Genomic DNA, 110,839 nt, shown 5'->3' with positions numbered 1-110,839 from the left:
ATGACGGCCCGCGCGACGCCGTGTTCAACATCCAGGAATCCCTGTTCGTCGAGGAGCCGGCCTCGCGCACCGTGGCGCTCCGCCTGGTGGCCGATCCGTCGGTCACCGCCGAGGGGACGGTGCGCGAGGTGTCGCCGGTGGTCGATCCCGCCACCGGAACGGTCCGCGTCAAGGTGGGCATCGACCGGCCGCCGCCGGCGATGACGCTGCGCGCCGCGGTGATCGGCGAGGCGCGGGCGGCGGTGCGCCAGCGCCTGGTGCTGCCGTGGAGCGCGCTGACGTCCCAGGACGGGTCGCCGGCGGTGTGGCGGATCGATCCGGACAGCCGGCGCGTCGCCCTGGCCGCGGTGACCGTGCACCGCTACGACACCGGCCAGGTGGTGCTGGGCGACGGCCTGCGGCCGGGCGACCTCGTCGTCACCGCCGGCGGCCAGCTCCTCCACCCCGGGCAGACGGTGGCGATCGCCGACGCGCCGGCGTCCGCCCCGGCGGCGGAGCGGTCGCCATGACGGCCGCCCGTCCGGCGCCGCCGGGGGTCGGTCTGGCGCTGGTCCTGCTGCTCGCCGCCTGCGGGGAGAACGAGGCTGCGCCGCCGCCGCCGGCGCGCCCGGTGCTGTCGATGGTGGTCGGGCCCGGGCACGGGGAGTCCCAGCGCTTCGCGGGGGTGGTCGAACCGCGCTACCAGAGCGCGTTGGGATTCCGCGTGCTCGGCCGCATGGTCGACCGTGCGGTGGAGGTCGGCGACCGGGTCGCCGGCGGCGCCGTGCTGGCCGCCATCGATCCCTTGCCGTTCGCGCTCGCCGTGCGCGGCGCCGAGGCCGATCTGGCCTCCGCCGAGGCCCAGCTCGAGAACGCGGCCGCCACCGAGGAGCGCCAGCGCACCCTGCGGGCCGACGACGTCGCCAGCGAGGCGGAGGTCGAGGCGGCGCAGCAGGCGCGCGAGGCCGCGGCGGCCGCCCTCACCCAGGCCAAGGCCGCCCTGGACCAGGCGCGCGAGCGGCTGGGCTACGCCACGCTGCGCGCCGATTTTGACGGTGTCGTCACCGACGTCGGGGCGGAGATCGGCCAGGTCGTCGAGCCCGGCCGGATGGTGGTGACCCTGGCCCGTCCGGATGTGCGGGAGGCGGTCATCGACCTGCCCGAGGGGATCGCCGCGGCGCTGCAGCGCGGGGCGCCGGTGGATGTGGCCCTCACCCTGGACCCGTCGGTGCGGGCCGCGGGCACGGTGCGCGAGATCGCGCCGCAGGCGGACCCGGTGACCCGCACCCGCCGGGTGTGGATCACCCTGGCCGAGCCGCCCGCCGCCTTCCGCCTGGGCACCACGGTGACGGTGCGCCTGCCGGAGCGGGCCGGAGCGGCCGCGGGGCTGGTCGTGCCGGAGACCGCGGTGCTGGAGCGGGACGGCCGGACCTGGGTGTGGGTCGTCGATCCGGAGCGTCTGACGGTGGCGCCGCACGAGGTGCGGGTGGCCGGCCGCGCCGGCGGGGTGGTGCGGATCGCCGACGGCCTCGACGCCGGCGCCCGGGTGGTGACCGCCGGCGTCAACAGCCTTGAGCCGGACCAGGAGGTGAGGATCGTGGACGAGGCGGTGCGGTGAGCGACGGATTCAACCTCTCCGACTGGGCGCTGCGCCACCGCTCGCTGGTCTGGTACGCGATGATCGTCGCGACCCTGGCCGGGGTGATGGCCTATCTCAACCTCGGGCGGGAGGAGGACCCCTCCTTCACCATCAAGACCATGGTGATCAGCGCCCGCTGGCCGGGGGCGTCGCTGCCCGACACCCTGGACCAGGTGACCGACCGCATCGAGAAGAAGCTGGAGGAGCTGCCCGGCCTCGACTTCACCCGCAGCCAGACGACGCCGGGGCAGGCCACCGTCTTCGTCAACCTGCAATCCTCCGTCGACGGCGACACCGTGCCCGGCGTCTGGGTTCAGGTCCGCAACATGATCGACGACATCCGCGCCGAGTTTCCCCAGGGCGTGCTGGGCCCCTTCTACAACGACCGTTTCGGCGACGTCTTCGGCAACATCTACGCCTTCACCGCCGACGGCGTGTCGCAGCGCCAGCTGCGCGACCATGTGGAGCGGGTGCGCTCGCGCCTCCTCACCGTTCCCAACATCGGCAAGGTGGAGCTGATCGGCGCCCAGGACGAGGTGATCTACCTGGAGTTCTCGACCCGCCGCATCGCCGCCCTGGGGGTCGACCGCCAGGCGATCCTCGCGACCCTGCGGGCCCAGAACGCGATCGCGCCGTCGGGGGTCATCGAGGCCGGGGAGGAGCGGGTCGTGGTGCGGGTCAGCGGCCAGTTCGCCTCGGAGGAGAGCCTGCAGACGATCAACCTGCGGGTCAACGACCGCTTCTTCCGCCTGGCCGACCTCGCCACCATCACCCGTGGCTACGCCGACCCGCCGCAGAGCCTGTTCCGTTACGGCGGCGTGCCGGCCATCGGCATCGCCATCGGCCTCAAGCCCGGCGCCAACCTTCTGGCGTTCGGCGAGGCGCTGAAGGCGCGGATGACGGCGGTCACCGCGGAGCTGCCGGTGGGCGTGGGCGTCCACCTTGTGTCCGACCAGCCGGTGGTGGTGGAGGAGGCGGTCAGCGGCTTCACCCGCGCCCTGTTCGAGGCGGTCGCCATCGTCCTGCTGGTGAGCTTCGTCAGCCTGGGGTTGCGCGCCGGCTTCGTGGTCGCCCTGTCGATCCCGCTGGTGCTGGCCATGACTTTCGTGGCCATGGAGTACCTCGGCATCTCGCTGCAGCGCATCTCGCTGGGCGCGCTCATCATCGCCCTGGGGCTGCTGGTCGACGACGCGATGATCGCGGTGGAGATGATGGTGGCCCGCCTGGAGGCCGGCGACACCCTGCGCCGCGCCGCCACCGCGGTCTACACCTCCACCGCGTTCCCCATGCTGACAGGAACCCTGGTCACCGTCGCCGGCTTCATCCCCATCGGCCTCAACGACAGCAACGCCGGCGAGTTCACCTTCACGCTGTTCGTGGTGATCGCCGTCTCGCTGGTCCTGTCGTGGATCGTCGCGGTGCTGTTCGCGCCGCTGCTCGGCGTCACCTTCCTGCCCAAGACCATGAAGGGGCACGGCGACCAGCCGGGGCGGCTGACCGCCCTGTTCACCCGCTCGCTGCTCGCCGCCATGCGCTGGCGCTGGATCACCATCCTGGTCACGGTGACGCTGTTCGCCGCGTCGATCCTCGGCATGGGGCTGGTGCAGCAGCAGTTCTTCCCCTCCTCCGACCGGCCCGAGCTGATCGTCGACGTGACCTTGCGGCGCAACGCCTCGATCGCCGAGACGCGGGCGCAGATGGACCGGCTGGAGGAGGCGCTGGCCGGCGACCCGGACATCCTGCGCTGGTCCTCCTACGTCGGGCGCAGCGCCGAGCGCTTCGTGCTGTCCTTCGACGTCCAGCCCGGCAGCCCCAACTACGGCCAGGTGGTGATCGTCACCCACGACCTGGAGGCGCGCGACCGGGTGCGGGCGCGCCTGAGCGCGCTGGCGCGCGAGGCGTTCGTGGGCGCCGACGTCTACGTCAACCTGCTGCCGCTGGGCCCGCCCGCCGGGCGCCCGGTGCAATACCGCGTCAGCGGCCCGGAGATCGAGACGGTGCGCGCCACGGCGCGGCGGGTGGCGGCGCTGCTGGGCGACCACCCGCTGCTCAGCGCCCCGACCTACGACTGGATGGAGCCGGCGCGGGTGGTGACGGTGGACGTGCTCCAGGACAAGGCGCGCCAGCTCGGCGTCAGCTCCGAGGACATCGCCGGCACCCTCAACGCGGTGGTCGGCGGCACCACCATCACCGAGGTGCGCGACGACGTCCACCTGGTCGACGTGGTGGCCCGGGCCGGGCCGGCCGAGCGCGATTCCATCGAGACCCTGCGCAACCTGCAGCTTCCCGCCGGCAACGGCGACCCGGTGCCGCTGGGCGCCGTCGCGACGTTCCGGTACGGGCTGGAGCAGCCGGTGGTGTGGCGGCGCAGCCGCGTGCCCACCATCACCGTGCGCGCCGCCATCCTCGACGCCACCCAGCCGGCCACGGTGGTGGCCGACCTCGCTCCGGGCATCGCCGCGCTGGACCGCGACCTGCCGGCGGGCACCGCGGTGAGCGTGGCCGGGCCGGTGGAGGAGAGCGCCAAGGCCCAGGCGCCGATCGCCGCGGTGGTGCCGATGATGCTGTTCGTCATGGCGACCATCCTGATGATCCAGCTGCAGAGCTTCCAGCGCCTGTTCCTGGTGGTGGCGGTGGCGCCCCTGGGGCTGATCGGGGTGGTGGCGGCGCTGCTGCCCAGCGGGGCCCCGCTGGGCTTCGTCGCCATCCTCGGCGTGCTCGCCCTGATCGGCATCCTGATCCGCAACTCGGTCATCCTGATCATGCGGATCGAGGATCTGCGGGACGAGGGCGCGCACCCCTGGACGGCGGTGGTGGAGGCCTCGGTCCACCGCATGCGGCCGATCCTGCTGACCGCAGCGGCCGCCAGCCTGGCCCTCATCCCGATCGCCCGGGAGGTGTTCTGGGGGCCCATGGCCTACGCCATGATGGGCGGCATCATCGTCGGCACGCTGCTGACCCTGCTGTTCCTGCCCGCCCTCTACGTCGCCTGGTTCCGCATCGGCGAGCCGGAGCCCGCATCGGACGCCGGCACGGCGTGAGGCGGGCTCAGACCGGGGCCGATTCGCTGCCCCGGGCGGCGCCGCGGGCGGCGCGCTGGCGGCCCAGCACCCCGTGGACCGGGGCCAGCAACACCGCCAGGCCCAGCAGCAGGCCGCTGACCACGGCGATCATGCCGCTGGCGGCCAGCGAGTTGTCCAGGCCGATCCAGAACGGCCCGAAGGCGGCCAGCGTGTAGCCCGCCAGCGCCGACACCGCGGCGAAGCCGAGGCTGAGCCAGACCTGGACGGCGAGGCGGTCGGTCAGCATGCGCGCCGCCGCGGCCGGGCAGATGAACATGGCGATCACCAGGATCGAGCCGACCGCCTCGAAGGCCGCCACGGCGACCAGCCCCACCAGAACCATCAGGCCGAGGTTGACGAGGGTGGCGGGAAAGCCGAGCGTGGTCGCCAGCTCCGGGTCGAAGGAGGCGATCGTCAGCTCCTTCCAGAACGCCACCACCGCCAGCGCGGTGACCGCCAGGGCGCCGGCCAGCACCACCACCTCGCGCGGCATCTGGGCCCACACCGCGGGATCGGCCAGCGACGCGAGGTCGCGCGGCGCCAGCCACAGGATGTCCTCGAGCTGGCCGTAGAGGATGCATTCGGCGTCGAGGTCGATGTTGCCGGCGGCCGCCTGCTCCATCAGCACGACGCCGCCGGCGAACATGACCGAGAAGACCACGCCCATGGCGGTCCCCGATTCCACCCGGCCGTAGCGGCGCACCAGCTCGATCAGCACCACCGCCAGCAGGGCGGCGGCGGCGGCGCCGACGAAGACGACGCCGGTGGCCCGCGAGCCGGCGACCAGGAAGGCGACGACGATGCCGGGCAGCACGGCGTGGGAGATGGCGTCGCCCATCAGGCTCTGGCGGCGCAGCACCAGGAAGTTGCCGGGCAGGGCGCAGGCCATGGTGGCGAACAGGGCGGCGAGCAGCGCCGGCAGGTCGAGCTGGAGGAAATAGGCCATGGCCGCCGCCTTGCTTAGGGGTGCACGCTGGGGGGAACGCCGCGCAGGCGCGGCAGCCGGCCGATGGCGGCGAGCTGGTCCTCGAGCCGGCCCACCAGACCCTCGTCGAGGATGTGCTCGACCCGGTCGGCGGAGCGGTCGACCTGGGTCGGTGCGAGATGGGCGTAGTTCACCAGGAACACCTCCCACAGGCGGTGGTTGCGGGTGAGCCGCCACGCCTCCTCCTGGCCCGCGGTGGTCAGGGCGACGGCCGCGCCGGCGCGCCGCAGCAGCCCGGACTGGCGCAGGCTGCCCAGCACCAGGGCGCGGCGCAGCGGCCCCCAGGAGCGGACGATGCGCGCGCCGGCCGGGTCGACCGCCGCCGACAGCGGCAGGCCGGCCGACTCGGCCGCTTCGTAGAGCCCGCGCAGCAGGTGCTCGCGCTCGACCCGCAGGCGCAGGCGGGCCTGGCGCACGGCGCTGGCGATCACGCCATGGCGCGGCGCCAGGAACAGGCTGACCAGGAACAGGGCGCCGGCCACCAGCACGATGATGCCGCCGGCCGGGAAACGCGGCAGCAGCGCCGACAGGGCGGCGCCGGCATAGCCGCTGAGCGCGCCGAAGGCGCCGCCCAGCAGGGTCATGGTGCCGAGGCGGTCGGTCCAGAAGCGCGCCGCCGCCGCCGGCACGATGACCAGAGCCACCACCAGGATCAGCCCGACCGCCTGCAACCCGACGACGGTGACCACCACCACCAGGGCCATCATCGCCAGGTCGACGGCGGACACCGGCCAGCCCTGCACGGCGGCGTAGTCCGGGTCGAAGCAGACCAGCCGGAACTCCTTGTAGAGCAGGGCGGTGGCGCCGATCGCGCCGACCGCGACGGCGCCGATCACCGTGGCGTCGCCGGTGCTCATGGCGGCGGTCTGGCCGTAGATGAACTTGGCGATGCCGCCCTCCGCGCCGGTGCCCAGCGTCTGGATGAAGCTCAGCAGCACGAAGCCGAGGCCGAAGAAGACGCTGAGCACGGCGCCCATGGCGGCGTCCTCGGGCAGGCGCGAATGACGGCTCAGCCCCTGCACCGTCAGCACGCCGACGACCCCCGCCGCCGCCGCCCCGCCCAGCAGCACGGGAAGGCTGCGGCCCTCGCCGCCCAGCGCCACCGCCGCCAGGAAGGCCAGCGCGATGCCGGGCAGGGTGGCGTGGCTCAGGGTGTCGCTCATCATCGCCCGCTTGCGCAGCACGGCGAAGGTGCCCACCACGCCGGCCGCCAGCCCCAGCAGGGCCACCCCGACCATCACCACCGTGGTGTTGTGGCCACCGCCCAGCGTCAGGACGCGCAGCACCTCGGCCAGGGTCGGCCAGCCGCCGCCGGCGCCCTCCACCAGACCGTTCCCGGCCAGCCCGTTCCCGGCCAGCCCGTTCCCGGCCAGCCCGTTCACCGCCCGCCCCCGGCGCGGGCGAGGGCGTCGGCGGCGTCGTCGAGCAGGGCGAGCCGGCCGCCGTAGGTGCGCTGCAGGTTGGCCGGGGTGAAGGCGGTGGCGACCGGACCGGCGGCGACGACGCGGCCGTTGAGCAGCAGCACCTGGTCGAAATAGGAGTCGACCGTCTGCAGGTCGTGGTGCACCACCACCACGCTGCGGCCGTCGTCGCGCAGGCGCTTCAGCACGCCGACGATGGCCGTCTCGGTGGCGGCGTCGACCCCGGCGAACGGCTCGTCCATGAAGTAGAGCTCGGCCTCCTGGGCCAGCGCCCGGGCCAGGAAGACGCGCTGCTGCTGGCCGCCGGAGAGCTGGCTGATCTGGCGGTCCGCGAAATCCGCCATGCCGACCTGGTCGAGGCAGGCGCGGGCGGCGTCGCGGGCGCCGCGGTCGACGCGGCGGAACCAGCCGAGGCGGCCGTAGCGGCCCATGGCCACGACCTCCAGCGCCGAGACCGGGAACTCCCAGTCGACGCTGCCGCGCTGCGGGACGTAGCCGACGCGGGCGCGCACCCGGGACAGCGGCCGGCCCCAGAAGGTGACACCGCCCGAGGCCGCCGGAACCAGCCCGAGAATGGCCTTGATGAAGGTCGACTTGCCCGCGCCGTTGGGCCCGACGATGGCGGTCAGCGCACGGTCGGGCAGGTCGTACTCGACGTCCCACAGCACCGGCTTGCGGTTGTAGGCGACCGTCAGGCTGTGCACCGACAGCGGGCCGTCGGTGCCGCCGTCGGACGCGGGGAGGGGGGCGGGGCTCATGGCGATCATCCCGTCACTGTGCGGATGCCAGGCGGCCGTGGAGGCCGCCATCGGGAGTGGTCCCCCCCAGCGCCCGGGCGATGGTGGTGACGTTGTGGTCGATCATGCCGACATAGGTCCCCTCGTAGGCGCCGGGCGGCCCCATGGCGTCGGAGAACAGGGCGCCGCCGATGGCCACGGCGTGGCCGCGCGCCGCGGCCCCGGCGACCAGCGCCCGCACGGTGCGCTCGGGGATCGTCGTCTCGACGAACACGGCGGGGATGGCGCGGTCGACCAGCACGCCGACCAGCCGCTCCACCGTCTGCAGCCCGGCCTCGGATTCCGTCGACAGGCCCTGGAGTCCCAACACCTCGTAGCCGTAGGCGCGCCCGAAATAGTTGAAGGCGTCGTGGGCGGTGACCAGCACCCGCCGATCCTCCGGCACGCTGGCCAGCACGCGGCGGGCGTAGGCGTCGAGGCGGGCGAAGGCGCCCCGCAGGGCGTCGGCGTTGGCGCGGTAGGCGGCGGCACCGTCGGGATCCCGTTCCGCCAGCGCGTCGCGCACCACGTCGATGGTCTTCTCCCACGCCGTCGGGTCCATCCAGACATGGGGGTCGTGATGGCCGCCGAAACCGGGCGCGGCGATCAGCTCGTCCGTGCCGATGCGCTCGGTGACGGCGTAGACCGCCCGACCGCTGGCGGCGAGCTGCTCGAAGGCGTCGGTCATCTTCCCTTCCAGCAGCAGGCCGTTGTAGACGATCACGTCGGCGCCGAGCATGGCCGCCATGTCCGACCGCGTCGCCTTGTAGAGGTGCGGGTCCACGCCGGCGTTCATGAGCTGCGTCACGGCGGCGCGATCGCCGGCGACGCCGCGCACCACGTCGGCGATCATTCCCGTGGTCGCCACGACCGTCAACGGCGTGGCCGCCACCGCCGTTCCGGTTCCCGGCACCGGCATGGCCGCGACGCCGGCCACCGCCAGCGCCGCCGCCATGCCCAGCACCCCCCGCCGCACCAGCCGCATTCCCATCTCCATCGCCGATCCGTCCTGCCTCTACCAAATGAGATAGCCTTGGCTAAATTCAAGCGCAAGGGCTCGGATGGGTGGAATCATTCCAAACGGTGAGGTCCCGACGTGGGCGCGCCGCAGCAGAAAAAAAGATTGCCTGGGCTAAACATCCGTGCTGCCTTGAACCGGCACGATGCGCGGGAGGGGTTGCGGTGTCAGAGGGTGTGTCCGACGAGTCCCGGGCCGAGAGTTTCCGGCAGGCGCGCAGCGCCCGTCGCCTGGAGCTTGTAGAGGACTACCTGGAGCTGATCGCCGACCTGATCGACGCCCACGGCGAGGCCCGGCAGGTGGACATCGCCGCCGGCCTGGGGGTGGCCCAGCCGACGGTGGCGAAGATGCTGCGCCGCCTGTCCAAGGAGGGGTTCGTCACCCAGCGGCCTTACCGCGGTGTCTTCCTGACGGAGGAGGGCCGCGCCGTGGCGGAGCGCAGCCGGGCCCGCCACCAGGTGGTCGAGGCGTTCCTGTGCGCCGTCGGGGTCAGCCCGGAAACCGCCCGTCTCGACGCCGAGGGCATCGAGCACCACGTCAGCGCCGAGACGCTTGAGGTGTTCGAACGCTTCCTGGAGCGCGGCGGGCGGGGCTGAGGGCCGGCGGCCGCCGTCCGGATCGAGGGACGCCGACCGGTCGAGGACCGGCAGGACCGACTCCATGCGGCGTGTCGCCCGCTCCGTCGATCAGCGTCACGACCCTGGGCGGTGACCGCGGTGCGTCGCGGCGCGCCTTCCGCCGCCGGGGGCGGCACCGGGTCATGCCGTGGCGACCCAGCCGGCGGTCGATCCAACGCTCCAACGCTCCGCCACCGGCGGCCGGGCGCGTCCCACGCCATGGGTGACGTCAAGGGGAAGCGCGCGTTCCTCGCGGGCGTTGCGCGGGCATCGCGTGCAGACGAACGACGAAGGATATGCCGCCGGCGCTGTTGTGTGCCCGCTGCAGCGGTCCGCGTGTTCCATCATCCGCCGCTCTTGCCGAGCATCCCGCGCCGTGCCATACTAGTGTGCAAGCTTCGGAGGTCGTCGCCATGCGCCCGCTCCCCGCCATTCGCGATCACCGCCGGCCGCGCCTGCAGGAGGTGTACGAGGCGCTGCGCGCGGCGGTGCTGGCCGGGGACATGCGGCCGGGCGAGGCGATCTCGGAGACCCGGGTGGCGGCCCAGTACGGGGTCAGCCGCACGCCGGTGCGCGAGGCCTTCCGCCGGCTGGCCAGCGAGGGGTATCTGCGCATCGTCCCGCAGGTCGGCACCTTCGTGGCGCCGATCCAGTTGAGCGCCGTGTCCGACAGCCACTTCGTCCGGGAGAGCCTGGAGTGCCGGACGGTGCGCCTCGCCGCCGAGCGCGCCGGGGCGGCGGACCGGGCGGCGCTGGAGCGCCTGCTGGAGCGCCAGCGCGACACCCTGGCGCCGGAGCACCACGACGTCTTCTTCGCGCTCGACGACGCGCTGCACGCCGAGCTGATCCGCATCGCCGGCCGGCCGGCGGTGTGGGACCTGCTGGTGGAGGTGAAGGCCCAGCTCGACCGTGTCCGCTTCCTGGCCCTGCGGACCGAGGGCTGGACGACCATGGTCTACGACCAGCACCGCGCCATCGTCGACCGGGTGGAAGCCGGCGACGCCGATGGCGCCGAGGCGGCCATGCGGACCCATCTGTGCACCGTGTTCGCGGCGGTCGAGGAGATCGCGCGGCTGTCCACCGACGTCTTCGAGACCTGACCCACGCCAACCAGAAAGGACCCGCCTGCCGTGGTAGCCCTGACCGTCGAGAAACCCCATGTCCTGGCCCTGCGCGCCGAGGCCGCCCCCGCGGTGGCGGGGGTCGAGCCCGGCACGGTCCTGGTGCGCGTGCAGCGGGCCGGCATCTGCGGCTCCGACATGCACATCTTCCACGGCACCAACCCCTTCGCGGTGTACCCCCGGATCATCGGCCACGAGTTCGCCGGCACGGTGGAGGCGGTCGGTGCGGGCGTCGACCACCTGGCCGAAGGCGATCATGTGGTGGTCGACCCCGTGGTGTCGTGCGGGCGCTGCTACGCCTGCCGGGTCGGCCGCTCCAACGTGTGCGCCAATCTGGAGGTGTTCGGGGTGCACCGCGACGGCGGCTTCCGCGACCGGGTCGCGGTTCCCGCCGCGAACGCGGTCCGGATCAGCCCCGACCTGCCCTTCGCCATCGCCGCCCTGGCCGAGCCGTTCTCCATCGCCGCCAACGTGCTGGGCCGCACCGGCATCGACGCCGGCGACACCGTGCTGGTCTATGGCGCCGGCACCGTCGGCCTCACCGTCACCCAGGTGGTCAAGCTGCATGGCGCGCGCTGCCTGGTCGCCGATCCCGACGCGGCGCGCCTGGAGCGGGCCCGTGCCTTCGGCGCCGACGTGGTGATCGACCCGCGCGCCACCCCGGTGGCCGAGGCGGTGCGTGGCGAGAACGACGGGCTCGGCCCGTCGGTGGTCATCGACGGCGCCGGCGTGCCGTCGCTCCTGGAGGAGGCCTGCCGGGTCGCCAGCCCGGCCGGGCGCATCGGCCTGCTGGGGTTCTCCCCCACCCCCTGCACCGTCGTGCAGCAGGAGATCGTCCGGAAGGAGCTGACCCTGGTCGGCTCCCGCCTCAACCGGCGCCTGCTGCCGCAGGTGGTCGGCTGGCTGGAAAGCGGCGCGCTGACGCCGGCCGCCATGATCACCCAGACCTTTCCCGCCGCCCGGGCCGCCGAGGCGTTCTCGCTGATCGAGACCGACCCGTCGAGCACCGTCAAGGTTCAGCTCGCCTTCGACTGACCTGTTGAATCCCCCAAGCCAAACAAGAACCTAGAGGAGGAGTGTCCCCATGGAGTTCAAGACCACCCTGTCGCGTCGCGCGTTCGGCCTCGGCGCCGCCGGCCTCGGTGCCGCCAGCGCCATCGTCGGGGCGCCGGCCATCGTCCGCGCCCAGTCGGCGACGACCCTGAAGCTCGGGCACCTCGGCAACGAGGACAATGTCTGGCACAAGGCCTCGGTGAAGTTCGCCGAGGAGGTCGCCGCCCGCACCGACGGGGCGATCAAGGTCAACGTCTTCCCCAATGAGCAGCTGGGCAAGGAAACCGACCTGATCAAGGGCATCCAGCTCGGCATCGTCGACTTCACCATCACCGGCGAGTCCCTGCAGAACTGGGCGCCCAGCGCCGCCCTTCTCGCCGTCCCCTACGCCATCCGCGGGCTGGACCACCTGGACACGGTGGTCAAGGGGCCGATCGGCGCCAAGATCGCCGCCAACATCGAGGACAAGACCCAGCTGCGGCCGCTCACCTACTTCGCCCGCGGCCCGCGCAACCTCACCTCCAACCGGCCGATCAAGAGCCCGGCCGACCTCGACGGGCTGAAGATGCGGGTGCCCAACGTGCCCCTGTTCGTCAAGTTCTGGGACGCGCTGGGCGCCAAGCCCACGCCGATGGCCTTCTCCGAGGTGTTCACGGCGCTGCAGAGCCACATCATCGACGCCCAGGAGAACCCGCTGGCGCTGATCAAGTCGGCCAGCTTCTCCGAAGTGCAGAAATACGTGAACCTGACCGAGCACGTCATCAGCTGGATCTATCTGGTGGGCGGGGCCAAGAAGCTGGGCCGCCTGCCCGAGGCCCAGCAGACCGCCATCGCCGAGGCGGCCGCCGCCGCCCAGGCCTACGAGCGCACGCTGTTCCTGGCCGACGAGATGAAGCTGGCCGAGGAGCTCAAGGCCAAGGGCATGGAGTTCGTCGAGGTCGACAAGGAGGCCTTCGCCTCCCAGGGCCGCGAGGCCGTCGCCGGCGCCCTCAACCCGGAGATCAAGCCGCTCTACGAGGAGATCGTCGCGGCCTGACGCGCCGTCCGACGCACCGCCCGGCGCCGTCGCGCGCCGGGCGCCCCCCTCGCTGGTCCGGAGCGGTTCCATGGGTAAAAGTCTTGCGGTCGTCGTCGCGGGAGCGCGGGCCGTGTGCCGCTACGGCACGCTGGCCGCCTTCGCGGTGCTGATCGCGGTGGTTCTTCTGCAGGTGGCGGGGCGCGTGCCCGGCGTGCGCGCACCGGCGTGGACGGAGGAGATCGCGCGCTTCGCGCTGGTCTGGCTGGTCGCCATGTCCTGCGGGCTGGCGCTGTTGCGCGGCGACCTGGTCGGCGTCGACCTGTTCGTGGCGCCGCTGCCGGACCGCGCGCGCCGGGTGGTCGACCGGGTGGTCGACCTGGTCGTGCTGGGCTTCTCCCTGGCCATCATCCCCGGGGCCTGGGCCTACGTTGACGGCAGCTTCGGCGAGCGGGCGCGCTCCATCGACCTGCCCATGGTGGGCGTCTACCTGGTGGCCCTGGTCATTCCGGTGTCGCTGGCCTTCTTCTCGGTGGCCCGCCTGCTCGGCCTGGGGGCGCACCACGGCGCCGGCATGGACCGGGGGGAGGTGGCCTGATGCTGATCGCGGCCCTGTTCGGCAGCTTCGCCGTCGCCCTGATGCTGGGCGTTCCCATCGCCATCGCCCTCGGCCTCTCCTCGGCCGTCTACCTCTGGCTCAGCGGCATCGACCTCACCGTGGTGCCCCAGTTCATGTTCGCTGGCATGGACAGCTTCGTCCTGCTGTGCATCCCCGGTTTCGTGCTGGCCGGCAACCTGATGAACGGCGGCGGCATCACCGACCAGATCGTGCGCTTCGGCAACGCGCTGGTCGGCCACGTGCGCGGCGGGCTGGGGCTGGCCAACGTCACCGGCTCGATGATCTTCGCCGGCATCTCCGGCACCGCGGTGGCGGAGACCGCCTCCATCGGTTCGGTCATGATCCCGGCCATGGCCAAGTCGGGCTACGACCGCCCGTTCGCCGCGGCGCTCACCGCCGCCGCCTCCACGGTCGGGCCGATCATCCCGCCCAGCGTGCCGATGATCATCGTCGGCACCCTGACCGGCCTGTCGGTCGGCAAGATGTTCATGGCCGGCGCCATCCCCGGCCTGCTTCTCGGGCTGGGCATGATGGCCACGGTCTACGTGCTGGCCCGCAGGCGCGGCTACCCCAAGGAGCCGTGGGGCGGCTTCCGCCACCTGCTGCGCTCCAGCCGGGCCGCGGTGTGGGCGCTGTTGATGACCGTGATCATCCTCTACGGCATCGTCGGCGGGGTGTTCACCCCCACCGAGGCGTCGGTGGTCGCCGCCCTCTACGCCTTCATCATCGGCCTCTTCGTCTACAAGGGCTTCCGGCTGCGCGACGTGCCGGGGCTGATGCTGGAGGCCGCCATCGGCTCGGGCGGGCTGATCCTGCTGGTGGGCCTGGCCAACGTGTTCGGCTGGATCCTCACCAGCGAGCAGATCCCCCAGACCATCGCCGCGGCGATGATGGCGCTGACCACCAACAAGTACCTGATCATCTTGATGATCAACGCGCTGCTGCTGGTCGTCGGCACCTTCATGGAGACGATCGCGGCGCTGATCATCCTGTTCCCGCCGCTGCTGGCGGTGGCGGTCCAGGTCGGCATCGACCCCATCCACTTCGCCACCTTCGCCGTGCTCAACCTGATGATCGGCCTGACCACCCCGCCGGTCGGCGTGTGCCTGTTCGTCGCCGCCAACATCGCCAAGGTCTCGCTGGCCGAGATCAGCCGGGCGGTGTGGCCCTTCCTGGTGTGCAACCTGATCGTGCTGATGCTGGTGTCCTTCATTCCGGCGCTGTCGCTCTGGCTGCCCAACCTGTTGTTCCGCTGATCGAGAATAGAGAGAAAAGCCATGGAGCAGACTTGGCGCTGGTGGGGGCCGGACGACGTGATCCGGCTGGGCCACATCCGGCAGGCCGGGGCCAGCGGCATCGTCACGGCGCTGCACCACATCCCCTATGGCGTGGTGTGGCCGGTGGAGGAGATCGAGCGGCGCCAGGCCGCCATCGCCGCGGACCGGTCGCTCGGCCTGCGCTGGAGCGTGGTGGAGAGCCTGCCGGTCCACGAATCCATCAAGCTCGGCGAGGGCGACCTCGCCCCGCTGTTCGACGCCTACCGCCAGTCGCTGCGCAACCTCGCCGCCTGCGGCGTCACCACGGTGTGCTACAACTTCATGCCGGTGCTGGACTGGACGCGCACCGACCTCGCCGCGCCGGTGCCCGGCGGCGGCACGGCACTGCGCTTCAACGCGTTCGAGCACGCGGCCTTCGACGTCTTCATCCTGGAGCGCCCGGGGGCCGAGGACGAGCACGCCCCCGACGTGCTGGCCCGCGCCCGTGCCTGGTTCGACCGCGCCGGCGAGTCCGACAAGAAGGCCCTGCTGGCCAACGTCATGGCCGGCCTGCCCGGGGCCTTCGACCGCTACGACGCGCCCGGCCTGCGGGCCATGCTGGAGCGCTACCGCGGCGTCACCGCCGACACCCTGCGCGAGCGCCTGGCCCGCTTCCTGCGCGAGGTCGTGCCGACCGCCGAGGAGGTGGGGGTGCGCCTGTGCATCCACCCCGACGACCCGCCGCGCCCGCTGCTGGGCCTGCCGCGCATCGTCTCCACCGAAGACGACCTCGCCTTCATCGTCGGGGCGGTGGAGTCCGACGCCAACGGCATCACCTTCTGCACCGGCTCGCTGGGGGCCGGGGTGCACAACGACGTGCCGGCCATGGCCCGGCGCTTTGCGTCCAAGGTGTGGTTCGCCCATCTGCGCAACGTCACGAAGGACCCCGACGGCTCGTTCCAGGAGGCCGACCACCTCGGCGGCGACGTCGACATGGTGGCGGTGGTGACGGCGCTGCTGGAGGAGCAGAAGCGCCGCCGCGATGCCGGCGACCCGCGCTGGCGCATCCCCTTCCGCCCCGACCATGGGCACGAGCTGCTGGACGACGTGGGCAAGCCGACCCACCCCGGCTACCCCGCCATCGGCCGGCTGCGCGGCCTGGCGGAGATCCGCGGCGTGATGACCGCGGTGGCGTCGCTGCGCCAGCTCCCGGTGTAGCCATGGAGACCTTCGACGAGGTGCGGGTCGGCCGCGCCGCCCTGGAGGGGTTCGTGGCGGCCCTGCTGACCGCCGCCGGGTCGGGCGCCGAGGGCGCGGCGGCGGTGGCCCGCGCCGTCGTCGACGCCTCCGCCCGGTCCTTCGACACCCACGGGGTGCGGCTGGTGCCCCACTACGTGGCGACCCTGACGGCGGGGCGCATCAACCCGCACCCGGAGATGCGCTTCACCCGCACCGCCGCGGCGGTGGGGCACCTGGACGCCGACAACGGCTTCGGCCACCCGGCCAGCTACCGCGCGGTGGAGGAGGGCATGGCCCTGGCGGCGGAGGCCGGAATCGCCGCCGTGGCGGTCGCCCGCTCCTCCCACCACGGGGCCACCGGCTGCTACACCCTGGCGGCGGCGCGCCAAGGTTATGCCGCCATCGGCATGACCCACGCCGACGCCATCGTCGTGCCCCATGACGGGGTGAAGGCGTTCCACGGCACCAACCCCTTGAGCTTCGCCCTGCCGGTGGAGGGCGAGGCGCCGCTGCTGCTGGACATGGCCACCAGCAGCATCCCGCTGAACCGGGTGCTGCTGCGCCGGGCCAGCGGCCAGCCCCTGCCGCCGGACGTGGCGGTGGACGGCGACGGCGTGCCGACCACCGACCCCCACCGCGCCGCGGCCCTGCTGCCGCTGGGCGGCACCGACTACGGCTACAAGGGGGCGGGGCTGGCGGCGATGGTCGACCTGCTGTGCTCGGCCTTCACCGGCATGGCCCACGGCGCGGCGCTTCCCCCCTTCGCCGGCCCCGACCTGACGCAGAAGGCCGAGCTGGGGCACTTCTTCATCCTGCTGCGGCCCGACGTGTTCCGGCCGCTCCTGGAGATGAACGCCCGGGTCGCCGCGTTCCTGGCCGACCTGCGGGCCCAGCCGGCGCGGCCGGGCGGCCGCGTCCTCGCCCCCGGGGACCCGGAGCGCGCCCCGACCGAGGAGCGCGCGGCCAACGGCATCCCGGTGGACACCGCCACCTGGACGACCCTTGCCGACCTCGCCCGCCGCCACGGCTGCCCGCTGCCGGAGCTCGGCCCTTTGCCGGAGTGAGCGGCGGAATCCCGGTGCGGCCGTTGACCCCGTACCCCAGGCCGCCTACGTAACATGTAACGGTTTGGGACGGGGATTCCGAATGACGCAGAATGCGTTCGGCAGGGTGCGACGCCACCGCGCCCGCCTTCGGGCGGATGGGCTGAGGCCCGTGCAGATCTGGGTACCGGACACCCGTGGTCCGGGCTTCGCCGAGGAGTGCCGGCGTCAGTCCAGGCTGGCGGCCGCCGCGGACGCCGCCGATCCCGAGGTCGAGACGCTGGTGGATGGCGCAGCCGCGGACCTCGAAGGCTGGGCCGGATGAGCCGGTCCTGATGACGCGGGGTGATCTGGTCACCGTCGCCATTCAAGGAGACTTCGGAAAGCCGAGGCCGGCCCTTGTCGTCCAATCCGATCTCTTCAGAGAACACGCCACGGTGACGGTTCTTCCGGTCACCAGCACGCTGATTGAGGCCCCGTTGTTCCGGCTGACGATCGACCCAACCCCGGAAAACGGGTTGCGAAGCCGGTCGCAGATCATGGTCGACAAGATGGTGACCGTCCGGCGCGACAAGGTGGGAGCCATCGTGGGACATTTGGCACCGGGCGCCATGGTCGCCGTCAACCGGGCGCTTGCGCTTTGGATCGGCCTGGCCTGAACGGGCCGAACGCGCCGCCGCCGGACCTCAGTCCAGCACCTGCAGGGCGAGCATGCAGGCGGCGGTGCCGGAACCGACCGACAGCAGCAGAGTGCGGAAGGCGAGGTGGGCCGCCACCGTCACGGCGGCGCCGATGGCCTGGGCCAGCGGCACCGGGGCGGCGGCGGCGCCGAGGCGCCAGGCCATGTGCAGCACCAGCACCGCGAGCACGGCCGGCGGGAACAGCTCGGCGAAAAGGCGGCGCAGCGCCGGGCCGGCGATGCGCGTCCCCACCACGAAGGGCAGGAAGCGCGCCGCGGCGGTGGCCAGCGCCATCAGCAGGGCGGTGATCAGCACGGCGGTCATGGCCGGCGCGCGCCCCCACGCTCGACCACCACCACCGCCACCAGGGCCACCGCCAGCGCCGGCAGCAGCGTGCCGGACGGACCCAGCACCAGAAGCACCGCCGCCGCCGCGGCCGCCGCGACCATCGCGGCCAGGGCCTTGCGCCGGGTGCGCATCTGTTCGACCAGCAGCACCAGGAACAGCGCGGTCAGCGCGAAGTCCAGCCCGGCCACCGCGCCGGGCAGGACGCTGCCCAGGGCGGCGCCCAGCGCGCAGCCGGTCACCCAATAGACCTGGTTGAGCAGCGCCACCCGCCACAGCAGGCCCGCCGCGTCCGGCCCTGCCGTCTCGCCCGGCGGGACGGCAGCCAGCACCGCGTAGGTCTCGTCGGTCAGGGCGAAGGCGAAATAGGCCTTGGCCGCACTCCAGCCGGGAAAGCGGTCGAGGAAGGCCAGGCCGTAGATGGCGTGGCGGGCGTTCAGGACCAGGGTCGCCAGCGCCACCTCCACCGGCCCCTGGCCGGCCGCCAGCATGCCCGCGGCCATGAACTGGGAGGCGCCGGCATAGACCAGCAGGCCCAGCAGCGGTGCGCCCAGGGGCGGCAGCCCCTGCTGCACCCACAGCACGCCGAAGGCGATGCCGATGGGGACGTAGCCCACCAGGATCGGCAGGCTCAGCACCCCGGCGCGGCGCCACGGGTCCGGCCGGGCGGGGGCGGCCCCGTTCACGCCGCCCCCCCGCGCGCGGCGCGGCGCAGCGGCAGCAGTTCCACCGCCAGGATGCAGGCCAGCATCAGGGCGCAGCCCGCCAGCGCGGGAGCGCTCAGGCGCTCGCCCAGCACCAGGGCGCCGGCCAGCGCCGCCACCACCGTCTCGCCGCTGAGGATGATGGCGGCGTCGGCCGGGGCGGTGTGGCGCTGCCCGACCACCTGCAGGGTGTAGGCGATGCCCACCGACAGCAGCCCGGCGTAGGCAACGGTCCACCACGCCTCCAGCAGCGCGGCCGGCCCGGTGCTTTCCAGCGCCGCGGAGGTGGCGGCGCCCAGCACGCCGCACACCGCGAACTGGCCGGCGGCCACCACCAGCGGCGCCCCGGTACGCCGCGCCATGGCGCCCACCAGCAGGACGTGGATGGCCCAGAAGACGGCGCCAGCGATCACCCACCAATCCCCCTCGGCGACCGTCACGGCACCGGCGCCGCTGAGCAGCCAGGCCGCGGCCAGGCAGCCGGCGGCGGCCGGCCACACCACCGGGTGGGGCGCCTGGCCCAGCGCCAGCAGCCCGATCAGCGGCACCAGCGGCACGTAGAGGGCGGTGAGGAACCCGGCGTTGGCGACGCTGGTCGCGCCGATCCCCACCTGCTGCAGCAGCGAGCCGAGGAACAGGGCCACCCCCGTGGCGGCGATGCCCAGCCGGTCCCGGCCATCCAGCCGGCGCCGCCCCGGCGCCGGGCGCAGCGCGAACGGCAGAACCGCCAGCGCGCCGACCACGAAGCGGGCGCCGGTGAAGGCCATCGGCTCCACCGTGGCGTCGGCGATGCGCTGGACGACGAAGGTGGAGCCCCAGATCACCGCGGTCAGGGTGAGCAGCAGGTTGGCGTGCAGGCGGCTCATGGGAACGGGCGGGCGGGGTCGCGGTGGATCGCGGTCACGGTGGCGTCGCCCTCGCGGGCGACGCCGCGGTACATGCCGCCGGTGTCGAAGGGCAGGGCGACGGCGCCGCTGCGGTCGACGGCGATCAGGCCCCCGTCCCCGCCGACCCGCGGCAGCTTGGCCAGCGCGCGGTCGGCGGCGGTGGCCAGGTCGAGGCCGCCATAGGCCATCATGGCGGCGAGGTCGTGGGCGGTGACCGCGCGCATGAAGCCCTCGCCGGTGCCGGTGGTGGACACGGCGACGGTGGCGTTGTCGGCGTAGCAGCCGGCGCCGACGAGGGGGGAATCGCCGACCCGGCCCGGCCGCTTGTTGGTCAGGCCGCCGGTGGAGGTGGCCGCCGCCAGGTTTCCGGCCCGGTCCAGCGCCACCGCGCCGACGGTGCCGCGCTTGCCGTCCGGGCGGATCGGGTCGGCGTCCCCGCGGGACGGGGCGTCGGCGTCGTGGTCGAGCGTGGCGCCGCGCCCGGCGGCCTGGACGCGGCGCAGCTGGTCCAGCCGCTCCGGCGTGGTGAAATAGGCGGGCTCCACCAGCGGCAGGCCCTCGGCCGCCAGGAACCGCTCCGCCCCGGCGCCGATCATCAGCACGTGGCCGGAGCGCTCCATCACCAGCCGGGCCCCGCGCACCGGGTTGCGCACCCGGGCCACCCCGGCCACCGCCCCGGCGGCCAGCGTGCGCCCGTCCATCACGCAGGCGTCCAGCTCGTGGGTGGCGTCGGCGGTCAGCACGGCGCCGCGGCCGGCGTTGAACAGCGGGCAGTCCTCCAGCCGCATCACCGCCTCGCACACCGCGTCCAGCGCGCCGCCCCCGCCCTCCAGGATGGCGCGCCCGGCCTCCAACGCGTCGCGCAGGGCGGCGTGGGTGCGGGCGGCGCGGGCGTCGTCGAGGGCGTGGCGGGCGATGGTGCCGGCGCCGCCATGGACGGCAAGGACATAGCTGGGCATTGGGGTTCGGAGGCGGGATTCGGAAACGGCGTTTCGGAAGCAGGGGCGGGGAGGGGGATCAAACCCGCATCCGGCGCGCGCCGCAACCCGGAAAGCGGCGGGCCGTTGCAGCCTAAAAAATAGGCAAACCGTTCCGGCCCTTATCCCCTGGGATCATTCACGGAGTCGTCCCGGAATCACTCACAGGCTTTTCCGCACCTTCTGGGGATATCTGACGAAGGGCGGTGGGCCTTGCGCTTTCGCGCTATGTCATCGGGCGAGCCAGCCGCCGTCGACCGGCAGGACGGTGCCATGGACATAGTCCGCCGCCGCGGACGCCAGGAACACCGCGGCCCCGCCGATGTCGGCGGGAACGCCCCAGCGGCCGGCGGGAATGCGCTCCAGGATCGCACCGTCGCGCACCGGGTCCGCGCGCAGCGGTGCCGTGGTGGCGGTGTCGATGTAGCCCGGCGCGATGGCGTTGACGTTGATGCCCAGGGGGGCCCATTCGTTGGCCAGCAGCCTGGTCAGCCCGGCCAGGCCGCTCTTGGCGGCGGTGTAGGACGCCACGCGGATGCCGCCCTGGAAGGACAGCAGGGACGCCACGTTGATGATGCGGCCGCGCCGTCCCGCCGCCAGGGCGTGGCGGGCGAAGGCCTGGGCCAGGAAGAAGGCCGATTTCAGATTGACGTCCATCACCGAGTCCCAGTCCTCCTCGCAGAGGTTGAGGGCGGCGACGCGGCGGATGGTGCCGGCGTTGTTGACCAGGATGTCGAGGCGCCCCAGCCCGGCCACCGCGGCGTCGACCAGGGGGCCGGTGCCGCCGGGGTCGGAGAGGTCGGCGACGAGGGGGAGGAAGCGGCGGCCGCAGGCTTCCACCCTCCGCCCCGTCTCGTCGGGCGGCGTGCGGCCGGCGGCAACAATGTCGGCGCCGGCCGCGGCCAGGGCGCACGCGATGCCCTGGCCGATGCCGGTGTTGGCGCCGGTGACCAGCGCCACCGTGCCGGTGAGGTCGAAGGGTGACGCGATCATGTGCGGTGCCTCCGACTCAGGGCATGAACTGGCCGCCGTTGACGTCCAGCACCTGGCCCGTCACGTAGCCGCTGCAGGCGTGCGAGGCGAAGAACAGGAAGGCCGGGGCGCAGTCCTCCGGCGTGCCGATCCGGCCCATCGGCATGGTCCGGCCGATCGCCGCCTTGGTGTCGGTGTCCTTGTCGGCGTGGAACGCGGTGTCGATGACGCCGGGGGAGACCATGTTGAAGCGGATGCCGTCCTTGGCGTGGAAGGTCACCCAGTTCTTCTGGATGTTGTGCAGCCACGCCTTGGCCGCGCCGTAGAGGCCGGCGCCCGGGCCGCCGCCGGTGTAGCCGGCCACCGACCCCACCGAGATCACCGCCGCGGTGGTCCCGGAGGCCGCGGCCGAGGCGCGCAGATGGGGCACGGCGAAGCGGGTCATCATCAGCGCGGAGCGGGCGTTGAGGTTGGCCACCGCGTCGAAGAAGGCGTCGTCGATCTCCTCCAGCGGGGTGCGGCCGACCAGGCCGCCGGCGTTGTTGACCAGCACGTCGAGGCCGCCGAAGCGGGCGACGAAGGCCTCCACCAGCCCGGCGCAGGCGCCGCTGGCCGCGACGTCGGCCGGGAAGAAGGCGACCGCGCCGCCGGCCTCGCCGGCGATCCCGTTGAGGCGGGCCAGGGTCTGCTCCAGGTCGGCCGGCGTGCGCCGTCCGTTGATGCCGACCGTGGCGCCGGCGCGGGCGAACGCCTCCACCACCGCCAGGCCGATGCCCTGGGTGGAGCCGGTCACCAGAACGCGCTTGCCCTTCAGATCATTGAACATGCCATGTCTCTCGCAGTCGTGGTCGGTCGGGCCCGCCGCGACGGGGCGGCGGGCGGGGGGTGGCGCGCGGTCACTGACCGCTGGCCGCCGGGTCCAGGGTGGCCTCCCGCGGTGCGGCGTCGGCGCCGGCCGGGCGCGCCGGCGGGCGGGTGTCGGTGCGGTGCGCCAGGTAGCGCCGCACCAGGGGGAAGAACAGGGTGATCGCGGCGGCGCCCAGCAGCACCACGGTGATCGGCCGGGTGTAGAGGAAGTCGAGGCCGCCCTCCGACAGCGACAGGGCGCGGCGGAAATTGGCCTCGGCCATCGGCCCCATGATCAGGGCCAGCACCACCGGCGACGCCGGGAAGTCCCACTTCTGCATGAAGTAGCCGATGACGCCGGCCACCAGCATGATGCCGACGTCGAACAGGCTGTTGTTCAGGGCGTAGGTGCCGACGATGCACAGCGCCAGGATGGTCGGCGTCAGGATCGACTTCGGCATCTGCAGCACCCGGCCCATGAAGCGCAGGGAGCCCAGGCCGATGATCAGCATGACGACGTAGCAGAAGATCATGCCGGCAAACAGGGTGAACACCAGGTCGGCGTGGTCCTGGAACAGCAGCGGCCCCGGCTGCAGGCCCTGCAGGGTCAGGGCGCCGAGCATCACCGCGGTGACGGCGTCGCCGGGGATGCCCAGGGTCAGCATGGTCAGCAGCGCGCCGCCGGTGCACCCGTTGGCCCCGGCCTCGCAGGCCGCCACGGCGGTGGCCTCGCCCTTGCCGTAGTTCTCCGGCGTCCGGCTGAAGCGCTTGGCCTCGTTGTAGGCGACGAAGGCGGCGATGTCGGCGCCCGCACCGGGGATCATGCCGATGATCACGCCCAGGCCGGTGGAGCGCAGCACCGTGCCGAGCATGCGGCGGTAGACGCTCCACGGCGGGATGATCCGGCCGAGCGCCGCCGCCAGGCCGCCGCGCACCTCCGGGTGCTCCATGGCCTTGAAGGCCTCCGCCGCCGCGAACAGGCCGATCATCACCGGGATGAAGGGCACCGTGAACAGCTCGGTGAAGCCGCCGGTGTAGCGCGGGAAGCCGGCCATCGGGTCGAGGCCGACGGTGGCCAGCAGCAGGCCGAGGAAGCCGGCGATCAGCCCCTTGATGACCGACCGGCCGGAGATGCTGGCGATGATGCTCAGCCCGAACACGGCCAGCGCGAAGGATTCCGAGGCGCTGAACTCCAGGGCGAAGCTGGCCAGGATCGGCGCCATGAAGATCAGCACCAGCACCGACCCGGTGCCGCCCAGGAAGGACGAGAAGGTGGCGGTGCCCAGCGCCAGCCCGGCCTCGCCCTTCAGCGTCATGGCGTAGCCGTCCATGGCGGTCGCGGCGGCGGCCGGCGTGCCCGGGATCTTCAGCAGGATGGCGGTGACCGAGCCGCCGTAGATGCCGCCGAAGAACACGCCGCAGATCATCAGCAGGCCCGACAGGGGGTCCATGCCGAAGGTGAAGGGCAGCAGGATGGCGACGCCCATGGTGGCGGTCAGGCCGGGCATGGCGCCGATGACGATGCCCAGGGCCACGCCGACCACGGCGAGCAGCAGCGCGAACGGCTCGGCCGCCAGCGTCTGCACCCCTTGGAGGAGAAGATCGAATTCGAACATGTCAGGCCTCCGCCGGCGGCTGTCCGTGCCGGATCATTCGAAGAGGCTTCCCTCGGGAAGCGGGACGTTCAGGCCGTCGACGAAGGCGACGTAGATGACCGCCGTCAGGCCGGCGGCGAACACCGCGTTCCAAAGGAGGTTGCGCCGTCCCATCAGGCGCATCAGCGCGAACAGGAAGACGGCGGTGGCGGGCAGGAAGCCGGCGTAGCCCATCACGACCAGACAGGCGACGGTGGCCGCCATGCCCAACGCCACGTTGATGTAGCTCGGGCGTTCGGCCTCCGGCACCTCGCGGGGCGGGGCGGCGGGGGCACGCACGGTGTTGACCGCCAGGATCGCGCACAGGACGATCAGGGCGACGGCGTAGATCGTCGGGAAACGGGCCGGGCCGACGTCGGTGGCCAGCCGGGTCGCCGGGAAACCCAGGGCGACGATGATGGCGGCGACGGCGACGGCGACCACCAGCGCGGCGATGACGAGGATGGCCACGCGGTCCTGGGGGCGCAGGCCGCCGTCGTCCTCGGTGGGATGGGCTTGGCTCATGGCGGACCTCGCTCGGGGGGCGGATCCCCGGCGGCGGGCCGCCGGGGGCACAGGGCCGGCTCAGGCCCCGGCGGCACGCCGCCGGGGCCGCGGGCCGGTCACTGGGCGATGCCGAGCTCGGTCATCAGCTCCTTGAAGAAGGCGTTGTCCCGCTCCATCACCTTGGCGAAACGGCCGCCGTCCGCGTAGGCGAAGGTCAGGTTCATCTTCTTCAGCTGCTCCTGGAACGCCGGCTCCATCACCGCCGCCTCGGTGGCCTCGCTGAGCGCCTCGACGACCTCCTTGGGCGTGCGCTTCGGCACCACCACGCCGCGCCACGTCGCGACGGTGACGTCGAGGCCCTTCTCCTTCAGGGTGGGCACGTCGGGGAAGGTGGTCGACCGCTCCTCGTCCATCACCGCGAGGATGCGCAGCTTGCCGGCCGCGACCTGGCTCGACACCTCGGCCGGGCTGACGGTGACCGCCTCGATGTGGTTGCCGAGCAGGGCGGTGACCGCCGGGTTGGCACCGTCATAGGGGATGTGGTTGAAGGTGGCGCCGGCCTTCTTGCCCATGGCCTCGGCGGCGAGGTGCCAGATGGCCCCGGTGCCGGAGTTGCCGATGCGCACCTTGCCCGGGTTCGCCTTGGCGTGGGCCAGGAACTCCTCGATGGTCTTCCAGGGGGCGTCGGCGTTGACGGTGACCGCGCTGGGCTCGGCGTTGAGGCGGGCGATCGGCGTGAAGTCGTCGACCGTGAAGCTGGCGAGGCCCATGTGCGGCAGCATGGTGATCTCCACCGTGCCCATGCCGATCTTGTAGCCGTCGGGGCGGGCGGCCATGATCTCGGTCAGGCCGACGGCGCCGCCGCCGCCCGTCTTGTTGACCACGCCGATCGCCTTCGGCAGATGGCGGTTGGCGGCGTCGGCGAAGGCGCGCGACACCAGGTCCGTGCCGCCGCCGGCGGAGTAGGGGACGATCAGTTCGATCTGCTTGGCCGGATAGTCCGCGGCCGAGGCGCCGGCAACCAGGCCGAAGCAGAGGGCAGCCCCGGCGAGGGCGCCGGAGACGAGACGTGAACACTTCATAGCGAATGACTCCCTTGGGTTTTGGGTGTGCGTCCGGCGCGTTCTGAGGCGCCGGGGGTGGGAAGCCGCACCGCCGCGGCGTGGGCGGAGCGGCGGGACCTCAGCCGGTCTGGAGATCCCTCCAGGCGGCGACGAAGCGTCGGGCCCGGGCGCCCAGCTCGGCGGCGGGCAGGCCCGGGGCGTAGAGGGCGGAGCCCAGGCCGAAGCCGGCGGCGCCGGCGCGGACGTAGGGCTCCATGGTGTCGGGAGCGACGCCGCCCACCGGCAGCAGGCGGGTGCCCGGCGGCAGCACGGTGCGCAGGGCCTTGAGCACCGGCGGCGTCAGCAGTTCCGCGGGGAACAGCTTCAGCGCGACCGCCCCGGCGGCCAGCGCCGCGAACGCCTCCGTCGGGGTGGCGACACCGGGGACGCAGGCCAGGCCGGCGGCGGCGGCGGCGGCGATCACCGCGGTGTCGGCGTGGGGCATCACCGCCAGGTCGGCCCCCAGCCGGGCGAGGCGCTCGACCGCCGCCGTGGTGGTGATGGTGCCGGCGCCGACCAGGGCGTCGGCCGGCAGGCGGCGGCGGATGCGGTCGATGCTGTCGTACGGCTCGGGCGAGTTGAGCGGCACCTCGATCAGGCGGAAGCCGCTTTCATAGAGGACATCGGCGGCCGCATCGGCCTCGCCCGGTGTCAGGCCGCGCAGGATGGCGACCAGGGGCAGGGCGGCGACCGCGGCGTCGAAGCGGATGGTTTGGGCGGCGTCAGGCATGGGCGTGCTCGATGTGGGGGGTGGCGATGAGTCCGGCCGCCGCGGCGAAGCGGTGGAGCCCGCCCGGCGCCGTGTTCTCCAGGAGCGCGGCGGGCCGCACCCCCAGCCGCTCCAGCGCCGTGGCGTAGCGGCGGCACAGCGCCGGGGCACCGACCAGCAGCAACGGCGTTCCCGGTGCCAGGGCGTCGCCGCCGTGGGCCAGGCCCGACACCAGCTCGTGGCCGATGAGCAGGCCGGACAGGTAGTCCTTGAGCAGGTCGGGGGCCATGCGGCGGGTGAGGCCGAGCGTGCGGGCGGCGAACATCTGGTGGGTGAGGTCGCCGGGTCCCGCCGCCCGGGCGGCGTCCAGCCCGGCGCCAAAGGCCGCGGCCGCGGCGTCGGGATCGGCGGCGGGCGCATCGGGCATCAGGCGGCCGAGGATGGAATGCTCGCACAGCAGCGCGAACAGCTCGCCCGTCATGTGCGTGGCGAAGCCGCGGATGCGGCCCTCGGCCACCCGCACCCATTTGGAATGGGTGCCCGGCAGAACCATGCACGACGCGCGCGCCCAGTCCGGGTGCCCGGCCAGCGCGCCGGCGATCTGGATCTCCTCGCCGCGCATCACGTCGGGCGCCGCCCCGGCCGGCTCGTAGAGCACACCGGGCGCGATCAGCACGCGCAGGCCGGCGGCGGTGGTCACGGCGACGGCGTGGGCCGCCAGCGTGGCGGTGTCGGCGGGGCAGGGCACGTAGGGCGCTTCCGCCCAGCCCTGGGCGCTGCCCACCATGCCGCCGGCCACCACCGGCAGCGGCGAGGCGGCCAGCCAGTCGCCGCACAGCGCGTGGAGCGCACGCTCGAACCCGTCGGCCCCGGGTGCCGGCAGATGAAGGATGCCGTGGGCGGCGGACCGCTCCGCCAGCACCCGGCCGTCCCGGTCCATGAGGTAACCCCGCAGACTGGAGGTGCCCCAGTCCAGCGCGATCAGCGCCGCCCCGTCGGGGTGCTTTCCGGTGTCCATCCCAATTCCCTCGAAACAGCGGCGGCGGTGGCGCAGACCAGCGGGCCGAGCTCCGCCATCCGCTCGTCCGGCATGTAGGGCACCGCGGTCGCCACGGAGACGGCGGCGACCACCCGGTTGCGGATGTCGCGCACCGGCGCACCGACGCAGCGGATGCCGATCTCGTTCTCTTCCAGGTCCATCGACCAGCCCTGGTCGACGTAGGATTGCAGGCGCGCCGCGAACGCGGGCCAGGGGGCGAGGCGGGGCCGCTCGGGCGCCGCCGCCGTGAGGTCCGCGGCGCGGTCGTAGAGCGCGCGCCACTCCGTCGGCGGCAGGCCCAGCATCAGCGCCTTGCCCAGCCCGGTCGAGGCCAGCGGCATGCGGCTGCCGACGCGCGAGCGCATCTCCAGCCCGCGGGTGCCGGAAATCTTGTCGAGATAGAAGACCTCCGCGCCCTCGACCACGCCCAGATGGACGGTGTCCATGGTGCCGCGGGCCAGCTCCTCGATGTGGGGGCGGGCCAGGGCGACCAGCGGGCGCTGCTCCAGCGCCTTGGTGCCGAGCGCGATGAGTTTGGGCCCCAGCAGGTAGCCGCGGTAGGGCACATGGTGCAGGTAGCCCTCGGCGACCAGGCTGCTCAGCATCCGGTGGGCGGTGCTGCGCGGGGTGCCGAGGCGGGTGGCGATCCCCTTGACGTCGCCGATGCCGTCGGCGACGCACTCCAGGAAGGCCAGGCCGCGCAGCAGTGTCTGCGTGCCCTTGACCGGCGCCCGTTCCGCCGCCTCCTCACCCTTGACGCGATCCTCGCCCATCGGACGGTCCCGTTTTTATCGTTCTGGGGACAGCCTAGGATCGTGTGGGCAATGTGTCAAATAGGAAGATGATCGCCCACATAGTGAGACATATCGAGCAACCGCGCGCCGCTCCGGCCGGGCGGGCCCGAACGGGGCCTTATGCCTAAATTTTGTGCATGTTACCGCAGGCCTTGATCCGCGTGACGATTCACCGGCTCGTCCCGGAGTCCCCCACACACTTATCCGCACCATCTGGGGATATCCCGCGATGGTCCGGGTCCGCCAGGGAGGCGGGGGGCGCATGGATGGGCTGCGTTAAGCGCATGACTTCGGCGCACGCGTAGTGCCAGGGCCGGTTCCGGGGGTCGCCGGCCCAATGGGGGTGGCCGGGGAGGATGGGGTGTCCGCAATGGCAGCAGACGGGCGGCGTGGACAGGGAATCCCCTGCCAGGGAAGAGGCCGTCGTCATCGCGAGGGGTCTGTCGTTGTGGCTGGAGATAACCGCGCGGGGAGCGGCGGTCATACGACGGCCGCGCCGCGTCCGCCATCGCAAGGAAGGGGTAGGGTTGCACCCGTGGTGGCGCGCCGCCGCACCGACGGCAGCCTCTCAGCGCAGGTCGATGGCGATGCGGTGCAGGAGGTCGATCAAACCCGCCTTGTTGTCGTGGCCGACGATGCGGTCGAGCTCGGCCGAATGGGCCTGGGCGTGCACGGCGAGCGAGCGGCGCAGCGCCTCCCCCGCGGGCGTCAGGGTCAAGGCGTGGCAGCGGCGGTCGCCGAACAGGCGATGCTTCTCCACGAAGCCGCGCCGCACGAGCTCTTCCACCACGGGGGTGAGACTCGACTTGTCGCGCCCGCTGGCGCGACTCAGCGCGGTCTGGGTGATCCCCGGGTTCTCGGCAATCAGCGCGATGTAGGCGACATGGCCGGGGTTGAGCTTGAAGCCGGCCAATTCTTCGTCGGCTGCTATGCGCTGCAGGAATGCGTGGTAGGACGCCTCCTGGGCCAGGCGCAGGTGGAAGCTGACGAGATCGGCCAGCGCGCCGAGGCGGATCTCGCCGTGTTCGGCGGCCTCTGCGCCCGCCCGCCTACGATCATATGCCATCACAAATCCCCCCCTGATCCCCGATCCTGTCCACGCGTCATTGGAATTCGTCCGGTTCTTCGCCGTTCCGCGCAGTGCAGGGTGTCGACAAAACGTCGTGCTTGATCCTTCGTGGTTCGGCCATTTGTGCATTGGTACATCGCCGGGGCCGGCGGGTATTGACAGGCTGGCACGTGATACATGAAATGACCACCGGCATCCTATCGCCAAGATAGCGGTACGGCCCGCGCGGAGCAAGCTGGTTATGCGTCCAACAGTGCGTCGTCCGAACAGATGGCCGGCCCGCCGGATCGGTGGCATGTCGTAGGCCGTGTGGCCGATGTTGAGAACTTTTTAAACCACGTCAGCGAATGCTTCGCACTTTGCGAATCGGATCCCGACCCGCTGAAGGGGTCCGAGCGTTCGAAGAAGGAGTGGGCGGATGAGCGGCAAGACGATGGGGGCGACGATGACGCCCGCCAGGCGCGGACGGTTTGGCATCGGAGGGAAGCTCCTGGTGTCGGTTGGCGCGATTTCCGCCCTTGCGGTGCTGGGGGCGGGCGTCGGCTGGCTCTCGTTCGGCACCGTCGACACCTCGCTGCGCGAGGTCACAGGGGAGGCGATACCGAGTCTGTCGGCGGCCCAGGGACTGGCGACGGAGAGCGCGCGGATCGTCGCCGTGGCGCCGGCGCTCGCCGGTGCCGCGACCCAGGAGGCCCGGGCCTATCTGCAGGAGGACCTGCTGCGCCAGCAGGAGTCGCTGACCGGGCTGATCGCCGAGGCCGAACGCCTCGGCGCCGCCCCGGACACCCTCGCCAGCCTGCGCGGCGAGGCGGACTCGATGGTCGCCAACCTGACGCGGCTCGACGCCGCGGTGGAGCGGGGGATCACCGCCAACGGCAAGGTGGCCGACGCCCTCACCGGCCTGAACGGTGCCCACCGCGCCCTGGTGGCCTTGATCCAGCCGCTGGTGGACGCACGGAGCGCGGCCCTCGAGAAGTCGAACACCGAGCTTGAGAACGGCATCACCTCCACCGCCGACCGGCTGGACAACGAGCTGAGCGCCGACCTCGTGGCGGCGTTCGAGGCGCGCATCGCGGTCATCACCATGGCGCGCGCCCTGCGCAGCGTCACCCAGGCCGGGACCGTTGCCGAGGTGAACGAGGCGATGACCCAGTTCAGCATGGCCGCCCCGAAGGCGCTGCTGGGCGCCAAGCGCTTCGCGGAGAACCGGCAGGCCGCCGATCTCGGCGGGCAGCTCGACGCGCTGCTGAAGCTGGGGGTGGCGCCGACCGACGTCTTCGCGTGGCAGCGCACCGTCCTCGACCCGGCGACGTCGGTGTCGGACCGCATCACGCTGAGCACCGACGTCGCCCTGTCGGTCGCCAACGCGGCCGAGCTGGAGGCGGCGATCGCGAACACCCTCGACAGCCTCATCGTGCGTGCCCGCGGCACCTTCAAGCTGTCGACGGTGGATCTGAAGTCCACCGCCTCCGACAGCCTGATCTGGGTGCGCCAGGATCTGGCGGCGGTGCGCACGCTTCTTGAGCTGTCGGCCTACGCCAACCTGATGGCCGGCCAGATGAACCAGGCGGGCATGGTCCCCTCGGCGGACGCGCTGGGCGGCCTGGAGACCGCCTTCACGGACGCCCGGGCCGCCTTCGAGAGCCGGCTGGCGGCGGTCGGCGGCGCCGCGGCGGGCGAGCTCGGCGACGGCGCCAAGGCGTTCCTGGACTTCGGCAGCGGCGAGAACGGCATCTTCGCCGTGCGTGCCGCGGGCCTGGCGGCCAAGGCCGAGGCGGCGGAGCTGCTGACGGCGAACGCGCGCTCGGCGGCGAACCTGAGCGCGGCCGCGGAGAACCTGGTGCGCACCGCCAAGGAGCAGGCGGCAACGGCCGCGGCCGACGCCGACAACGCGGTCGGCCAGGGGCGCGCATGGCTGACCGGCCTGGCGCTGGTCAGCGTGCTGGCCTCGATCCTGGTGGTCTGGCTGGTGGTCGGACGCCACATCGTGGCCCGGCTCACCGCCTTGGCCGAGGCCATGCGCTCGATCGCCGCCGGCAACCTCGACCACCCGATCAAGGCCCATGGCGGCGACGAGATCGCCGACATGGCCAACGCCCTGGTGGTGTTCCGCGACACCGCGCGGGAGGTGGAGGTGGCCAACACCCGGGCCGAGGAGGAGCGCAACCGCGCCACCCAGGAGCGCCGGGCCGCCATGCTGGCGCTGGCCGACGACCTCGACCGCACCATCAACGCGGTGGTCGGCACCCTGTCGTCGCGCGCCGACGAGATGCACACCATGGCCAGCGAGATGACCCACGCGGCCGAGCAGAACCGCAGCGAGGCGACGGAGGCCGCGGCCACCGCCGGGCAGACCCACGCCAACGTCGAGACCATCTCGGCGGCGGCCCAGGAGCTGTCGGCCTCGATCGGCGAGATCGGCCGGCGGGTGTCGGACAGCGCCCGCTTCGCCGGCCAGGCGGCCAACGAGGCCCAGCGCACCGACGAGACCGTGCAGACCCTGCAGAGCTCGGCCGCCGAGATCGGCAAGGTGGTGGAGCTCATCTCGGCCATCGCCAGCCAGACCAACCTGCTGGCGCTCAACGCCACGATCGAGGCGGCGCGGGCCGGCGAGGCCGGCAAGGGCTTCGCCGTGGTGGCCAGCGAGGTCAAGAACCTGGCCAACCAGACCGCCGGAGCGACCGAGCAGATCGCCCAGCAGATCTCCGCCATCCAGAGCGTGACCATGGAGGCCGCCGCCGCCATCCGCCGCATCGTGGAGACCATCGCCACCATCAACGAGATCTCCAGCGGCATCGCCGCGGCGGTCGAGGAGCAGGAGGCGGGGACGCGGGAGATCGCCCGCAACGTCGAGCAGGCGGCGACCGGCACGGTCGCGCTGTCGGGCAGCATGGAGACGGTGTCGGCCGCCGCCACCCGCACCGGCGCCGCCGCCACCCAGGTGCTGGGCGCCTCGGCCGAGGTGGCGCAGCAGACCGAGACCCTGCGTGAGGGCATCGACAAGGTGCTGCGGGAGATCCGCTCGGCCTGACGGCCTGTCGGTTTGCGGTCCGAAGGCCGGGCGGTCCCAGGGGGGCCGCCCGGCCTTCGTCGTTTCGGGCATCGCGTCAGGCGCCGTTGACGACATACCGACTGGTTGGTATGTTCCTGTCCAAGGAGGACCGCATGGTCAACGACGCCGCGAAACCGGACGCCCGGAGCAAGCTGCTCGACGCCGCCCTGACGGTGATCCGCGCCAAGGGCTATGCGGCCACCACGGTGGACGAGCTGTGCGCCGCCGCCGGCGTCACCAAGGGCGCGTTCTTCCATCACTTCAAGAGCAAGGACGCCCTGGGCGTCGCCGCGGCGGACCACTGGTCGGCGGTCACCGGCGCCCTGTTCGCCGCCGCGCCCTACCACGACCATGCCGATCCGCTCGACCGGGTGCTGGGCTACGTGGCGTTCCGCAAGGCCCTCCTGCGGGGCGGGGTGGCGGAGTTCACCTGCCTGGTCGGCACCATGGTCCAGGAGGTGTTCGAGACCACCCCCGCCATCCGCGCGGCGTGCGAGCGCTGCATCGCCGGCCACGCCGCGACCGTGCAGGCCGACATCGCGGCGGCGATGCGGCAGCGGGGGATGGCCCCGTCCTGGACCGCGGAATCGCTGGCGCTGCACACCCAGGCGGTGCTTCAGGGCGCCTTCATCCTGGCCAAGGCGACGGGCGGGGCCCAAATCGCCGCGGACAGCGTCGACCACCTGCACCGCTACATCGGGATGCTGTTCGGCGCCGCCGCACCGCCCCGCAACGAGGAGGGACCGCGATGACCGAGCTCGTCACCTGCCTGTGGTTCGACCATGGCGAAGCCCGCAAGGCCGCCGCCTTCTACGCCGACACCTTCCCCGACAGCCGCGTCGGCCGGACCAACGCCGCCGCGGCGGACTTTCCCGGCGGGCAGGTGGGCAGCGAGCTCACCGTCGAGTTCACCGTGCTGGGCCGGCCGTTCCTCGGCCTGAACGGGGGCCCGGTCTTCCAGGCCAACGAGTCCGTCAGCTTCATGGTGCTCACCGAGACGCAGCAGGAGACCGACCGCTACTGGGACGCCATCGTCGGCACCGGCGGCAGCGAAAGCGACTGCGGGTGGTGCAAGGACCGCTGGGGGTTCTCGTGGCAGATCACGCCGCGGCGTCTGATCGACCTGATGGCCGACCCCGACCGGGCCAAGGCCGGCCGGGTGATGGAGGCGATGATGACCATGCGCAGGATCGACATCGCCACGCTCGAGGCCGCGGCGGACCGCCCCACATAGGCCCGGCCCGCCGGGATGCCCCCGTCACACGGAAAGGAAACGTCCATGACGAGCACCGTCAGGCTGCACCGCGTTCTCGCCACCACACCCGACAAGGTCTTCAGGGCCTTCGTCGAGGCCGACGCCGTCGCCAGCTGGCTTCCCCCCAACGGGTTCGTGTGCACCGTGCACGGGCTCGACGCCCGGGTCGGCGGCACCCACCGCATGTCCTTCCGCAACTTCACGACCGGCGACAGCCATGCCTTCGCCGGCACCTACCAGGAGGTCGTTCCCGGAGAGCGCCTGGTCTACACCGACCGGTTCGACGATCCCGGCCCGCCGGGCGAGATGACCACGACCGTGACCATCACGGCCGTGTCGGTCGGCACCGAGCTGAGCATCGAGCAGCGGGGCATCCCGGACGGCATCCCGCCCGAGGCCTGCCACCTCGGCTGGCAGCAGTGCCTGCTCAAGCTCGCCACGCTGGTCGAGCCCGACATCCCCCGGTAGCGGCCCGGGTCGCGGCCCGGGCAGCGGCCCCGGGGGGCCCGGGGGATCAGGCGGCGGGCGGGCCCAGCGCCGCCACGGCGGCGGTGTGGCAGGCCAGGGGATGGCGGGCCAGGCCGCGGCCGACGATCCCCGCCTCCCCGGCCGGGTCGAGGGCGCCGAGGCAGACCGCCGGCGGCTGGCCGGTGCCGACCACGGCGCGGGCGTCCAGGCCGACGCGGCGGCCCAGCGCCGGGTGCGCGACCCGCAGCAGCCGGTCCGCCAGGTCCGGCGGAAGGGTGGCGACGGCGGCGGCGAGGTCACGCCGCAGGTCCGGTGCGGCGTCCAGAGCGAAGGCGCCGAGGCCCACCGCGTCGATCACCGCGCTGTCGCCGATCGCCGGCAGGCGCGGCCGGGGGGCGCCGCCGGGCGGGCCGGCGTCGGGGCCACCGGTCGGCGGCTCCGCCGGGGCGGCGAACCACCGCCCGGTGGCGGTGCCGGACAGGCCGATGCCCATGTCCACCCCGTTGCCGCCGGCCGCCGTCACCAGGGCGCTGCCGGGCACGCCATGGCCGGCCAGCATCATCGCCTTGCAGGCGGCCATCCACAGGTTGAGGAAGAACTGGCCCGCCCCCTCCAGGAAGGCCACCGCCTCGGCCGATCCCAGGCGGGGAGTCAGCAGCGCCGCCAGGCGGCGCGACGAGGCGGTGGTGACGCCGTGCAGCTCGTCGCCCTCGGCCAGCGCCGCGGCGGCGATGGCCACGAGATCGACCGGATCGTCCAGCGCCGCGGCCAGCGCCGGCCCCACGGCGCCGCGCAGCAGGTGCAGGCGCTCCACCACCGCCGGGGTGGCGATGCCGAAGCGCAGCGCCGGGCCGCCCCCTTCGTTGAGCGGGGCGCAGGCGCTGACCCCCTCGGCCTCGACCACCTGCAGCCAGGTGGAGCGCGACACCACCGAGGCCAGCGGCGTGACCACGCCCAGGTCCTGGGCGGGGCGTAGGGCGACCGAGCCGTCGCGCACCAGGGTGCGCGCCGCGTCGAGATCGCCGGCCACGCCCTCGAACACCAGGGCCGCGGCGGCGGCGTTGAGGATGGGCGGGCAAACCGCGGCTGGATCGGCGAAGGGCGGGCCGGCGTGCAGCAGGGTGGCCGCGTCCAGCCCCAGCCGGTCGCCGGCGGTCTGCACCGCGGTCCAGCGTGGCCGCGCGGCGGCCAGGCGGCGGGCCGCCATCAGGGTGGCGCTGTCGCTGAGGTCGTCACTCACGGGGCATCTCCTCACGCGCCGGGCAGCACCAGCGGCGCCCGGCCGTAGCTGTTGTTGGCTTCCACGAGGTGGGCGAGGGCGCGCAGGAAGGCGGCGCGGTCCTCGCGGGGCAGGGCGGCGACCGTGCGCTCGTGCGCGCGCTGGGCCCGCCGGTCCATGCGGCGCAGCAGCTTGCGCCCGTCCGCGGTGAGCGCGGCCAGCTTCATCCGCTTGTCGCTGGGGCTGGCGCGGCGCTCCAGCACGCCGCGTTCGGCCAGCCGGGTCAGCACGCCGGTGGTGGTGGTGCGGTCGACGCCGACCAGCGTCGCCAGGGTCGCCTGGTCCAGCTCCCCGTGGGAGGCCAGCACCGTCAGCACGCTGTACTGGACCGGGGTGACGGCGAACTCCGCGCACTCCTCCATGAACATGGCGACGTGAATCTGGTGCAGGCGGCGGATCAGGAAGCCGGGCCGGTCGGCGAGGGCGTGGTCGACGCTCTCGTCCGCCGCGCGGTCGAGGGAAAGGCTGGTCATGGGAACTGCGGTCACCCCTGGGCCATCAGCGAGACGTGGGCGGCCACGATACGCCAGCCCTCGGGCCGGCGCACCCAGGTCTGCGTCTGCCGCCCCACCCGGTCCGTCCCCGGCCGCTCGAACTCCGTGCAGGCCGTGGCGATGTCGGCGCCGAAGGTGGTGATCACCGTGTTGCGCAGGCTGCGATCCAGCCCGGCCGCCGGCCGCGCCTTGCGGAAGGCGGCGATCGCGTCATAGCCGTAGAGGTTCTCGCCGGCGCCATAGCGGACCGTGCGCGGGTCGTTCCAGAACAGCTCGTCCAGCACGGCGACGTCGTTGCCGACGAGCGCCGCCTCGTAGCGCCGGAAGGCCGCGGTGACCTCCTCGAGCACGTCGGGGCGGTTGATGGCGAGGCCGGGGATCTCCGGGATCATGGGACGGGCACTCCGAGGCGCAGGGCGAGGTCGAGCAGGGCGCGGTCGGCGCCGCGCGGGGCGATCAGGGACAGGCCGACGGGGCAGCCGTCGACCAGCCCCGCGGGGATGGAGACCTGGGGCAGCCCGGCCAGTCCGGCCGGGCAGAGCAGGGCCAGCGCCCGGTTGCGGGTGGCGTCCAGCGCCGGGCCGGTGGCGCCGCAGGGGGGTGCCGCACCGGCCGCCGTGGGCAGGACGATCACCCCGTCGCCGTCGATCAGGTCGTCGAGGCGGGCGCGCACGTCGGCCCGTGCCGCCCGGGCGGCCGCGACGGCCGCCGGGTCCAGCGTCGCCGACGCGGCGAAGCGCTCGCGCACGCCGGGGCCGAAGGTGGGGCGCACCGCCTCGATCCAGGGGCCATGGGCCTGCCAGGCCTCGGCGGCCTGGACGGTCTGGAAGACCGGGCGCCAGGCGTCCAGCCCGGCCGGCGCAAGGCGCACGGAGGCCGGCGCGCCGAGCCGCGCGACCACCCAGGCCAGCGCCTCGGCCAGGGCCGCGCCGACCGCCTCCCCCGCGGCCTCGAAGGCGTCGTCGGCGCGCAGCAGCCGGGTCGGGGCGCCGCCCGCGTCGGGCGGCAGCAGGACGGCGCCGACCCGGGACAGGGTGGCGGCGTCGCGCGCGAACCAGCCGACGGTGTCGAGGCTTGGGGCCAGCGGCACCAGCCCCTCGGCCGGCACCGCGCCGTGGCTGGGGCGCAGGCCGTAGAGCCCGCAATAGCTGGCGGGCAGCCGCACCGAGCCGCCGGTGTCGGTGCCCACGCCGGCATCGGCAAGGCCGCTGGCCACCGCCGACGCCGACCCGCTGGAGGAGCCGCCGGGAATGCGCCCGGGGGCGCGCGGGTTGACCGGCGTTCCGTAATGGGCGTTCTCGCCGTTCAGGCTCCAGGCCAGCTCGTCGGTGACCGTCTTGCCGACCACCCGGGCCCCGGCGTCCAGCAGCATCTGGACCGCCGGCGCGGTGCGCTCCGGCACGGGGTGGGTGCGCAGCCAGTCCGGGTTGCCGGCGCCGGTCGGCACCCCGGCGATGTCGAACAGGTCCTTCACCGCGACACCCAGCCCGGCCAGCGGGCCGGCGGGGGCGCCATCGATGGTGACGCGGCCGTGGGGGGCGAAGGCGCCCAGCGGATCGCCGCTCATCCCGCCGACCCGCTGCGCCGCTTGCCGGGCAGCAGCCCCTTGATCCAGTCGCGCAGCATCGCCCACAGCAGGGCGCCGGCGTTGAGCTGGCCGGCCGGTGCCGGGGCGGGGCGGGGCGGCGGGGCGGCCGTCGTGCTCTCCTGGGGGCCGGCTGCGGCGTCGGCGGAGGGGGCCGGCGCGGTGGCGGCGGCGGAGTCGGCGGCCAGCGTCGCTTCCAGGTTGCGGGCGAACTCGGCGGTCAGGCGGCGCGCGATGTCCTGGACGATGGCGCCGCGGCCGAACTGGGCCAGCGCCCCGCCCAGGGTGAAGTCGACGGCGAGGTCGACCCGGGTCGCCGCCCCGCCCTCGGCCTCCAGCACCGTGAAGGTCACCGTGCCCTTGGCGCGCGAGTTGCTTTTGGAATCGGTGCCCTGGCCTTGCAGGGTGCCGCTGTGGCTGGCCGGGTCCATCGCCAGCTCGCCGCGCCCGGCGAAGGAGGCGGCGATCGGGCCGAGCTTGACGCCCATGGCGCCGGTGAACGCGTCGCCCTCGACCGGCGCGGTCAGCGAGGCGCCGGGCATGCAGGGGACGACCCGTTCGATGTCGCCCAGCACGGGCCAGACCTGGGCGCGCGGGTAGGCGACGGTGAAGCTCTGGGAGATCTGGGGCATGTCAGTCCGGTTGTGCGTTTCGTTCGTCGAGGACACGGCGGATCGCGTTGACGATGCCGACGTAGCCGGTGCAGCGGCAGAGATTTCCGCTCATCGCCACGCGGATCGCCGCGTTGTCGGCGTCGGGGCGGCGCAGCACCACGTCGCGCGCCGCCACCAGCATGCCCGGCGTGCAGAAGCCGCACTGCAGGCCGTGCTCGGCCGAGAAGGCGTCGCGCAGATGGGTCGCCACGGGGTCGTCGTCGAGGCCCTCCACCGTGGTCACGGAGCGGCCGTCGCAGGCGACGGCGTAGGTGATGCACGAGCGCGCGGGCTGGCCGTCGATCAGCAGGGTGCAGGCACCGCACACCCCGTGCTCGCACCCCAGATGGGTGCCGGTCAGCAGCCGCTGCTCGCGCAGGAAGTCGGCGAGGTGGGTGCGCGGCGACACGGTGGCGGTGACCGGCGCGCCGTTGATGGTGAGGGAGATGGTCCGGGTGTGGGCGGTCATGGGGTCACCTGGGCAGGAGACGTCGCCTGCGCGATGGCGCGCCGCAAGGCGACGATGTGGGCGGCGGGGTCGATGCCGTCGAGCCGGCCGGCGACGGCGGCGGCGCGCCGCTCGGCGTCGCCGACGAGGGCGGGGTCGTCGAACACCAGCGGCGGGCCCGACGCCGCGGCGACAACGCAGCGGGCGACCCCGCGCGGCGGGTCGAGCAGGACGGCGCCGGTGGCCCGGGAGAACTCCCCGGTCTTGCGGCAGACCTTGGTGTAGCCCCAGCGCGCGGCGGCCGACAGGGCCGGGACGCGCACCGCCACCAGCAGCTCGCCCGGCTCCAGCGCCGTCTCGAAGGCGCCGACGATGAAGCCGTCCATGGCGACCGCGCGGCGGCCCCGCGGCCCGGCCAGGACCACCTCCGCGCCCAACGCCGTCAGCACCGCCACCCAGTCGGCCGCGGGGTCGGCGTGGGCGAGGCTGCCGCCGATGGTGCCGCGGGTGCGCACCGCCCGGTAGGCGATGCCCGCCGCCACCGCCGGCAGCACGCCGCGGGTGAGGTCGGGGTAGCCGGCGTCCTCCAGCGTGGCGTGGGTGACGCAGGCGCCGATCACCAGGGTGTCGCCTTCGGCGGCGATGGCCGTCAGCTCCGGCAGGCGGCTGATGTCGACCAGCAGCTCCGGCTGGGCGAGGCGCAGGTTCAGCATCGGCCCCAGCGACTGGGAGCCGGCCACCGGCCGGGCCAGCGCGTCGTCGCGGGCCAGCAGGGCCAGGGCGGCGTCCAGGCTGGCGGGGGCGGCGTAGTCGAAGTCGACGGCCTTCATGCGCCCCTCCCGCCGCCGGCCAGGGCGGCGAGGATCACCTCGGGGGTCATCGGCACCGCGCTGACGGTGGCGCCGAGCGGCGCCAGGGCGTCGTTGACGGCGTTGCACAGCGCCGCCGGCGGGGCGATGGCGCCGCCCTCGCCGATGCCCTTCATGCCGAATTCGGTGTAGGGGGACGGGGTGTGCATGTGCAGGATCCTCACGTGCGGGACCTCGGTGAAGCCGGGGACGAGATAGTCCATGAAGGTGGAGGCCAGCGGCTGCCCCTCGGCGTCGTAGCGCGTCTGCTCGTAGAGCGCGGTGCCGACGCCCTGGGCGACGCCGCCGCAGATCTGGCCGTCGACCACCATCGGGTTGACCATGGTGCCGGCGTCCTCGACCACCACGTAGTCGAGGATCTCGACGTCGCCCAGCTCGGTGTCGATGGCCACCACGGCGGCGTGGGTGGCGTAGGAGAAGGTGCCGTGGTCGCTCTTGGGCTTGTAGCCCGCGGTGACCTCCAGCCCGCCGCGGTCGACGTCGGCGGGCAGCAGCTGGGGCGCCCGGTACCAGGTGTGGGCGACCTCGCGGATGGTGACGCTGGCCGCCCCGGCGCACACCGCGCCGTCGGCCAGGGCGGTCCGGTCGGGTGCCACCTGCAGCAGGTGGGCGCCGATGCGGCGCACCCGCTCGGCCAGCTGGCGGCAAGCGGTGGCGACGGCGCCGCCGGCCATCACCATGCTGCGCGAGCCCCAGGTGCCGGTGGAGTAGGGGGTGAGCGCCGTGTCGCCGTGGATCAGCTTGATCCTGTCCAGGGGGATGCCCAGCACCTCGTGGGCGACCTGGGCGAAGGTGGTCTCCATGCTCTGGCCGTGGGACTGCACGCCGGCCCGCAGCTCCAGCCCGCCGTCGGGGGTGATGCGGGCCTGCACCTGCTCGTGCCCCGGCACCATGGGGATGCCCCAGCCATGGTAGACCGCGGTGCCGTGGGCCGCCTGCTCGCAGTAGGTGGCGAAGCCGACGCCGATGCGCCGCCCGTCCGGCTCGCCCGCCGTCTGGCGCGCCCGCACCGCCTCCAGGCCGATGGCGGCCACCGCCCGGCGCACCGATTCCGGGTAGTCGCCGCTGTCGAAATGCTTCTTCGTCACGTTGTCGAAGGGCATCTGCTCGGGGCGCACCAGGTTCTCCAGGCGCACCTCCCAGGCCTCGCGCCCCACCGCCGCGGCGATGGCGTCGATCATCTGCTCCATGGCGAAGCACACGCCGGTGCGGGCGACGCCGCGGAAGGGGACCAGCGGCGGCTTGTTGGTGGCCACCGAATGGGTGCGGCAGCGGTAGTGCTGGAAGTCGTAGGGTCCGGGCAGGATGCTGCCGATCTGCGCCGCCTCCAGGCAGGCGGTGAAGGGGTAGACGGAATAGGCCCCGGCGTCGACCCAGGCCTCGGCCTCCAGGGCGATCAGGCGGCCGCGCCCGTCGGCGTAGGCGGTGATCTCGTAGTGGTGCTCGCGCGCGTTGGCGGCGGCCACCAGGTGCTCGCGGCGGTCCTCGGTCCAGCGCATCGGCCGGTCGAAGCGCCGCGCCAGCCAGGCGGCGATCACCTCCTCGGGCTGCAGCAGCCCCTTCCAGCCGAAGCCGCCGCCGACGTCGGGGGCGATCACCCGGATCAGCCCCTGGTCGAGGTCCAGGCACTCCGCCAGGCCGGCACGCACGATGTGCGGCATCTGGGTCGAGGTGGTGAGGACGAGCTGCTCGGTGTGGCGGTCCCAATGGGCGACCACCCCCTTGCCCTCCATCGGCACCATGCACTGGCGCGCGGTGCGGATGGTGCGCGTCACCTTCACCGGGGCGGCGGTGGCCGCCGCCGGCAGAGGCCCGCCCACGCTGGTCTCCAGGAAGACGTTGTCGGGCCAGTGCTCGTGCACCCTGGGGGCTCCGGGCTTGATGGCCTCCAGCATCTCCACGTTGACCGGCAGCTCCTCGTAGTCGACCAGCACCGCGGCGGCGATGTCCTCGGCCTCGGCCCGGCTGGCGGCGACGCACACGGCGACGGGCTCGCCGACGAAGCGCACCTTGCCGTCGGCCAGCGGCGGCTGGTCCGACACCTTGAAGCCGGGCAGGCCGGAGGAGGCGCGGATCGGCCGCACCCCGCCGCCGGCGAGGTCGTTCCAGACGAAGACGGCGCCGGCATGAGCCCCGGGGATCGCGACGCCGGTGATGCGGGCGTGGGCGACCGGGCTGCGCACGAAGGCGAAGTCCATCATGCCGGGCAGCGCCACGTCGCCGACGAAGCGGCCGCGGCCGCGCAGCAGGCGGTCGTCCTCCTTGCGCCGGACCGGGGCGCCGACCCCGGACGTGGTGGTCCCGGCGGCGGTGTCCGCAGTGGTGGTTCCCATGATCCAGGTTCTCTCTTCTCAGCCGCCGAGATAGGCTTTGCGGATGTGGTCGTTGGCGAGCATGGCCCGGCCGGTGCCGTGCTCCATCACCTCGCCGCTCTCCAGCAGGTAGGCACGGTCGCACATGTCCAGCGCGGCGTAGGCGTTCTGCTCCACCATCAGCACCGTGGTCCCTTCGGCGCGGATGTCGCGGATGATGGCGAAGGTCTGCTCCACCAGGTTCGGGGCAAGGCCCAGCGACGGCTCGTCGAACAGCACCAGCTTGGGCCTGGACATCAGCGACCGGGCGATCGCCAGCATCTGCTGCTCGCCCCCCGACATGGTGCCGGCGGCCTGGCCGATGCGCTCCTTCAAGCGGGGGAAGCGCTCGAACATGCGCTCCAGGTCGGCGGCGACGCCGGCGCGGTCGCGGCGCAGGTAGGCCCCCATCTCCAGGTTCTCGCGCACCGAGAGCTGGGGGAACACGCGGCGCCCCTCCGGGCAGTGGGCGACGCCCAGCGCCAGGACGGTGCGCGGCTCGGCGTTGCCGATCGCGCGCCCCTCGAAGGTGATCCGCCCCTCGGCCAGCGGCAGCAGGCCGCTGATGGCGCGCAGGGTGGTGGTCTTGCCGGCGCCGTTGGCGCCGATCAGGGTGACCAGCTCGCCCTCCTCGACCTCCAGGGAGACCCGGCGCAGCGCCGGGATGCGGCCGTAGCACACGGTGATGCCGTCAAGCTTGAGCATGGGCGACCCCCTGTCCCAGATAGGCACGGATGACGTCCGGGTCGCTGCGCACCGCCGCGGGCGGCCCGTCGGCGATGATCCGGCCGTGGTTCAGCACCACCACCCGGTCGGAGATGCTCATCACCATGCGCATGTCGTGCTCGACCAGCAGGACGGTCACGCCGCGCCCGCGGATGCGCTGCACCACGCCCATGAAGGCCTCCGTCTCCGACGGGTTGAGGCCGGCCGCCGGTTCGTCCAGCAGCAGCAGGCGGGGGGCGGCGGCCAGCGCGATGGCGATGCCCAGCAGGCGTTGTTCGCCGTAGGACAGGCCCGAGGCGAGGTCGTCGGCGCGGTGGGTGAGGCCGACGAAGCCGAGGATCTCCGCGGCGGTCGCCCGCAGCCGCTCCGCCTCCCGGCGCACCCGCGGCGGCCGCAGCAGGGCCGCCCAGGTCTCGGTGCGGCCCTGGCGGTGCAGCCCGGTCAGCACGTTCTCCAGCACGGTGCAGCCGGCGAAGATGCTGGTGCGCTGGAAGGTGCGCACGACGCCCAGGGCGGCGATCCGCTCGGGGGGCAGCCGCGTCAGGTCGGCACCGTGGAACAGCACCGAGCCGCCGGTCGGCTTGAGGAAGCCGGTGATGACGTTGAAGGCGGTGGTCTTGCCCGCCCCGTTGGGGCCGATCAGGCTGACGATCTCGCCCTCGTGCACCTGGAAGTTCATGCGGGCGATGGCGACGAGGCCGCTGAAATGGACGGCGACGTCGCGCACCTCCAGGGCGGCCGGGGTGGCCGCAGTGGCCGTGTTGGCCGGGGTCGCGGCGGTCATGCCGAGGTCTCCTTGCCGATGCGCCGCGACGCCGGGCGCAGCGCCGACAGCCGGGCGCGCAGGCGCTGGGCCAGGTTGCGCACCGCCGGGACGATGCCCTGGGGCAGGAAGAAGACGACCAGGATCATGGCGACGCCGTAGACGATCCACTGCACCTCGGGCCGCGCCACCTCGCGCAGCACCTCGGGCAGTGCGCCGAACAGCAGGCCGCCGACGACCGGACCGGCCAGCGTCCCCTTGCCGCCGGTGATGACCATGATCACCATCGTCACGGTGTAGATGAACAGGAACACGTCGGGGTCGACGATGCGGACGTAGTGGGCGTAGAGCGCCCCCGCCGCACCGGCCATGCCGGCGGCGATCACGGTGGCCACCACCAGGTAGCGGGTGACCGGGATGCCGACCGAGCGGGCCAGGGACTCGTTCTCGCGCAGCGCCACCATGGCCCGGCCGACCCGGGATTCCACGATGCGCTGGATGACCAGGTAGCACAGCACGGCCGCCGCCAGCACGATGAAGTAGTTGGGCAGCTTGCCGTAGAGCGCCACCACCCCCTCGCCCGGCAGCCACAGCGACAGCGGCGGGATCGAGGTCAGGGCCATGGGCCCCTCGGTGAGGTCGACCCAGTTGAGCGCGACCATCCGCATGACCTGGGCGAAGCTGATGGTGACGATGACGAAGTAGGCGCCGCGCACCCGGAACGCCAGCTTGCCGATCAGGCCGCCGCACAGCGCCGCCACGGCGACGCCGCCGGCGAAGGCGACCCACACCGGCTGCGGCCCCAGGGCGAACGGCTCGGCGCCGCCGAGGTCGAGGTCGAAGCCCAGCGACAGCAGCGCGCTGGTGTAGGCGCCGATGCCGAAGAAGGCGATGTGGCCGAGGCTGAGCTGGCCGGTGTAGCCGAGCAGCAGGTTCAGGCTCATCGCCCCGATGATGAAGATGCCGGTCGAGGTGAGGATGTAGAGAATGTAGAGGTCGGTCATCCACAGCGGCAGGGTGGCCATCGCCGCGACGAAGCCCCAGGGCAGGACGTGTCTGGTCATCCGATGCGCTCCCGTGCGGCAAAGAGGCCCTGCGGGCGGATCAGCAGGACGGCGATGATCAGCAGGAAGCCCATGGCGTCGCGGTAGCCCGAGGAGACGTAGCCAGCCCCGAACTCCTCGGCGAAGGCCAGCACGAAGCCGCCGATGCTGGCGCCCACGATGTTGCCCAGCCCGCCGAGGATGACGATGGCGAAGGCCTTCAGGGACACCAGGTCGCCCATGGTGGGCTGGACCAGGAAGATCGGCCCGAGCAGGGCCCCCGCCACCGCGGCGAGGCCGGAACCCAGGGCAAAGGTCAGCGTGTACATCACGCCGTTGTTGACGCCCATCAGGGCGGCGGTGTCGGGGTCCTGGAAGGTGGCGCGCATCGCCACCCCCAGCCGGGTGCGGTTGATCAGGGCGTAGAAGCCGACCAGCAGCAGCAGCGCCACCCCCAGCACGAACAGGCGGATCGGGCTGATCGACACCGGGCCGAACTGCAGGGGGTCGTTGGGGAAGGGGTTGGGCACCGACTTGGCGACGCCGCCCCAGGCGAGCTGCTCGCTGGCCTGCAGCGCGATGCCCGCGCCGATCATCACCAGCATGGTGGTGTCGATGTCCGCGCCCTTCAGCGGCCGCAGCAGCACCCGCTCGATCACGGCGCCGAGCGCCACGCCCAGCACCGCCGCCAGAATCAGCGACGCGAAGAAGTCGACGCCAAGCAGCGACGTCAGCATGAAGATCATGTAGGCGCCGAACGTGTAGAGCTCGCCATGGGTGAAGTTCACCACGCGCATGATGCCGAAGATCAAGGTCAGGCCGATACCCAGAAGCGCGTATGTGCCACCCAGTATCATTGCGTTGGCGCAATGCTGGAGGAATTCCGCCATCCTGCGCGTCTCCTTAGGAACAATGGTGTGCACACGAAGCGGTGCGGATCGTCGGGTTCGGCGGCCGCCGGCGAAGACCGGCACCGCGTCCGACTTGGCTACGCAACCGATGTGCCAAACGAACACGGCCGCGGATTTGCTGGAATCGCGTGCCGCGGCGGCGGCGTCCATGTTTTCAGCGTGCTGATGAAATGGGCAGCGGCCGGCGGCAAAAAGCCCGATCCGGACTGGGGGCAAAGGGGCAAAATCATTGATCCATATCAATTCGGAGGCCGATTTTTGCCCCGATGGGGGCGGTGCAAATGTGTGCAGCCCATGCCCATCCTCTGGACACTCTTCAGCACGCTGAAGAAATGCGGCGACGCACAATCGGTGCAATCCATGGCGATACCCCGGAGATCGTGCCCGCGGATGCCGCCATGGCCGTCGCGTTCCGGCCATCGGGGCATCGATCCAATATATTGATTACAAAGACAAAACACTCTTCGTTCGCAGGCGGGGCGGCGCTCAAGAATCCATATCCGGGTATTCCATCAGCAGGCTGAAGAAAATTTTCGCAGCCCCGGCCTCGGCCCGGCGCTGGCATGGCGCTTGCTGAAAGGCCGGCAGCTTTTCATCACCGCGCATCGAGGGGACCGCATGCCGTCGCAGCACACCTACGACCTCCTTCTCCGTGGCGGGCGGGTCATGGATCCCGCCGGCGGCGTCGACATGGTCGGCGACGTGGCCGTGGCGGACGGCCGCATCGCCGCCGTGGCGCCCGGCATCCCGGACAGCGCCGCGGCGCGCGTGGTCGACGTGTCGGGCAAGCTCGTGACTCCCGGCCTGATCGACACCCACGCCCACGTCTTCCAGCACGTCACTGGCCGCTTCGGGCTCAACCCCGACATGGTCGGCGTGCGCTCCGGCGTCTCCACCCTGGTCGACCAGGGCGGGCCCAGCCTGATGACCCTGCCGGCCTTCCGCCGCTTCATCGCCGAGCCGGCGCGCTCGCGCACGCTCTGCTTCCTCTCCGCCTACCTGGTCGGCGGCCTGGAGGGGCACTACTACCCGCAGCTCTACCGGCCCGACTGCGTCGACGTGGACGCCACCATCCGCGTCGGCCTGGCCAACCGCGACATGGTCAAGGGCATCAAGGCCCATTGCGAGATGGGCGGCGCCTCGCGCTGGGGGCTGGAGGTGATGAAGCTGGCCAAGACGATCGCCGTGGGAGTCGGCGTGCCCCTCTACGTGCATCTCGGCCGGCTGTGGCCGGACGCCGAGGGGGCGCCGTCGGTCGATCCCGACCTGCTGGTCGAGGAGCTGATCCCGATCCTGGAGCCCGGCGACATCCTGGCCCACCCCTTCACCCGCCACCCCGGCGGCTTCATCTCGACCCGCACCGGCGCGGTGCACCCGATCATCCACAAGGCCCTCGACCTCGGCCTCACGGTGGACGTCGGCCACGGCTCCCACTTCAGCTTCGAGATGGCCAGGCGCACGCTCGCCGCCGGCATCCGGCCGACCACCCTGGGCGCCGACCTGCACGGCTACAACGTGCGGGCGCCCAGCGACGAGGCCGACCCGGACATGCAGGCCAACTCCTTCTTCGGCGTCGCCCCCTTCAGCCTCGCCCACGCCATGACCGAGCTGCTGGCGCTGGGCGTGCCGCTGGCCGAGGTGCTGGCGACGGTCACCTGCAACCCCGCGCGGATGCTCGGCATGGCCGACGAGATCGGCGGGCTGACGCCGGGCATGGCCGGCGACATCGCCGTCCTCGACCTCAAGCCCGGCCGCTGGCAGCTCAGCGACAACAGCGGCGAGGTGGTGGTGACGGACACCATGGTGGTGCCGGACTTCTCGGTGCGCGCCGGCGTGGTGGAGGAGGTCAACAGCCCGCTGCTGCCCGCCCCCATCCCGGCGGCCGCGGCGTGAGGGGCGCGACGATGACGCTCCAGGGCAAGGTCGCGGTTGTCACCGGCGGCGCCAAGGGCATCGGCTTCGCCATCGCGCGCGGCCTGGCGGCGCGCGGCGCGCGTCTCGTGGTCGCCGACCTGGCCGGGGCGGAGGACGCCGCCGGCCGGCTCGCCGCGGAGGGCATCGAGGCGATCGGGGTCACGGTCGACGTGTCGGCCGAGGCCGACACCGCGGCCATGGCGGCGGCGGCCGAGGCGGCGTTCGGCGGGCTGGACATCCTGGTCAACAACGCCGGGATCTACTCCGCCCTCACGCCCAAGCCGTTCGAGGAGATCGACCCGGCCGAATGGCGCCGGGTCATGGAGGTCAACACCCTGGGCCCGTTCCTGTGCTGCCGCGCGGCCCTGGAGCCGATGCGCCGGCAGGGCGGCGGACGGGTGATCAACATCTCCTCGGGCGTGGCCTTCAAGGGCAACCCCTTCATGGCCCACTACGTCGCCAGCAAGGGCGCGGTGGTGTCGCTGACCCGGGCGCTGGCCAGCGAGCTCGGCCGCCACGGCATCCTGGTCAACAGCGTGGCCCCGGGCTTCACGCTCAGCGACGGCGTGCAGGGCAACCCGGTGCTGGTCCAGGGGGTGAAGGAGCCGTCGCTGCGCACCCGCATCCTGGCCCGCGACATGCTGCCGGACGACCTGGTCGGCGCCGCCTGCTTCTTCGCCGGCCCGGACTCCGCGTTCATCACCGGCCAGACCCTGGTGGTCGACGGCGGCGCCTACTTCCACTGACCCCACCCGACACCCGCACGCCACACGGAGGCGACATGACGTCCACCATCCCGGTCATCGACATCGCACCCGCCCTGCACGGCGGGCTCGAGGAGCGCCGGGCGGTCGCCCGGGTGATCGACCGGACCTGCACCGAGATCGGCTTCTTCACCATCACCGGCCACGGCGTGCCGACGGCGGTGATGGACGACCTGCGCCGCACCGCCTACGATTTCTTCCTGCTGCCGGCGGAGGAGAAGCGGCGGGCCGAGCATCCGGTGCCCGGCACGCCGCGCGGCTACCGGGCGCTGGGCATCGAGGCGCTGGCCGCCGGCAACGGCGCGGACACCCCGCCCGACCTCAAGGAATACTACCATTTCGGCCGCGAACGCTGGCCGCAGGACCCCTACTACACCTCGGCCGAAGGCCAGCGCTATTTCATCCCCAACCTGTGGCCGGAGCGTCCGCCCGGGTTCGCCGCGGCGGCCGAGCGCTACTACGCCGAGATGGAGCGCATCACCGCCTGCATGATGCGCCTCACCGCCCTGGCGCTGGGCATCGAGGAGACCTTTTTCGACGACAAGATCGATCGCCACATCACGGCGATGCGGATCAACTTCTACCCCGAGCAGCCGCGCCCGCCGGCCCCGGGGCAGTTGCGTGCGGGCGCCCACACCGACTACGGGCTGCTGACCATCCTGAACGGGGAGAACGTCCCGGGCGGGCTGCAGGTGCTGACCCGTGGCGGCCAGTGGATCGACGTCGAGACGGATCCCGGCAACTTCGTGATCAACATCGGCGACCTTCTGATGCGGTGGACCAACGACCGCTGGGTGTCCAACACCCACCGGGTGGTCAACCCGGCCGACGAGGCGGCGGCCACGGCGCGCCGGTTGTCCATCGCCTTCTTCCATCACCCCAACTACGACGCGCTGGTGGAATGCGTCGCCCCGCCGGGCGCCGCCAAATACCCGCCGGTGCTCTCGGGCGACTACCGCGACCTCAAATACCGGCAGACCCGCGTCTCCGCGGCGTGAGGCCTGCCGACAACGACCGTGCCAACAGGGGGCTAAGGAGAGACACCGCATGACCAGAATCACCCTAGCGACGACCGCCGTCCTCGCCGCGCTGCACGCCGGTTCGGCGTTGGCCCAGGACACCATCAAGATCGGCGTGACGGAGCCGCTGACCGGCGCGGTCGCCGCGTCCGGCAACTACGTCACCGACGGCGCCCGCATCGCCGAGGCCGTGGTCAACGCCAACGGCGGTGTTCTCGGCAAGACGATCGAGCTCGTCATCGAGGACAACAAGAGCAACCCCAAGGAGGCGGTCACCACCGCCGAGAAGCTGATCCTGCGCGACAAGGTGCCGGTGCTGATCGGCGCCTGGAGCTCGACCTTCACCCTCGCCGTCATGCCCAAGCTGATGGAGTACGGGGTGCCGATGGTGGTGGAGACCTCGTCGTCGGGCAAGATCACGACGGCGGGCAATCCCTGGATCTTCCGCATCGCCCCGACCTCGGCGATGGAGGCCAAGGCCTTCACCAAGGTCCTCGACCACTTCGACCCGCCCATCAAGAAGGTCGATTTCCTGTCGGTCAACAACGACTTCGGCCTGGGCGCCGCCAAGGCGTTCCAGGAGGAGCTGAAGGCCAAGGGCATCACCATCGGCGTGGTCGAGACCATGGCGCCGGAGGCCACCGACCTGTCGGCCCAGCTCACCAACATCAAGCAGTCCGGCGGCGACACGGTCATCGTCACCTCGGGCGTCGAGCAGATCACGCTCGCGGTGAAGCAGGCGGCCGAGCAGGGCCTCGACACCCGCATCCTGTCGACCGGCGGCTCCTTCCCCGGTGAGCTGATGCAGAAGGGGGCGCCCGGCAACGGCAGCTACCACCTGCTGTTCTTCCCGCCCTGGTTCCCGGAGAAGGCGGCCAACCCGGAGATCGCCAAGGGCTTCGTCGAGGCCTGGAAGGAGCGCGGCTACGAGTTCGCCGGCCTGACCGAGGGCTTCCGCGGCTACGACGCCGTGCTCACCGTCGTCGAGGCCATCAAGAAGGCCGGCAAGGCCGAGCCGGAGGCGATCCGCGACGCCCTGTGGACCACCGAGGTCAAGGGCGTCAACGGCGACATCGCCTTCCTTAAGGAGGGCCCGGAGGGCAAGGAGAGCGGGCAGAACGTGCCGAACGTTTACGTCGTCCACCTCAAGGACGGCGAGGTGTCGATGCCCTGAGGCAGGAGGGCGCGCCCCCTCTCCCCATTGGGGAGAGGGGTGGAGTGAGATGAGGAGCCCGGCCGGTTCCGCAACTGCGGGGGCGGCCGGGTTTTCTTTTGGGGCGGGCCACCTGGGTCCTGCCCAACTTATTTATTCAAGAATAAATTCGGCCCCAGATAAAGTCGGGAGGCTGGCGATGCACACGCGTCGACGGGCGCGCGTCAGGCCGTCCCCGCACACCCCCCCGGCCAAGCGGCCTATCCCCTCGACAGCGCGGCCGGCGGTACCACCTTTGTGGCGCGGACCACAAGGAGAGGGGAGGTTTCCGTGAGACATTGGGTGCTCGCCGCCGTCACGGCGGTTGGGGTGGCGGTCGGGGCGGGGATGGTGCCGGCGCCGGCCGCGGCGCAGATCGTCACCGGGACCGTCGTCTACGAGGTCGACGGCAAGCCCTACGAGGGGTTCTTCGCGCGCAACGCCGGGGATCCCGGCAACCAGCCGCTGGTCATCGTGATCCACGACTGGGACGGCCTCGACGCCTACGAACAGCGCCGCGCGGAGATGCTGGCCGAGCGGGGCTACGCCGCCTTCGCCGTCGACCTCTACGGCCAGGGCGTCCGGCCGAGCACGACCGACGACAAGAAGGCGCAGTCCGGCGCCCTCTACGCCGACCGCGCCGCCATGCGCCAGCGCCTGCAGGCCGGCCTGGAGACGGCGCGCGCCCAGGCCGGCGTCGACGGCGGCAAGGTCGCCGCCATGGGCTATTGCTTCGGCGGTGCGGCGGCCCTGGAATGGGCCCGCTCGGGCGCCGAACTCGCCGGCTTCGTGACGTTCCATGGCGGGCTGAAGACGCCGGCCGACCAGGGCTACGACACGGTCAAGGGGCCGATCCTGGTGCTGCACGGCACCAACGACCCGGCCGCGCCGATGAGCGAGGTGGCCGAGCTCGCCGCCGCCCTGAACGGCGCCGGCGTGGACTACCGCATGGAGCTCTACGGCGGCGCCAAGCACGCCTTCACGGTGTGGGGCACCCCCGACGCCGGCGCCGTCGCCTACGACCCGGTGGCCGACCGCCAGTCCTGGGACGAGGCCACCGGCTTCTTCGACCAGGTGCTGCGCTGACGCCGGGCGCCGCGGCGGGCGGGGCGGGCAGGCCTACTGCCAGCTCACCGACTCGCCGCGGCGCAGCCCGGTGGCCCGGGGCGGCGCCGTGCGGGCCGCGAGGTCGGCGCCGGGATGGCCGAACAGGTAGCCCTGGGCGAAGCGCACCCCCTGGGCGCGCACGAACGCGGCCTGCTCCTCGGTTTCGATCTGTTCGGCGATGATCTCGGCCTGGAGATGGCCGGCGATCTCGATGATCGACTGCAGGATCGCCCGCTCCCGGCCGCCCCGCACCGCCCCGCGCACCAGCGGGCCGTCCAGTTTCACGAAGTCCACCTTCAGCGCGCTCAACGACATGAACGAGGTGGTGCCGGCGCCGACGTCGTCCAGGCAGACCCGCACCCCCAGGGAGCGCAGGCGGTCGATGGCCCGGCCCAGCGCCGCGATGTCCTTCACCACGGCGGTTTCGGTGACCTCGACCAGGAGCTTGCGGCGCAGCGCCCCGCCCTCGACCAGCAGGCGTTCGAGCCGCTCCAGCAGGGCCGGGTCGGCCAGCGTGGCGGCCGAGGCGTTGACGGCGACGTCGGGCAGGGCCGACCCGGCCTCGCCGTGGCGCAACGCGTCGAGCACCGTCCCGAACACCAGCAGGTCGACCTCGCCGATCAGCCCGACGCTCTCGGCGAACTCGATGAAACCGGCCGGGGACGCCCCGTCGCCCAGCCGGATCAGCGCCTCCATGTGGTGCAGGCGCCGCCCGGCCATCGAGACGATGGGCTGGTAGACCATGCGGAAATCGCGCGCGTCGAGCACGCGGCGGCAGGCGCCGACCCGCGCCACCGAGTCCTTCAGCAGCGCCGCCATCGCGCCGCCGGCCCCGCCCACGCCCGATTCGCCGCCGGCGCGGGCGAACGCCTGCAGGGTGTAGGCCACCGCCCGCGCCGCATCGGCCGTCGGCATCGCCGATTCCCGGGTCAGGGCGACCTGCTGGAGCATCAGCGCCTCGCGCAGCGAATCGGCGCCGCGCTCCTCCAGGATGCGGTCGATGTCGCGACGGATCTCCTGGGCGGACAGCCCCTCGTCGTGGAGCACGGCGTAGCGGTCCTCGGCCAGGCGCGCCGCCCCGTCGCCGTCGGTGGAGATGGACAGCAGATAGGCTTCGAGCGCCAGCACGAGGTCCCGGTGGTCGTCCGACCGGCCGCCCTGCGCCGCCGCGTCGAGGCCGTCGAGGAGCATCAGCGACAGGCTCTGCGGGCGGTCCAGCGCGGCGCTCGCGCCGATCCGCGCCTCCAGCCCGTCGAGGAACGGGGCCAGGGTGGGAAGCCGCCCGTCGCGCAGGCGGTGGGCGACGCTGGCGCCGACGACCACCGACAGGAAGTTCGTGTCGGGGTAGAGCGGCAGCCGGCAGCCGCCGATCTGCGCGGCGATCGCCTGCCCGGAGGCGGTGCGCAGATGCACCCGGCAGGGATCGAGCTTGCCCTGCTCGGCCAGGCGCCGCAGCAGGCGCTTCAGGTAGGGTTGCTCGTCGGGCGGGCAGAACTCCATCAGGTTGCGGCCCACCAGGTCGTCGACCCGTCCGGTCACCAGGCCGCAGCGGGCGCCGGTGGCGTAGCCGATGGCGCCGTCCCCGTCGGTCTGGATCAGCAGATGCCCGCCGGCGAAGGCGAAGCCGATGAAGCGGTCGCGCAGCAGCGACGCTGCGGTTCGCGCTGGGTCCGCAAGCGGCGAGGCGGGCGGCTGAGCGGCGGACATCGTCTCGTCAACTCCATACCGGGGGGAGGGGAGGGCACCGCCGGCCGCTGCCGAGCGGCCCAGGCACACGACCGTCGCGACGGCGGGCCGCCCCGTTGCCCGCCCATCCGTTGCGCCCGTCGCTCAAGGGCCGTACTGATGGCTGGAAATCCGTAAAAGAAAGTATAAAATTCACGACAAAGCCGGCTGTAGCGGATCGTTACGGCAAGTGGTTTGATCTTCGGTCTGTGCAACCCGACATTGGGAAATATAGTATTCCTGCGCGTGTATGGCAATAAAGTGTTGCAGGGGTTCGGGGCCGTCACGCCGTCGGCGGGCGGCGCGGTGTCGGCGCCCGCGTCTTTGCGGACGGTGCCACAATGCCGCCGGATTGATGGGATAGCGACCGTCGGTTCCGGCGGACGATCATCGTGGCGGGCGGCCCGACGGGGCGCCGGTGCCCAGGAGAAACGGATTGGCGCGCAGTGCCGTGACCCACGCAGCCGCCCTCCTGCTGTCCCTGGCGGCGGCGGCGGCCATGCTCACCCTCGACCGGCTCGACCGCGAAAGCCGGGAGCAGGTCGCGCGCAACCAGGTGATGCACCAGCTGGGTGTCGCGCGCTCGCGCCTGGAAGGGTTGCTGTCGGCCTCCCTGCTGACCTCGCGCGGCATCGCCGCCCCGCTGCGGATGCAGGGCGGGCTGGTGCCGGCCGTGTTCGATCAGCTGGCGCGGCAGCTCATCGGGTCCCAGGACTACGTCCGCAACCTGGGCGTGGTTCAGGACATGGTCATCACCCGCGCCTACCCCGACAACTCGGTCGCCGGGACCGACCTGCGCGGCCTGCCCGACCAGATGGCCTCGGTGCAGCGGGCGGTCGCCGCGCGCGAGGCCGTCGTGTCGGGGCCCACCCCGGTGGTCCAGGGGGGGGAGGCGATCCTCGGCCGCCTGCCGGTGTTCGCTGACGACGACGGCGACCGTCCGGGCCGCCTGATCGCGACGATCTCGGTGGTGGTCGACGTGGAGCGGCTGCTGGCCCGCGCCGGCATCGAGGGCGATGGCGAGGGCGTCGCGGTGGCGGGGCTGGAGGACGGCGCGGTCCCGCTCGACCTGGCGATCCGCGGGCGCGACGGGCGCGGTGCCGACGGCGCGGTCTTCTTCGGCCGCGGCGCCCTCTTCACCGACCAATCCGTCACCACCGAGGTGGTGTTCCCCGGCGGCACCTGGCAGATCGCCGCCCGCCCGCACGGCGGCTGGGCGGCGGTGGTGCGCGACCCCACCATGCCCCGGCTGCTGGGCGGGGCCATCCTCGCCCTGCTGTGCGGCACGCTGTTCGGCCTCGCCCACCACGCCAACTGGCTGCGCCGCGCCCAGGAACAGGCGCGCGGCAGCGAGCAGCGCTACCGCACGCTGGTCGACACGGCGCCGGTCGCCATCTTCATCCACCAGGGCGGCCGCATCGTCTTCGTCAACGGCGAGGCGCTGCGCCTGGCCGACGCCGCCCGGCCGGAGGACCTGCTGGGCCGCCGCATCCTCGACCTCGTCCACCCCGACTGGCGCCATGTCGCGCGCCGTCCGCTGGATGCCCTGTCGGCCCTCACCACCACCGAGGAGGAGCGGGTGCTGACCCTGGCCGGCCGGCGCGCGGTGGTCGAGGTGGCGGCGGCCCCCTTCCATTTCGCCGGCGGCCCCGCCGTGCTGATCGCGGCGCGCGACATCACCCGGCGCAAGGAGGCCGAGGACGGCATCCAGGAGCTCAACCGCAGCCTGGAGCGCAAGGTGGAGGAGCGCACGCGGGCCCTGGAGGAGGCGCTGGAGGCGCTGCGCCGCGCCAAGGAGGGGGCGGAGGCGGCCAACCGCGCCAAGTCGCTGTTCCTCGCCCACATGAGCCACGAGCTGCGCACGCCGCTCAACGCCATCATCGGTTTCGCCGACGCCATGCGCCTGGGCGCCTTCGGCGACAAGACGATCCGCGAGTGCGCGCCCTACCTCGACGACATCGGCCGCTCGGGGCGCCATCTCTGCGCGCTGATCGACGACATCCTCGACCTCGCCAAGGTCGAGGCCGACGAGCTGCAGTTGCAGGACAGCCCGTTCGTGCCGGCCGAGGTCGCCGAGGAGGCGGTCCGTCTCGTCGAGCACCGGGCGGCGCAGGCCGGTGTCACCGTCGCGCTGGCCGTGCCGGATGACCTGCCGGTGCTGCGCGCCGACGCCCGCCGGGTGCTGCAGGTGCTGCTCAACCTGCTGACCAACGCCGTCAAGTTCACCCCCGGCGGCGGGCGGGTCACCCTGTCCGCGGCGATCGCTCCCGACGGCGCGATGGTTCTCGAGGTGGCCGACACCGGCATCGGCATCGCCGGCGAGGACCTGGCGCTGGTGCTGCAGCCCTTCGGCCAGGTCACCAGCGCGCTGCAGCGCAACCACGACGGCACCGGGCTCGGCCTGCCGCTGGCGCTGCGCTTCATGGAGGCCCATGGCGGCACGTTGACCCTGGACAGCCGGGTGGGGGAGGGGACGCGGGCGATTTGCCGCTTTCCCGCCGACCGGGTGGGCCGTGCCCTTCCCGCCGACCCGGCCTTGACCACAGAAAGCGATTGAGCTTCGCGCGCGAATCTGGCGTATACCCCCGGATCCCCGCCGCGGCCCGCCGTGCGTCGCGCGGCCCGGCGGCTTTCGCAAGAGGATGTGCGCATGATCAAGGTTGTCCGGGCCAAGCTTCACGGCATCCGCGTGACCGACGCCCACCTGGACTACCAGGGCTCGATCACGCTCGACCCCGACCACTGCGAGGCGGTGGGAATCCTGCCGCTGGAGTTCGTCGAGATCTGGAACAAGGCCTCGGGGGCGCGCATCAGCACCTATGTGATCTTCGGCGAGCGCGGCTCCGGCTGCTGCGTGCTGAACGGGGCGGCGGCGCGCACCTGCCAGCCCGGCGACACCGTGATCGTCGCCGCGTCCTGGTACGGCCAGCCCACCGAGATCGCCACCCTCAAGCCCCGGTTCGTCACCTTCGACGCGGACAACCGGATCGCCGGGCGGTTCTGCTACGACGTCACCGCCCGCGACGGCGGGGGCCACGACTTCGCCATCGTGCCGCTGCCGCTCCCGGCGCCCCAGGCCGGCGCCGGCCCGGCGGATGGCTGATCCAGCCGGCGCCCGCGCCCTGGTGTGCCGGCGCTTCGGCGAGCCGGCCCGGGCGCTGCGGCTGGAGCATGGCCCGGCGCCGGTCTGCCGGCCCGGCGACCTGCTGGTGCGGGTGACCGCCCGGGCCGTCAATCCGTCGGACCTGCTCACCGTGCGCGGCGCCTACGCCGCGACCACCGCGCTGCCCTTCGTTCCCGGGTTCGAGGGGGTGGGCGTGGTGGAGGGGGTCGGCCCGGGCGTGGACGCCGCCTGGGTCGGGCGGCGGGTGCTGGCGCTGCGTGGCGACGGCACGTGGCAGGACCTGGCGCGGGTGCCCGCCGCGTGGGCGGTGCCGGTTCCCGATGCCATGCCCGACCCCGTCGCCGCCCAACTCTACGTCAACCCGCTGTCGGTGCGGCGGATGCTGACCGAGGACCTGCGCCTGGCCCCTGGCGCGGTGGTCGTGGTGAACGCCGCCGGCTCGGCCTGCGGCCGTCTGGCGGCCGGCACCTGCGCCGAGCTGGGCCTGCGCATGGTGGCGCTGTGCCGCGGCGGCGCCCACGCCGCCGCGCTGCGGGAGCGTGGCGCCACCGCGGTGGTCGACACGACGCGCGAGGACCCGGCGGCGGCGGTGGCCCGGCTGACCGGCGGCGGCGGGGCGCAGGCGGCCCTCGACGCCGTGGGGGGCGACGCGGGGGCGGCCCTGGTCGCGCTGCTCGAGCCGGGGGCCACCATCCTGGCCTACGGCCTGCTGTCGGGAGCGCTGCTGGCGCGCGACCTGCCGGCGGCGCGGGCGCGCGGCGTCGCGGTGCGGTGGTTCTGGCTGAAGCCGTGGGTCGATGGCTGCACACCGGCGGCGTGGCACGCCGCCTTCGCCGCGGTGATCGACCGGGTGCTGGACGGCCGCCTCGACCTGCCGGTGGCCGGCCGCTTCGGTCTGGCCGACGTGGCCGCCGCGCTCGCCGCGGCGGCGGCGCCCGGCCGGGTCGGCAAGGTGGTGCTGGCGGGGTGAACGGGAACCGGCGATGATCGAGCTGCAGGACGTCCACCATGGCTTCGACGAGCGCCCGGTGCTGCGCGGCGTGACGCTCGCCCTGGCGGAGCGGCGGATCGGCGTGGTCGGCGCCAACGGCTCGGGCAAGAGCACCCTGGCCCGGCTGCTCAACGGGCTGGTGGTGCCCGACCGCGGCCGCGTGCTGGTGGACGGGCTGGACACCAGGGGCGAGGGGCGGGCGGTGCGCCGCCGCGTCGGCTTCGTCTTCCAGAATCCCGACGTGCAGATCGTCTACCCCACGGTCGAGGAGGACCTCGCCTTCGGGTTGAAGGCGATGCGGCTGGAGCGCGCCGAGATCGCGCGCCGCCTCGACGCGGCGCTGGCCCGCTACGGGCTGGCGGCGCACCGCCACCAGGCCGCCCACACGCTCAGCGGTGGCGAGAAGCAGCTGCTGGCCATCGCCGCCGTTTTGGCCATGGAACCGGCCTATGTGGTGTTCGACGAGCCGACCACGCTGCTCGACCTGCGCAACCGGCGCCGCGTCGCCGAGGCCATCGCCGGTCTGGCCCAGACCGCCATCGTGGTCACCCACGACCTCGACCTGCTGGCCGGCTTCGACCGCGTCGTGGTGCTGGCCGACGGCCGGATCGCGGTGGACGACGCGCCGGGGCCGGCGGTGAACGCCTATGTGGAGCGGCTGGCGTGACCCCCGGCCTCTACCTGCACCGGGACTCGCCGGTGCACGCCCTGCCGGCGGGGGCCAAGCTGGGCGGGCTGCTGGCGGTCGCGGCGGGGCTGCTGGCGCTGCCCGGGCTGTGGGCGCTGGCCGTCGGGGCGCCGCTGGGGCTGGCCCTGCTGATCGCCGCGCGGCTGCCCGTGGCGGCGGTGCTGGCCCAGCTGCGGCCGGTGTTCGCGGTCATGATCGTGTTCTTCGCCGCGCAGGCGGTGCTGGCCGGGCTCGGCTGGCTGGAGGGGCTGGCCGCGGCGGGGCGCTTCCTGGTGCTGGTGCTGCTGGCCACGGTGGTGACCCTGACCACGCGGGTCAGCGACATGGTGGCGTTGCTGGAACGGGTGTTCGCGGTGCTGCGTCCGTTCGGCGTCAATCCGGAGAAGCTGGCGCTGATGCTGGCCCTGGTGGTCCGCCTGGTGCCACTGCTGGTGGAGCAGGTCCGCGACATCCGCATGGCGCAGCGGGCGCGCGGCGTCGAGCGCAACCCGCTGGCGCTGTTCGTGCCGCTGGTGGTCAAGGTGATGGGGTTGGCCGATGCGCTGACCGAGGCGCTGGAGGCGCGCGGCTACGACCCCGCCGCCGGCAAGAGGAAGGAGGACGGGTCGTGACACTCGACACGCGCGACATGGTGCTGTGCGCTCTCTTCGCCGCCGTGGTGGCGGCGCTCGGCCTGGTGCCGCCGATCCCGCTGGGCTTCCTGCCCGTGCCGATCACCGCCCAGACCCTTGGGGTGATGCTGGCCGGGGCGGTGATCGGGCCGCGGCGCGGCGCCATCGCCATGGTCCTGTTCCTGATCCTGCTGGCGGCCGGCCTGCCGCTGCTGGCCGGCGGGCGGGGCGGCGTCGGCGCCGTCTTCGGCCCCACCGCGGGCTTCCTGCTGGCGTGGCCGGCCGGCGCCTTCACCGTGGGCTGGCTGGCCGGGCGGTTGGGTGTCGGTGCGCGGCCGCTGCCGCTCTTCGCGTGCTGCGCCGTGGGCGGCATCGCCGTCCTCTACGCCGGCGGCATCCCCTGGCTGGCGCTGGTCGCCGGGGTGCCATGGGACAAGGCGGCCATGGGCACGCTGGCCTTCGTGCCGGGCGACCTCATCAAGGCCGGCGCGGCGGCGGCGGTGGCCGCCACCTTGCGGCGGGTGCGGCCGCTGGAGGCGGCGCGGCGGTGAGCCTGCTGGCCCCGTTCGCGGACCACGCCCGGCGCCGCCCCGGGCGGCCGGCCCTCCGCTTCGGCGAAACCGCCGTCGCCTACGGCGCGCTGTTCGAGGCCGCGTGCCGGTTCGCCGCCGGGGTTGGCCGGGGCGACCGGGTGGCGCTCGACCTCGGCAACCATCCGGCCTTTCCCGAGGCGTTCCTCGGCACCGTGCTCGGCGGCGGCGCGGTGGCCCTGCTCGACCCCAAATGGAGCGCGGTCCAGCGCGCCGCGGCGCTGGAGACGGTGCGCCCGCAGCGGGTGGTGGACGCCGGCGCGGCGGGGCGCTGGCGGGGCGGCGCCGCCGTCGATCCGGTCGACGCCGGTCCCGGGACGCCCTTCCTGATCGGCTTCACCTCCGGCACCACCGGGCGGCCCAAGGCGTTCATCCGCAGCCAGGGGTCGTGGACCGCCAGCCTGGAGGCCAGCCGGGCCGAGTTCGCGATCGGCGCCGACGACGCCGTGCTGATTCCCGGGCCGCTGGTCCACGGCCTCGGCCTCTACGCCCTGGTGGAGGGGCTGGCCGCCGGCGCCTGCGTCCACGTGATGGAGCGCTTCGACGCGGCGGCGGCCGTCGAGCGGCTGGACGTCCACGGCCTCACCACGCTGGTGGCGGTGCCGACCATGCTGGTGGCCCTGCTCGACGCCGTCGAGGGACGCGGTCTTCGCCTGCCGGCCCTGCGCCGGGTCGTCGCCTCCGGCGCGACGCTGCCGCCGGCGCTGCACGAGCGCCTCGCCGCCGCGTTTCCGGCGGCCGCGGTGTTCGCGTATTACGGCGCCTCCGAACTGAGCTTCGTCAGCGTGCTGGCGTCGCCGGAGGGGGGGCCGGCCGACAGCGTCGGCCGGGCCTTCCGCGGCGTGGAGCTGGCGGTGCGCCGCGACGACGGGACGCCCGCCGCCGCGGGCGAGGTCGGCACCGTGTGGGTGCGCAGCGCCATGCTGAGCGACGGCTATCTCGGCGACCGAGGCGGCGACGGCAGCGGCTTCCGGCGCGACGGCGGGGGATGGGCGACGGTCGGCGACCTCGGGTCGCTCGACGCCGCGGGCTGGCTGCGCCTGGCCGGGCGCGCCGGCGACATGATGATCTCCGGCGGCCTCAACGTCTACCCGGCGGAGGTCGAGGCGGTGCTGCGCGCGGCACCGGGCGTGGCCGAGGCGGTGGTGTTCGGCCTTCCCGATCCCTATTGGGGCGACGCCGTGGCCGCGGCGCTGTGGTGGCGGGACGGGGCGGCCCGCGACGCCGGGGTGGTCCGCGCGTGGTGCCGCCAGCGCCTCGAGGCGTACAAGTGCCCGCGCCGCCTGTTCACCGCCGGCGACACGCCGTTGACCGGCAGCGGCAAGATCGCCCGCGCCGAGGTGCGGCGCCGGGCGCTGGCCGGCGACGTCCGGCTGGCGGCGCTGGACTGACCGGCCCGGTGGCGCGGGACCCGCGGCGGCCGGCCATGCCGCCGGGAGCGTGGCGGGATCGCGGGTTGCAAGCTTACATCGTGTGGGTTACAAAAAAACGATCGGGCGTTCCAGTCGTTGGTGCAACTTCCGGCCATTCGCCATGCCATCTATTTGCATGCGTTGCAACTGCGGCTTGAAGATCCCGCGCGACGGGCGAGTGACGGCGGAAACAATTTGTTTCATTTCTTTCGTTGACGGGGTGGGCGAGTGGCTTACACTGCTGCCCCAGCGCCCCGTCACTCGGTCTGCTTGCCTTTCATGCTTCCCAAAGATTCAGCGGCGCCTCGTCGGCCGACGGACGGTCCCGCCGCGACGGGTCGATTGACCGCGTTCGGGCTGTGGTCGGCGTGTCTCCTGTGCGCCGCCATTCTGCTCGTGCTGGCCGCGGTGCCGGTCGGCCGTGACGCCAACGCCGCCATCTCGGTGGTGATCGTCGCCGTCGCCTTCGTGCTGGGCCGCTTCGCCGAGACCTCGTGGCACGCCCGGACGGTGACGGTGCTGCTGCTGGCGTTCATCACCCTGCGCTACTTCATGTGGCGTCTCAGCGGGACGCTGCCCCCGGTGGAGGAGACGCCGGACTTCATCGCCGGCGCCATCCTGCTGGCGGCGGAGCTGATGACCTTCGCCATGTTCTTCCTGTCGCTGTTCGTCATCCTGGACCCGATCCAGCGCCAGCCCAAGGCGCCGGTGGGGGACCCGGCGGCCTGGCCGACCGTCGACGTGCTGATCCCCAGCTACAGCGAGGAGCCGGAGCTGCTGGAGACCACCCTGGCGGCGGCGCTGGCCATCGACTACCCGCGCGACCGGTTCCGGGTCTTCCTGCTCGACGACGGCGGCACCGATGAGAAGATCGCGCAGGCCGATGCCGCCGCGGCCGACGCCGCGCGCGACCGGCGCCGCGTCCTGCGCGCCATGTGCGCCCGCATGGGGGTGGACTACATCGCCCGCGAACGCAACGTCCACGCCAAGGCCGGCAACATCAATTTCGCCCTGCAGCGGACCACCGGCGAGTACGTCCTGATCCTCGACGCCGACCACGTCCCCACCGTCGACTTCCTGCGCTCCACCGTCGGCTTCCTGCAGGAGGACGCCGACCTGTTTCTGGTCCAGACCCCTCATTTTTTCGTCAATCCGGATCCCGTCGAGTACAACCTGCACACCTTCGACCGCATGCCGGGCGAGAACGAGATGTTCTATTATTCGATCCAGCCGGGGCTGGACCGCTGGAACGCCTCGTTCTTCTGCGGGTCGGCGGCGCTGCTGCGGCGCAGCGCCCTGGAGGAGGTGGGAGGCATCGCCACCGGCACCATCACCGAGGACTGCGAAACCGCGCTCGAGCTGCACGCCCGGGGCTGGAAGAGCGTCTATCTTCCCCGCCCCATGGTCGCCGGCCTGCAGCCCGTCACCTTCGCCAGCTTCATCGTCCAGCGCTCGCGCTGGGCCCAGGGGATGATTCAGCTCTTCCTGCTGCGCAACCCGCTGTTCAAGCGTGGCCTGACCATTCCCCAGCGCATCTGCTACACCAGCACCATGATCTTCTGGTTCTTCTGGTTCTGGCGGCCGGTGTTCATGCTGGCGCCGCTGTGCTACGCCTTCTTCGGCCTGGAGATCTTCCGGATCAACCTTTACGACTTCGTCTGCCTGGTGCTGCCCCACATCTTCTCCGCCCTGTTCCTGGCCCACCTGCTGCACGGGCGGACGCGGTGGCCGCTGTTCTCGGAGCTCTACGAGTACGTGATGTCACTGCACGTCGGGCGGGCGGCGATCGCGGCCATGCTCAATCCGCGCAAGCCCTCCTTCGCGGTCACCGCCAAGGATGAGTCGGTGGCGGAGAACCGCTTTTCCGAGCTCGCGGCGCCCTTCGTCGTGATGGCGCTGCTCCTGCTGGCCGGACTGGTCCTGTGCGTCTGGCGCTACGTCGCCATTCCCGAGCAGGGCAACGCCCTGGTGCCCATCATCGTGTGGAACGCCTTGAGCTTCGTACTCGCCGCCAGCGGCGTCGCCGTGGTCTACGAGCGCAAGCGCGTGCGCCGGCAGGAGCGCATCGCCATGAACCTGCCCGGCGTGCTGACGCTGGGCGACGGCGGCGAGGTCCCGGTGACGGTGCTCGACGTGTCGGCCGGCGGCCTCGGGCTGCGCGCCGAGGCGCAGTGGCGCAGCCGCCTGGCCGAGGCGGCGGAGGGCGTCGTCGCGGTGCAGGACCCGCTGGACGGCGACCCGCTGCGCGTCACCGTGCGTCTCACCCGCAGCCAGACCAAGCCGGGCGACGTCCACCTCGGCGCCGGCTTCGCGCCCAAGGACCGCGACGAGATGCTCACCGTGTCGCGGCTGGTGTTCGGCAACAGCGCGGGCTGGGAGGCCTGGATCGGGCGCAAGCGCACCAACCGGCCCAGCCTGCTGCTCGGGTTCGGCTACTTCTTCCTGCGCATCCTGCCCCGCGCCGCCGTGGCGATGACCGTCCTGGCCGGGCTGGGGCTGCGCCGCCTGGCCGGACGCCGGGGCGTGGAGCGGGCATGATCCGGCTGGCGGCGATCACCCGCGCCCTCGCCCTGGCGGGGGCGGTGCTCGGTCTGGGGGCGGCGCTGCTGATCGCCGGCGCCGGCGCGGCCGCGGCGGAGCAGCGCTTCGTCCCCCTGTCGAACCTGCGCGGCGGCGCGGCCCAGGCCGAGCTGTCCGGCGAGCTGGACGAGGCGACCTTCACCGCCGTGCTGCCGCCGATGGCGTCCCTGACCCAGGTGGTGCTGACCCTGGTCTACGAGAACGGCATCGATGTGCTGCCCGAGCACAGCCGTCTCTCCATCACCCTCAACGGCGAGGCGCTGGCGGAGCTGCCGATGACCGCCTACCGCGGCCCGGTGACCGCGGCGATCACGCTGCCGGTGGAGCGGCTGCGCGCCGGCGCGAACCGCATCACGATCCGCCAGGACGCCCGCCACCGGGTGTTCTGCAACGTCCGCGGGACGTTCGACCTGTGGTCGCGCCTGCACCTCGCGCGCTCCGGGCTGCGCCTGGTCAGCGCCGGGCCGGCGCCGACGCCGACCCTGGCGATGCTGCCCGACCTGCTCGCCGCCAGCGACCGCGCCGACCAGCCGCTGACCCTGGTCCGGCCCGAGGCGGCCATGCGCGCCGACCAGCTCGGGTGGTCGGCGCTGGCCGCGCAGGCCTACGCCCGGGCGCTCGGCACGGTGGCGCCGCGGGTGGAGACGCGGTCGCTGGCCGCCACCCGGGACAGCGGGGTGGTGCCGGGCGCCAAGGCCGTGGTCATCGGCACCCGTGGCGACCTCGCCGGGATCGCCCCGCCGGAGGCGGTGCAGCAGATGACCGGACCGTTCCTGGGTGTCTATCCGCAGCCCGGCGCGGCCGGCGGATTCCTGTTGGTGGTCGGCGGCCGCACACCGCAGGAGGTGGACCGCGCCGTGCTGCGGCTCTGGGACCTGCGGCGGCCGCTGCCGCCGCAGGCGGCGACGGTGCTCGACCCGGCATCCGCCCTGGAGCCGGCCTCGGCCCTGGCGGCGGCCGACCCGCCACTGCGCGCCGGCCGGCTGCGGCTGGCCGATCTCGGGTTCGAGACCCTGGCCCACGGCGGCTACCGGTTCCGCGCCGGCGTCGACCTGCGCCTGCCCACCGACTTCAAGCCGATCGCCGACAGCACCGCGGCCTTGCGCGTCGACGCCTCGTTCGACACCGAGGTCGGCCGGGGGGCGGTGCTGAACGTCGTCGTCAACGACCACGTCGCCGGGTCGCTCGATCTGGCGGACCGGTCGAGCGGCGACCTGCGCCACGCCGAGATCCGCGTGCTGATGTCGGCGTTCCGCCCCGGCCCCAACCGGGTGGAGTTCGTGGCCGAGCTGGCGCCGGGCCAGGAGCTGGACTGCGCCTACGTGGTGCGCCGGCCCAGCTTCACCCTCTACGCCTCGACCGAGCTGGAGATCCCGGCCTTCGCCCGCCTGGTGTCGCTGCCCGATCTCGGGCTGACGGCGCGCACCGCGGTGCCGCTGGTGCCGCCGTCGCGCGCGGGGGCGGGCGTCCCCTTCGACCTGGTGGTGGTGGGCAGCGACGAGGGCTGGTACGGCGCCGCGCTCACCCTGCTGGGCCGGCTCGGCCAGGGCGCGGACACCCTGCTGTGGCCGGTCCCGCACGTCGGGTGGACGCTCCCGGTGGACCGCAACGCCCTGGTGGTCGGCCCGGTCGGTCAGCTTCCCCAGGCGGCGCTGCGCAACGACAACGTGACGCCGGGCTGGCTGTCCGGCGTGCTGGAGGCGGGCACCCGGCTGTCCCAGGTGGCGGCCGCCGGCGACAGCTTTCCCGACGAGGAGCGGCGGCGCATCGCCGAACGCTTGGCCCAGCTCGGCTCCGGCGGGGCCGGCGGCGGCCCGCTGGACGCCGGCCGGCGGGCGGCGGCGGCCGGTGGCGGCGGGGTGGGCGGCGGCGGGGTGGACGGCGGCCGGCTGGACGGCGGCGACCCGGCGTCGCGCTGGACGCGCGGCCAGGGCGGCGACGAGGCCGCCGCGCCGGATTCGTGGCGGCACAGCCTGCTGGCCGTGCTCGACGCGGTCAGCGGCTTCGACGTGGCCGGCGGCGACCGCGCCCGGGGCGAGCGGCCGACCGTGCCCCGCCTCGACGGCACGCTGCCCGACGCCGCCCTGCTTCAGATCGTCGCCACCGACGGGGGGCGGCGCACCTGGACGGTGCTGACCGGCCTCGACGGCACCACGGTGGAACGCGCGACGGCGCGGATGGTGACGGCCACGCCCTGGGCGCAGCTGGACGGCAGCACCGCCCTTTGGCAGAGTGTCGGTGGCCCCGTCCGGGCGGTGTTCCCGACGACGACCTACGCGGTCATCGACGACTGGTACGATCCCCGCAATCTCTTCCTCATCCTGGCCAGCCTGCTGTCGCACCGGATCGACGTCCTGTTCGGGCTCCTGCTCGGCACGGTGCTGGTGCTGGCCGTCGCCATGCACGCGCTGCTGCGGCGCGGGCGGCGGCGCTAGAGCGTGGTGGTGCCGATGACGACGCGATCCAGCCCCGCGACCCCCTCCCGCCGCGCGGTCATCGCCGCCGCCGCCGCGCTGGCGGCGGGGACCGGCGCCGCCCCGGCCCCGGCCCGGGCCCTGGCGGCGGCCGGCGCCCTGCCGGCGGCGGAGTGGCGCGGCTTCGTGGACCGTTTCGTGACCGCCGAGGGGCGGGTCGTCGACATCGGCAACCGGGCCATCAGCCATTCCGAGGGGCAGGGGTACGGGATGCTGCTGGCGGTCGCCGCCGGCGACCGCGCCGTCTTCGACCGCCTGTGGGAATGGACGCGGCGCACCCTGGCGGTCCGCGACGACGGGCTGCTGGCCTGGAAATGGGAGGAGGGCAGGGGGGTTCCCGACCCCAACAACGCCTCCGACGGGGATGCGCTGATCGCCTGGGCGCTGCTGCGGGGGGCGGAGGCCTGGGCCGACCCGGCGCTGCGCCCGCCGGTCGACGCCGCCCTGGCCGCCCTGCGCGACCGGGTGGTGGTGCGGCACGCCGGCATGACCCTGCTGCTGCCGGGACGCGAGGGGTTCCGCCGCGACGCCGCCGTGGTGGTCAACCCCAGCTACCTCGTGCTGCCCGCCTTCCGCGCCTTCGCCGCGGTCGACGGCCAGGGGCCGTGGAACGACCTGATCCACTCCGGGCTGGTGCTGCTGGCCAAGGCCCGGTTCGGCCAGTGGCAACTGCCGCCGGACTGGGCGCAGGTCGACCCCGCCGGCGCGGTGTCGCTGCCCGACGGCTTCGCCCGGCAGTTCGGCTACGACGCCATCCGGGTGCCGTTGTACCTGGCCTGGGCCGGATACGAGGACCCCTACTATTTCCGCCCCTACGCCGCCTTCGCCGCCCGCCACGACGGCGGGCCCATCCCGGCCACGGTGTCGCTGCCCGGCGGCACCACCGGCCAGGTCGCGGCGTCGCGCGGCATGCTCGCCGTCTACCGCCTGGCGACGCGGATCGCCAACACCGGCAACGCCGTCGCCGTGCCGCCGGGGGCGGAGGGCGACACCTACTATTCGACCGTCCTCGGCCTGCTCACCCGGATGGCCGAGCACAGCATAGGGCTGTCACCATGACGCGCAGCGCCCTCGTCACCCTGGCCGTCCTGCTCGCCCTCGCCGCCCGGCCGGGAGCGGCGCAGACGCCGGAGCGGTCGCCGCACGCCCTGGCGCCCGGCGTCGAGGTCGACCTGCAGGGCCCGGAGGGCGGCGGCCCCGGCGCCGGCGGGATCGACGTGACGGCGCTGCGCTATTACGCCCGCATCGGCGACGTCGCCCGCCTGGAGGCGGAGATCGCCCGCCTCAAGGCGATCGATCCGACCTGGCAGCCGCCCGGCGACCTGTTCGCCCCCCAGGCGGCGCCGTCGGGGGTGGACGAGACGCCGATCTGGCAGCTGCTGTCCGCCGGCGCGCTGGCCGAGGCCCGGGCCGCCATCGCCGAGCAGCGGCGCACCGCCCCGGACTGGGTGCCGTCGGAGGGTCTGGCCACCGAGCTGGAGCGCGCCGAGGGTGCCGCCCGTGCCCGCGCCGCCAGCGACGCCGGGAACTGGCAGGAGGTGGTGGACGCGGCCCAGCGCGACCCGCAGATCCTCGCCTGCAACCGTCTCGACACCATGTGGCGGACCGCCCAGGCCCAGGCCGAGCTGGGGCGCACAGCGCAGGCCTACGACCTCTACCGCCGGGTGATGGTGGAATGCCCGGACGCCGCCGACCGCCGCGCCACCCTGTTCAAGGCGGCCCCCTACCTGGACCAGGACCAGCTCCGGGCTCTGGCCGAGCTCGGTGCGACCCCGGCGGAGGGGGCCGCGGGGCAGGACTTCGGCGCGGTGCGCGAGGGTCTGGCGGAGCTGGGCGCCGGGCGCATCCTGGAGCGCCTGTCGGACCCCAAGGCGGCCGTGCCGCCCGAGGATCTCGCCCGCGCCGAGGCCTTCGTGCGCGAGCGGCGCTCCGCCGACGCGGCGCTGGCGCTGGGCTGGTACCACCAGAACCGGCGCCAGCACGAGGCCGCGCGCGCCTGGTTCGCCCGCGCCGCGGAGTGGGAGCCGAGCGACCGCGCCGCGGAGGGGCTGGTGCTGGCGCTGGCCGGGCTGGGCCGGCGCGACGAGGCGCTGGCCATGGCCAAGCCCTGGCTGTCCGACTCCCCCCGGGTCGCCCGCGCCGCCGAGAGCCTGCGCCGCGGCGGCGGGGGCGGCGGCGGGGGAGGGGGGCGGCCCGACCCGGCGGCGCAGGCCTGGGCCGGCATCCGCCAGGCGGTCGCCGCCCGCGACTGGAGCCGCTGCCTGGCGCTCACCACCGGGGAACGGCGCGCCGGGCGGGCCACCGCAGCCCTGGTCCAGCAGAGCGGCTGGTGCCTGATGGAGCTGAAGCGCACCACCGAGGCCGAGCTGGCGTTCCGCGAGGCCGAGACCATGGCCGCCACCGCCGGCGCCCAGGAGGCCCGCGCCCGGGACGCGGAGCGTCTGGCCGACGAGGCGCGCTACGGCTCGATGATCGCCCGCCTGAAGCGCGACGACACCGCCGCGGTGCTGCGCGACCTGCCCGACTCCGGGTTGAGCGCCGTGCAGCAGCGCAACATCCGGGCCGACGCCTACGGCGAGCTGGCGCTGCGCGCCTACGACGAGAAGCGCTACCGCGACACGCTGCGCCTGCTCGACGCCCGGCGCGAGCTGGTGCCGGAGACCCGCGGCCTGACCCTGATGCGGGGGTGGTCGCTCTACAACACCCGGCGGACCGCCGAGGCGCTGGACATCTTCGAGGAGCTGGACCGGCGCCTCAGCACGCCCGACACCCGCAACGCGATCGACGTGGTGCGGCTGTCGCAGTACGGGGGATGAGACCATGACACGTCCGACCCGGCGCGGCGCGGCCGGCCTGATCCTGGCGCTGGCGCTGCTGCCCGCCGCCTGCGCCCCCGGCTTCCGGCGCGACGAGAGCGGCCGCGTGCCGGAGCTGTGGCGCAGTGTCCCGGCGGACGCCATGCCGGTGCTGATGCCGCCGGGCAGCCCGCCGCTGCTGGGTGCCCAGACCCGGGCGATCGGCGAGATCTTCCGCTCCTACCACGCGGTGCTGGCCAACCCGACGGTGCTGCCCGGCGAGAACCGCCTGGACATGGACGTGGAGTGGCTGGCCAGCGGCATCCTGTCGGCGCTCGACCGGCCGGCCAAGCCCTATCCGGTGCCGCTCTACACCTTGGAGCGCCTGACCGAGACCATGGAGCGGGAGTTTCCCGGCCTGACCCCGGCGGTGGCCGACGTCGGCGCCGTCAACCGCTACGGCGTCTTCGACTACGCCTACGCCACCGACGGCGCGGTGGTCTGCGTGCTGGCCTGGCAGCTCATCACCGACACGGAGCGCGTGCTGCCGGAAACCATGGCGTCGATCCGCCTGGAATGGCGGATGTGCGGCCCCGGCCACGAGCCGGCCCCGCTGCTGGCGCCCTTCGAGGGTCTGCGCCTGACCGTCGACCCGGGCATCCTGGAGCTGCCGGCCTTCGGGGGGTGAGCGCGGCGCGGCGGGTGGCCGACGAGGGGACGGCGGTCCGGTCCGTCGCTCAGGCGTCCTCTCCGGGCCAGAACGCGTCGTCCATCATCTGCTCGACCCGCCAGGGACAAGCCGGCGGGAAGGTTGTGCGGGCCAAGCCTGTCTCGCGCTCGGCCTCGACAAGGGCAAGGCGATAGGCGTTGGCGATCGCCTCGTCCAGCTTGGCCGCGAGGCTGGGGTTGTCGGCGAGATGGTCGGCCAGCCGGTAGCGCTGCTCCTCGATGCTCAACCGCCAGGAATTGCCGCGCAGGGCCGGCTGGTGCTGCCACTTCAGCAGGTGCAGCGACAGCACGGCCAAGCGGTTGACGAGCTCGCGCTTTTCGCTGCGCCCCATGCTCTCGATCTCCTCGGCGATGTGGGCGATGTCGGCGGCCGACACCTTGCCGGCGCGCAGCAGCGCCGCCTGCTCGTTCGCCCAGGCGTAGAAATCCGTCTCGTAGAGGTCCGTGCTCATGCTCGCCTCCTCCGTGCCTCCCGGTGAAGCCGGGCCCTCAGGGCTTGTTGGGCGATGGCCACCTGAAGACCCGCCGATCGAATTACCATATGAATCGCACTGCAGAATAGAATCCACCTCGGCGGACCGATGGTCACATAAGCAGAATTATGGAAAATATTGCACAGATGGAGGGAGAGGCCCTCTGTCGCGCGGGCCACCAACCGGCGCGTCGAGGCCCGCAGGCCGGGGATTGGCGCTGCGCGGTCCCGGCCCCATACTCGATCCATGCTCCGCTCTCTCGCCGCGCTCCGCCAAGCCGCTCCCACCGAAGCCGTGATCGCCGCCGCGGCCGACCAAGCAGCCCTGCGCAGCGGCGGCGGCACGTACGCGATGCCGTGGCACTGGCACGACTGCATGATGCTGATCCTTCCGTCGAATGGCGCGCTGGATCTGCGCCATGAGGAGCGACCGGAGGGGGGCTGGTTGACGGACGACCGCTTCGCCGTTGTCCCCGCCAACCGTGCCCACGAGACCCACGCTGTCACCGAAGGGCACGCCCACGTCGCCCTCTACGTCACCGACCACGCGCTCACCGGCTTTGAGGCCGAGTCGGGGTCGCTCGCGCGCGTCCGCGCGGCCACGGGACGCACGGCCGTGTTCCGGGTGTCGCCGGACATCCGCGAGCTGCTGCGCCTCGTCGAACGGCGCGGCGCAAGCGGCTTCGGAACGGCGTTGGTTCACCGTCATCTCGCATCCGCGCTGCTGATCCGATGCCTCGCCCAGGCCGAGCGCAATGCGGTGATGCCGATGCCCTCGGCGCAAGGCCACGGCCGCGCCCTGGTGGAGGAGATCAAAGGCTACGTTTCCCGCAACGCCGCCGCTGACCTCCCCCTCGACGCGCTGGCGGCACGGTTCGGCGTGTCCCGTCGCCACGCCACCCGTCTGTTTCGCCATCACGCCGGCGTGTCCATCGGCGACTACCACCAGGCGCGACGGCTGGAGGCGGCACAGCGCCTGTTGGCGGAGACCGACTTGCCGGTCGGCGAGGTCGCCTTTCGGGTCGGCTTTGACAGCGGCTCGGCGCTCGCCCGCGCCCTGCGGCGCGACCACGGGCTCTCCCCCACCGACCTGCGCAGCGCGGTGGCCCGTTCGGTCAAGCCCTGAGGCCCGGCCGGCCGCGCCGGCCGACCCCACGTTCTCCTAGACTGGTTCGATCGCCGAACGATCAACCCAGGAGAACGCCCATGATCGAGGTGGAGCCGGACGACCTCGTGATCTTCAACACGGTCACCAAGTCCTTCGCCCTTGACGGCAGCCGCTACACCGCCATCGCCGATGTCACGCTCAAGATCAAGCGGGGCGACATCGTGATCCTTCTGGGGCCATCGGGCTGCGGCAAGTCGACGCTCCTGAACCTCGCCGCCGGGCTGATCGCGCCCAGCCAGGGCCGTGTGCTCTATGGCGGAAAGGGGGTGGACGGGCTGAACCCCCGTGTCGCCTACATGACCCAGGCCGACCACCTGTTTCCCTGGCGTACGGTCGCCGCCAATGTCGCCCTGCCGCTGGAGATTGCCGGCGCGCCCCGCGTGGCGCGCGACCGTCGCGTCGGCGAGTTGCTCGACCTCGTCGGCCTTGCCGAATTCGCCACCTCCTACCCCCGTCAGCTTTCCGGCGGAATGCGCAAGCGCGCCGCCCTCGCCCGTCTGCTCGCCGCAGACCGCGAGACCCTGCTGCTCGACGAGCCGTTCGGGGCGCTGGACGCCCAGCTTCGCCTCACCCTGCAGGCCGAACTGCTGAAGGTCTGCCGCGGGCTGGGCAAGACCGTGCTGTTCGTCACCCACGACATCGAGGAGGCGGCGGCCCTGGCCGACGTCTGCGTCGTCTTCCACGGCCGGCCCGGCCGCATCGCCGCGGTGGTGGACAACCCGCTGCCCCGCGAGCGCGATCTGATGCGCCTGCGCTTCGATCCGCGCCACCACGCCTTTACCAACGAGCTGTGGGCCATGCTGACCCCGGACCTCGCCGCGGACCTGCCCGTTCCGGCGCGGATGCAGTGAGGAGGGCCGGCACCGTGATGACCTACCGCTCCTCCCTTCTCCTCGCCCGCACCGCCTTTCTGGCGCTGTTCCTCCTGGCGTGGGAGTTCGGCTCACCGGCCGGCGGGATCGATTTCTACCTGTCGACGCCCTCGGCCATCGCCGCCAGCATCTGGGGTCTGGTGCGCTCCGGCGACTTCCTCTTCCACGCCGGCATCACCACGGCGGAGGCGCTGCTGGGCTTCCTCGCCGGCGGCAGCGCCGGCGTGGCGGTCGGCCTGGCGTTCGGCCGCTCGCGCTTCCTGGCCGATGTGTTCGACCCCTTCCTGACCGCGTTCTACAGCCTGCCCAAAGTGGCGATGGCGCCGCTGTTCCTGCTGTGGTTCGGCATCGGCATCGAGATGAAGATCATCCTGGCGGCCGTCACCGTGTTCTTCCTGGTCTTCCTGAACACCTACACCGGGGTGCGCAATGTCAGCCGCGAGCAACTTTTGGTCATCCGCATGATGGGGGCGAACGAGCGCCAGCTCCTCACCAAGATCGTCCTGCCCTCGGCCATCACCTGGGTGTTCGCCGGGCTTCGCCTGTCGGTGCCCTACGCGCTGATCGGCGCCATCGTCGGCGAGATCATCGCCTCCAACCGCGGCCTCGGCTTTCTGGTGTCGGACGCCGCCGCCAAGTTCGACACCGCCGGAGTCTTCGCGGCACTCGCCGGCATCGTCACGCTCGCCATGCTCCTCAACCTCGCGGTCAAGTGGGCCGAGACGCGGCTGATGCCGTGGAAGGCCGGCGAGCAGACCCGCGAGGCGACGGTCTGACCGTCCGCGTCCACACCCCGCTTCCCACTCACCGCATTCGCTTCGGAGACTCGCCATGCGCCTGTCACGCCGCCACACCCTTGCCCTGGGCCTGGGCTCCGCCGCCGCCGTCGGCCTCGCCGCGGGTGCCCCCGCCATCGTCCGCGCCGCCGGCCGCCGCGTCGTCATCGGCCAGCCATCGGAGGGCTTCATCTACCTGCCCCTCTACGTCGCCCGCCATCTCGGCTATTTTGCCGAGGAGGGGGTGGACGCCGAGTTCATCACCTTCCACAAGGGCGGCGGCGAGGCCATGGCGGCGGTGCTCGGCGGCCAGTCCCACATCTATGTCGGCAACCCCGGCATCCAGCTCCGTGCCCAGGAGAAAGGGCAGGCGGTGACCACCTTCGCCGCCGTGCAGAGCCAGTTCGGCTCCAACCTCGTGATGTCGGGCGAGGCGGCGGCCCGGGCCGGGCTGTCCCCGACCTCCGACGCCGAGACCAAGGCAGCGGCGCTCAAGGGGCTGACCATCGCGGTGGCCGGTCCCGGCAGCCTCACCGATCTGATGGTCCGCCACATCGCCCGTTCCGGCGGGCTGGAGCCGGACCGCGATCTCACCATCACGCCGATCGGCGGCGGCGCCAACATGCTGGCCGCCTTCCAGCAGAAGCGCATCGACGGCTACGCCCTGTCGGCGCCCACCTCCACCGCCGGAGTGGCGCGGATGGGCGGCGTCGACCTGTTCGACTTCGCCCGCGGCGAATACCCGCCCTTCGCCGACTTCCTGTTCTACACCCTGATCGCCCGGCAGGACTGGATCGACGGCGACGCGGAGTCCGCGCGCAGGGTGGTGCGTGCCCTGTGGCGCGGGCTGGCGCTGCTGCGCAAGGACCCGGCCACGGCGGCCAAGGCGGTGCGCACCTTCTTCGAAAAGACGCCCGAGGACGAGTTCAGTCTGGCCTTCACGCAAACCCTTCCCTCCTTCCCCGCAACCCCGCGGATCGAAGCCGGGGGCATGCTCAAGAACTTCGCCTTCCTGCGCGAGGCCGACGGCCGCGACGTGGCGGTGCCGCTGGAGGCCAGCTTCACCAACGCGGTGGTCGACGCCGTCGCTCAGTCGATGAAGGGGTGAGGGATGACGACGGTCACAGTGGTGAACGTGTTCACCGTGAATGGGGAGGGGGGAAACCCCTGCCCCGTCGTCACCGACGCCGGCGGGATGGCGCCGGAGGCGATGCAGGAGGTGGCGCGTCGGCACGGCCATGAATCCGGCTTCGTGCTGCCCCCCTTGGGCGGCGAGTTCGACCTGGCCCTGCGCTTCTGGGTGCCGAACCACGAGATGGAGATGTGCGGCCACGCCACCATCGGCGCCCTGTGGCAGGTCGCCGCCGAGGGCCGGCTGCCCGGCCCGGTGGTGCGCATCGAGACGCGCAGCGGCCCGGTCACCGGCTTCGTATCCGGTACCGGCGTGGACGGCCGGACCGCGGTGGAGATCACCCAGCCGGCCGGCCGCACCATGGCGCTGGGCCGCGAGGCGCGCGCGGTCGTTCTGGACGCGCTGCGCGTCGACGCGGCCGACCTGCTCGACCTGCCGCTGCGCAACGCGGTGACGTCGCGGGTCAAGACCCTTGTCCCCTTGCGCGATCCGGACCGCCTGAACACACTTCGGGTCGACCCGGCGGCGGTGGAGGCGGCGTGCCGGGCGGTCGGCTCGACCGGCCTCTATCCCTTCGCCCCGCTCGACGCGTCGGCCGGCCGTTTCGAGGCGCGGCAGTTCCCCCGTGCCTCCGGCTATCCGGAGGACGCGGCCACGGGCATCGCCGCCGCCGCATTGGCCTTCGGTCTGCTGGAGGACGGCCTGACGGGTGCGGACGATCGGCAAATCAGGGTCACCCAAGGACGGGCCATGGGCCGCCTGTCGGAGATCCGGGTCCGCGTCGGCTTCGCCGGCAGCCGGGCGATCGGTTGCCTGCTGGGTGGTGATGTCACGCCCGCTGACACGTGCGGGCGGTAGACCATGACCCGTCCTCTCCAGGGTGTCGCCCACCGCCTGGTGGCGGCCGGGCTGGTCCTGCCGCCGGCCCCGGCGCCGCGGGGGGCCTACGATCCGGTGGTGATCCACGGCGGCTTCGCCTTCGTCAGCGGGCAGACGTCGCGCACGGACGCCGGAATGATCGTCGGCCCGGCCCGTGAGGCGGATCTGCCAGCGGCGGAACGGGCGGCGCGGACGGCGATCCTGCGTGCCCTGGTGGCCCTGAACGCCACCCTTGGCGACCTCGACCGCGTGGTTCGGATCGTCCGGCTGACCGGCTATGTCACCACTTCCGCCGGCTTTGCGCGGCACTCCGCGGTGTTGGATGCGGCCTCCGCGCTGCTGGTCGAGGCCTTCGGCGACCGCGGGCGACACGCCCGCTCCGCGGTGGGCGTGTGTTCGCTTCCCGATCAGGCGCTTGTCGAGGTGGATCTGCTGGCGGCCGTGGCGGAATGAACGGAGACGCGGGGGGCCCGCCGCTCCCTGCGCTTTCCATCGCCGTGTTCGTGCAAAGGGAGTTTCGGATCGAATCAGGCGACCTCAATGGACCGACCCAGCGGCCGCGTCCGGCCCGCCTCAGCCCTCGCGGCCCTCGTGCAGGGATTCCTTCACGTCGGTGATGGAGATCAGCGGCAGGACGCGGACGAACACCAGGAACAGGGTGAGGAACAGGCCCAGCGTGCCGGCCAGCAGGGTCCAGTCCCACACCGTGGGCGTGTAGGACTGCCAGCGCGCCGGCAGCAGGCCGCGGGACAGGCCGCTCACCAAGAGCGCGTAGCGGTCCACCCACATGCCGACGACGACCGCGGCGGCGACCGCCGACAGCGCCGCCGGTGAGCAGCGCACGGCCGGCCGCAGCAGCAGGACGACGGCCGCCAGGCTCACCGCCAGCGCGCCCCAGTAGAGCACCGCCTCCGGCCCGGTGGCGCGGGCCACCAGGGCGTCCAGGCCGGCGCCGGCGCCATAGAAGGCGTGGAACTCCTTGACCGCGTGGGCGTAGAGCGTGAGCGCGCCGAACAGCACGATGGCGCGGCCGAGATAGTCGAGGTGCACGCTGCTGAGATAGTCGTGCAGGTCGAAGGCCTCGCGCAGCACCACGGTGACGATGGCCAGCAGGGCGAAGCCGGAGAACAGCGCGCCGAACATCACGTAGGCCGGCAGGATCGTGCTGTGCCAGCCCGGCAGCGGTGCGGCCGCGAACAGATAGGCGCCGCCGGTGTGGACGAAGACGGCGGGAATCGCCAGCGCGGCGAGGCTGCGGTAGACCCCCCGCCACGCCGCCCACTGCGCCGCCGAGCCGCGCCAGCCCAGCGCCGCGAGGCCGTAGAACAGGGCGGCCCAGCGGTTCCGCGCCCGTCCCCGCAGGATGGCGAGGTCGGGGATCATCCCGACATAGCCGAAGACGAACACGTAGACGAGGTAGAACAGGTAGGAAAAGACGTCCCATTCCAGCGGGCTGCGGAACTGCGGCCAGACCCCGGTGGTGCTGGCGTAGGGCAGCATCCAGTAGAAAAGCTCGGGGCGGCCGAGGTGCAGGATGGGAAAGACGGCGGCGCAGAGGGCGGCGTAGAGGGCCATGGCCTCGCCATAGCGGTTCAGCGAGGTCCGCCATTCCTTGCCGATCAGCAGCAGCACCGCCGACAGCAGGGTGGCGGCGTGGGCGATGCCGATCCACCAGATCGTGCTGACGATGGCGATGCCCCAGGCCACCGTGTTGTTGATGCCCCAGATCCCGATGCCCTGCGTCAGCAGGGCACCCGTGGACACCGCGCCCGCGGCGGTCAGCAGAAGGCTGGCGGCCAGCAGCCACCACCAGCGCCGCCGCGACGGCGAGTCCAGCGGGAACACGGCCAGCTCGTGGGCGAGCGCCCCCGCCCCCTTGGCGGGCTGGTAGGCCTGGGCGGTGAAGCCGTGGGGATGGAGGCCGGGATCGCTCATCGAGGCTCCGTTCGGGCGGCGCGGGCGCCGCGGGCACCCCCGGGGTAAACGCCGCCGCCGCGGATTGTTCCCGGCCGGGCCGTCAGGTCGGCAGCACCGCCCGGATCGCCGAGACGATGTCGCTGGGATTGACGGGCTTGAGCAGCACGCGAACGGAGGGCGGCGCACCGGGGCTGCCGGTGGCGCAGAGCGCGTCGATGTCGCCGTCCGGGGGGTAGCCGGTCATCACCACCACCGGCAGGTCGGGCCGCCGCCGCCGCAGGCGGCGGATCAGGCCCAGCCCGTCCAGGCGCGGCATGCGCAGATCGGTCACCAGCACGTCGACCGCCCGCCCCGCCGTGTCGCCGGCGGCCGCCTCGAACGCGGCGTCGGCGGCCTCGCCGTCGCCCGCCAGCACCACCCCGAAGCCGGCGCGGCACAAGGCGTCCTCGATGGCCAGCGCGGCGAGGACCTCGTCCTCGGCGACCAGGACGCGCGGCGCGTGTCTCGACCCCATTCCGCACCCCACCCCGGCCGACGGCCCATAAACCGTTGATCAACCCTACATGAGGAGTCGGTCGGCAAACCGCAAGCGGAGCCGTCGCGTGGCGTGCCGTGGCGCGGCGGCGCCACCGGACTGTAGCGTGGCGCGGCGGCGCCACCGGACTGTAGCGTGGCGCGGCGGCGCCACCGGGCTGTAGCGTGGCGCGGCGGCGCCACCGGGCGGAACCCGCCCCCGGGGCGCCCGCGTTGCCCCCGCACCCCCCGCCCCCCCGGGGACAGACCCCCTGCCGCCCCCCCCCGCCGTGCCCGCCGTGGCCGAGGCATCGCAGATGCTGGTGGAGGCGCGGGCCGCGCCCGCCGTGGTGCGCCGCCTGCTCGACGCCCCCGGGACGGCCGCCCTGGACGCCCTGGCCGACCGGCTGCGCGCCGCGCCGCCGCCCTTTGCCATGACCGTGGCCCGCGGCAGCAGCGGCCACGCCGCCGCCTACGCCCGGGTGCTGTTCGAAACCCGCCTGGGCCTGGTCACCGCCCCGGCCGCGCCGTCGGCCGTCACGGTGTATGGAGCCCGGCTGCGGCTCGAGGGCGCCCTGGTGCTGGCGGTCTCCCAGTCCGGGGAGAGCCCCGACCTGCTGCGGGTGGTCGAGGCCGCCGGCGACGGCGGCGCCGTCACCGCCGCCCTGGTCAACGTCCCCGGCGCGCCCCTGGCGCAGCGGGTGGCGCATCCCCTGGCGCTGGGCGCGGGGCCGGAAACCAGCGTGGCCGCCACCAAGACGGTGCTCGCCAGCCTGGCGTCGCTGGCCCGGCTGGCCGGCCGCTGGGCCGGCGACGGGGCGCTGCTGGACGCCCTGCCGGCCCTGCCCGACCGGCTGGTCCGGGCGCTGCACGCCGACTGGTCCGCCGCCCTGCCGGTGCTGGCCGCGGCGCCGGGTCTGCTGGTGATCGCCCGCGGGCTCGCCCTGCCCGTCGCCGCGGAGATGGCGTTGAAGGCCAAGGAGACGGCGGCCCTGCACGCCGAGCCCTTCAGCAGCGCCGAGCTCCGGCACGGGCCGATGGCGCTGGTGCGGCCGGGTGCCCCGGTGCTGGTGGTGGCCACCGCCGACGCCGCGCTGGCGGGGGTGCTCGACACCGCCAGCAGCCTCAAGGCGGCGGGGGCGCACCTGCTGGTGGCGGCCGCCGAGGGGCCGGCCCTGGCGCTGGCCGACACGCCCCTGCCCCTGCCCGCCCCGCTGCACCCGGCGCTGGACCCGCTGGTCGCCCTGCAGGCGTTCTATCCCTTCGTGGCGGCGCTGGCCCGCCGTCGCGGCCTCGACCCCGACCGACCGCCCCACCTGCGCAAGGTGACGCGCACCGTGTAGGGGCCGGCCGCGTCAATGCACGGTGCACACCATGCAGGGGTCGAAGGACCGGACCACGTGCTGCACCGCCAGCGGGGTGGTGTCGCCCGGCCGCACCGGGGCGCCCACCAGGGCGCGCTCCAGCGGTCCCGGCACGCCGTCCAGGTCGCGGGGCGAGAAGTTCCAGGTGGTGGGGGCGATGATCTGATAGCCGGCGATCCGCCCCTGCTCCACCACCAGCCAGTGGCCGAGCGCGCCCCGCGCCGCTTCGGTCAGGCCGACGGCGCGGGCGCGGGCCGGAGTCTCGCCCTGGACGCACCAGGCCGCGGAGGGGTCGAGGGCGCGGGCCCAGCCCTCCATGGCCACGGTGGTGCGGGCGAGCTCCGTCAGGCGGGCGACGACCCGGGCGAGCACGCCGGCCCCGTTCCCCGCCACCAGGGCGCCCGCCAGCGGGTCGCCGGCCACCACCTGGCGGGCCAGCGCCCCGGTCTCGTACGGCCGGCCGGCGAGACGCGGCGCCTTGCACCAGGTGTAGCCCTCGGTGTCCGCGCCGTCGGGCTCGGTGGAGCCGGCGAAGGGCGGGTGCGGGCGGTCCTGGCCGGCCATCCGGCTGTAGCGGTGGTGCTCGGCCACCGCGGCCGGGTCGAACGGGGTGGCGGTGCCGTCCGCCACGGTGCCCCGCGGGTAGAAATGGCCGCCGCCGGGCAGCGGGTAGGCGCCGTGGCTGAGGAAGCGGTCGTAGGCCCGGCCCAGGCCGGCCAGCTCCAGGTCGGCGGCGATCTCCAGGAACAGGCGGAAGTCGCCGGCCGGGCCGCCGCGGCGCCAGCGGTCCAGGTCCTCGGGCGCGGCGAGGTCCAGCACCGCCTCCAGCGGCGCCCCGTAGAGGGAGGATTCCAGGAACCGCCGGAAGGCGCCGAGGATGGCCAGCAGGCGCACCCGGTCGCGGCCGTCCAGCGCGCGGGCCACGCCGCCCGGGCGCAGGGTCAGGGTGTGCGGCCACTTGCCGCCCATCAGCCCGAGCGCGTGGAACAGCTCCGCCCGCGCCGCCAGCGCGCCCCGCACCGCGGTGCCCGCGGCGGCGGCGAAGCGCGTCTCGGCCGTCGCGAACCAGGGCCGCCCGGCGTAGTCCGGGCGGGCGAAATCGGGCATGAAGAACAGGTGGAAGTGGGTGAGGTGGTCGGCCACGTTCTCGGTGGCCGTCATCAGGTTGGTGGCCAGCAGACCGTTGTCCGGCATCGCCACGCCCTGGGCTGTGGCCAGGGCGAGGGCGGCGGCGTGGGATTGGGACACCGAGCAGATGCCGCAGATCCGCGGCGCCACCACCAGCGCGTCCTCGGGCGCCCGGCCCTCCAGGATGCGTTCGAAGCCACGGAACAGGGGGGCGTTGACGTAGGCGGCGGCGACGGCCCCTCCCGCCACCTCCAGCCGCACCTCCAGGTCGCCCTCGACGCGGTTGAAGGGGCCGACGATCAGGCGGGTCGGCGGGTCTGCGCTGGCGGCCACGCGCTCACCCCTTGTTGGTGCTGCGGATCGACGGCGGCACGACGATGCGGTCGGCGGCGGCGTTGCGGCGCACCCGCTCCGGCGTCGCCGCCTTGGCCAGGGAGGCCAGGGCCACGAACCACGCCTTGGGCATGTCCGTGGGCAGGCCGACGGGGATTCCGGCGAAGGTGGGGGTGCGCTCGAACGGGTGGCCCGGCTCCTCGAAGCCGGGGGCGGTGCAGTTGATGCACGCGTAGCCGCCGCGGGTGCAGGACCCCTCGCCGTTCCACAGCCGGGTGTTGCAGTCGGCGTGGGCCTGGGTGCCGAGGCAGCCCATGTGCTCCATCAGGCAGCCGAGGTCGCCCGGTGTCCCGGCGCTGGCCTTGTACTCGTAATACTCGTTGCGGGTGCAGCCGTGATGGACCAGGTGGTCGGCGTAGAAGCGCGGCCGCTGGAAGGCGTCCAGGCCGTCGCCGGCCAGCGCGTCCTCGGCCAGCAGCATCAGCGTCTCGGTCACCCAGTTGGGGTGGGTCGGACAGCCCGCCACGTTGATGACCGGCAGGCCGGCCCCGGCACGGAACGACCCGTCCAGCGCGCCGCCGCGCTGCGTACCCTCGTACTGCAGGCCGCAGGCGTCGGCGACGTTGCTGCCGGCGGCGGTGATCCCGCCGAAGGCGGCGCAGGTGCCGACGGCGACCACATGGCGCGCCCGCCCGGCGAGATCGCGCACCCAGTCGATGGTCGGACGCCCGGTGCCCGCCAGCACGTGGAAGCGCCCGGTGCCGTTCGGCCCGCGCAGCAGCGAGCCCTCCACGCACAGCACGTCGAGCGGCGTGCCGCCGTCCCGCACCGCCTCGAGCAGGGCGACCGCCTCGGCCCCGGTCTCCCGCGACAGGCTGGGGTGCCAGAGCAGCCGGATGCCCGCCCCCTCCAGCAGGGACAGCAGGTCGGGCGACTGGGCGCACAGCATCGACATGGTGCAGCCGCCGCAGCCGCCCGACTGCAGCCACAGCACCGACAGCGGCCGGCGGGCGATCACGCCCCGGTCAGCGCGCAGGCTCATCGTTCCTTCCCCTCCCCGGGGGCCTCGGCGGACGGCAGGGTCAAGGTGAAGACCGCGCCGCCGCCGGGATGGTTGCCGGCGGTCAGCGTGCCGCCGTGTTCGCGCACCAGCTGATAGCTGATCGACAGCCCCAGGCCGGTGCCCTTGCCCACGGGTTTGGTGGTGAAGAAGGGGTCGAAGACCCGGGGGGCGACGTCGCGGGCCAGCCCTGGCCCGGTGTCCCGGATGGTGACCACCACCGTCCCGCCGCGCCGTTCGCCGGCCAGTTCCAGGCGCTTGGGGTCAGCCTCGTGCATGGCGTCGACGGCGTTCTGCACCAGGTTCATGGCGACCTGGTGGAGGTGGCCGGGGTGGCCGGCGACCTCCAGGCGCTCCGGCAGGGCGAAGGCGACGGCCAGCCCCGGCATCTGCGCCTTGGCCACCCAGGTGACGGCCGAGCGCAGCAGGGCGGAGAGGTCGAAGCGCTCGGCGGCGTGCTTCTGCTCCGACGAGAAGCGGCGCAGCTCGGCGACGATGTCGCGCACCCGCTCGGTCCCCTCCAGCATGCCGTCCAGGGTGGCCGGCAGGTCGGCGCGGGCGCGGTCGATGCGCAGCTCGCCCCGCAGCGCCTCCAGCGCGTCCCGCCCCGCCCCGGCGTGGACGCGGTCGAGGTAGGTGGTGAGGCGGTCGACGTAGCGCCTCAGGGCGTGGGCGTTGCCGTAGACGAATGAGATGGGGTTGTTCAGCTCGTGGGCCACCCCGGCGACGAGGCGGCCGAGCGAGGCCATCTTCTCGGCGTGGACCAGCTGCTGCTGGGTCTGCTTCAGCCCCTCGTGGGCGGTGGCGAGATCGCGGTAGGCGCGCCGCAGCTCGCCGATCGGGCGGCCCACCAGGACCACGCCGATGGCCCGGCCGCGCTGGTCGTAGCGCACGGTGCTGTTGACCGACACCGGGAACGGCCCGGTGGGCGCGCGCAGCGTCAGCTCGGCGTCGGTGGCCCCCTCCCGGCGCTGCGCCGCGGCGCACAGCGCCGCGAAGGCGGGGTGGGAGACCGGGTCGACGAAGTCGCGCAAGGGGCGGCCGACCAGGTCGCGCCCGGCGGTGCCCAGCGCCCGCTCCGCCGCGGCGTTGCTCTGCTCGATCCGCCCCTCGCGGTCGCAGGCGATCAGCACGTCGGTCATGGAGCCGAGCACGCTGGCGACGAAGGCCTGGGTCTCCTCCAGCTCGGCGTTCTTGCGCTCCAGCTCGACCTGCTGGGAGACCAGGTTGGCGTAGGTCTCGTCCATCTTGCGGATGACGTCGATCCAGGCGCTCTCGGCCTCGGCGCCGGTCAGCACGCCGGGCATGGAATAGGGTTGCGACAGCGGCTGCGCCGCCTCGCCGGCCGGGGCCGCCCTGCCCACGCTCCGCTCCTTCCTGCCCATGCCCGCGCGGGGCCTCCCTCGACGGTGGAAACCGGCACACTAGCACGCGGCCGCGCCGGGGGTCGACGCCGCGCCGCGCACGGACGTTCCAGACGGCGCCGCCGGAACGGGGTAGAACGAGGCGGACGGCATGCGGGGAGGGCGTCGTGGAGCAGTTGCCGGCATTCCTTCTGGCGGGGCTCGCGCTGACCGGCAGCCCCGGGCCGAACACGCTGAGCCTGGCGGCGGCCGGGGCCGCCTTCGGGGCGCGGGGCGGCACCCCCTTCCTGTGCGGCATCGGCGTCGGCATGGTCGCGGTGATGGGGCTCACGGCCGGCGGCGTCGCCGGCCTGCTGGCGGCGGTGCCGGGGTTGGCCCCGCTGGTGATCGCGGTGGCCGCCGCCTACTTCCTCCACCTCGCCTACCGCATCGCCACGGCGCCGCCGCTGGACGCCGCCACCCCCGCGGCGCGGCGGCCGGGCTTCGCCGGCGGGGTCGTGCTGTCCCTCTTCAACCCCAAGGGCTGGGCCGCCATGGCCTCGCTGTTCGCCGGCTTCGTGCTGCTGCCGGGCGACGCGGTGGCCGACGCCGCGGCGAAGACGGCGGTGCTGACGGCGGTGATCACCGCGGTGAACGTGGGCTGGCTGCTGGCCGGCACGGCGCTGACCCGGCTGTTCCGCGACCCGGTGGCCAACCGCGCCGTCAACGTCGCCTTCGCCGTGCTGCTGCTGGCGTCGTTGGGGGTGGCGCTCGTGGTGTGAGGCCGCCGGCTAAGGCGCCGCGGGGGCCAGCCAGTCCTGGCACCGCAGGCCGGCCACCGGGGTGAACGCCGCCAGGTCGCCGGTGACCACGGCCCGCCAGACCGCCAGGCGCTCCACCACGGTGCGGTGATGCGCGGGCCGGGCCGAGCGGGCAGCAGCGTGCACACGTTGCTCGAGCGGGACCGACGGGGTGCCCAGAGGTCGTTTGAAAACGGTTCCTCACCCGAGGATCGTCGCCAACTTGGCCAGCACATCGTCCATCACCGCCTCGGGCACACTCTCCAGCCGGTCGCCATTCCGCGAGCCGATGTCGAGCGCCCGCGGCTGATCGCAGCGGATGGCGCCGGTGGTCGTCGTCCCGGCGCCCTCGAGGGACACGGTGAAGCCGGCTGTGCGGGCGAAGTTGCCACCTGTGGTGATCGGCAGCACCACCGGCGTCCTGGTAAGCCGGTTGAAGGCGCCGGGCGAGACGATCAGGACTGGGCGGGTGCCCCGTTGCTCATGCCCGGACGTCGGATCGAGCGAGACCCGGAAGATGTCGCCTCGTTCCATCACAGCAGCTCGTTGCCAGATGGCGCCGCGTCGAGCCATTCCCGGTCTTCGGCGGAGACTTCGGCCGAGGCATCGCATTGGGCCAGCAGCTCATCCAGCGTGTAGCGGGGGCGAGGCCGGGGCTCGACGACCAGGCGGCCATTGTCGACGTTCAGGGCGACCTTGGCGCCAGCGCCCAGTTGCAGAACATCGAGAAGCGCCGGCGGAACGGCCAGCATGATCGACCCGCCGACGCGGCGCAGGTTCGTGGTGTGCATGGCAAGCACTCACAATATTATATATTCATATAACATTTTGAGCGCTCCGCAGCAATGGAAGATCGAGAGCGGGAGGCTGCGACGAGCAGCATCGTCCGGCCGGGCCGCCGCGACGAATGGCACCAGTGCCAACACGGTACCAGACGGCCTCTCGGCCCGTCCGCCTTGGCGTTGAAGCGGGCCAAGCACGGAGCGTCCGGCAAGGCCGCTGCCAGGGTGCCGGCCCCGGCGCCAAGGCGCTTGCCAGTCCGCCTGCGGCAGAACGGCGCGGAACCCCGGGTTTGACAACGATTGGTCATACGGCACGAAACTTGCCCTGGACCCCTCCCCAAGGACAAGGGGTCGGCCGCTGCGCCGCCCCGGCCGACCGGGAGAGGACACGCCGATGGCGACGCTCGAAACCTTCTACGAGGTGATGCGGCGGCAGGGGATCACCCGCCGCTCGTTCCTGAAATACTGTTCGTTGACCGCCGCCGCGCTCGGGCTGGGGCCGGAGCTGGTGCCGACCATCGTCCAGGCCATGGAGACCAAGCCGCGCACGCCCGTCCTGTGGCTGCACGGGCTGGAGTGCACCTGCTGTTCGGAATCCTTCATCCGCTCGGCGCATCCGCTGGTCAAGGACGTGGTCCTGTCGATGATCTCGCTGGACTACGACGACACCTTGATGGCCTCGGCCGGCCACCAGGCCGAAGCCATCCTCGAAGAGGTGATGGAGACCTACAAGGGCAACTACATCCTTGCGGTGGAGGGCAACCCGCCCCTCAACGAGGACGGCATGTTCTGCATCGTCGGCGGCCGGCCCTTCGTCGACCAGCTCCGCACCGTCGCCCGCGACGCCAAGGCGATCATCTCGTGGGGGTCGTGTGCGTCCTTCGGCTGCGTCCAGGCGGCGCGGCCCAACCCCACCCGGGCCACCCCGGTGCACGAGGTCATCACCGACAAGCCGATCATCAAGGTGCCGGGCTGCCCGCCCATCGCCGAGGTGATGACCGGCGTGATCACCTACATGCTGGCCTTCGAGCGCATCCCCGAGCTGGACCGCCAGGGCCGGCCCAAGATGTTCTACAGCCAGCGCATCCATGACAAGTGTTACCGCCGGCCCCATTTCGACGCCGGCCAGTTCGTCGAGGCCTTCGACGACGAGGCCGCGCGCAAGGGGCACTGTCTCTACAAGGTCGGCTGCAAGGGGCCGACCACCTACAACGCCTGCTCGACCATCCGCTGGAACGAGGGCACCTCCTTCCCGATCCAGGCCGGCCATGGCTGCATCGGCTGTTCGGAGGACGGGTTCTGGGACAAGGGGTCGTGGTACGCCCGCCTGTCCGACATCCATCAGTTCGGCATCGAGGCCAACGCCGACGCGGTCGGCGCCACCGCGGCCATCGGCGTCGGCGGCGCCATCGCCGCGCACGCCGCGATCAGCGCGCTGAAGCGCGCCCAGCACAAGGGAGACGTCTGATGGCCGTCGTGCAAACCCCCAACGGGTTCACTCTGGACACCGGCGGCCGGCGCATCGTCGTCGACCCGGTCACCCGCATCGAAGGCCACATGCGCTGCGAGGTGAACGTCGACGCCGACAACGTCATCCGCAACGCGGTGTCCACCGGCACCATGTGGCGCGGCCTGGAGGTCATCCTGAAGGGCCGCGACCCGCGCGACGCCTGGGCCTTCGTGGAGCGCATCTGCGGCGTGTGCACGGGCTGCCACGCCCTGACCTCGGTGCGCGCGGTGGAGGACGCGCTGTCCATCCGCATTCCCAAGAACGCCCACCTGATCCGCGAGATCATGGCCAAGACGCTGCAGGTGCACGACCACATCGTGCATTTCTACCACCTGCACGCCCTGGACTGGGTCAACCCCGTCAACGCCCTGAAGGCCGACCCGCAGGCGACCTCGGCGCTGCAGCAGAGCGTGTCGCCGCGCCACGCCAAGTCCAGCCCCGGCTATTTCCGCGACGTCCAGATGCGCCTGAAGAAGTTCGTGGAGTCGGGCCAGCTCGGCATCTTCAAGAACGGCTACTGGGACAACCCCGCCTACAAGCTGCCGCCGGAAGCCGACCTGATGGCGGTGACCCACTACCTGGAGGCCCTCGACCTCCAGAAGGACATCGTCAAGATCCACACCATCCTCGGCGGCAAGAACCCGCACCCCAACTACATGGTCGGCGGCGTGCCCTGCGCCATCAACATGGAGGGCAACCAGGCCGCCGGCGCCCCGCTGAACATGGAGCGGCTGAACTTCATCCTCGCCCGCATCCAGGAGGCGGCGGAGTTCGTCGACACCGTCTACCTGCCCGACGTGCTGGCGATCGGCAGCCTCTACAAGGACTGGCTCTACGGCGGCGGGCTGGCGGCCACCAACGTCATGGACTACGGCGACTACGAGACGGTGCCCTACGACCATTCCACCTGCCAGCTCCCCGGCGGCGTCATCCTGAACGGCAACTGGGACGAGGTGCACCCCATCGACCCGCGCGACCCGGAGCAGGTGCAGGAGTTCGTCACCCACTCCTGGTACACCTACGGCGACGACAGCAAGGGCCTGCACCCCTGGGACGGCGTCACCGACGCCCGCTTCGAACTGGGCCCCAACGCCAAGGGCACGCGCACCCGCATCGAGGAGCTCGACGAGGCCGCCAAATACTCGTGGATCAAGGCGCCGCGCTGGCGCGGCCACGCGGTGGAGGTGGGGCCGCTGGCCCGCTACATCCTGGCCTACGCCCAGGGGGTGGGCTACGTGAAGGACCAGGTCGACGGGGCGATGGCCGCCTTCAACCAGCTCGCCGGGACCAGCCTGAGCGCCAAGCAGGCCCTGCCCTCCACCATCGGCCGCACCCTGGCCCGGGCGCTGGAGTGCCAGTACTGCTGCACCATGATGCTGGACGACTTCCACGCGCTGATCGCCAACATCAAGGCCGGCGACACCGCCACCGCCAACGTCGAGAAATGGGACCCCGCGACCTGGCCCAAGGAGGCCAAGGGGGTCGGCACGGTGGCGGCGCCGCGCGGCGGCCTGGGCCACTGGATCAAGATCAAGGACGGCCGGATCGAGAACTACCAGTGCGTGGTGCCGACCACCTGGAACGGCAGCCCGCGCGACGCCAAGGGCAACATCGGCGCCTTCGAGGCGTCCTTGATGAACACCCCCATGGAGCGGCCGGACGAGCCGGTGGAGATCCTGCGCACCCTGCACAGCTTCGACCCGTGCCTGGCCTGCTCGACCCATGTGATGGCGCCCGACGGCGCCGAACTGGCCCGCGTCACCGTGCGCTGACCCCGCCGCAGGGAGGACTCCGCCATGTCTCCGGCTTCCGACGCTCACCGTCCGCCGCGCTTCCTCAAGGCCGTCTACGTCTACGAGGTGCCGGTCCGGCTGTGGCACTGGATCAACGCGCTCGCCATCACCGTGCTGGCCGTCACCGGCTACTTCATCGCCAGCCCGCCGCCCAGCGTGCCGGGCGAGGCCAGCGCCAACTACCTGATGGGCACCATCCGCTTCGTCCACTTCGCCGCCGGCTACGTGTTCGCCGTCGGCTTCCTCGGCCGGCTCTACTGGGCGCTGGTGGGCAACCACCACGCCCGCCAGCTCTTCCGCTTCCCCTTCTGGAACGGCCACTGGTGGCGGGAGGTGTGGCTGGAGGCCCGCTGGTACCTGTTCCTGGAGCGCAAGCCGAAGCTCTACGTCGGCCACAACCCGCTGGCCCAGCTCGCCATGTTCTGGTGCATCGGCATCGGCAGCGCCTTCATGATCGTCACCGGCTTCGCCCTCTACGGCGAGGGGGCGGGGGCCGGGAGCTGGCAGGACAGCCTGTTCGGCTGGGTCATCCCGCTGTTCGGCCAGAGCCAGGACGTGCACACCTGGCATCACCTGGGCATGTGGGCGATCGTGCTGTTCGTGATGGTCCACGTCTACGCCGCGGTGCGCGAGGACATCATGTCCCGGCAGTCGATCATCTCCACCATGATCAGCGGCGTGCGCACCTTCAAGGACGCCGAGGCCCCGGCCGACGCGGCGGAGGAGCCCGACCCCGTGCCGCTGATCCTGGAGGACGCCGCGCGCACCCGCGAACCGGCGCGGTAGCCGCCCGCCGGGCCGGCGCCCCCGCCCCACCCCGCCCCACCCCGCCCGAGCGGGCGGAGTGGGGCGGGGCGGCCCCGCGCCCCGCATGGCAAGATTGTGTCCAATTTGGCAGGTCGCCTGGCAATGCGCTTGCCGTATTCGCTGGCACGGCAAACAAACAGAGCCGGCACTGTCAATCAGCTCAATGGTTTGCCGACCGTCCCGTGGGATGGCACGGCGCTTGTAAGACGGCGCGTGTAAGATGGACGCCGGGAGGACAACCCATGGAACCGGATGACCGCATCCTCGTGCTCGGCATCGGCAACATCCTGTGGGCCGACGAGGGCTTCGGCGTGCGCGCGGTGGAGCGGCTGCGCGACGGCTGGGCGCTGCCGCCGCGGGTCACCATGCTCGACGGCGGCACCCAGGGGCTCTACCTGCTGCCCCACCTGGAGGAGGCCGACGCCCTGATCGTGCTGGACGCCATCGACTACGGGCTGGAGCCGGGCACGCTGCGCGTGTTCCGCGACGCCGACGTGCCGGCGTTTCTCGGCGCCAAGAAGATGAGCCTGCACCAGACCGGGTTCCAGGAGGTGCTGGCCACCGCCGCCCTGCTCGGCCGCGGTCCGCGCCGCCTGGTGCTGGTCGGCGTGCAGCCGCAGACCCTGGACGACTACGGCGGCGGCCTCACCGCGCCGGTGGCCGCCCAGCTCGACCCGGCGGTGGCGCTGGTGCTGTCCATCCTGGCCGCGGAGTTCGCGGTGGCCGCCACCGCCACCGCCACCGCCACCGCGACCGCCGCGGCCGCCGCCGGCCCCGGCGACCCCGTGGCCCGCGACGCCTACGAGGGCGGACGCCCCGACGCGGCGGCGGCGTGCCGCATCGGCGACGCCCGCGTGCTCGCCCTCGTGCCGCGGTGAGCCGGGCCATGTGCATCGGCATCCCCCGCCGCCTGGCCGGCGTCGACGGCATCGTCGGCCGGTGCGAGGACGGCGCGGTCATCGACCTCTCGCTGCTGCCCGACAGCCGCCCCGGCGACTGGGTGCTGGCGTTCCTCGGCGCCGCCCGGCGCGCCCTCGACGCCGACGAGGCCCGGCTGATCGCCGAGGCGCTGGAGGCGGTCGCCGCCGCCATGCGCGGCGAGGCCCCGCCCCTGCCCGACCCCGCCGGCCGCGGACCCGCCCTTCCCCCCCACCTCGAGGCGGCGCGCGCCGCCGGACGAACGGAAGCCTGATCCGATGACAGACGTTTCTCCCGGCCCCGCCCCGGCCGCCGTGCCGCCGCCGGTCGCCGTTCTGCCGCCGGCCCTGGACCGCCTGGTGAACGGGCACGGCTATCCTCTGCTGGACGGTGCCGGCGACCAGCCCTGGCGCGGCGACGGGCGGACCTGGGTGGTCTTCCTGCCCGGCCATGGCAAGGCCAGCGGGGAGACCGCCGACATCGCGGTGATCCTGCCGGAACTGGTCGCCGACGCCGCCCTGCCCCTGCGCCCGGCGGTGGCCGGCCCGGCGGCCGAGCGGGCGCTGGTGGAGCGGCTCGGCGGGGTCGGGCTGCCGGCCCTGGTGTTCCTGCGCGGCGAGCGGGTGCTGGGCAGCATCCCGCGGGTGCGCGACTGGAGCGACTACCGCGCCCGCATCGCCGCCATCGTCCAGTGAGGTCCGCCATGCCCACCATCCCCGGTCTGCTCCACGCCCCCGTCGGCTTCGGTCCCGGCAGCCAGCCCGACGTGGCCGGCGCCGGCGAGGACGGCCTCGCCTACCTGCCCATGCCGTCGGGCATGCGCACCTACCAGGCGCATCTGCCGGAGGCCGTCGATGCCGCGGGGCGCGCCCTGCTGGCCCGCCTGCAGGCGGCCTTGTCGGCCTGGACGCCGGGCCGGGAGGCCCGCCTGCCGCTCGACGGGGCGGCCGCGGCGACCCTGGCGGCGCTCGACGAGACGCTGGGCGAGGGCGAGGTGTCGGTGCTGGTGAACGGCCGCGGTGGCCGCATCGAGATCCAGGAGGCCCGGCTGGCCGGGGTGTGGCGGGTGCGTGCCGCCGGCGGCACCGGCACCGTCACCGGCGGCGACGTGCGGCAATCCATCCTGGTGGGCGCCTTCCCCCGCGTCGCGGTCAGCCGCGCCTTCGTGGCGACCGCCGCCCCGGCCGCGCCGCCGGAGGTGGTCGGGCTGATGAACGCCCGACCGATCCTCACCGAACTGCTGGACCGCGCCGCCCGGTGCCGGCCGGGCGACGCGCCGCACACGGTGAACCTCAGCCTGTTGCCGCACACGCCCGAGGACCTCGCCCACATCGAGGCGCGCCTCGGCGCGGGCGCGACCACCATCCTGTCGCGCGGCTACGGCAACTGCCGGGTCACCGCGACGGCGACCGCGAACCTGTGGTGGGTGCGCTACTACAACTCGGTCGACACGCCGATCCTCGACACGCTGGAGGCGGTCGACGTGCCGGCGGTGGTGTGCGCAGCGCCCGAGGACATCGCCGACAGCGCCGAGCGCCTCGCCGAGATCCTGGCGGCCCTGCGGTGAGGACCGACGCCATGACCCCACCGGCCGCACGCTTCGAAGGCTCCTATCTCGGCGACGCGGCGCGCATCACCGCGGCGGCGCGCATGGAATGCACGATCTGCTGGCACGTCTACGACCCGGTCCTGGGCTGCGAGGCGTGGCAGGTGCCGCCCGGCACCCCCTTCGCCGCGCTGCCGGGGGAGTGGCGCTGCCCGGTGTGCGACGGCGCCCGCGACCGGTTCATGGTCCTGGACGGCGGCGCCCCGGCGCCCCCGCCCCGATCCCCGGGACCGCCCCTTGCCGCCGCCCTCCCGGCCCCCCCGCCCGCCCCGGAGCAGCGCCTGGAGGCGGCGTTCCGCGAGATCCACACCGCCCAGATGCGCGGCGTGCCCATCGTCAACGACGCCCTGGCGGTGAAGGCGGTGGGATTCCGGGAGTGGGACGGGCACCGGCTGGGGACGCTGGTCACCCCGTGGTTCCTCAACCTGGTGCTGCTGCCGGGCGGGTGCGACGACTGGTCGCATCTGGTGGGCGGGACCAAGGAGCGGATCGCCTTCCCGTCCGGTCTCTACGAGTTCGTGCACGCGGTGCGGCCGGACGCCGGCCCCTACAAGGCCTGCTCCCTCTTTTCGCCGATGTTCGAATTTGCGACCATGCTCCAGGCCGAGGAGACGGCGGCGGCGGCGCTGGCCGCCCTGTTCGATCCGGCGCTGAACGATGGCCCGGCCGCCGCCCCGGAGCGGCCGCCGACACCGACGCCGTCCCGGCGCACCCTGTTGACGGGCCGTCCGGCGCCGGCGCGGGGAAGGGAGCCGCCCCATGCATGAGATGGCGCTGTGCGAGAGCCTGCTGCAGGTGATCGAGGAATCCGCGCGAGCCAACGCCTTCACCCGGGTGCGCCGGGTGCGCCTGGCGATCGGCCGCTTCGCCGGGGTGGAGGTCGAGGCGCTGCGCTTCGGCTTCGACGTGGTGACCCGTGGCAGCGTCGCCGAGGGGGCGGCGCTGGAGGTGCTGGAGACGCCGGGCGAGGCGTGGTGCTTCGCCTGCGAGGAGACGGTGACGCTGCACGACCGCCTGGACCCCTGCCCGCGCTGCGGCGGCGAGCGGCTGATGCCCAGCGGCGGCACCGGGATGACCATCAAGGACCTGGAGGTGGAGTGATGTGCACGGTGTGCGGCTGCTCGGGCGTTGCGGACCCCCTTCACCGCCCCGGGGACGGCCGGGACCATGATCATGATCATGATCATGAGCACGGCCACGGCCACGGCCACGGCCATGACCACGAGCACGGCCACGCCCATCAGCATGCCCATGCGCCCGGCCTGACCCCGGCCCGGATGATCGAGGTGGAGCGCTCCATCCTCGCCCGCAACGACGCGTACGCCGCCGACAACCGCACGCGATTCCGGCGCACCGGCACCTTTGCCCTGAACCTGCTGTCCAGCCCCGGGTCGGGCAAGACGACCCTGCTGGTGGCGACCCTGCGGGCGCTGGGCGGGCGCTGTCCCGTGGCGGTGATCGAGGGCGACCAGCAGACCGCCAACGACGCCGAGCGCATCCGCGCCACCGGCACCCCGGCCGTGCAGATCAACACCGGCAAGGGCTGCCATCTCGACGCCCACATGGTCGGCCACGCCCTGGACGACCTGCCGCTGGAGCGCGGCGGGCTGCTGTTCGTGGAGAACGTCGGCAACCTCGTCTGCCCCGCCGCCTTCGACCTGGGCGAGGCGCGCCGGGTGGTCCTGCTGTCGGTCACCGAGGGCGAGGACAAGCCCCTGAAGTACCCGGACATCTTCACCACCGCCGACCTCGTGCTGATCACCAAGACCGACCTCGCCCCCCATCTCGACCTGGACTGGGAGGCGCTGGACCGGGCGCTGGACCGGGTCAAGCCGGGGGTGGCGCGGCTGCGCCTGTCGACCCGCGACGGGACCGGCATGGACCGCTGGCTGGACTGGCTGGCGGCCGGGCGGGCCGCCGCCCTGGCCGTCGCGGCGGAGTGAGCGCGATGGCCGCACCGCCCCGGCCCGGGGTGCTGGTGGTCGACGACGAGCCGCGCTCGGTCGAGGTGATCGCCCGCGTGCTGGACGAGGAGTTCGAGGTCCACCCCGCGCTGTCCGCCGAGGAGGGCCTGCGCGTGCTGGAGAGCGAGCCGGTGCAGGTGGTGCTGTCGGACCAGCGGATGCCGGAGATGAGCGGCGTGGCCTTCCTGACCCGGGTGCGCGAGCGCTGGCCCGACGTCATCCGCGTGGTCATCACCGGCTACATCGACCCCGAGGACATCATCGCCGCCATCAACACCGCCGGTATCCACCAGTTCATCACCAAGCCCTGGCATCCCGACCACCTGCTGCTGACGGCGCGCAACGGGGCGCGGCTCTACCAGCTGCAGCGCGAGCACGAGCGCCTGTCGCTGGAGCTCAAGACCCTGCCGCCGGTGGTCGAGAGCCGGGTCGCGGCGCGGCGCGAGCGGGTGCGCTCCCACTACGATTTCGATGCCATGGTGCGCACGCCCGGCAGCCCGCTGGACGCGGTCTGCCGCAACGCCGCCCAGGTGGCCCCCTTCAACGTGCCGGTGCTGGTGCTGGGCGAGACCGGCACCGGCAAGGAGCTGCTGGCCCGCGGCGTCCACTACGGCAGCCCGCGCGCCGACCGTCCGTTCTTCGCCGAGAACTGCGGCGCCATCCCCGACGAGTTGCTGGAAAGCGAGCTGTTCGGCCATCGCAAGGGCGCCTTCACCGGCGCGTACACCCACCGCACCGGCCTTCTGGAACAGGCCGATGGCGGCACCGTCCTGCTGGACGAGATCGGCGACATCTCGCCGGCCTTCCAGGTCAAGCTGCTGCGCTTCCTGCAGGAGGGCGAGATCCGCCCGGTGGGCGGCAACGAGACGCGCACGGTGGACGTGCGGGTGGTCGCCTCGACCCACCGCGACCTGCTGGCGGCGGTGCGCGCCGGGCGCTTTCGCGAGGATCTCTACTACCGTCTCAGCGCCATGGTGCTGACCATGCCGCCCCTGCGCGAGCGGGCGGCGGACATCCCGGTGCTGGCCCGCCACCTGCTCGGCCGCCTGGGCAGCGCCCACGGCAAGCCGGTCAGGGGCTTCTCGCCCGACGCCCTGCGCTGCCTGGAGTCCTACGACTGGCCGGGCAACGTGCGCGAGCTGCAGAACGAGATCCTGCGCATGATCGTGCTGTGCGAGGGCGACACGCTGGACGCCGGGCTGCTGTCGGACCGCGTGCTGCGCGGCGCGGCGCTGAACGCCACCGGCCGCCCGGCCGGGCGCGACGGGCGCCCGGGCGAGCCGGCGGCGGTGCTGGAGGCGCTGGGCGAGGGCGGGCCCCTGAAGGCGCGGATCGAGCGCATCGAGGCGGGCATCCTGATGGAGACGCTGGTGCGCTGCCGCTGGAACAAGAGCCGGGCCGCCGAGGAGCTGGGCCTGTCGCGCATGGGCCTGCGCGCCAAGCTGGAGCGCTACGGCATCGAACGGGCCGCGGCGCGGACCCACTGAGCCCGTCCCGGCCGGGCCGGGATGCGGGCGACGCATAGGGAGGACACGTCATCATGTGCCTGGGAATCCCCGGCCGCATCGTCGCCATCGTCGACGCCGGCGCCATGCTGGCGACGGTCGACGTCTCCGGCGTCACCCGCACGGTCGACGTCCAGTGCGTGGCCGAGCCGGGCCGGTCCCTCGACGCCCTGCTGGGGCGCTGGGCGCTGATCCACGTGGGCTTCGCCATGAGCCTGATCGACGAGGCGGAGGCCGAGGCCACCCTGGCCCTGCTGGCCACGCTGGGCGAGGCCGACGCCGAGATCGCCGCGATCCGCGCGTCGGTCGACCCCTCCCCCACCCCGGAGGCCGCACCATGAGCACCCCAGCCGACCGCCCCACCACCACGGCCCCCGACGCGGACCCGGTCGCCCCGTTCCACGACCGCGACACCGGCCGCCGGCTGATCGCCCGCATCGCCGGCGCGCTGGACCGGCTGGGCGCCGACGCCGACCGGCCGATCCGGCTGATGGAGGTGTGCGGCGGCCACACCCACGCCATCTTCCGCCACGGCCTGGCCGGGGTGCTGCCCCCGGGGGTGGAGTTCCTGCACGGCCCGGGCTGCCCGGTCTGCGTGCTGCCCACCGGCCGCATCGACGACGCGGTGGCCATCGCCGAGGACCCGCGGGTGATCTTCACCACCTTCGGCGACGCCATGCGGGTGCCGGGCTCGCGCAAGTCGCTGCTCCAGGCCCGCGCCGACGGCGCCGACATCCGCATGGTGTATTCGCCCCTCGATGCGCTGGAGCTGGCCCGCCGCAACCCCGACCGCGAGGTCGTGTTCTTCGGCCTGGGTTTCGAGACGACCATGCCGTCGACCGCCCTGACCGTGCTGCGGGCGGAGCGCGAGGGGGTGGCCAACTTCTCCCTCTTCTCCAACCACATCACCATCATCCCCACCTTGAAGGCGGTGCTCGACAGCCCGGGGATGCTGGTCGACGGCTTCATCGGGCCGGGCCACGTCAGCATGGTCATCGGCCTGCGCCCCTACCGCTTCATCGCCGAGCACTACCGCCGCCCCCTGGCGGTCACCGGGTTCGAGCCGCTGGACGTGCTGCAGGCGGTGTGGATGCTGGTGGCGCAGATCGGGGCGGGCACCGCCACCATCGAGAACCAGTACGCCCGCGTCGTGCCCGAGGCCGGCAACCCCGCGGCGCTCCGCGCCATCGAGACCGTGTTCGAGCCGCGGGAGTTCTTCGAGTGGCGCGGCCTGGGCAGCATCGACCACTCGGGCGTGCGCATCCGCGACCGCTACGCCCGCTTCGACGCGGAGCGCCGCTTCGCGGTGCGCGGGCTCACCGTCGTCGATCCCGCCGCGTGCCGCTGCGGCGACGTGCTGAAGGGCGTGCTGAAGCCCTGGGAATGCGCCCTGTTCGGCACGGCGTGCACGCCCGAGACGCCGATCGGCGCCCTGATGGTGTCCTCGGAGGGGGCCTGCGCCGCCTACCGCCTGTACGGCGGGCTGCGGGGTGCGGCGTGACCGGGCGGCGGCGGGTCACCGTCCCCACCGTCACCCTGGCCCATGGCGGGGGCGGCAGCGCCATGCGCGACCTGGTGGAGGACGTCTTCGTCGGCGCCTTCGCCGACCCGGACGCGGGCGCCGGCGGGGCCGCCGCCCCCCTGGAGGACCAGGCGCGGCTGCCGCTGGCGGATCTCGCGGCGCACGGCGACCGGCTGGCCTTCACCACCGACAGCTTCGTGGTCGACCCCCTGTTCTTTCCCGGCGGCGACATCGGCCGGCTGGCGGTGTGCGGCACCGTCAACGACCTCGCCGTCGGCGGCGCGGTGCCGCTCGTGCTGTCCTGCGCCGTGGTGATCGAGGAGGGGCTGGCGGTGGACACCCTGCGGCGGGTCGCCGCGTCGCTCGCGGCGACGGCGCGGGAGGCCGGGGTGCGGGTGGTGACCGGCGACACCAAGGTCGTCGCCCGCGGCGCCTGCGACAAGCTGTTCATCACCACCAGCGGCGTTGGCGTCATCCGGCCGGGGCTCGATCTTTCCATCGCCGCCGCCCGCCCCGGCGACCGGGTGCTGGTGAGCGGCGCGCTCGGCGACCACGGCACGGCCATCCTGGCGGCGCGCGGCGAGCTGGCGGTGGACGTCCCCGTCGGCAGCGACTGCGCGCCCCTGAACGGCCTGATCGGCGCCCTGCTCGACGCCGCCCCCGGCACCCGGCTGATCCGCGACGCCACCCGCGGCGGCCTCGCCGCGGTGCTGAACGAACTGGCCGAGGCGTCGGCGGTCGGCGTGTCGATCGCCGAGGGCGCCGTCCCCGTCCGCCCCGCGGTGCGCGGCCTGTGCGACCTGCTGGGCCTCGACCCGCTCTATCTGGGCAACGAGGGCGTCGCGGTGGCCGTGCTGCCCGCCGCCGAGGCCGACGCCGCCCTGGCCGCGGTGCGCGCCCACCGCCACGGCGGCAACGCCGCCCTGGTCGGCACCGTCACCGACGACCCCCGCCACCGCGTCGTCATGGAAACCCCCTTCGGCGGCACCCGGCTGATCGACCTGCTGGTCGGCGACCCGCTGCCGCGCATCTGTTGACCCCTTCCCACCCTCGAGGACATCACCCCATGAGCCCCCGCACCCTGATCGCCGCCGCCCTTCTCACCCTGCTGGCCGGCCCGGCGCTGGCCCACCCCGGCCACCTCTCCGCCGCCGGTTTCGCCGACGGCGCCGCCCACCCGCTGCACGGCATCGACCACCTGCTGGCGATGGTCACGGTCGGCCTGTGCGCGGCGCTGACCGGCGGGCGGGCGCGCCTGGGCATGCCCGCCGCCTTCGTCGGCGCCATGCTGGCGGGCGGTGCCCTCGGCATGGCCGGCGTCGGCCTGCCGCTGGTCGAGCCGATGATCTACGCCTCGGTGGTGGTGCTGGGCCTGCTGTGCGTGCTGCCGCTGGGCCGCAACGCGGCCCTGGGGGTGGCGCTGGCCGGCTGGTTCGGCCTGTTCCACGGCCACGCCCACGGGGCGGAAATGCCGGCGCAGGCCGCCGCGCTGGGCTACGCCCTGGGCTTCGTGCTGGCGACCGCCGCCCTGCACGGCGCCGGCTTCGCCGCCGGCCTGGGGCTGCGCCGCGTGCTGCCGCGGCCGTCGGAGCAGGCGCTGCGCCGGTGATCGGGCGCCGCCGCCAGGCCGCCGCGGGCGGTGGCTTGACGCGGCGGCCCGCCTGCCCCTTGATGCGGCCCGGACATGGGGCGGCACCGGGAGGACAGGCAGGGCATGGACACGGCAACCCAGATGCTGCTGGGCGCGACGGTGGCGCAGGCCGGATTCCGGCACCGCTTCGGCCGGCGGGCGCTGGCCGTCGGCGCGGTGATCGCGCTGATCCCCGACCTCGACGTCGCCGCGGGCTGGATCGGCGGTCCCTTCGTCAACTGGCTGCACCACCGCGGCCTGACCCACTCCCTCCTGTTCGGGCCGGCCGTCGGGCCGCTGCTGGGCTGGCTGGTGTGGCGCTGGCACCGCGCGCGTCATGGCCTGACGGGCCCATGGACCGGCGAGGGGGCGCTGCGGGGGTGGATCTGGCTGGCGGTGCTGGCGCTGATGACCCACCCGGTGATCGACATCTTCACCTCCTACGGCACGCAGTGGCTCTACCCGCTGACCGACACGCGGTTCGCCATCAACGCCATGCCGATCATCGACCCGCTCTACAGCCTGATCCTGGTGGCGGCCCTGGTGGTCGGCCTCCGGGCGCGCCGCCGCACCGCGCTGGCCGAGGATGTGGCGGGGGCGGCGCTGATCGTGGTCGCGGCCTACACGGTGGGCGCCTGGGCCATCAACGGCCGGGTCGAGGCGGTGGCCCGGGCGCAGGTCGGCGAGACGGCCCGGGTGAGCGCCTACCCCACCCTGTTCCAGCCCCTGCTGCGCCGGGTGGTGGTGGAAACGCCCGACGCCGTGCTGGTCGGCTTCCATTCCGTGCTGAGCGACCGGGAGATCCGCTGGGAGCGCTTCGCGCGGGCGGATTCCCCGGCCGTGGCCGCGGTGGCGGCGACGCCGGAAGCGGCGATCTTCCGGTGGTTCGCCATGGGCCACCTCATCTGGCGCGAGCGGCCGCTGGACGGCGGCGGCACCCTGGTCCAGGGCTACGACCACCGCTACGGCCTTCCCGGCACCTCGGCGCTCGGCTTCTGGGGGGTCGAGGCCGCGGTCGACGGGGCGGGGCGGCTGGCCGGGGCGGTGGAGACCTTCCGCGCCCCCCGCGACGCCTCCGGCGCGGCCTGGCAGGACCTGTGGAGCCGCATCGTCGGCGCCGGGCCGTCCGGCTGACCCGCCGTCGCGTGCGGCGCCGCGCGACCGGACGCTTACGAATGTTTTAGGGTTGGGTGAGGAAAGTGTTAGCACGCAGCGGTGGGTTGCGTCCCTATAGTCCGGCCACCTTCACAGACGAGGTCCGGCCCCCATGGACGACTCCGCTCGCGCCTTCCGCGGCACCGCCGCGCCCCCCCTCACCGGTCCCGCCGGTCTCGACCCGGTCGAGTCGCTGCGGCGGATGATGCTGATCCGTGCCTACGAGGAGACGACCGTGCGGCTGCAGGCCGAGCAGCGCGCCGCCGGCACCTGCACCGCGGTCGGCCAGGAGGCCGCCGCGGTCGGCGTGGTCGCCGCCCTCGCCGACGCCGACCTGATCCTCACCAACCACCGCAGCGCCGGCCACCTCCTGGCCCGTGGCGCCGAGCCCGGCCGGATGCTGGCCGAGGTGATGGGCAAGACGGACGGCTACTGCGGCGGCAAGAGCGGCTCGCTGCACATATCGATCCGGGAGCTGGGGGTCGTGCTCACCTCCACCATCGTCGGCGGCGAGCTGTCGCTGGCCACCGGCGTCGCCCTGTCGCGCTCCATGCTGGGCGGCGACGGCATCGTCGTCTGCTTCTTCGGCGACGGCGCGGCCTGCCAGGGGCGCTTCCACGAATCCCTGAACCTCGCGGCGGCCTGGAACCTGCCGGTTCTCTATGTCTGCGAGAACAACCAGTGGCAGGCCTTCGTCCACCGCCGCGAGACGACGCTGGCCGAGCGGGTGGCGCCGCAGGCCGCGGCCTACGGCATGGACTGGGCGGTCGCCGACGGCATGGACGTGACCGCCGTTCACGCCGCCGCCGCCGCCGCCGCGGAGGCCGTGCGCCGCACCCGCAAGCCCTTCCTCCTGGAGGTGCAGACCTACCGTCTGCGCGGCCATTTCGAGCCCGACGACCAGGCCTACGTCGACGCCGAGGAACTGGCCCGCTGGCGCGCCCGCGACCCCGTCGCCATGGCCCGGCAGCGCGCCCTGGACGGCGGCCTGCTGAGCGCCGCCGCGCTGGAGGCGCTGGAGCACGCGGTGGGCCACACCCTGGAGGAGGCGCTGGCCTTCGCCGACGCCAGCCCCTACCCGGACCGGCAGGTCCTCACCACCGACGTCTACGCCTGAGGAGGCGATCATGCAGCAGATGACCATCAGCGACGCCCTGTCCGCGGCGTTGGCCGAAGAGATGCGCCGCGACGACCGGGTCCTCCTCATGGGCGAGGGGGTGGCGACCAAGCGGCGCGACCTGGTGAGCGCGTTCGGCGCGGCGCGCGTGCGCAACACCCCGCTGGCCGAGGGGATCATCGCCGGCACCGCCGCCGGGGCGGCGGCCACCGGCCTGCGCCCGGTGGTCGACCTCCTGTTCGCGCCCTTCCTGTGCTACGCCATGGACGAGATCGTCAACAGCGCGGGCAAGCTGCGCTACGTCTCCGGCGGCCAGTTCGCCTTCCCGATGGTGGTGATGGCCATGACCGGGGCGGGCTGGGGGGGCGGCGCCCAGCACAACCACAACCTCGAGGCCTGGTTCGTCCACAGCCCCGGCCTCAAGGTGGTGATGCCCTCCACCGCGGCCGACGCCAAGGGCCTGCTCAAGGCCGCCATCCGCGACGACAACCCGGTGCTGGTGTTCACCGACATCGCGCTGGCCTACGCCGCCGGCGAGGTGCCGGACGGCGACGACGTCACCGTGCCGCTGGGCCAGGCGGCGGTGCGCCGGGAGGGCGGCGACGTCACCCTGATCAGCTACGCCAAGACGGTCGACACCTGCCTGCGCGCGGCGGCCGAGCTCGCCGCCGCCGGCATCGAGGCCGAGGTGCTGGACCTGCGCACCCTGAAGCCGCTCGACGAGGAGGCCATCCTGCGCGCCGCCCGCAAGACCGGCCGCGTCGTCGTGGTGCACGAGGCCAGCCGGATGTGCGGGGTCGGCGCGGAGGTCGCGGCCCTGGTGGCCGAGCAGGCCTTCGGCCATCTGCGCGCGCCGGTGCTGCGCCTGACCGGCCCGGACGCCCCCGCCCCCGCCAGCTTTCCGCTGGAGCAGGCCTTCGTGCCCCAGATGGCCGAGGTGGTGTCGGCGGCCAGCCGCCTCGTCGGCCGTCCGGTCCATCCCGGCGAGGGCGTGCTCTCCCCGGCGTGAGGCCGGCCGCCCCGCTTCCCTCTCCCGGCCCCCGCCCCGCGCCCGCCCTGTTCCGCCCGTCCTCCGCGACGGGCGGCAACGGCAGGGGTGTGCCGGCCGGCCCCCACCCCTGACGATCGAGGAGTCCCGACATCATGAACGCCTTCGGCCTCGCCATCCTCGGCCTGGCTCTGACCATGGCCACGGCCGCCCGCGGGCAGGAGCCCGCGGAGCGCGGCGCCTACCTCGCCCGCATCATGGACTGCCAGGGCTGCCACACCGGCGGCGCGCTGGCCGGCAAGCCCGACCCGGCCCTGCATCTGGCGGGCTCGGCGGTGGGGTTCGGCATCCCCGGGCTGGGCGTGTTCTTCCCGCCCAACCTCACACCCGACCCGGACACCGGGCTCGGCGCCTGGAGCGCCGACGACATCATCCGGGCGGTGCGCACCGGGGTGCGGCCCGACGGCCGCCAGCTCGCCCCGGTGATGCCCTGGCCGTCCTACGCCGCGCTGACCGACGCCGACGCCCGGGACCTCGCGGCCTATCTGAAGAGCCTGCCGGCCGTGCGCCACGCCGTGCCGCCGCCGGCCGGTGCCCAGGACACCCCGCCGGCCCCCTACCTCGGCCTGGTGATGCCGCAGTAGGGACCGGCCGCCCCGGGCGCTCAGCGCGCCGGGGCGGCGGCGCGGGACGCGGCGGTGCCGTGCCAGGCCAGGATGGCCAGGGTGGCCACGGTGCCCGCCGCGATCAGCCACCAGTTGTTGAAGATCAGGCACAGGCCGGCCACCGTCAGCAGCGCCTTGCTGGCGCTGTCGAGCGGCCGGGCGAACCAGCCGGTGAAGGCGACGCTGAGCGCCACGATGCCGAGCACGCCCGAGCCGAAGGCGACGATGAAGCGGTCCCAGGCGAAGTCGATGAACAGCAGGCTGGGGGCGTAGACGAACATGAACGGCACCAGCGCCTTGCCCATGGACAGGCGGAAGGCGGTCATGCCCGTGCGCATCGGCTCCGACCCGGCGATGCCGGCGGCGGCGAAGGCGGCCAGCGCCACCGGCGGCGTCACGTCGGCCAGCACGCCGAAGTAGAACACGAAGAAGTGGGTGGCCAGCAGCGGCACGCCGAGCATGGCCAGCGCCGGCGCCACGATGGCCGCCAGGATGATGTAGCTGGGGGTGGTGGGGATGCCCGTGCCCATGATGATGCAGGCGATCGCCGTCAGGATCAGCCCGAAGAACACGGTCAGCGCCGTGCCGTCGAGCAGGCCCAGCGGGTCGAAGGCCAGCACCGCCTCGGCCATGCCGCCGGACGCGGAGAACACGGCGGCGGAGAACTTGAAGCCGACGCCGGTCAGGGTGGTGATGCCGAGGATGAAGCCGACGCACGCGCACGCCGCGCCGATGCCCAGGGCGTACTTCGCGCCGAACTCGAAGCCCTCGACCAGGGCCTTGGGCGTCATCGGCCGGCCGATCATGCCGGTGACCCCCAGGGGCCTCAGCAGCAGCGGGATGTACGAGCACAGGATGGTCAGGATGATGCCCCAGAAGGCGGCCAGGAAGGGGGTGTAGCGCATCAGCAGCAGCGCCACCATGACCACCAGCGGGATCAGCAGGTGCCAGCCCCGGGCGAACACCGCGCCGATGCGCGGGATGTCGGCCGCCGTCATGCCCGACAGGCCGAGGCGGCGGGCCTCCAGGTGCACCATCAGCAGGATGGCCAGGTAGTGCATGATCGCCGGGACGATGGCGACGGCGATCAGGTCGGTGTAGGGGATGCCCAGGGTCTCGGCCATGACGAAGGCCGAGGCGCCCATGATCGGCGGGGTGATCTGGCCGCCGCACGACGAGGCGGCCTCGGTCGCCGCGGCGAAGCGGCTGGAGAAGCCGACCCGCTTCATCATCGGGATGGTCAGGGCGCCGGTGGTCACGGTGTTGGCGATGGCCGATCCGGAGATCATCCCGAACATCCCCGACGACACCACCGACACCTTGGCCGGACCGCCGGAGTAGCGCCCGGCGACGATGGTCGCCAGGTCGATGAAGATCTGGCCCAGCCCGGTCGCCTGGGCCAGCACCCCGAACAGCACGAAATGGTAGACGTAGGTCGCCACCACGCCGACGGGGATGCCGTAGATGCCCTCGGTGCCGAGGTAGAGGTGGTTGACGATGCGGGTGATGGTGTAGCCGCGGTGCGCCATCATCCCCGGCAGCCAGGGCCCGAGCATGCCGTAGAGCAGGCAGGCGATGCCGAGGATCGGCAGGAACAGGCCCATGGTGCGCCGGGTCGCCTCGGTCACCATGACGATGGCCAGCACGCCCAGCATGTAGTCCACCGGGATCGGCTGGCCGACCCGGGCGATGAACACGTTGTCGAAGTTGAGGATGAGGTACAGCGAGAAGCTGGCGGCGGCGGCGGCGAACACCCAGTCGCGCAGCGGGATGCCGCCCTCGCGCCCGGCGCCGCCCAGGCCGAGCGGCAGGCTGAGCGCGCTCAGCGCGGCGATGCCGGCGAAGAACGCCCAGCCCGCGCCGGCGGCGTCGGCCGGCAGCGCCTGCACGAGGTCCCAGCCGATGTAGAGGTAGAAGGCGGCGAAGCCGGTGGAGACCAGCCAGTCGGCGGCCGGCCGCGCGTGCTTCTGCCGGGGGAACACCAGGAACACCAGGGCCAGCACGGTGGCCAGGTGGGTGGCGCGGTGGGCGATCTCGTTCAGCAGGCCGAAGCCGGCGGTGTAGAGGTGCCAGCTCGACAGCGCCACCGACACCACGGTGATGACCAGCGCGCCGAACCCGACCACCCGCCGGAAGTTCGATTCCGGATCGTACTCCTCGACCAGGTCCTGGATCTGGGCGTCGTTCAGCGGCGCGTCGTCGCGCGGGCGCCCGGGCGCGTGTGGCGGCGTGTGCGGCGGCGTGGTCAAGGCGTCGTCGTCCCCTGCTGGGAGGTTATCCGGAGGTGGCCGCGGCGGCCGGGCAGGCCTCCACGGCGAGTTCGCGGGGGCCGTCGCCCCAGCGTGTCAGGTCGAGGACCCGGGGCGCGGTGAGGCGGTTGCCGGCGGCCGCCGAGGCGCGGATCACCAGGCGGTCGATCGGCCGCGCCAGGGTCAGCACGCGGGTGCCGTCGGGCGCCGTCACGAGCCGCTCGCCCGGTCCCTCCGGCCCCTGGGCCAGGCCATAGCCGGACCCGGCGAAGCGTTCGCGCACCAGCACGATGCGCCCGTCCTCGACGCGGTAGTCGTCGCTGACGGTGGCCCCGGTCACCGAATGGCGGTAGGCGGTGGCGAAGGCCGGCCGGGCGGAATCGAGCGCGACGCGCGCCAGCTCGTCGCCGGCGCGCGCCTCGCGGATCACCAGGGCCGGCGCGCAGCCAGCCAGCGACGGCGCCGGCAGGGCCGGTGCCGCCGCCAGCAGCGTCGCGATCACCGCCGCGGCGCGTTTCACGGCTTGGAGATGCCCTTCTCCTTGTAGAACTTGGCGGCGCCGGGGTGGACCGGCACCGACACCGACTGGAGCGCGGTCTCCGGGGTGATGTTCTTGCCCTGGCTGTGCACCTGGGCCATGATCGCGGTGTTCTCGTAGAGCGCCTTGGTGACCTCGTAGGCGACGTCGTCCGGCAGCGACTCGTGGGTGGCCCAGATCGCCATCACCGCCAGCGTCTCGACCTTGTCGGTCTGGCCCTTGTAGGTGTCGGCCGGAACGGTGACCGACGCGTAGTAGGGCTGCTTCTCCTTCAGCGTGGCGATCTCCGGCCCTGACAGCGGGACGATGCGCACGGGGTGGCCCTGGGCCAGGTCGGTGACCGCGCTGGTCGGCATGCCCGCGGTGATCAGCGAGGCATCGAGGTTGCCGTCGCGGATCTTGTCGACGGACTGGGCGAAGGACGAGTAGTCCTCCTTCACGTCCTCGCGGGTCATGCCGTGGGCTTCCAGGAGGTCGCCCAGCAGCTGCCACTGCCCCGACCCCGGCGAGCCCGAGGACACGGCGTGGCCCTTGAGGTCCTTGAAGGACTTGATGTCGCTGTCGGCGCGCACCACGAGCTGCACCGTCTCGGGGTAGAGGGCGCCCAGGGCGCGCAGGTTCTTCAGCGGCGCGTCCTTGAACTGCGCCTTGCCGTGGTAGCCGGCGTCCAGGATGTCGGCGGCGATGAAGGCGCTCTCGATCTCGCCCTTGCCCAGCAGCTGGGCGTTCGCCACCGACGCGTTGCCGGTCTCGGCCGTGGCCGTGATCTTCTTGCCGTCCAGGGCCGCCTTGTTGGAGATGAGCTGCGCGAGCATGCCGCCCAGCGGGTAGTAGGTGCCGCCGGTGCCGCCGGTGGCGATGCCGAAGAACACCCGCTCCTGCGCAATCGCCGGGACGGCGGCGGCCAGAGTCATGCCCGCGACAATCATCGTCGCAACGGCCGTACGTCTCGTCAACATTCGGTGTCTCCCGTTCCCTTGCGTATTGATGGTGGGTGGGGACGGCGTCCACACCCTGGGGCGATTCTTGCTCTTGCCCGCCGGATCCTTCCGGTTACCGGCCGGAAGGGCAAGCAAAATCGCCCTCCCCCGGCGCCGCGGCCAGCACCTCGACGCCGTATTCCTCGGCCGCTCCGCGCAGCCAGTGCCACAGCCCGCCGGCAAGGCTGCGGCCGACCGACAGCTCGAACGCTGGCGCTCCCGCGGCCGTCGCGCCGTCGTCGACCCGCACCAGGTGGACGGCCATGTGGGCGACCGTCGTCAGCGCCACGGCGTCGGGGCCGAACACCCGCCCGTCCAGGTCGACGACGCAGCCCTTGGCCAGCGCGTCGCGCGCCCGGGGGCCGGCCAGGCGCAGGGCGGCCCGGGCCGCGCCCTGGGCCACCACCACCGCCGTTCCGGCCAGCCCGACGGCGAGGCGGTCCGCCGTCGCCGGGGCGTCGGCGGTGACCAGCCACTGCCCCGGCCCGGTCCAGCGCACCGCGATCCCGGGGCCGCGGGACAGGCGGCCGGCTCCCGGCAGGGCGGTTCCGAACCGCTCGCCCAGCGCCGCCGCCAGGGCGTCCTCGCCGCCCGGCCCGGCGGCCAGGGTGGCGGCGCACCCCGGCTGGGCCGGCCACACCCGCACCCCGGCCGCGCCGCCCGGTAAGCCAAGCCGTCCCGGGTGCAGCAGGCCGTCCCAGGGGGACACGGGCGTCCAGGCCGGTCGGTCGGCCGGGGCCGGGCTAGTGGCGGACATGGTGGCCCTCCGGATCGACGAAGACGGGAGCGACGATCTCGACCTCGACGTCGAGGCCGCGCACGAGATCGACCGCACGCAGCCGCTCGCCCCACCGTTCCGGGCCGCCGCGGATCAGGCCGAGCCCGATCATGTGGCCGAGCCCGGGGGAGTGGGCGGCCGAGGTCATCCAGCCCTGCTCGTGCTCCGCGGTCGCGGCGGCGCCGAGCGGCAGCAGGACCGCCCCGGCGGTCAGCCGGGCGGCGGGATCGACCGGGCGGACGCCCGCGAGCCGCGGCCGCGCGGGGTCGCACAGCCCGGGGCGTCCGGCCATCACCGCGCCGATGGTGGCGGGGTCCGCCGTGACCAGCCGGCCCAGGCCGAGGTCGGCGGCGGTGGTGCGGCCGTTCATCTCGCCGCCGGCGACGTGGCCCTTCTCGATGCGCAGCACCCCCATCGCCTCGGTGCCGTAGGGGGCGATGCCATGGGGCGCCCCCGCCGCCATCACCGCGCGCACCGCGGCGTCGCCGGCATCGGCCGGGACCACCAGCTCGTACGCCAGCTCGCCGGAATAGGAGATGCGGAACAGCCGGGCCGGCACGCCGCCGCCCACCGTCACCGCCGCCGCACTCATGTGCGGGAAGGCGCCGTTGGACAGGTCGATGCCGGCGTCGACCACCGCCCGCACCACGTCGCGCGCCCGCGGCCCGGCGATGGCGAGCTGCGCCCACTGCTCGGTCACCGGCACCAGGCGCACGTCGAGCCCCGGCCACAGCACCTGGGCGCAGAAATCCAGGTGGGCCAGCACCGCCGCGGCGTTGGCGGTGGTGGTGGTGGCGACGAAATGCTCCGCCCCCAGGCGGGCGACGGTGCCGTCGTCCATGACGTGGCCGTCCTCGCGCAGCATCAGCCCGTAGCGCGCCCGGCCGACCTTCAGGGTCGACAGGGTGTTGGCGTAGACGCGGTCGAGGAAGCGCCCGGCGTCGGCGCCGCGCACCTCGATCTTGCCGAGCGTGGAGACGTCGCACACGCCGACGGCGCCGCGCACGGTCATCACCTCGCGGTCGACCGTTTCGCGCCAGCCGCTCTCCCCCGGGCGCGGGTAGTGCTGGGCGCGCAGCCAGGCCCCGGCCTCGACGAACACCGCCCCCCGCTCGACCGCCCAGGCGTGGGTCGGCGTCAGCCGGGTCGGGCGGAAGGCGCGGCCGCGGTGCGGCCCGGCCAGGGCGCCGATGGCCACCGGCGTGTAGGGCGGGCGGAACACCGTCGTGCCCACCGTTCCGACCGGGTCCCCGGTCAGCGACGCCATCAGGGCGATGGCCGGCACGTTGGAGGTCTTGCCCTGGTCGGTGGCCATGCCCAGGGTGGTGTAGCGCTTCAGCAGCTCGACCGCGCGGTAGCCCTCGCGGTGGGCCAGCGCCACGTCGGCGGCGGTGACGTCGTTCTGCAGGTCGACGAAGGCCTTGCCGCGGCCGGTGGCGCGCCACACCGGCCGGCTCGCGGCGGTCTCGGGGTCGCAGGCCGGGACCGGCGGCGGCGTCGCGGCGAAGCCGCTGTCGGCCGCCGCCGCGCTCCCGAGGGCGGTGCCGTCAGCCAGGGCCTCGGCCAGGGTGAGACGGCCGGCGGCGGCCCCGGCGACGGCCATGCCGGGCGGTGCCGGCCCCGGCACGAACATCGCGGCCGCGGCGTCCCACACCGGCTTGGCGCCGTGGTGGCAGGTCAGGTGCACGGACGGGTTCCAGCCGTTGGCCACGGCCAGCAGGTCGGCGTCGAAGCGGCTGCGGCGCCCGTCGGCGCCGGTCACCTCGACCGCGCGCAGCGCCCGCCCGCCGCGGGTGCCGGTGACCACCGCACCGGCCAGCACGGGGATGCCGGTCGCCGCCGCCAGAGCCGCCACGCCGGCCGGGTGGTCCGGCCGCGGGTCGACGACGGCCGCCACCTCCGCCCCGGCGTCCAGCAGGTCGGCCACGGTGCGCCAGCCGTCGTCGCCGCTGGTGTAAACCACGGCGCGGCGGCCGGGCAGCACGGCGTAGCGGTTGACGTACGTGCGTACAGCACCCGCCAGCATGACACCCGGAACGTCGTTCCCGGCGAACAGGGCTGGCCGCTCGATGGCGCCGGCGGCCAGCACGGCGCGCCGCGTCACGATCCGCCACAGCCGCTGGCGCGGCTGGAACGGCGCCGGCTCGGTCGCCGTGGCGACCCGCTCGACCGCGCCGTACGTGCCGTGGTCGTAGGCGCCGAAGACGCTGGTGCGGGGCATCAGCCGGACGTCGGGCAGGCTGGCCAGCTCCGCCACCGCCGCCGCCACCCACTCCAGCGCGGGCCGGCCGTCGATCACGCGGCGCTCCGCCAGCAGCCGACCGCCGAGGCGGAAATCCTCCTCGCACAGCACCACCCGGGCGCCGGCCCGGCCGGCCGCCAGGGCGGCGGCCAGGCCGGCCGGCCCGGCGCCGATCACCAGCACGTCGCAGAACAGCGACGCCTGCTCGTAGCGGTCGGGATCGGCGGCGCCGGCGGCGCGGCCCAGCCCGGCGGCACGCCGGATCAGCGGCTCGTACACCCGTTCCCAGAACGACGCCGGCCACATGAAGGTCTTGTAGTAGAAGCCGGCGGAGAACAGGGAGCCGAGGCGCCCGGTCGCCGCCATGGCGTCAAAGCGCAGCGAGGGCCAACGGTTCTGGCTCGCCGCCTCCAGCCCCTCGCACAGCTCCACCACGGTGGCCCGGGTGTTGGGCTCGCGGCGCGCCCCGGTGCCCAGCTCGACCAGGGCGTTGGGCTCCTCCGGCCCGGCGCCGAGGAGGCCGCGCGGGCGGTGGTACTTGAACGAGCGGCCGACCAGCCGCACCCCGTCGGCCAGCAGGGCCGACGCCAGGGTGTCGCCGGCGAGGCCGGTGTGGGCGCGGCCGTCGAAACGGAAGGCGACGGGCCGGTCGCGGTCGACCAGGCCGCCGGCCGGGGTGCGGAAGGCCCCGGCGCCCGGTGGCGGGGCGGTCATCGCGCGCCCTCCGCCGCGGGGGCGGTGTCGTGGACCTGGTGGGTCCGGGTGTCGCGGGTCACCCGGATCCAGGTGCGGCAGGGGGTGTGGCACCACAGCTCGCGGTGCACGCCCGCGGGATTGCGGCGCTGGTAGACGTACGCGGTCGTGGCGGTGGCCGGGTCGGCCGGGCCGGCCCCGTCGGCGTCCGGCCGGTGCACCGTGGCGTCGCCGAGGTAGGAGAACTCCCGGCCGTCGCGTTCGCCGCAATGGGGACAGCGGATGCGCATGGGTGCGTGCGGGCTCCCTTCGGGGGGATTCAGTGGAGGTTGGGGCGGGCGCCGGCGCCCTTCTCGTCGAGGAGGTGGCCGGTGGCGAAGCGGTCGAGGCGGTAGGCGGCGGCGTGGGGGTGCGGCTCGTCCCGCGCCATCAGGTGGGCGAAGCACCACCCCGCCGCCGGGGTCGCCTTGAAGCCGCCGTAGCACCAGCCGGCGTTGAGGTAGAGCCCGTCGACCGGGGCGCGGTCGATGATCGGCGAGCCGTCCATCGACATGTCCATGATGCCGGCCCAATGGCGCAGCAGGCGCAGCCGGCCGATGCCCGGCCACAGCGCCATGCCGCACTCCATGACGTCCTCGATCGCCGGCAGGTTGCCGCGCTGGGCGTAGGAGTTGTAGCCGTCGATGTCGCCGCCGAACACCAGCCCGCCCTTGTCCGACTGGCTGACGTAGAAATGGCCGGCGCCGAAGGTCAGCACGATGTCGATCAGCGGCTTGACCGCCTCCGACACGAAGGCGTGGAGGACGTGGCTTTCGATCGGCAGGGTCAGCCCGGCCATGGCGGCGAGCTGGGAGGAGCGGCCGGCGACCGCCACGCCGACCTTGGGCGTGGCGATGAAGCCGCGGGTGGTCTCCACCCCGCGCACCCGCCCGTCCTCGACGCGCAGGCCGGTGACCTCGCAGTTCTGGACGATGTCGACGCCGCGGCGGTCGGCGGCGCGGGCGTAGCCCCAGGCCACCGCGTCGTGGCGCACCGTGCCGCCACGCCGCTGCAGCAGGCCGCCGCGGATCGGGAAGCGGGCGTTGTCGTGGTCGAGGAACGGCACCATGCGGCGCACCGCCGCGGCGTCCAGCAGCTCGGCGTCGACGCCGTGCAGACGCATGGCGTTGCCGCGCCGGGCGTAGGCGTCGCGCTGGGCGTCGGAATGGCACAGGTTCAGCACGCCGCGCTGGCTGACCATGGCGTTGAAGTTGAGGTCCTGCTCCAGCCCCTCCCACAGCTTCATCGACCATTCGTAGAAGGGGATGTTGCCGGACAGCAGGTAGTTGGAGCGGATGATCGTGGTGTTGCGCCCGACGTTGCCGGAGCCGATCACCCCCTTCTCCAGCACCGCGATGTTGGTCAGGCCGTGTTCCTTGGCCAGATAGTAGGCCGTCGCCAGCCCATGCCCGCCGCCGCCGATGATGACCGCGTCATAGGAGCCCTTGGGCGCGGCCTCGCGCCAGGCCGGGGTCCAGCCGCTCTGGTCGATGAAGGCGTTGGCGAGGAGGCCGAGCAGCGAGTATGCGCGCATGACGGGACGGGGCCTCCGGAGCCGGCAGTCGAACCATCCCCGACTGTCGCCGCTTTTCCCTTCCGCCCTGTGACTGGAAACGACATAGTTTTGTCCCGATGAGACACGCCACCCCAGCCGCCCGTGCGACCCCCGCCGCCTCCTCCGGGCCGCGGACCATCGGTCTGCTGCTGATCCCGGGCTTTGCGCTGATGTCCTACGCCTCGGCGGTGGAACCGCTGCGCGCCGCCAACGTGCTGTCGGGGCGTCCGCTCTACCGCTGGTCGCACATCGTGCCGTCCGGCGACGCGGTCACCGCGTCCAACGGCGCCACCATCCTGGCCGACCACCGGGTGGGCGCGGTGCTCGACCTCGACACCATCCTGGTCTGCGCCGGCGGCAACCCCGCCACCTTCCGTGACCCGGCCACCCTGGCCTGGCTGCGCCACATGGCCCGGCTGGGGCGGCGGATCGGCGGGATCTCCGGCGGCCCCTACGTGGTCGCCCGCGCCGGGCTGCTCGACGGCCACCGCTGCGCCATCCACTGGGAGCACATCCCGGCCTTCCTGGAGGATTTTCCCGACGCCCTGGTGTCGCGCACCCTGTTCGAGATCGACGGCAACCGGCTCACCTGCGCCGGCGGCATCGCCGCGCTGGACCTCATGCTCGCCTTCATCGCCGCCGACCACGGCGCAGGGCTGGCGAACGCGGTGAGCGACTGGTTCCTGCACGGGCGGGCGCGCCAGGGCAGCGGGCCGCAGCGCATGGACCTGCGCGAGCGCACAGGCGTCAGCCATCCGCGGCTGCTGCGCGTGCTGGAGGCCATGGAATCGGCGCTGGAGACGCCGCTGCCACGGGTCCGGCTCGCCGCCATCGCCGGGATGTCGGTGCGCCACCTGGAACGGCTGTTCGCCGACCACCTCGGCACCTCGCTGGCCGAACACTACGTCGGCCTGCGCCTCGATCACGCCCGCACCCTGCTGCGCCAGACCGCCCTGCCCCTGGCCGAGGTGGCGGTGGCGTGCGGCTTCGCCGGCGGCAGCCACTTTTCCCGCCGCTTCAAGGCCCGGTTCGGCCACCCGCCTGGCGCGGAGCGGCGCCGGGAGGGATAGGCGCGACGCGCACACGCCGCCGCCGGCGCGCCCCGGTGAGGGAGGCGCGCCGGCGGCGGCGGGTCGGTGAGGACGGTTTTGTGACGGGGATGCGCGTGTTCGGTGCGGGTCACGGGCTTGCTGCTGCGCAGGGCGCACGAGCGAGATCAAGCCGATCGAGCGATTAGTAAGGCTTAGCTTCACGCGTTGCCGCGCGTCCACATGCCTCCTATCGACGTGATGGTCTATCACGGCTCTCGGGGAATGCTTGTTTGG

Annotated in this window: 109 protein-coding genes and 1 rRNA gene (1 of these 110 cut by a window edge); 62 read left to right on the top strand and 48 right to left on the bottom strand. The window is 73.3% G+C overall.

Translation table 11 applies throughout. The features are described from left to right. The 3 genes in view from AC6H2I_RS06935 to AC6H2I_RS06925 are tightly spaced (each overlapping or abutting the next) and all read left to right on the top strand, a layout consistent with a single transcriptional unit that may run on beyond the window. Positions 1-509 carry the final stretch of an efflux RND transporter periplasmic adaptor subunit gene (locus tag AC6H2I_RS06935; protein ID WP_497499858.1) on the top strand. 553 nt of this gene lie to the left of the window's left edge, so the window shows 509 of its 1,062 coding nt (coding positions 554-1,062); its start codon lies beyond the left edge, outside the window; its stop codon occupies positions 507-509. Then, positions 506-1,597, top strand: coding sequence for an efflux RND transporter periplasmic adaptor subunit (locus AC6H2I_RS06930; protein ID WP_497499857.1), 1,092 nt, complete (start codon positions 506-508; stop codon positions 1,595-1,597). The genes AC6H2I_RS06935 and AC6H2I_RS06930 overlap by 4 nt, the downstream gene beginning before the upstream one ends. After that, positions 1,594-4,659 (top strand): efflux RND transporter permease subunit, encoded by a 3,066-nt coding sequence (locus AC6H2I_RS06925; RefSeq protein WP_497499856.1) that lies wholly within the window; start codon positions 1,594-1,596, stop codon positions 4,657-4,659. Before AC6H2I_RS06930 ends, AC6H2I_RS06925 begins: the two co-directional genes overlap by 4 nt. Positions 4,660-4,666: 7 nt before the next feature. Here the strand turns inward: AC6H2I_RS06925 and AC6H2I_RS06920 are convergent, their stop codons facing one another. The 4 genes from AC6H2I_RS06920 to AC6H2I_RS06905 are packed head-to-tail and all read right to left on the bottom strand — an operon-like array spanning position 4,667 to position 8,859. Continuing rightward, the gene (locus AC6H2I_RS06920) at positions 4,667-5,626 is read right to left on the bottom strand and encodes a metal ABC transporter permease (RefSeq protein ID WP_497499855.1); all 960 of its coding nucleotides are present in this window, start codon (positions 5,624-5,626) and stop codon (positions 4,667-4,669) included. Positions 5,627-5,640: 14 nt separating this feature from the next. Beyond that, positions 5,641-7,047 carry a metal ABC transporter permease gene (locus AC6H2I_RS06915; RefSeq protein WP_497499854.1) on the bottom strand — a complete coding sequence of 469 codons (1,407 nt, stop codon included), beginning with the start codon at positions 7,045-7,047 and terminating at the stop codon, positions 5,641-5,643. Next, positions 7,044-7,844 carry a metal ABC transporter ATP-binding protein gene (locus AC6H2I_RS06910; RefSeq protein WP_497499853.1) on the bottom strand — a complete coding sequence of 267 codons (801 nt, stop codon included), beginning with the start codon at positions 7,842-7,844 and terminating at the stop codon, positions 7,044-7,046. The genes AC6H2I_RS06915 and AC6H2I_RS06910 overlap by 4 nt, the downstream gene beginning before the upstream one ends. Positions 7,845-7,857: 13 nt before the next feature. Continuing rightward, entirely contained in the window at positions 7,858-8,859 is a 1,002-nt protein-coding gene (locus AC6H2I_RS06905) for a metal ABC transporter solute-binding protein, Zn/Mn family (protein ID WP_497499852.1), read from the bottom strand. Between the two features lie 197 nt (positions 8,860-9,056). Here AC6H2I_RS06905 and mntR point away from each other — a divergent pair, with 197 nt between their 5' ends. From mntR to AC6H2I_RS06855, 10 genes are all read left to right on the top strand, one after another. After that, positions 9,057-9,476: a manganese-binding transcriptional regulator MntR gene (gene mntR, locus AC6H2I_RS06900; RefSeq protein ID WP_497499851.1), complete on the top strand. Its 420-nt coding sequence runs from the start codon at positions 9,057-9,059 to the stop codon at positions 9,474-9,476. A gap of 434 nt (positions 9,477-9,910) precedes the next feature. Further along, entirely contained in the window at positions 9,911-10,597 is a 687-nt protein-coding gene (locus AC6H2I_RS06895) for a GntR family transcriptional regulator (RefSeq protein WP_497499850.1), read from the top strand. Between the two features lie 30 nt (positions 10,598-10,627). After that, on the top strand, positions 10,628-11,653 hold the full coding sequence (locus AC6H2I_RS06890) for a Zn-dependent oxidoreductase (RefSeq protein WP_497499849.1): 1,026 nt from the start codon (positions 10,628-10,630) through the stop codon (positions 11,651-11,653). Between the two features lie 49 nt (positions 11,654-11,702). Next, positions 11,703-12,707 carry a TRAP transporter substrate-binding protein gene (locus AC6H2I_RS06885; protein WP_497499848.1) on the top strand — a complete coding sequence of 335 codons (1,005 nt, stop codon included), beginning with the start codon at positions 11,703-11,705 and terminating at the stop codon, positions 12,705-12,707. A gap of 70 nt (positions 12,708-12,777) precedes the next feature. Then, the gene (locus tag AC6H2I_RS06880) at positions 12,778-13,284 is read left to right on the top strand and encodes a TRAP transporter small permease (RefSeq protein ID WP_497499847.1); all 507 of its coding nucleotides are present in this window, start codon (positions 12,778-12,780) and stop codon (positions 13,282-13,284) included. Further along, positions 13,284-14,561: a TRAP transporter large permease gene (locus tag AC6H2I_RS06875; protein WP_497499846.1), complete on the top strand. Its 1,278-nt coding sequence runs from the start codon at positions 13,284-13,286 to the stop codon at positions 14,559-14,561. Before AC6H2I_RS06880 ends, AC6H2I_RS06875 begins: the two co-directional genes overlap by 1 nt. A 21-nt stretch (positions 14,562-14,582) precedes the next feature. Further along, positions 14,583-15,779: a mannonate dehydratase gene (gene uxuA / locus AC6H2I_RS06870; protein WP_497499845.1), complete on the top strand. Its 1,197-nt coding sequence runs from the start codon at positions 14,583-14,585 to the stop codon at positions 15,777-15,779. A gap of 2 nt (positions 15,780-15,781) precedes the next feature. Next, complete coding sequence (locus AC6H2I_RS06865; protein ID WP_497499844.1) at positions 15,782-16,864, top strand: Ldh family oxidoreductase; 1,083 nt, start codon at positions 15,782-15,784, stop codon at positions 16,862-16,864. A gap of 82 nt (positions 16,865-16,946) precedes the next feature. Further along, positions 16,947-17,168 (top strand): antitoxin MazE family protein, encoded by a 222-nt coding sequence (locus tag AC6H2I_RS06860; protein ID WP_497499843.1) that lies wholly within the window; start codon positions 16,947-16,949, stop codon positions 17,166-17,168. Between the two features lie 10 nt (positions 17,169-17,178). Continuing rightward, positions 17,179-17,502 carry a type II toxin-antitoxin system PemK/MazF family toxin gene (locus AC6H2I_RS06855; RefSeq protein WP_497499842.1) on the top strand — a complete coding sequence of 108 codons (324 nt, stop codon included), beginning with the start codon at positions 17,179-17,181 and terminating at the stop codon, positions 17,500-17,502. A gap of 27 nt (positions 17,503-17,529) precedes the next feature. On the opposite strand, the gene AC6H2I_RS06850 is transcribed toward AC6H2I_RS06855, so the two are convergent. The 13 genes from AC6H2I_RS06850 to AC6H2I_RS06790 form a co-directional block, all read right to left on the bottom strand. Beyond that, complete coding sequence (locus tag AC6H2I_RS06850; protein ID WP_497499841.1) at positions 17,530-17,847, bottom strand: AzlD domain-containing protein; 318 nt, start codon at positions 17,845-17,847, stop codon at positions 17,530-17,532. Continuing rightward, positions 17,844-18,554 (bottom strand): AzlC family ABC transporter permease, encoded by a 711-nt coding sequence (locus AC6H2I_RS06845; protein WP_497499840.1) that lies wholly within the window; start codon positions 18,552-18,554, stop codon positions 17,844-17,846. Before AC6H2I_RS06845 ends, AC6H2I_RS06850 begins: the two co-directional genes overlap by 4 nt. Further along, a complete protein-coding gene (locus AC6H2I_RS06840; RefSeq protein WP_497499839.1) occupies positions 18,551-19,438 on the bottom strand; it encodes a DMT family transporter in 888 nt (295 codons plus the stop codon). The genes AC6H2I_RS06845 and AC6H2I_RS06840 overlap by 4 nt, the downstream gene beginning before the upstream one ends. Beyond that, positions 19,435-20,418 (bottom strand): isoaspartyl peptidase/L-asparaginase family protein, encoded by a 984-nt coding sequence (locus AC6H2I_RS06835; RefSeq protein WP_497499838.1) that lies wholly within the window; start codon positions 20,416-20,418, stop codon positions 19,435-19,437. Before AC6H2I_RS06835 ends, AC6H2I_RS06840 begins: the two co-directional genes overlap by 4 nt. A 249-nt stretch (positions 20,419-20,667) precedes the next feature. Then, positions 20,668-21,429, bottom strand: a complete 762-nt coding sequence (gene kduD, locus AC6H2I_RS06830) for a 2-dehydro-3-deoxy-D-gluconate 5-dehydrogenase KduD (RefSeq protein WP_497499837.1) — start codon at positions 21,427-21,429, stop codon at positions 20,668-20,670. A 16-nt stretch (positions 21,430-21,445) separates the two neighbouring features. Further along, the gene (locus AC6H2I_RS06825; RefSeq protein ID WP_497499836.1) at positions 21,446-22,234 is read right to left on the bottom strand and encodes an SDR family NAD(P)-dependent oxidoreductase; all 789 of its coding nucleotides are present in this window, start codon (positions 22,232-22,234) and stop codon (positions 21,446-21,448) included. Between the two features lie 70 nt (positions 22,235-22,304). Next, the gene (locus tag AC6H2I_RS06820; RefSeq protein WP_497499835.1) at positions 22,305-23,870 is read right to left on the bottom strand and encodes a tripartite tricarboxylate transporter permease; all 1,566 of its coding nucleotides are present in this window, start codon (positions 23,868-23,870) and stop codon (positions 22,305-22,307) included. 33 nt (positions 23,871-23,903) lie between these two features. Further along, a complete protein-coding gene (locus AC6H2I_RS06815; protein ID WP_497499834.1) occupies positions 23,904-24,413 on the bottom strand; it encodes a tripartite tricarboxylate transporter TctB family protein in 510 nt (169 codons plus the stop codon). Between the two features lie 98 nt (positions 24,414-24,511). Beyond that, positions 24,512-25,477, bottom strand: a complete 966-nt coding sequence (locus AC6H2I_RS06810) for a Bug family tripartite tricarboxylate transporter substrate binding protein (RefSeq protein ID WP_497499833.1) — start codon at positions 25,475-25,477, stop codon at positions 24,512-24,514. Between the two features lie 100 nt (positions 25,478-25,577). Continuing rightward, on the bottom strand, positions 25,578-26,228 hold the full coding sequence (locus tag AC6H2I_RS06805; RefSeq protein ID WP_497499832.1) for a 2-dehydro-3-deoxy-6-phosphogalactonate aldolase: 651 nt from the start codon (positions 26,226-26,228) through the stop codon (positions 25,578-25,580). Next, the gene (locus AC6H2I_RS06800; RefSeq protein WP_497499831.1) at positions 26,221-27,225 is read right to left on the bottom strand and encodes a 2-dehydro-3-deoxygalactonokinase; all 1,005 of its coding nucleotides are present in this window, start codon (positions 27,223-27,225) and stop codon (positions 26,221-26,223) included. The genes AC6H2I_RS06805 and AC6H2I_RS06800 overlap by 8 nt, the downstream gene beginning before the upstream one ends. After that, on the bottom strand, positions 27,189-28,019 hold the full coding sequence (locus tag AC6H2I_RS06795) for an IclR family transcriptional regulator (protein ID WP_497499830.1): 831 nt from the start codon (positions 28,017-28,019) through the stop codon (positions 27,189-27,191). The genes AC6H2I_RS06800 and AC6H2I_RS06795 overlap by 37 nt, the downstream gene beginning before the upstream one ends. 589 nt (positions 28,020-28,608) lie before the next feature. Continuing rightward, on the bottom strand, positions 28,609-29,106 hold the full coding sequence (locus AC6H2I_RS06790; RefSeq protein ID WP_497499829.1) for a MarR family winged helix-turn-helix transcriptional regulator: 498 nt from the start codon (positions 29,104-29,106) through the stop codon (positions 28,609-28,611). Positions 29,107-29,527: 421 nt separating this feature from the next. Between AC6H2I_RS06790 and AC6H2I_RS06785 the strand changes: the two genes are divergently transcribed. The 4 genes from AC6H2I_RS06785 to AC6H2I_RS06770 all read left to right on the top strand — a co-directional run bounded on the left by AC6H2I_RS06785 (position 29,528) and on the right by AC6H2I_RS06770 (position 33,884). Then, a complete protein-coding gene (locus tag AC6H2I_RS06785) occupies positions 29,528-32,140 on the top strand; it encodes a methyl-accepting chemotaxis protein (RefSeq protein ID WP_497499828.1) in 2,613 nt (870 codons plus the stop codon). 110 nt (positions 32,141-32,250) lie between these two features. Then, entirely contained in the window at positions 32,251-32,913 is a 663-nt protein-coding gene (locus tag AC6H2I_RS06780) for a TetR/AcrR family transcriptional regulator (protein ID WP_497499827.1), read from the top strand. Continuing rightward, the gene (locus tag AC6H2I_RS06775) at positions 32,910-33,395 is read left to right on the top strand and encodes a VOC family protein (RefSeq protein ID WP_497499826.1); all 486 of its coding nucleotides are present in this window, start codon (positions 32,910-32,912) and stop codon (positions 33,393-33,395) included. Before AC6H2I_RS06780 ends, AC6H2I_RS06775 begins: the two co-directional genes overlap by 4 nt. A gap of 45 nt (positions 33,396-33,440) precedes the next feature. After that, positions 33,441-33,884: an SRPBCC family protein gene (locus tag AC6H2I_RS06770; RefSeq protein WP_497499825.1), complete on the top strand. Its 444-nt coding sequence runs from the start codon at positions 33,441-33,443 to the stop codon at positions 33,882-33,884. A gap of 46 nt (positions 33,885-33,930) precedes the next feature. On the opposite strand, the gene AC6H2I_RS06765 is transcribed toward AC6H2I_RS06770, so the two are convergent. The 13 genes from AC6H2I_RS06765 to AC6H2I_RS06705 form a co-directional block, all read right to left on the bottom strand. Beyond that, entirely contained in the window at positions 33,931-35,124 is a 1,194-nt protein-coding gene (locus tag AC6H2I_RS06765) for an oxamate carbamoyltransferase subunit AllG family protein (protein ID WP_497499824.1), read from the bottom strand. Between the two features lie 11 nt (positions 35,125-35,135). Further along, the gene (locus AC6H2I_RS06760; RefSeq protein WP_497499823.1) at positions 35,136-35,636 is read right to left on the bottom strand and encodes a MarR family winged helix-turn-helix transcriptional regulator; all 501 of its coding nucleotides are present in this window, start codon (positions 35,634-35,636) and stop codon (positions 35,136-35,138) included. Positions 35,637-35,647: 11 nt separating this feature from the next. Continuing rightward, on the bottom strand, positions 35,648-36,049 hold the full coding sequence (gene hpxZ / locus AC6H2I_RS06755) for an oxalurate catabolism protein HpxZ (RefSeq protein ID WP_497499822.1): 402 nt from the start codon (positions 36,047-36,049) through the stop codon (positions 35,648-35,650). Continuing rightward, positions 36,046-37,224 (bottom strand): amidase, encoded by a 1,179-nt coding sequence (locus AC6H2I_RS06750; protein ID WP_497499821.1) that lies wholly within the window; start codon positions 37,222-37,224, stop codon positions 36,046-36,048. Before AC6H2I_RS06750 ends, hpxZ begins: the two co-directional genes overlap by 4 nt. Next, positions 37,221-37,874: an SRPBCC family protein gene (locus tag AC6H2I_RS06745; RefSeq protein WP_497499820.1), complete on the bottom strand. Its 654-nt coding sequence runs from the start codon at positions 37,872-37,874 to the stop codon at positions 37,221-37,223. The genes AC6H2I_RS06750 and AC6H2I_RS06745 overlap by 4 nt, the downstream gene beginning before the upstream one ends. Before the next feature lies 1 nt (position 37,875). Further along, entirely contained in the window at positions 37,876-38,364 is a 489-nt protein-coding gene (locus tag AC6H2I_RS06740) for a (2Fe-2S)-binding protein (protein WP_497499819.1), read from the bottom strand. Next, positions 38,361-39,173: an FAD binding domain-containing protein gene (locus AC6H2I_RS06735; protein WP_497499818.1), complete on the bottom strand. Its 813-nt coding sequence runs from the start codon at positions 39,171-39,173 to the stop codon at positions 38,361-38,363. The genes AC6H2I_RS06740 and AC6H2I_RS06735 overlap by 4 nt, the downstream gene beginning before the upstream one ends. After that, positions 39,170-41,545, bottom strand: a complete 2,376-nt coding sequence (locus tag AC6H2I_RS06730; RefSeq protein ID WP_497499817.1) for a xanthine dehydrogenase family protein molybdopterin-binding subunit — start codon at positions 41,543-41,545, stop codon at positions 39,170-39,172. The genes AC6H2I_RS06735 and AC6H2I_RS06730 overlap by 4 nt, the downstream gene beginning before the upstream one ends. Before the next feature lie 18 nt (positions 41,546-41,563). Further along, on the bottom strand, positions 41,564-42,268 hold the full coding sequence (locus AC6H2I_RS06725; protein WP_497499816.1) for an ABC transporter ATP-binding protein: 705 nt from the start codon (positions 42,266-42,268) through the stop codon (positions 41,564-41,566). Beyond that, positions 42,255-43,073: an ABC transporter ATP-binding protein gene (locus AC6H2I_RS06720; protein ID WP_497499815.1), complete on the bottom strand. Its 819-nt coding sequence runs from the start codon at positions 43,071-43,073 to the stop codon at positions 42,255-42,257. The genes AC6H2I_RS06725 and AC6H2I_RS06720 overlap by 14 nt, the downstream gene beginning before the upstream one ends. Continuing rightward, entirely contained in the window at positions 43,070-44,116 is a 1,047-nt protein-coding gene (locus AC6H2I_RS06715) for a branched-chain amino acid ABC transporter permease (protein WP_497499814.1), read from the bottom strand. The genes AC6H2I_RS06720 and AC6H2I_RS06715 overlap by 4 nt, the downstream gene beginning before the upstream one ends. Then, positions 44,113-44,985, bottom strand: a complete 873-nt coding sequence (locus tag AC6H2I_RS06710; protein ID WP_497499813.1) for a branched-chain amino acid ABC transporter permease — start codon at positions 44,983-44,985, stop codon at positions 44,113-44,115. The genes AC6H2I_RS06715 and AC6H2I_RS06710 overlap by 4 nt, the downstream gene beginning before the upstream one ends. Positions 44,986-45,492: 507 nt before the next feature. Next, a complete protein-coding gene (locus tag AC6H2I_RS06705; protein WP_497499812.1) occupies positions 45,493-45,639 on the bottom strand; it encodes a hypothetical protein in 147 nt (48 codons plus the stop codon). On the opposite strand from AC6H2I_RS06705, the gene AC6H2I_RS06700 reads away from it, so the two are divergent. The 5 genes from AC6H2I_RS06700 to AC6H2I_RS06680 all read left to right on the top strand — a co-directional run bounded on the left by AC6H2I_RS06700 (position 45,625) and on the right by AC6H2I_RS06680 (position 50,981). Then, complete coding sequence (locus tag AC6H2I_RS06700) at positions 45,625-46,899, top strand: amidohydrolase/deacetylase family metallohydrolase (RefSeq protein WP_497499811.1); 1,275 nt, start codon at positions 45,625-45,627, stop codon at positions 46,897-46,899. The two genes, AC6H2I_RS06705 and AC6H2I_RS06700, sit on opposite strands and share 15 nt — an antisense overlap. An 11-nt stretch (positions 46,900-46,910) precedes the next feature. Beyond that, positions 46,911-47,666 carry an SDR family NAD(P)-dependent oxidoreductase gene (locus tag AC6H2I_RS06695; RefSeq protein WP_497499810.1) on the top strand — a complete coding sequence of 252 codons (756 nt, stop codon included), beginning with the start codon at positions 46,911-46,913 and terminating at the stop codon, positions 47,664-47,666. A gap of 35 nt (positions 47,667-47,701) precedes the next feature. Then, a complete protein-coding gene (locus AC6H2I_RS06690; RefSeq protein WP_497499809.1) occupies positions 47,702-48,682 on the top strand; it encodes an isopenicillin N synthase family dioxygenase in 981 nt (326 codons plus the stop codon). 49 nt (positions 48,683-48,731) lie between these two features. Beyond that, positions 48,732-49,877, top strand: a complete 1,146-nt coding sequence (locus AC6H2I_RS06685) for an ABC transporter substrate-binding protein (RefSeq protein ID WP_497499808.1) — start codon at positions 48,732-48,734, stop codon at positions 49,875-49,877. Between the two features lie 309 nt (positions 49,878-50,186). Further along, on the top strand, positions 50,187-50,981 hold the full coding sequence (locus AC6H2I_RS06680; protein WP_497499807.1) for a dienelactone hydrolase family protein: 795 nt from the start codon (positions 50,187-50,189) through the stop codon (positions 50,979-50,981). 33 nt (positions 50,982-51,014) lie between these two features. Here AC6H2I_RS06680 and AC6H2I_RS06675 read toward each other — a convergent pair whose 3' ends face one another. After that, the gene (locus AC6H2I_RS06675; protein WP_497499806.1) at positions 51,015-52,709 is read right to left on the bottom strand and encodes an EAL domain-containing protein; all 1,695 of its coding nucleotides are present in this window, start codon (positions 52,707-52,709) and stop codon (positions 51,015-51,017) included. Between the two features lie 469 nt (positions 52,710-53,178). Between AC6H2I_RS06675 and AC6H2I_RS06670 the strand changes: the two genes are divergently transcribed. The 12 genes from AC6H2I_RS06670 (at position 53,179) to bcsN (ending at position 68,680) form a co-directional block, all read left to right on the top strand. Next, positions 53,179-55,284 carry a sensor histidine kinase gene (locus AC6H2I_RS06670; protein ID WP_497499805.1) on the top strand — a complete coding sequence of 702 codons (2,106 nt, stop codon included), beginning with the start codon at positions 53,179-53,181 and terminating at the stop codon, positions 55,282-55,284. Between the two features lie 93 nt (positions 55,285-55,377). After that, positions 55,378-55,830 carry an aspartate 1-decarboxylase gene (gene panD / locus AC6H2I_RS06665; protein ID WP_497499804.1) on the top strand — a complete coding sequence of 151 codons (453 nt, stop codon included), beginning with the start codon at positions 55,378-55,380 and terminating at the stop codon, positions 55,828-55,830. Further along, complete coding sequence (locus tag AC6H2I_RS06660) at positions 55,823-56,821, top strand: zinc-dependent alcohol dehydrogenase family protein (RefSeq protein ID WP_497499803.1); 999 nt, start codon at positions 55,823-55,825, stop codon at positions 56,819-56,821. The genes panD and AC6H2I_RS06660 overlap by 8 nt, the downstream gene beginning before the upstream one ends. 13 nt (positions 56,822-56,834) lie before the next feature. Continuing rightward, positions 56,835-57,509 carry an energy-coupling factor ABC transporter ATP-binding protein gene (locus AC6H2I_RS06655; RefSeq protein ID WP_497499802.1) on the top strand — a complete coding sequence of 225 codons (675 nt, stop codon included), beginning with the start codon at positions 56,835-56,837 and terminating at the stop codon, positions 57,507-57,509. Continuing rightward, positions 57,506-58,141: an energy-coupling factor transporter transmembrane component T family protein gene (locus AC6H2I_RS06650; RefSeq protein ID WP_497499801.1), complete on the top strand. Its 636-nt coding sequence runs from the start codon at positions 57,506-57,508 to the stop codon at positions 58,139-58,141. Before AC6H2I_RS06655 ends, AC6H2I_RS06650 begins: the two co-directional genes overlap by 4 nt. Continuing rightward, entirely contained in the window at positions 58,138-58,692 is a 555-nt protein-coding gene (locus AC6H2I_RS06645; protein ID WP_497499800.1) for a biotin transporter BioY, read from the top strand. Before AC6H2I_RS06650 ends, AC6H2I_RS06645 begins: the two co-directional genes overlap by 4 nt. After that, positions 58,689-60,122, top strand: a complete 1,434-nt coding sequence (locus AC6H2I_RS06640; RefSeq protein WP_497499799.1) for a class I adenylate-forming enzyme family protein — start codon at positions 58,689-58,691, stop codon at positions 60,120-60,122. Before AC6H2I_RS06645 ends, AC6H2I_RS06640 begins: the two co-directional genes overlap by 4 nt. Positions 60,123-60,485: 363 nt before the next feature. Then, positions 60,486-62,681 carry a UDP-forming cellulose synthase catalytic subunit gene (bcsA, locus tag AC6H2I_RS06635; RefSeq protein ID WP_497499798.1) on the top strand — a complete coding sequence of 732 codons (2,196 nt, stop codon included), beginning with the start codon at positions 60,486-60,488 and terminating at the stop codon, positions 62,679-62,681. Continuing rightward, positions 62,678-65,158, top strand: coding sequence for a cellulose biosynthesis cyclic di-GMP-binding regulatory protein BcsB (locus tag AC6H2I_RS06630; RefSeq protein ID WP_497499797.1), 2,481 nt, complete (start codon positions 62,678-62,680; stop codon positions 65,156-65,158). Before bcsA ends, AC6H2I_RS06630 begins: the two co-directional genes overlap by 4 nt. Positions 65,159-65,173: 15 nt before the next feature. Beyond that, positions 65,174-66,256 (top strand): family 8 glycosyl hydrolase, encoded by a 1,083-nt coding sequence (locus AC6H2I_RS06625; protein ID WP_497499796.1) that lies wholly within the window; start codon positions 65,174-65,176, stop codon positions 66,254-66,256. After that, positions 66,253-68,013, top strand: coding sequence for a tetratricopeptide repeat protein (locus AC6H2I_RS06620; RefSeq protein ID WP_497499795.1), 1,761 nt, complete (start codon positions 66,253-66,255; stop codon positions 68,011-68,013). The genes AC6H2I_RS06625 and AC6H2I_RS06620 overlap by 4 nt, the downstream gene beginning before the upstream one ends. A gap of 4 nt (positions 68,014-68,017) precedes the next feature. Beyond that, positions 68,018-68,680, top strand: a complete 663-nt coding sequence (gene bcsN, locus AC6H2I_RS06615) for a cellulose biosynthesis protein BcsN (RefSeq protein WP_497499794.1) — start codon at positions 68,018-68,020, stop codon at positions 68,678-68,680. 49 nt (positions 68,681-68,729) lie between these two features. On the opposite strand, the gene AC6H2I_RS06610 is transcribed toward bcsN, so the two are convergent. Continuing rightward, the gene (locus AC6H2I_RS06610; protein ID WP_497499793.1) at positions 68,730-69,173 is read right to left on the bottom strand and encodes a DUF29 domain-containing protein; all 444 of its coding nucleotides are present in this window, start codon (positions 69,171-69,173) and stop codon (positions 68,730-68,732) included. 315 nt (positions 69,174-69,488) lie between these two features. Between AC6H2I_RS06610 and AC6H2I_RS06605 the strand changes: the two genes are divergently transcribed. The 6 genes from AC6H2I_RS06605 to AC6H2I_RS06580 all read left to right on the top strand — a co-directional run bounded on the left by AC6H2I_RS06605 (position 69,489) and on the right by AC6H2I_RS06580 (position 74,473). Next, the gene (locus AC6H2I_RS06605) at positions 69,489-70,319 is read left to right on the top strand and encodes a helix-turn-helix domain-containing protein (RefSeq protein ID WP_497499792.1); all 831 of its coding nucleotides are present in this window, start codon (positions 69,489-69,491) and stop codon (positions 70,317-70,319) included. Positions 70,320-70,399: 80 nt separating this feature from the next. Continuing rightward, positions 70,400-71,212, top strand: coding sequence for an ABC transporter ATP-binding protein (locus tag AC6H2I_RS06600; RefSeq protein WP_497499791.1), 813 nt, complete (start codon positions 70,400-70,402; stop codon positions 71,210-71,212). A gap of 17 nt (positions 71,213-71,229) precedes the next feature. Then, positions 71,230-72,009, top strand: a complete 780-nt coding sequence (locus tag AC6H2I_RS06595; RefSeq protein ID WP_497499954.1) for an ABC transporter permease — start codon at positions 71,230-71,232, stop codon at positions 72,007-72,009. A 55-nt stretch (positions 72,010-72,064) separates the two neighbouring features. Then, on the top strand, positions 72,065-73,117 hold the full coding sequence (locus AC6H2I_RS06590) for an ABC transporter substrate-binding protein (RefSeq protein ID WP_497499790.1): 1,053 nt from the start codon (positions 72,065-72,067) through the stop codon (positions 73,115-73,117). A 3-nt stretch (positions 73,118-73,120) separates the two neighbouring features. Further along, on the top strand, positions 73,121-73,999 hold the full coding sequence (locus AC6H2I_RS06585) for a PhzF family phenazine biosynthesis protein (protein ID WP_497499789.1): 879 nt from the start codon (positions 73,121-73,123) through the stop codon (positions 73,997-73,999). Between the two features lie 3 nt (positions 74,000-74,002). Further along, positions 74,003-74,473, top strand: coding sequence for a RidA family protein (locus AC6H2I_RS06580; RefSeq protein ID WP_497499788.1), 471 nt, complete (start codon positions 74,003-74,005; stop codon positions 74,471-74,473). Positions 74,474-74,593: 120 nt separating this feature from the next. Here the strand turns inward: AC6H2I_RS06580 and nrfD are convergent, their stop codons facing one another. Next, positions 74,594-75,955 carry an NrfD/PsrC family molybdoenzyme membrane anchor subunit gene (nrfD, locus tag AC6H2I_RS06575; RefSeq protein WP_497499787.1) on the bottom strand — a complete coding sequence of 454 codons (1,362 nt, stop codon included), beginning with the start codon at positions 75,953-75,955 and terminating at the stop codon, positions 74,594-74,596. Between the two features lie 82 nt (positions 75,956-76,037). After that, positions 76,038-76,451, bottom strand: coding sequence for a response regulator (locus AC6H2I_RS06570; protein ID WP_497499786.1), 414 nt, complete (start codon positions 76,449-76,451; stop codon positions 76,038-76,040). 298 nt (positions 76,452-76,749) lie between these two features. On the opposite strand from AC6H2I_RS06570, the gene AC6H2I_RS06565 reads away from it, so the two are divergent. Beyond that, positions 76,750-77,793, top strand: a complete 1,044-nt coding sequence (locus AC6H2I_RS06565; protein WP_497499785.1) for an SIS domain-containing protein — start codon at positions 76,750-76,752, stop codon at positions 77,791-77,793. A 12-nt stretch (positions 77,794-77,805) separates the two neighbouring features. Here the strand turns inward: AC6H2I_RS06565 and AC6H2I_RS06560 are convergent, their stop codons facing one another. From AC6H2I_RS06560 to AC6H2I_RS06550, 3 genes are read right to left on the bottom strand one after another with little or no spacing between them, the layout of a single operon-like run. Beyond that, a complete protein-coding gene (locus tag AC6H2I_RS06560) occupies positions 77,806-79,275 on the bottom strand; it encodes a nickel-dependent hydrogenase large subunit (RefSeq protein WP_497499784.1) in 1,470 nt (489 codons plus the stop codon). A 4-nt stretch (positions 79,276-79,279) separates the two neighbouring features. Beyond that, positions 79,280-80,317, bottom strand: coding sequence for an NADH-quinone oxidoreductase subunit B family protein (locus AC6H2I_RS06555; protein WP_497499783.1), 1,038 nt, complete (start codon positions 80,315-80,317; stop codon positions 79,280-79,282). Next, positions 80,314-81,699 carry a sensor histidine kinase gene (locus AC6H2I_RS06550; protein WP_497499782.1) on the bottom strand — a complete coding sequence of 462 codons (1,386 nt, stop codon included), beginning with the start codon at positions 81,697-81,699 and terminating at the stop codon, positions 80,314-80,316. Before AC6H2I_RS06550 ends, AC6H2I_RS06555 begins: the two co-directional genes overlap by 4 nt. Positions 81,700-81,866: 167 nt before the next feature. On the opposite strand from AC6H2I_RS06550, the gene AC6H2I_RS06545 reads away from it, so the two are divergent. Beyond that, positions 81,867-82,460, top strand: a complete 594-nt coding sequence (locus AC6H2I_RS06545) for a LysE family translocator (protein WP_497499781.1) — start codon at positions 81,867-81,869, stop codon at positions 82,458-82,460. A 9-nt stretch (positions 82,461-82,469) separates the two neighbouring features. On the opposite strand, the gene AC6H2I_RS06540 is transcribed toward AC6H2I_RS06545, so the two are convergent. Genes AC6H2I_RS06540 through AC6H2I_RS06530 form a run of 3 tightly spaced genes read right to left on the bottom strand, consistent with a single transcriptional unit; the run spans position 82,470 to position 83,269 of the window. After that, complete coding sequence (locus tag AC6H2I_RS06540) at positions 82,470-82,625, bottom strand: hypothetical protein (protein ID WP_497499780.1); 156 nt, start codon at positions 82,623-82,625, stop codon at positions 82,470-82,472. A gap of 54 nt (positions 82,626-82,679) precedes the next feature. After that, complete coding sequence (locus AC6H2I_RS06535) at positions 82,680-83,012, bottom strand: type II toxin-antitoxin system PemK/MazF family toxin (RefSeq protein ID WP_497499779.1); 333 nt, start codon at positions 83,010-83,012, stop codon at positions 82,680-82,682. Further along, the gene (locus tag AC6H2I_RS06530) at positions 83,012-83,269 is read right to left on the bottom strand and encodes an AbrB/MazE/SpoVT family DNA-binding domain-containing protein (protein ID WP_497499778.1); all 258 of its coding nucleotides are present in this window, start codon (positions 83,267-83,269) and stop codon (positions 83,012-83,014) included. The genes AC6H2I_RS06535 and AC6H2I_RS06530 overlap by 1 nt, the downstream gene beginning before the upstream one ends. A gap of 385 nt (positions 83,270-83,654) precedes the next feature. On the opposite strand from AC6H2I_RS06530, the gene AC6H2I_RS06525 reads away from it, so the two are divergent. The 19 genes from AC6H2I_RS06525 to AC6H2I_RS06435 all read left to right on the top strand — a co-directional run bounded on the left by AC6H2I_RS06525 (position 83,655) and on the right by AC6H2I_RS06435 (position 100,419). Then, entirely contained in the window at positions 83,655-84,728 is a 1,074-nt protein-coding gene (locus AC6H2I_RS06525) for a hydrogenase small subunit (protein WP_497499777.1), read from the top strand. After that, positions 84,728-86,542 carry a nickel-dependent hydrogenase large subunit gene (locus tag AC6H2I_RS06520; RefSeq protein ID WP_497499776.1) on the top strand — a complete coding sequence of 605 codons (1,815 nt, stop codon included), beginning with the start codon at positions 84,728-84,730 and terminating at the stop codon, positions 86,540-86,542. The genes AC6H2I_RS06525 and AC6H2I_RS06520 overlap by 1 nt, the downstream gene beginning before the upstream one ends. A gap of 24 nt (positions 86,543-86,566) precedes the next feature. Further along, entirely contained in the window at positions 86,567-87,349 is a 783-nt protein-coding gene (gene cybH / locus AC6H2I_RS06515) for a Ni/Fe-hydrogenase, b-type cytochrome subunit (protein WP_497499775.1), read from the top strand. 263 nt (positions 87,350-87,612) lie between these two features. Beyond that, positions 87,613-88,248, top strand: coding sequence for a HyaD/HybD family hydrogenase maturation endopeptidase (locus tag AC6H2I_RS06510; protein WP_497499774.1), 636 nt, complete (start codon positions 87,613-87,615; stop codon positions 88,246-88,248). An 8-nt stretch (positions 88,249-88,256) separates the two neighbouring features. Next, complete coding sequence (hypC, locus tag AC6H2I_RS06505; RefSeq protein ID WP_497499773.1) at positions 88,257-88,562, top strand: HypC/HybG/HupF family hydrogenase formation chaperone; 306 nt, start codon at positions 88,257-88,259, stop codon at positions 88,560-88,562. 4 nt (positions 88,563-88,566) lie between these two features. Further along, positions 88,567-88,983, top strand: coding sequence for a thioredoxin domain-containing protein (locus tag AC6H2I_RS06500; RefSeq protein WP_497499772.1), 417 nt, complete (start codon positions 88,567-88,569; stop codon positions 88,981-88,983). Positions 88,984-88,991: 8 nt separating this feature from the next. Beyond that, positions 88,992-89,855, top strand: a complete 864-nt coding sequence (locus AC6H2I_RS06495; RefSeq protein WP_497499771.1) for a hydrogenase expression/formation protein — start codon at positions 88,992-88,994, stop codon at positions 89,853-89,855. An 11-nt stretch (positions 89,856-89,866) separates the two neighbouring features. Continuing rightward, positions 89,867-90,661, top strand: coding sequence for a [NiFe]-hydrogenase assembly chaperone HybE (gene hybE, locus AC6H2I_RS06490; protein WP_497499770.1), 795 nt, complete (start codon positions 89,867-89,869; stop codon positions 90,659-90,661). Continuing rightward, a complete protein-coding gene (hypA, locus tag AC6H2I_RS06485; RefSeq protein WP_497499769.1) occupies positions 90,654-90,995 on the top strand; it encodes a hydrogenase maturation nickel metallochaperone HypA in 342 nt (113 codons plus the stop codon). Before hybE ends, hypA begins: the two co-directional genes overlap by 8 nt. Next, complete coding sequence (gene hypB, locus AC6H2I_RS06480) at positions 90,995-91,837, top strand: hydrogenase nickel incorporation protein HypB (protein WP_497499768.1); 843 nt, start codon at positions 90,995-90,997, stop codon at positions 91,835-91,837. The genes hypA and hypB overlap by 1 nt, the downstream gene beginning before the upstream one ends. Before the next feature lie 5 nt (positions 91,838-91,842). Continuing rightward, positions 91,843-93,345: a sigma-54-dependent transcriptional regulator gene (locus AC6H2I_RS06475; RefSeq protein ID WP_497499767.1), complete on the top strand. Its 1,503-nt coding sequence runs from the start codon at positions 91,843-91,845 to the stop codon at positions 93,343-93,345. 53 nt (positions 93,346-93,398) lie between these two features. After that, complete coding sequence (locus AC6H2I_RS06470) at positions 93,399-93,704, top strand: HypC/HybG/HupF family hydrogenase formation chaperone (protein WP_497499766.1); 306 nt, start codon at positions 93,399-93,401, stop codon at positions 93,702-93,704. After that, positions 93,701-94,864, top strand: a complete 1,164-nt coding sequence (gene hypD / locus AC6H2I_RS06465; RefSeq protein WP_497499765.1) for a hydrogenase formation protein HypD — start codon at positions 93,701-93,703, stop codon at positions 94,862-94,864. Before AC6H2I_RS06470 ends, hypD begins: the two co-directional genes overlap by 4 nt. Then, positions 94,861-95,922 (top strand): hydrogenase expression/formation protein HypE, encoded by a 1,062-nt coding sequence (gene hypE, locus AC6H2I_RS06460; RefSeq protein ID WP_497499764.1) that lies wholly within the window; start codon positions 94,861-94,863, stop codon positions 95,920-95,922. Before hypD ends, hypE begins: the two co-directional genes overlap by 4 nt. Before the next feature lie 29 nt (positions 95,923-95,951). Next, positions 95,952-96,494, top strand: coding sequence for a HupE/UreJ family protein (locus AC6H2I_RS06455; protein WP_497499763.1), 543 nt, complete (start codon positions 95,952-95,954; stop codon positions 96,492-96,494). 105 nt (positions 96,495-96,599) lie between these two features. Continuing rightward, a complete protein-coding gene (locus AC6H2I_RS06450; protein WP_497499762.1) occupies positions 96,600-97,649 on the top strand; it encodes a metal-dependent hydrolase in 1,050 nt (349 codons plus the stop codon). Between the two features lie 133 nt (positions 97,650-97,782). Continuing rightward, positions 97,783-98,787, top strand: coding sequence for a thiamine pyrophosphate-dependent dehydrogenase E1 component subunit alpha (locus AC6H2I_RS06445; protein ID WP_497499761.1), 1,005 nt, complete (start codon positions 97,783-97,785; stop codon positions 98,785-98,787). Between the two features lie 10 nt (positions 98,788-98,797). Next, positions 98,798-99,796, top strand: coding sequence for an alpha-ketoacid dehydrogenase subunit beta (locus tag AC6H2I_RS06440; protein ID WP_497499760.1), 999 nt, complete (start codon positions 98,798-98,800; stop codon positions 99,794-99,796). A gap of 134 nt (positions 99,797-99,930) precedes the next feature. Beyond that, on the top strand, positions 99,931-100,419 hold the full coding sequence (locus AC6H2I_RS06435; protein WP_497499759.1) for a c-type cytochrome: 489 nt from the start codon (positions 99,931-99,933) through the stop codon (positions 100,417-100,419). Between the two features lie 20 nt (positions 100,420-100,439). Here AC6H2I_RS06435 and AC6H2I_RS06430 read toward each other — a convergent pair whose 3' ends face one another. The 7 genes from AC6H2I_RS06430 to AC6H2I_RS06400 all read right to left on the bottom strand — a co-directional run bounded on the left by AC6H2I_RS06430 (position 100,440) and on the right by AC6H2I_RS06400 (position 109,493). After that, on the bottom strand, positions 100,440-102,689 hold the full coding sequence (locus AC6H2I_RS06430; protein WP_497499758.1) for a TRAP transporter permease: 2,250 nt from the start codon (positions 102,687-102,689) through the stop codon (positions 100,440-100,442). Between the two features lie 25 nt (positions 102,690-102,714). Further along, positions 102,715-103,209 (bottom strand): DUF1850 domain-containing protein, encoded by a 495-nt coding sequence (locus tag AC6H2I_RS06425; protein ID WP_497499757.1) that lies wholly within the window; start codon positions 103,207-103,209, stop codon positions 102,715-102,717. Further along, positions 103,206-104,156: a TAXI family TRAP transporter solute-binding subunit gene (locus AC6H2I_RS06420; protein WP_497499953.1), complete on the bottom strand. Its 951-nt coding sequence runs from the start codon at positions 104,154-104,156 to the stop codon at positions 103,206-103,208. The genes AC6H2I_RS06425 and AC6H2I_RS06420 overlap by 4 nt, the downstream gene beginning before the upstream one ends. 124 nt (positions 104,157-104,280) lie before the next feature. Beyond that, positions 104,281-104,964: a sarcosine oxidase subunit gamma gene (locus tag AC6H2I_RS06415; RefSeq protein ID WP_497499756.1), complete on the bottom strand. Its 684-nt coding sequence runs from the start codon at positions 104,962-104,964 to the stop codon at positions 104,281-104,283. Further along, positions 104,951-107,941, bottom strand: a complete 2,991-nt coding sequence (locus AC6H2I_RS06410) for a sarcosine oxidase subunit alpha family protein (RefSeq protein ID WP_497499755.1) — start codon at positions 107,939-107,941, stop codon at positions 104,951-104,953. Before AC6H2I_RS06410 ends, AC6H2I_RS06415 begins: the two co-directional genes overlap by 14 nt. Next, the gene (locus AC6H2I_RS06405) at positions 107,938-108,210 is read right to left on the bottom strand and encodes a sarcosine oxidase subunit delta (protein WP_497499754.1); all 273 of its coding nucleotides are present in this window, start codon (positions 108,208-108,210) and stop codon (positions 107,938-107,940) included. Before AC6H2I_RS06405 ends, AC6H2I_RS06410 begins: the two co-directional genes overlap by 4 nt. 29 nt (positions 108,211-108,239) lie before the next feature. Further along, a complete protein-coding gene (locus AC6H2I_RS06400; protein ID WP_497499753.1) occupies positions 108,240-109,493 on the bottom strand; it encodes a sarcosine oxidase subunit beta family protein in 1,254 nt (417 codons plus the stop codon). 98 nt (positions 109,494-109,591) lie between these two features. Here AC6H2I_RS06400 and AC6H2I_RS06395 point away from each other — a divergent pair, with 98 nt between their 5' ends. Next, positions 109,592-110,584 (top strand): GlxA family transcriptional regulator, encoded by a 993-nt coding sequence (locus AC6H2I_RS06395; protein WP_497499752.1) that lies wholly within the window; start codon positions 109,592-109,594, stop codon positions 110,582-110,584. Positions 110,585-110,726: 142 nt separating this feature from the next. Here AC6H2I_RS06395 and AC6H2I_RS06390 read toward each other — a convergent pair. Further along, positions 110,727-110,839 (bottom strand): 23S ribosomal RNA (locus AC6H2I_RS06390); the annotation flags it as partial.

This window comes from Azospirillum sp. NS33, assembly GCF_059703765.1.
This window is presented reverse-complemented; position numbering and strand designations above follow the sequence as displayed.

Bases quoted from the DNA above. Each gene is read 5' to 3' on its own strand.
- AC6H2I_RS06475 (WP_497499767.1), top strand. From the start codon at position 91,843: ATGGCCGCACCGCCCCGGCCCGGGGTGCTGGTGGTCGACGACGAGCCG.
- AC6H2I_RS06720 (WP_497499815.1), bottom strand. From the start codon at position 43,073: ATGACCGCCGCGACCCCGGCCAACACGGCCACTGCGGCCACCCCGGCC.
- AC6H2I_RS06730 (WP_497499817.1), bottom strand. From the start codon at position 41,545: ATGGGAACCACCACTGCGGACACCGCCGCCGGGACCACCACGTCCGGG.
- AC6H2I_RS06775 (WP_497499826.1), top strand. From the start codon at position 32,910: ATGACCGAGCTCGTCACCTGCCTGTGGTTCGACCATGGCGAAGCCCGC.
- AC6H2I_RS06710 (WP_497499813.1), bottom strand. From the start codon at position 44,985: ATGGCGGAATTCCTCCAGCATTGCGCCAACGCAATGATACTGGGTGGC.
- kduD (WP_497499837.1), bottom strand. From the start codon at position 21,429: ATGATCGCGTCACCCTTCGACCTCACCGGCACGGTGGCGCTGGTCACC.
- AC6H2I_RS06930 (WP_497499857.1), top strand. From the start codon at position 506: ATGACGGCCGCCCGTCCGGCGCCGCCGGGGGTCGGTCTGGCGCTGGTC.
- cybH (WP_497499775.1), top strand. From the start codon at position 86,567: ATGTCTCCGGCTTCCGACGCTCACCGTCCGCCGCGCTTCCTCAAGGCC.
- AC6H2I_RS06520 (WP_497499776.1), top strand. From the start codon at position 84,728: ATGGCCGTCGTGCAAACCCCCAACGGGTTCACTCTGGACACCGGCGGC.
- hybE (WP_497499770.1), top strand. From the start codon at position 89,867: ATGACCCCACCGGCCGCACGCTTCGAAGGCTCCTATCTCGGCGACGCG.
- AC6H2I_RS06660 (WP_497499803.1), top strand. From the start codon at position 55,823: ATGGCTGATCCAGCCGGCGCCCGCGCCCTGGTGTGCCGGCGCTTCGGC.
- AC6H2I_RS06850 (WP_497499841.1), bottom strand. From the start codon at position 17,847: ATGACCGCCGTGCTGATCACCGCCCTGCTGATGGCGCTGGCCACCGCC.
- AC6H2I_RS06745 (WP_497499820.1), bottom strand. From the start codon at position 37,874: ATGCCCCAGATCTCCCAGAGCTTCACCGTCGCCTACCCGCGCGCCCAG.
- AC6H2I_RS06910 (WP_497499853.1), bottom strand. From the start codon at position 7,844: ATGAGCCCCGCCCCCCTCCCCGCGTCCGACGGCGGCACCGACGGCCCG.
- AC6H2I_RS06600 (WP_497499791.1), top strand. From the start codon at position 70,400: ATGATCGAGGTGGAGCCGGACGACCTCGTGATCTTCAACACGGTCACC.
- hypA (WP_497499769.1), top strand. From the start codon at position 90,654: ATGCATGAGATGGCGCTGTGCGAGAGCCTGCTGCAGGTGATCGAGGAA.
- AC6H2I_RS06530 (WP_497499778.1), bottom strand. From the start codon at position 83,269: ATGCACACCACGAACCTGCGCCGCGTCGGCGGGTCGATCATGCTGGCC.
- AC6H2I_RS06700 (WP_497499811.1), top strand. From the start codon at position 45,625: ATGCCGTCGCAGCACACCTACGACCTCCTTCTCCGTGGCGGGCGGGTC.
- AC6H2I_RS06535 (WP_497499779.1), bottom strand. From the start codon at position 83,012: ATGGAACGAGGCGACATCTTCCGGGTCTCGCTCGATCCGACGTCCGGG.
- AC6H2I_RS06590 (WP_497499790.1), top strand. From the start codon at position 72,065: ATGCGCCTGTCACGCCGCCACACCCTTGCCCTGGGCCTGGGCTCCGCC.
- AC6H2I_RS06920 (WP_497499855.1), bottom strand. From the start codon at position 5,626: ATGGCCTATTTCCTCCAGCTCGACCTGCCGGCGCTGCTCGCCGCCCTG.
- AC6H2I_RS06740 (WP_497499819.1), bottom strand. From the start codon at position 38,364: ATGACCGCCCACACCCGGACCATCTCCCTCACCATCAACGGCGCGCCG.
- AC6H2I_RS06455 (WP_497499763.1), top strand. From the start codon at position 95,952: ATGAGCCCCCGCACCCTGATCGCCGCCGCCCTTCTCACCCTGCTGGCC.
- AC6H2I_RS06840 (WP_497499839.1), bottom strand. From the start codon at position 19,438: ATGAGCCGCCTGCACGCCAACCTGCTGCTCACCCTGACCGCGGTGATC.
- AC6H2I_RS06805 (WP_497499832.1), bottom strand. From the start codon at position 26,228: ATGCCTGACGCCGCCCAAACCATCCGCTTCGACGCCGCGGTCGCCGCC.
- AC6H2I_RS06630 (WP_497499797.1), top strand. From the start codon at position 62,678: ATGATCCGGCTGGCGGCGATCACCCGCGCCCTCGCCCTGGCGGGGGCG.
- AC6H2I_RS06695 (WP_497499810.1), top strand. From the start codon at position 46,911: ATGACGCTCCAGGGCAAGGTCGCGGTTGTCACCGGCGGCGCCAAGGGC.
- AC6H2I_RS06510 (WP_497499774.1), top strand. From the start codon at position 87,613: ATGGAACCGGATGACCGCATCCTCGTGCTCGGCATCGGCAACATCCTG.
- AC6H2I_RS06435 (WP_497499759.1), top strand. From the start codon at position 99,931: ATGAACGCCTTCGGCCTCGCCATCCTCGGCCTGGCTCTGACCATGGCC.
- nrfD (WP_497499787.1), bottom strand. From the start codon at position 75,955: ATGAGCGATCCCGGCCTCCATCCCCACGGCTTCACCGCCCAGGCCTAC.
- AC6H2I_RS06855 (WP_497499842.1), top strand. From the start codon at position 17,179: ATGACGCGGGGTGATCTGGTCACCGTCGCCATTCAAGGAGACTTCGGA.
- AC6H2I_RS06440 (WP_497499760.1), top strand. From the start codon at position 98,798: ATGCAGCAGATGACCATCAGCGACGCCCTGTCCGCGGCGTTGGCCGAA.
- AC6H2I_RS06570 (WP_497499786.1), bottom strand. From the start codon at position 76,451: ATGGGGTCGAGACACGCGCCGCGCGTCCTGGTCGCCGAGGACGAGGTC.
- hypC (WP_497499773.1), top strand. From the start codon at position 88,257: ATGTGCATCGGCATCCCCCGCCGCCTGGCCGGCGTCGACGGCATCGTC.
- AC6H2I_RS06415 (WP_497499756.1), bottom strand. From the start codon at position 104,964: ATGTCCGCCACTAGCCCGGCCCCGGCCGACCGACCGGCCTGGACGCCC.
- AC6H2I_RS06610 (WP_497499793.1), bottom strand. From the start codon at position 69,173: ATGAGCACGGACCTCTACGAGACGGATTTCTACGCCTGGGCGAACGAG.
- AC6H2I_RS06400 (WP_497499753.1), bottom strand. From the start codon at position 109,493: ATGCGCGCATACTCGCTGCTCGGCCTCCTCGCCAACGCCTTCATCGAC.
- AC6H2I_RS06865 (WP_497499844.1), top strand. From the start codon at position 15,782: ATGGAGACCTTCGACGAGGTGCGGGTCGGCCGCGCCGCCCTGGAGGGG.
- AC6H2I_RS06770 (WP_497499825.1), top strand. From the start codon at position 33,441: ATGACGAGCACCGTCAGGCTGCACCGCGTTCTCGCCACCACACCCGAC.
- AC6H2I_RS06860 (WP_497499843.1), top strand. From the start codon at position 16,947: ATGACGCAGAATGCGTTCGGCAGGGTGCGACGCCACCGCGCCCGCCTT.
- AC6H2I_RS06735 (WP_497499818.1), bottom strand. From the start codon at position 39,173: ATGAAGGCCGTCGACTTCGACTACGCCGCCCCCGCCAGCCTGGACGCC.
- AC6H2I_RS06780 (WP_497499827.1), top strand. From the start codon at position 32,251: ATGTTCCTGTCCAAGGAGGACCGCATGGTCAACGACGCCGCGAAACCG.
- AC6H2I_RS06405 (WP_497499754.1), bottom strand. From the start codon at position 108,210: ATGCGCATCCGCTGTCCCCATTGCGGCGAACGCGACGGCCGGGAGTTC.
- AC6H2I_RS06785 (WP_497499828.1), top strand. From the start codon at position 29,528: ATGAGCGGCAAGACGATGGGGGCGACGATGACGCCCGCCAGGCGCGGA.
- AC6H2I_RS06690 (WP_497499809.1), top strand. From the start codon at position 47,702: ATGACGTCCACCATCCCGGTCATCGACATCGCACCCGCCCTGCACGGC.
- bcsN (WP_497499794.1), top strand. From the start codon at position 68,018: ATGACACGTCCGACCCGGCGCGGCGCGGCCGGCCTGATCCTGGCGCTG.
- AC6H2I_RS06825 (WP_497499836.1), bottom strand. From the start codon at position 22,234: ATGTTCAATGATCTGAAGGGCAAGCGCGTTCTGGTGACCGGCTCCACC.
- AC6H2I_RS06555 (WP_497499783.1), bottom strand. From the start codon at position 80,317: ATGAGCCTGCGCGCTGACCGGGGCGTGATCGCCCGCCGGCCGCTGTCG.
- AC6H2I_RS06880 (WP_497499847.1), top strand. From the start codon at position 12,778: ATGGGTAAAAGTCTTGCGGTCGTCGTCGCGGGAGCGCGGGCCGTGTGC.
- uxuA (WP_497499845.1), top strand. From the start codon at position 14,583: ATGGAGCAGACTTGGCGCTGGTGGGGGCCGGACGACGTGATCCGGCTG.
- AC6H2I_RS06760 (WP_497499823.1), bottom strand. From the start codon at position 35,636: ATGACCAGCCTTTCCCTCGACCGCGCGGCGGACGAGAGCGTCGACCAC.
- AC6H2I_RS06685 (WP_497499808.1), top strand. From the start codon at position 48,732: ATGACCAGAATCACCCTAGCGACGACCGCCGTCCTCGCCGCGCTGCAC.
- AC6H2I_RS06410 (WP_497499755.1), bottom strand. From the start codon at position 107,941: ATGACCGCCCCGCCACCGGGCGCCGGGGCCTTCCGCACCCCGGCCGGC.
- AC6H2I_RS06810 (WP_497499833.1), bottom strand. From the start codon at position 25,477: ATGAAGTGTTCACGTCTCGTCTCCGGCGCCCTCGCCGGGGCTGCCCTC.
- hpxZ (WP_497499822.1), bottom strand. From the start codon at position 36,049: ATGATCCCGGAGATCCCCGGCCTCGCCATCAACCGCCCCGACGTGCTC.
- AC6H2I_RS06420 (WP_497499953.1), bottom strand. From the start codon at position 104,156: ATGATTGTCGCGGGCATGACTCTGGCCGCCGCCGTCCCGGCGATTGCG.
- AC6H2I_RS06580 (WP_497499788.1), top strand. From the start codon at position 74,003: ATGACCCGTCCTCTCCAGGGTGTCGCCCACCGCCTGGTGGCGGCCGGG.
- hypD (WP_497499765.1), top strand. From the start codon at position 93,701: ATGAGCACCCCAGCCGACCGCCCCACCACCACGGCCCCCGACGCGGAC.
- AC6H2I_RS06495 (WP_497499771.1), top strand. From the start codon at position 88,992: ATGCCCACCATCCCCGGTCTGCTCCACGCCCCCGTCGGCTTCGGTCCC.
- AC6H2I_RS06790 (WP_497499829.1), bottom strand. From the start codon at position 29,106: ATGGCATATGATCGTAGGCGGGCGGGCGCAGAGGCCGCCGAACACGGC.
- AC6H2I_RS06395 (WP_497499752.1), top strand. From the start codon at position 109,592: ATGAGACACGCCACCCCAGCCGCCCGTGCGACCCCCGCCGCCTCCTCC.
- AC6H2I_RS06500 (WP_497499772.1), top strand. From the start codon at position 88,567: ATGACAGACGTTTCTCCCGGCCCCGCCCCGGCCGCCGTGCCGCCGCCG.
- AC6H2I_RS06895 (WP_497499850.1), top strand. From the start codon at position 9,911: ATGCGCCCGCTCCCCGCCATTCGCGATCACCGCCGGCCGCGCCTGCAG.
- AC6H2I_RS06595 (WP_497499954.1), top strand. From the start codon at position 71,230: ATGACCTACCGCTCCTCCCTTCTCCTCGCCCGCACCGCCTTTCTGGCG.
- AC6H2I_RS06675 (WP_497499806.1), bottom strand. From the start codon at position 52,709: ATGTCCGCCGCTCAGCCGCCCGCCTCGCCGCTTGCGGACCCAGCGCGA.
- AC6H2I_RS06725 (WP_497499816.1), bottom strand. From the start codon at position 42,268: ATGCTCAAGCTTGACGGCATCACCGTGTGCTACGGCCGCATCCCGGCG.
- AC6H2I_RS06625 (WP_497499796.1), top strand. From the start codon at position 65,174: ATGACGACGCGATCCAGCCCCGCGACCCCCTCCCGCCGCGCGGTCATC.
- AC6H2I_RS06620 (WP_497499795.1), top strand. From the start codon at position 66,253: ATGACGCGCAGCGCCCTCGTCACCCTGGCCGTCCTGCTCGCCCTCGCC.
- panD (WP_497499804.1), top strand. From the start codon at position 55,378: ATGATCAAGGTTGTCCGGGCCAAGCTTCACGGCATCCGCGTGACCGAC.
- AC6H2I_RS06875 (WP_497499846.1), top strand. From the start codon at position 13,284: ATGCTGATCGCGGCCCTGTTCGGCAGCTTCGCCGTCGCCCTGATGCTG.
- AC6H2I_RS06795 (WP_497499830.1), bottom strand. From the start codon at position 28,019: ATGGGCGAGGATCGCGTCAAGGGTGAGGAGGCGGCGGAACGGGCGCCG.
- AC6H2I_RS06905 (WP_497499852.1), bottom strand. From the start codon at position 8,859: ATGGAGATGGGAATGCGGCTGGTGCGGCGGGGGGTGCTGGGCATGGCG.
- AC6H2I_RS06445 (WP_497499761.1), top strand. From the start codon at position 97,783: ATGGACGACTCCGCTCGCGCCTTCCGCGGCACCGCCGCGCCCCCCCTC.
- AC6H2I_RS06715 (WP_497499814.1), bottom strand. From the start codon at position 44,116: ATGACCAGACACGTCCTGCCCTGGGGCTTCGTCGCGGCGATGGCCACC.
- AC6H2I_RS06450 (WP_497499762.1), top strand. From the start codon at position 96,600: ATGGACACGGCAACCCAGATGCTGCTGGGCGCGACGGTGGCGCAGGCC.
- AC6H2I_RS06800 (WP_497499831.1), bottom strand. From the start codon at position 27,225: ATGGACACCGGAAAGCACCCCGACGGGGCGGCGCTGATCGCGCTGGAC.
- AC6H2I_RS06470 (WP_497499766.1), top strand. From the start codon at position 93,399: ATGTGCCTGGGAATCCCCGGCCGCATCGTCGCCATCGTCGACGCCGGC.
- AC6H2I_RS06885 (WP_497499848.1), top strand. From the start codon at position 11,703: ATGGAGTTCAAGACCACCCTGTCGCGTCGCGCGTTCGGCCTCGGCGCC.
- AC6H2I_RS06585 (WP_497499789.1), top strand. From the start codon at position 73,121: ATGACGACGGTCACAGTGGTGAACGTGTTCACCGTGAATGGGGAGGGG.
- AC6H2I_RS06655 (WP_497499802.1), top strand. From the start codon at position 56,835: ATGATCGAGCTGCAGGACGTCCACCATGGCTTCGACGAGCGCCCGGTG.
- AC6H2I_RS06815 (WP_497499834.1), bottom strand. From the start codon at position 24,413: ATGAGCCAAGCCCATCCCACCGAGGACGACGGCGGCCTGCGCCCCCAG.
- hypB (WP_497499768.1), top strand. From the start codon at position 90,995: ATGTGCACGGTGTGCGGCTGCTCGGGCGTTGCGGACCCCCTTCACCGC.
- AC6H2I_RS06820 (WP_497499835.1), bottom strand. From the start codon at position 23,870: ATGTTCGAATTCGATCTTCTCCTCCAAGGGGTGCAGACGCTGGCGGCC.
- AC6H2I_RS06525 (WP_497499777.1), top strand. From the start codon at position 83,655: ATGGCGACGCTCGAAACCTTCTACGAGGTGATGCGGCGGCAGGGGATC.
- AC6H2I_RS06835 (WP_497499838.1), bottom strand. From the start codon at position 20,418: ATGCCCAGCTATGTCCTTGCCGTCCATGGCGGCGCCGGCACCATCGCC.
- AC6H2I_RS06750 (WP_497499821.1), bottom strand. From the start codon at position 37,224: ATGAGCGGCGATCCGCTGGGCGCCTTCGCCCCCCACGGCCGCGTCACC.